Raw genomic sequence first — 115,343 nt, 5'->3', positions numbered from 1 at the left:
CAGTCCCGCTACCAGCGCTTCCAGCACCCGCAGTCGGCGTGCGGAACGCGCACGCCACCTGCGGTGTCGCTCGCCGATCGAGACCAGCAGCACGACGACGAGGGTCACCGTGACGTCCGCGAACGACACGAGCAGCACAACGCAGCCGAGTCCGAGAACGGGCACGACCGGCCGAGGCCACGAACGCGGAACGGAACCGGCCGGACCACGCAACAGCGCCAGTCTGTTCGCGGCCACTCGATCGGGCCAACCGAGCAGCAGCGCCGCCGACGCGAGCACCACGGACAGCGGAACCGCCGGTGTCCCCTGAGCATGTGGCGTCGTCAGCATTCGGCCCGCTCCGCTCCCGCCGCGAGCATGTCCAGCAGCTGCCGACGCCCCGCTCCCCAACCGGACTCGATTTCCCACGCCGGCCGCACCCGGGCTTCCGAACCGACCCGGTGCAGCACGCCTACCCCCGCGAGATGCCTCCCCCTGCGGGCGGTACGGCGCATGTGCAGCACCACCCGGATCGCGGCGGCGAGTTGGCTGTGCAGCGCGCGACGCCCCATACCGCTCTGCGCTCCGAGAGCCTCCAGCCGTGCCGGGACCTCCGCGGGCGAGTTGGCGTGCACCGTTCCGGCACCGCCCTCGTGACCGGTGTTGAGACAGTCGAGCAGCTCCCGGATCTCGGCACCGCGCGCTTCTCCGACCACTATCCGGTCCGGTCGCATGCGCAACGCCTGCCGCACGAGTTCGTTCATCCGTATCTGTCCGCTGCCCTCGATGTTGGGCGGCCGCGCCACCAGCCGAACCACGTGAGGGTGCACCGGATTGAGTTCCCGCGCCTCCTCCACGCACACGATGCGCTCGGTGTCGGGCACCTCCCCCAACAGCGCACCGAGCAGTGTCGTCTTACCGGAGCCGGTACTTCCCGTGACCAGAAAAGCCGGGCGCGCGGCCACTATCGAGCGCAGCAACGACCAGGTGTCGGAGTCGAACGCCGAGAGCCGCCACAGACTCGCCAGGTCGTGCACCGCCGGCCGCAGAATTCGCAGCGAGACGCACGTCCCGTCCGCGGCCACTGGGGCGAGTACCGCGTGCAACCGCACCGTGGTGCCCGCCGTGCTCTCGGGCAACCACCCGTCGACCCAGGGTTGGGCGTCGTCCAGTCTGCGACCCGCGGCCAGTGCCAGTCGCTGGGCGAGCCTGCGCACCTCCTCCTCGCTCGTGAAGCTCACCCCGGCACGTTCCAGGCCGGCTCCCCGGTCCACCCACACCTCGTCGGGACCGCTCACCAGAACGTCGGTGACATCGGAACGCCGCAGTAACGACTCCAGTGGTCCGGCTCCCAGGAACTCGCGGTGCAGCCGGCGGATCGTGCGGAGAACCTCGCCGTCGCCGAGCGGAGCTCCGCTCTCCTCACGTACGGCGGCGGCTATGGCGTGGGCGGTGAGGTCGCTCCCCTCGGAGACCAGACGTGCCCGTACCCGGTTCACGAGATTCTCGTCCACCCGCTCGGAGCAGGGCGTGTGCGACTCCGCGGTGGAGCCTCGCTCGGTGGACAGCCGCATCGTTCCCACCTCAGTTCCGTCCGGCGGTCGGGAAAGCACCCGCACCGCGTCGTCGTCCGCACCGATCACACTGCTCCGATCCGGACTCGGCGCCAATCCCGAACCTCACTTCCTGGGGACAAGCGGGCCTGTTGTGGACAAGCGGTCACCGAACAGCTGAGGACGAGGAGCCGACCGGCGTAGGAGTCACCACTGTCGAACCGGCGGACACCGGGGCCGCGAAGCACGAGTCGCATGGCACCGTTAGGCCATTCGTGTTAGGACTCTTCACGGCACACAGCGATGGCGAGCAACGAACTCCCGAAACACCGGTCCGAAGGGGTCGGCGAACACACATGTCCGGGAAGGAATGACGGGCGCTCGGTTCGGGTAACCGCCGACGGAGCCGGTGGTGAGGAATCCGGCCGCGGGCCGTGACAACCGAAGCCGGACTTCCGGGGCCTCGTGCCGTACCGACGGGGCCCGCGCGGGGCCGGCGAAGCTCACACGAAAAGGGTGGGAGTCAAGTTGAACGAGCAGGGGTGGGAGACATCGGGCAACGACATCGCCACGCTGCTGACCCGTTACGGCGAGCTCGCCGCGACGCTGGAGGAAACCGAGGATCCGCGACTCGCCGCGATCCTCCGGCAACGGTTGGCGGAACTGGACGACACGATCGACGCGCTCTCGTCCCGGCTCCACCAGCCCGAGCACTGAAACATCGGCCCGTGGTCGCTAATCGAGCGCGAAGCGCTGCGGTGAGACGGAGCGGTGGGGTGGGGCGGAACCCTCGACCGGTTGATCACGCCCCACCACCCGACCGAAGAGCTCGATCAGGGATGCACTCCCAATATCGCCGCCGCGCTCTGCGCGGGCAACGACGGCTCCGATTCGTAGGTCTCCTCGTAGGTTTCCACTGCCGGCCTGCCACGCGGCTGCGGCGGCACCGGAGCGTCCGTCTCGTGCGCCCGCGCGGTGGCGAGCACACGTTGGATCTCACGCTCGGTCACTTCGTGTGCACGCGCACTCGCGGCGCTGACTTCCTCGGTAGACAGCATTCCCCTGGCAGCCGTATCGGCGAGCTCGGAACTGAACGCGGAGTGACGAGCCAACACTCTGGCGATCTGATCCACCATTTCGGAATCCACGGTTCCGGTAGCAGTACGAACAACACTCTCGGCGATCGTGACATCCATGGGTCGCGGGCTGGAGCTGGAAGACTCGGACACCGCGAACCTCCTCCCGACAACTGTCCGAAATAGTCGTGACCCCGGAAGGGATCCACGAGCATGTGACCACGGAACACGGCACCCCTCGTCGTATTCGCGGCCTTCGCGCAAGAACTCTTCGGCGAGTTTACCGGCATTGTCCCGAACTTTGCCGGATCAAATTCGACATCAACGAAAAAGAATCTTCCTCGAAGATCGAAACTCCCCGCCCCGGGAGCACGGCATCCGAGAGCCCGGCACACGAGATCCCGGCACACGGGAGCCATGCCGCACTGATTCCTTCCATCGTGCGAACCGTCCCGAACGACGCTAAGGTAGCCGAAGAGAGACCACGATACACGGATCAGCCTGGGGGAAACCGAGGAAAAGCAGGGAAAACACCGTGACCGAGCACGGGGGACACTCCCGAGCACCGATGCTTGCTCACTCCGGTACGGATCGGTGAGCGCCTTTCGCCGTAGGTACCGAGCATCGGCTCGTAGCGAGTCCTTCCCCTTGGGAGAACCGCTTCCTCTCCTGGGGAGAGCCGGATGCCGAAAGCGGGACTCACCCGAGCAGTCGGGCCCCCGGAGTGCCGGGCGCACCACGAAATCGGCGACATCGCCGGATTGGGACGGACTCGCAACCACGCTCGTGCCGAATTTCGGCACCGGAAGCGATCGCGGTGTTCCACGGCCGGGTATCCCGAATCGCAACCGAAAAGAAGCACGATTTTGACCGGAAGATTCGATGATCTTTCCGCGTCCACACGAGGCAAGAACACCGAAAACCGAACACGAAACGTAAAAAGGTGTTCGAAGTCTCGTGCTACAGAGTCGGAGGGCCATCCCCGCCGGTACCACCGCGAGCGAGCCGAAACGGGGAACGGCCTTACTGCGCGAGGGTCTCCCGCCGGGTAGCCGTTCGCGCCACTTCACCGGTGATCTCGTTCAGCTGGGTGAGCAGTTTCCTGCCGGCACGAACCGGTGGTCGGTGCTCACCGAGCCGAACGGCACACAATCCGAACCGATCGACGAGCGCGGCGAGCCCACGGTCCGTTCGCATCACGGTGAGCACTTCCAGCCCCAAGGCACGACGAATGTCCACCAGGCGCAATCCTCCGGGCGAAGGCCCCCGCACGATCGCCCGGAGCTGTCCGGGCACGACGTCCCGGACGGCGTCGAGCACTCCACCCGCCGCGACGCAAGCCCGTATCTCGGCCGGGACCACGAGCACCACGAGATCGGCGCGACGCAGCACCGCCAGAGTGGACTCGTTCTGCACGCGAGGCAGATCGCACACCACGGTCTGACCGGCCCTGCGGGCGGCGTCGAGCACGGCGCACACCGAATCGGGGGTCATGCCGCGCGGCACCTCGTCCCTGGAGCAGCTCAGGGTGGCGATCTCGCCGGAACCGAGCCGCCGGGAGGGTAGGGCCTCCCGCAACGCCGCGGCGGTGAACCTCCCGGTGCCCAGCGACAGTTCCGACCACCGCACCCCGGAAGTGTGTTCCTCCCCCAGCAGCAGATCCAGACCTCCGCCCAGTGGGTCGCAGTCGAGCAACGTGCAGTGCCCGCCCGCACGGGCGGCGAGCACACCGGTGACGGCGGCCAGCACCGAGGCCCCCGCTCCGCCACAGCCGCCGAGTACCGCCAACAGACTTCCCTCCCGGGGCGGGACGTCCTCGGTGAGTTCGGTGAGCAGTCCCACCAGACGTTGCTCCTCGGAAGCGAGTTCGACGGCGTGTTGTGCCCCGCTCCGGAAGGCGGCTCGCCAGAACTCCGGCTCCGCCCGCGTGGTGACCAGGATCAGCCCGGAGCGCTGTGGGAGCCCCACCGCCGAGCACTCCTCCAGCGCCCCGGTGTCCAGCAGCACCACGGGAGCCTCGTGCCAGGACTCGCCCACCTCTCGTACCGTGGCGACACGGCGCGGCTCACAGCCCGCCGCCGCGGCCACCCCCGCCAGTTCCGCGGCGAGATCGGGATCGTCGGTGACGATCAGCGGTTCTCCCGGCGTCACGCGCCCGGGGCTCGCTTGTCCCGACTTCGTGTGTCCCCGCTTCGCGTCTTCCGACATCCCACTGGCACCCCCGATAGCGGCGGGCTCGGCGGCACGGTGAGTTCTCCCCCGGTGCCGGCCAACGCCCTGCCGCGTTCACCTTGCTCACTTCCCTGTCCCGTCCACCGTGCGGCCGGGTGGGTCCGGTGCGCCAGCACGAGATCGAGCAGCTGTGGACGATCCGGGGCGATGTGGACGTAACCGACGGAACCACGGGGCCGGAAAACACGGGACCGGAAAACACGGGACCGGAAAAGAGGGGCGGCCCTCGCCAGGGGGGAGGGACGAGGGCCGCCAGTGGTTCAGCCCCGGGGGGTTGGGCTGAACTGTCCGGTGCACCGGACCTCCTCCACTGTATCGCTCATCCTCGAACGGACGCGTTGCGTCCATTAGGAGGAATGTTCCTGGTCGAAAACCTGCATTTGGATTAATCGAACCGTTCACATGCAACTGCATCTGCACGTTGCGTGCTCAAAACCAGCATTATTTTCATTCGAAAGAGTTAACTGGCACGGCTCGTTCGCGCAGCGGCACAAGCGTGACCGGCCGGAGCGGTGAACCAGCTCGGAGCGGTCCGGGCCCCGGCTCGGACCGACTGGAGCGCTTCCGGCCGGAACGGCTCCTATGCTGGCGGTGTGACCCAGCATGCTGCCGAGAACCGCGAAGCACGCGGGGCGGCGTTCTTCGATCTGGACAGGACGATCATCGCCCGATCGAGCACGCTCGCGTTCAGCAAACCGTTCTTCCGGGAAGGGCTGATCAACCGCCGGGCAGTGCTGAAGAGCGCCTACGCCCAGTTCATGTTCATGCTCGCGGGCGCGGACAGCGACCAGATGGAACGAATGCGGCAGCACCTGGCCTCGCTGTGCGCCGGGTGGGACGTCGAGCAGGTCGACGCGATCGTCGACGAGACGCTGCACGACATCGTGGATCCGCTGGTCTACCGGGAAGCCACCCAACTCATCTCCGAACACCGCGCCGAGGACGACGACGTGGTGGTGCTCTCGGCGTCCGGTGAGGAGGTGGTGGCCCCCGTGTCCCGCCTGCTCGGTGTCACGAACTGGGCGAGCAGCCGGATGCGGATCGAGGACGGGCGCTACACGGGCGAGTTGGAGTTCTACTGCACCGGCACCGAGAAGGCACGCGCGGCGGCCGAGATCGCCGAGCGGGAGGGCTACCCGCTGTCGGAGTGCCACGCCTACTCCGACTCGATCACCGATCTGCCGCTGTTGGAGCTGGTGGGCCACCCGACCGTGGTCAACCCGGACCGCGGCCTCCGCAAGGAGGCGGCGCAGCGCGGCTGGCCCGCGCTGGTGTTCGAGCACCCGGTATCGCTGCGGGCACGGTTCCCCACTCCGTCCGCGACCACCGTGACCACGGCCGCCGTGGCGCTGGGGGTCGTCGCCGCCGGAGTGGCCTACGGGCTGTGGTGGCGGCGACGGCGCGCGAATCGGTGAAGCCGGTGGAGCGCCCACCTCCGTGGGCCGAAGCGCCCGCTGTGACCACGGGAGAAGCGCCCCGCGCCCCGCGAGGAGTCCCGTTCACCGCCCGCCCGTCACGAGCCCGTGAGACGATCTCGCTCCGGGACTTGCGAGAGCTCGTCACGCGGTCTACAAAGGAAGTACGGAACCCTGGTTGGCCAGGGACGTTGCGGAGGAGAAGCAACGTCTCCCCGACGGGGCTCCGGGCGCGATGGCGGGAACCCACGCGCAGCCGCTGAATAAAGGCACAGTCGTTCTCAGGGTTGCGTACCGGGACGCCGGGCGCCGAGCCCGCAGGATACGACAGTCAGAACACGCTTGGTAACCCGCAGGTTCGCGCCGGGAGAGTGGCGCTCGTCAGTCGAACTGGCGGGCGCCACCATTATGCCCAGGGGGCGAGCCCTGCCGCGGTGGCACCACTCACCCGAAAAGTCACCGGCACGGCGCGTAGCGTTGACCGCCTCACACACCGTGGGTAACTTACACAGCCGATCGGGTATCCGGTGGGACACTCACGGTTCTCCCAAGCGTTCGGTTCTCCGCCGCGTTCCAGAACCCACGACGGCCGCCACCGGCGAATCCAAGTTCCGTGGAACGGGAGCTCCCTCGTGGCAGCGACATTCGGCAGGCGGCAGCTCGGTACTGTCGCGCTCGGGACGGCGACGCTGGGCACCTTGGCCGCCGCCGACGGCAGGGACGGACAGCGCCACCAGGGCGCGTCCGATGCGGCAGGAGCCGACCGGCCACCGCTCACGGGGATAACCGACTGGGCCCACCGCACAGTGCGGAACATGTCGCTACCGCAGAAGGTGGGGCAGCTCTTCGTGACGGTGGTGTACGGGGCCACGGTCGACACCGACCATCCCACCAACCGCACCGAGTACGGGGTGGGGTCTCCCGCCGAGGTGGTGCGACGGTTCCGGCTCGGCGGCGTCATCCACTTCTCCTGGACCGACAGTCTGCGGGAGCCACGGCAGATCGCCGAACTCTCGAACGGGTTGCAGCGTGCCGCGCTGGACTCGGGGGCCGGAATTCCACTGACCATCGCCACCGACCAGGAGCAGGGTGCCATCACCCGGATAGGTGAACCCGCGACGGTACTGCCAGGAAGCATGGCGCTGGGAGCGGCCCGCGAGCCGGGCGCGGCGAACCGTGCGGCACGCATCACCGGTCGAGAGTTGCGCGCCATGGGCTTCACCCAGAACTTCGCGCCGGTCGGCGATGTCAACGTCAACCCGGAGAACCCGGTCATCGGGGTGCGTTCCTTCGCCTCCTCGCCGGAACTGGCCGCGGAACTGACCCGCTCCCAGATACGCGGCTACCAACGCGCGGGCGCGGCGCGAAACACGGTCTCGGCCACCGTCAAGCACTTCCCCGGTCACGGCGACACCAGTGTGGACAGCCACACCGACCTTCCCGTAATCGACCACAGCGAGCGGCAGTGGCGACGGTTGGACGCACCACCGTTCCGCGCCGCCATCGACGAGGGCACCGACGCGGTGATGACGGGACACCTGAAGTTCCCCGAACTCGACCCCTCCGGGGAACCCGCGACTCTTTCGCGGCGGATTCTCACCGGGTTGCTGCGCGAGGAACTCGGTTTCCAGGGGGTGGTGGTCACCGACTCGCTGCGGATGGCGGGAGTGCACGAGCTGCACCCAGCCGAGGAAGTTCCCGTGCTGGCGCTGGAGGCGGGAGCCGATCAGCTGTTGATGCCGGGGGACCTGTCCACGGCGATCGGGGCGGTGACCGATGCCGTGCGTTCGGGCAGGCTGTCCGAACGAGACATAGACCGCAGCGTGCTGCGGATCCTGAGCATGAAGGACCGGCGCGGGACGGTCTCGGCTCCCCTGGTGGACACCGCGGCGGTGGATCGGACGGTCGGCACTGCCCGGCACCGGCGGCAGGCGCTGCGGATCACCGACGAGACCGTGACGGCGCTGCGCGACGACCCCGGTCTGCTGCCGCTGCGAGCAGCGGTGGGAAGCGTGTTCGTCACGGGATGGGGCGAAACGACAACCACCGCCCTGGCCGCCGAGATCCGACGGCACCACCGAATGGCGGAAACGCTGCGAACCGGCGACTCGCCGGACGACCGACTGATCGGCGAGGCTGTCGACCGCGCCGGACGGCACGACGTGACGATCGTGCTGACCAACGGTGCCTGGCGCGAATCCGGCGGCGCACAACGCGAGCTGCTCCGCTCGTTGAGCCGTGCGGACGCCCCCGTGATCGCCGTGGCTGTGCGCGATCCCTACGACGCGGCCTGCGTTGACGACATCGGCACCTGGCTGGCCACCTACTCCTACCGAGAAGTGTCGATGCGATCCCTGACAAGAGTGCTGTTCGGTGTGGTGTCCCCCTCGGGCAAGTTGCCGGTTCCGGTTCCCGATCCGGACCGCCCCGACACACCGCGTTATCCGTTCGGCCACGGAATCACCTGGTGAGGTGGCGAGTTGGGTGAACTGGACCGCAGGAGGTTCCTGCTCTCCTCCGCCGTGACGGCTCCGATGCTGGGACTCACCGGCGCCTCGGCCGCCGGCGCCGAGCGGGGAACCGAGCGGGGCTCCGAACGACGAGCCGACGACGAACCGGTACGGACCGGGGCGGACGAGCTCGCCGCCACGGGATGGGATCGCCTCCGCGGCGCCGGGCTCGGCGTGATCGCCAATCCCACCTCCGTGGTCACCCGGCCGCGCGCGGGGCTGCCGCACATCGTCGACGAGATGCACGCCGCCGAGGGCGTCGAGGTGACGGCCGTTTTCGGCCCGGAGCACGGTTTCCGGGGCACCGCGCAGGCGGGCGGTTCGGAGGGCGACTACACCGACCCCCGGACCGGGATACCGGTGTACGACACCTACGGGGCTGACACGGCGAAACTGGCCGGGATGCTGCGGCAGGCCGGGATCGACCGGCTGGTGTTCGACATCGCCGACGTCGGAACGCGCTTCTACACCTACATCTGGACGATGTACACCGCGATGCGGGCGGCGGTGCGGGTCGGGGTGCCGCTGACCGTGCTGGACCGGCCGAACCCGCTGGGCGGTCACGCGGCGGGGCCGGTGCTCGATCCCGAGTTCGCCTCCGGGGTGGGTGAACTGCCGATCGCGCAGCAACACGGCATGACCGTCGGCGAGCTGGCACGCATGTTCGACGCGGAGTTCCTGCCCGAGCGGGAGAACGAGCGACTACCCGAGCTGGACGTGGTCGAGATGTCCGGCTGGTCCAGGAAGCACTCGTTCGCCGGAACCGGGTTGCCCTGGATACCGCCGAGCCCGAACATGCCCACGCCGGACACCGCCCGTGTCTATCCCGGAACCGGCATGTTCGAGGGCACGGTGTTCTCGGAGGGCAGGGGAACCACCAGGCCGTTCGAGATCGTCGGGGCACCCGGCGTGGACTGGCGCTGGGCGGAACGGCTCAACTCGGAAGGCACGGCCGGGGTCTACTTCCGGGAGACCCATTTCGTGCCGACCTTCTCCAAGCACCGGGACGAGACCTGTGGCGGGGTGCGGCTCTACCGCACCGGAGACGCGGAGTTCGACGCGATCGGCACGGCGGTGCGGATGCTCGTGCGGGCCCGAGGGCTCTACCCGGAGGTGTTCGGGTGGCGATCGGACCACTGGATCGACGACCTCACCGGGTCCGCCCGCCTGCGCGAGATGATCGAGGCGGGTGCGGACGCGGGCGACGTCGTCGGGGCCTGGGAGACGGAACTGGCCGATTTCCGGCGGCGCCGCCGCCCCTACCTGCTGTACCGCTGAACCGGCACGACCGGGCACGGAGAGCGGACCGGGAGCGGACGACGGATCAGATAACGAACAACGGATCAGGAACCGGACAGAGCACGACACACCGCCGAACGAACACCACGGGAACCGAACCGATGAAGTTCCAACACCGTGAGGTGAGGATGCGCAACCCGCTGCTGGTGACGGCACTGCTGTCGATGCTGACCGTGACGACCTGCGCTTCCGCGCCCGCCCCCGGAGTCCGGGCGAGCGGCCGGTTCGATCTGCCGCACGAGGGGTTCTCCGCCGCGGACACGCGACTACGCGAGGCCACACCTCGGCGGGCCGGATTGGCGCCCGCACCGATCCGGGAGGCGACGGCGCGGCTGGCCGACTGGAGCGAATCCACCCCGGATCGGGAGAAACCGATGTACGCGGGCGCGGTGAGCCTGCTGGCCCACGACGGCATGGTGGTCAGTCACGAGGCGGTGGGGCACGAACTGCGCTACGCCGACGGAACGGGCACCGAGCTCCCCCCGGAGCGGCAGGAGAGAACCGCCCCGGACACGATCTTCGACCTCGCCTCGATGACCAAGCTGTTCACCTCCGTAGCGGTGTTGCAGCAGGTCGAGGCGGGGCGCGTCGAGCTGACCGAACCGGTCGCGCGGTACCTGCCCGAGTTCGGCAACCACGGGAAGTCGGGGATCACGGTGCGCCGGCTGCTGACCCACACCTCCGGGCTGCAGTCGGTGGTGAAGCTGTGGGAGCTGCCGGAGCGAGAGCGGATTCCGCACGTGATGAACCTCGAACCGGTCGCCGAGCCGGGCAGCACCTACAACTACTCCGATCCGAACATGATCGTGCTCGGTGAACTGCTCGAACGGGTGACCGGACGGCGATTGGACAGCGTGGTCTCCCGGGGAATCACCGAACCGCTGGGCATGACCGACACGGGCTACCTGCCGCCGCGCTCGAAGCTGCACCGGATCGCGGCCACGGAATTCCAGAGCGATCCGCCGCGCGGCATGGTGCGTGGCAGGGTGCACGACGAGAACGCCTGGTCGCTGGGGGGAATAGCGGGCCACGCGGGAGTCTTCGGCACGGCGGAGGACCTGGCCGTGCTCGGGCAGGCGATCCTCAACGGCGGAAGCTACGGCGGCGAGCGCATCCTGCGCGAGCGCAGCGTGGAGCTGATGCTGACCGACTACAACACCGAGTTCCCGGAGCACTCGCACGGACTCGGCTTCGAGCTGGAACAGCGGTGGTACATGGCCGGGCTGACCGGCCCACGCAGTGCGGGGCACACGGGATACACGGGGACCTCGATGGTGCTCGATCCGCGGTCGCGTTCGATGGCGATCCTGCTGACCAACCGCGTCCACCCATCGCGGGAGTGGGGTTCGAACAACCCTGCGCGGGTGGCGCTGGCACAGGGTCTGGCCCGCTCCATGGCCGTGGAGCCGCGGCACGGCCCGACCGCCTGGTTCACCGGTGGCGGCATCTCGAAGGGGGAAGCCACGCTGACCACCGACCCCGTGGCGACCGACGGCCGACTTCGGGTCTCGTTCGGGGCGTTCGTGGACACCCAGCGGGACACCGACGGCGCCGACAGGTTGCTGGTGGAGTACAGCGACGACGACGGAACCTCGTGGCACCCGGTGCGGCTGCACACCAGAGGGCCGGGTTCCCCGAGACACCCCGTGACCGAACTGGCCGGTTCCGGCCACCGTGCCTGGTGGCGGGTGCGCGGTACCGTTCCGGAGGGGCGTTCCGGGCGAACACTGGTGCGTTGGCGCTTCGTACCGGACGAACGGTACGTGGGCAGAGGGGTCTATCTGGACGGCATCAGGCTTTCGGCCGGGGGCCGAACGGTGCTCGACGGCGAGGCCGAGGCGAGCAGGCTACGCGGCGCGGGATTCCTGGTGGCACAACGCTGATTCCCGGGCCGTCCCGTCGGGAAAACCAGCGGGAAACCGGCCGAGTCCTTCGAACGGGGTAGAACACGGAGCTTTTCCACACGGGCACCCGGCGTCATTTCGCGATAGCGTCGCCGATGTCGACCGTGTTCACCCGGCAGGAGGGAAGACGCCTTGTCCGCGATTCCGGAGGACCTCGAGGACATCCTGAACAAGCGCTCGTTCGCGCACATCGCCACCATCGGACCGAAGGGAGAGCCGCAGTCCAGTCCGGTGTGGATCGACTGGGACGGACAGTACCTCAAGTTCAGTCAGACCACCGAGCGCCAGAAGTACCGGAACCTGCAACGGGAGCCGAGGCTGGCGGTCTCCGCTCTCGATCCGGAACAGCCCTACCGCTACATCGAGGTTCGCGGCAGGGTAGCCCGGGTGGAGGATGACCCGGACCGTGCGTTCATCAACCGGATGGCCAAGAAGTACATGGACGCCGACGAGTACCCCTACGACCAGCCGGGCGATCACCGGGTGATCGTCTACGTGGAGCCGCAGCACACCACCCGGATGTGAAAGCTGGCCGGATGTGAGTGCGGAGCGGCCGCACGCCGGTGAAACCGGCTCGATCGGCCGCGGCGGGACCACCTACGATCCGCGCATGGCGAATCTCGGAACGGACTTCGACAGGGTCGTCGCGCACGAACTGGAACTGCTCGATCCCCGCGTGCGCGACGCCCCGGAAGCCGTTCGGAGGCTGCTGTGCGCGGACTTCACCGAGTTCGGTTCCTCCGGAGCGGTCTGGGACCGGGAGACGATCACCACGGCCACGGTCTCCGACGCCTCGGAGCGGATCACGGCCACGGAACTTCGGCCGGTCCGGATCGACTCCGACACGATCCTGCTCACCTACACGGCACACCGAGGTGGCTTGAAAACGCTTCGCAGCTCGGTGTGGGTGAGGCAGGACGACGAATGGCGACTGCGGCACCATCAGGGGACGCCGTGCCCGCCGGAGGCCGCCGCCCGAGCCCACGAGGGGGAGTCCCAGTCATGACAGGACCACCATCGCGCTCGGCTGTGGGAAAACCTGACCTCAGTACCCGCTACTTCCGGTAACTATCCCGAAAAGGGGGCGGAAACCGACGCCGGTGGCATATTCTGGTGGTGGTGGAAGCGGTGCACGGCCACCACTCCGTTTGACCGAGCAACAGTGATGTTAGTAACTTTCCCACATGGCCACTCTCGACGAATCCGGCATCGAATCCGGTGAGCACAGCCCGCTCGTCCGGATTCGTTCACTGCTGCCCGGCCTGGCGCGCGCCGAGCAGCGAGTGGCCCGCATAGTGCTGGCCGACCCCTCCTCGATCGCGCACCGCAGCATCACCGACGTCGCCGAGGCCGCCGAGACGAGCGAGACCACCGTCACCCGGTTCTGCAAGGCCGTGGGAGTGAGCGGTTACCCCGAGCTCCGCATCGCGCTCGCCGCCGACACGGCACGCACGACCAGCAGGGATCGCGATCTGGGCAGCGAGATCTCCGAAACGGACGACATCGGCCAGATCGTCGACAAGATCGGCTACGCGGACGCGCGTGCCGTGGAGGAGACGACGGACCAGCTCGACGTCACCGCGCTGCGTTCCCTCGTCGACGCGGTGGCACGGGCACGCCGGATCGACGTCTACGGAGTCGGGGCCAGCGGGTTCGTGGCGCTGGACCTGCAACAGAAGCTGCACCGGATCGGCCTGACCTGCTTCGCCTGGCCGGACACGCACAACGCGCTGACCTCGGCGGCCATCCTGGAACCCGGCGACGTGGCCATCGGGGTGTCCCACACCGGCGCCACCACCGAAACCGTGGAGGTGCTGCGCGAGGCGGGTACCCAAGGCGCCACCACGGCCGCGATCACGAACTTCGAACGCTCCCCGGTAACCGAGATCGCCGACCTCGTACTGACCACGGCCGCCCGCGAAACCACCTACCGCTCCGGAGCCATGGCAAGCAGGATCGCCCAGCTGACCGTGATCGACTGCCTGTTCGTGGGGGTGGCGCAGCGCCACATCGACGACGCCAAGACCGCGCTGCAGGCGACTTCCGAGGCCGTCGGCAACCATCGACTGCGAGTGCGTCCCGACAAGCGCAGACACCGGGAGGACAGCCGGTGAGTCGAAACGGTGCGCCCCGGAACTCCCGAACGGAGTGGTCCGCCGAGCACGGGAACCTCCCCACGCCTGCGGAGTCGCCGACCGAACGGAGCAATCCACGCACCACGGACATCGACCTGCTCAACACGCTCGACCTGCTGCAACGGCTCAACACCGAGGACCGCTCGGTGCCGGAAGCCGTCGGAAGGGCGCTGCCCGAGTTGGCGCACGCCGTCGACCTCGCGGTGAAAGCGCTGGAATCGAACGGCAGGGTGCACTACGTCGGCGCCGGGACCTCCGGGAGACTGGCCGTGCTGGACGCCGCCGAACTCGTCCCGACCTTCAACCTGCCGGAGGGCTGGTTCGTGGCGCACCTCGCCGGTGGCGAACCCGCGCTGCGCGAGGCGGTGGAGAACGCCGAGGACGACGCCGCTGCCGGGGCGAACGCGATCGAGCGGAACGCCACCGCGGACGATTTCGTGCTCGGCCTGGCCGCCTCGGGGAACACGCCCTACGTGCTCGGCGCGCTGGAAGCGGCGCGAACGCTCGGTGCCGGGACCGGGCTGGTCTCGTCCAACCCGCACGGCCGCGCCACGACAGCGGTGGACACGGCGATCACCGTGGACACCGGACCGGAGTCGATCACCGGTTCCACCAGGATGAAGGCGGGAACGGCGCAGAAGCTGGTGCTGACCTCGTTCTCCACCGCGGTGATGATCCGCCTGGGCCGCACCTACTCCAACCTGATGGTCAGCATGGTGGCCACCAACGCCAAATTGCGGGCCCGCACCGTGCGGATCCTGCGCGAGGCAACGGGAGCCTCGCCGGAAACCTGCGAGCTGGCGCTGCACCGGACGGGAGGGGAGCTCAAGACCGCCCTGGTCCATCTGCTGGGTGAGGTGGACGTCGAAAGCGCCTCGGACGCGCTGCGCGAGGCCGACGGGCACGTCCGGGAGGCGCTGCGCGCGTTGCGCTCCTGAGCGGTCCACCGCGCCCGAACACGGGCACGGCCGCTCTCCGCTCACGCCACGGCGGGAGGTTCCGCCGAACGAACAACCCGACGACCCGACCGGAGAACTTCGTTCACTCGTGCACCGGGAGATCGTAGACCCGCCGCACGCTGGTGCCGAGCTCTCCGATGTCGGCGCCGTAGATGTGCAGCGAGATCGCCGTTCCGGTGCCGCAGTTGCGGACGCGGTGAATATCCCCGGGAGGAGCGAATCCGCAGGTCTCCCCCGCATGATTGGTGACCAGCTCCCCGGGAACCAGGTAAAGGCCCCGCTCGGATTCGCACAACCGGTAGTGCTGTTCGCTCTCGGCACCCTGGTACACGCCGGTGACGCACCACGCGACGTGATCGTGCACCGGGGTCTGCTGGCCGGGCAGCCAGACGAGCGCCACCACGGAGAAGCTCGCGTCCGGTTCCACGTGCAGCACGTGCTGCAGATAGCGCTCCGGGTCACCGCGGCGTTGCTCTTCGGTGAGCAGCCCGGGAACGTCGAGGAACGGCCGCAGTGCTTCCTTGACCAGGTCGGCGGTGTGAGCCTGGTCGACTCCGGCGCGCACGCGGTCACGGATCACGTCAGTCAGCTCGGTCAGCCGAGGGCTCGACCGCTCGCTCCGCATGGTGGTCATGCCGAAACCATGCACAGCGAAACGGTTCCCGGTCGACCACCGAATTCTTTGGCGGGTACTAACCGGGCTTATAGCCGCACGGAACGAGCACCGCTGCTGTGCGGAACTATGATCGAAACCACTGACGTGGGCGGGCGGAACCGACGAGCGCGGGCGCGAACACGATCGCACCGCTCAGCCGTCGGCGGCCGTCTCCGCACCGATCCTGCCGAACGTCTCCAGCAACAGCGCGGTGGCCGGTATCCGATGCTGCTCCCACAAGGCGTAGGCCGTCACCCTGCGGGGACGCAGCCCTTCCACCGGTATGCCGACCACATCGGGGTGCCGCAGGAAGGAGAGCACCAGCGAGGGCATCAACGCGATCCCCACACCCGCGGCCACCAGCCCCTGCACCGCCAGGTTGTCGTCCGTCGTGAAGGCGATGTCCGGCTCGAACCCCGCACTCCCGCAGGAGCGCAGGAAGTGGTCCCGGCATCTCGGACAACCCGCGATCCAGCGTTGTCCGGCCAGTTCCCCCAGCTCGACCGACTCACGACCGGCCAGCGGGTGCGCCACCTGCAGCACCGCCACCATCGGGTCGTCCAGCACCTCGGTCCCGGTGATGTCGTCTCCCGTGACGTCGTCTCCGGGGGACTCCTCGGTTTCGGGGTAGCTGAAAGCCAGCGCGACATCGCACTCCCCCCGACGCAGCGCCTCCAGCGAGTCGGGGGGCTCGGCCTCGCTGAGCTGGATGCGCAGCTCCGGGTGGCTTTCCGTGATCCGCGCGACCGCACTGGGCACCAGCGTGGCGCTGGCGCTGGGGAAGGCGCACAGCCGGATGCTGCCACGGCGCAGCTCGCGAACCGCGGTGATCTTGTTGGCCGCCGCGGTGAGGTCCTCGACCACCGTATCGGCGTGCCCGGCCAGGATCCGGCCCGCTTCGGTGAGTTCCAGTCCCCCGCCCGCGCGCAGGAACAGCGGAGTTCCCAGTGCTCGCTCCAGAGCTCGCATCTGCTGGCTCACGGCGGGCTGGCTGTAGCCGAGGCTGCGCGCCGCCGCCGTGTAGGAACCGGTGCGCACCACCTCGTGAAACACGCCGATGTAGCGGGGATCGACCATTACCGCAGCATACGAGCCGATCAGCACCGGACGCACCACCGTGTGACCTGCTCGCGCCGCACATCGGCAGTCGCTCAGCAGCTCCCCACCGTCCGCCTGGCGAAGTGGATCTCGGTGGCCACCTGCTTGAGGGTCTCGGCGATGACCAGTGAACCGTGCCCGGCGTCGTAGCGGTAGAACTCGAACGGCACCTCCCGTTCCCCCAGCCGGTCGAGGTAGTTCAGCACCTGCTGGATCGGGCACCGGGGATCGTTGTCCCCCGCGAGGACCAGTACCGGGGCCCGCACCCGATCGACATGGGTGATGGGGGAGCACTCGCGGTAGACCTCCGGGATCTCCTCGGGCGAACCTCCGAACAGCGCTCTGTCGTAGGCACGCAGCGGCTCCATCTCGTCGGCGAAGGCCGAGACGTAGTCGGCCACGGGCACACCTGCCACTCCACTGGCCCAGCGGTCCGGCTGGGTCCCCAGCGCGAGCAGCGTGAGGTACCCGCCCCAGGAGGCACCGGCGACCACGCTGAGCTCCGGGGTGGTCAGCCCGTGGTCGATCGCCCAGTCCTGCACCAGGGCCACGTCCTCCAGCTCGGTGAGGCCGGGGCGTCCCTCGATCGCATCGCGCCAGGCCGAGCCGTAACCGGTGGAGCCCCGGTAGTTCACCTCCACCACCGCGAACCCGGCTTCCAGCCAGGCGGCGCGGTAGGAGGAGAACCGGTCCTCGTCAGCCGCGTGCGGCCCGCCGTGCAGACTGAACACCGTGGGGAGCGGCCCGCTGCCGGCGCCTTCCGGGCGGGCGAGCAACGCGTGCACCGTGTCGTTGGGACCGTGGGGAACCGGCACGAACACGTCCTCGACCGGCTGCGACTCGGGGGGCCGAACCCCACCGGGGGTCAACAGCACGCTGTCCTCACCGCTCGACGAGAGCACCCGCACCCGGCCGGGCACGGCGGCCGAGGACCAGTTGTACTCCACGGCGCCGTCCGGCCGTACGGAAGCCGCCCCCACAGTGCCCTTCGAAGTGGGCAGCTGAACGAGCGTGCCGCTCGCTATCTCGTAGCGGTACAGCGTCGTGCGCGCCTGGTGCGTGTGCGCGATCAGCAGTGCCGAACCGTCCGGGTACCAGTCGGCCGCGACCTCACCGGGCAGGCCGAGGTCGAGTTCGGTCTCGGTGTCGGTGGCGACGTCCCAGATGAGCAGTTCCTCGCGACCGTACCGCTCGTGCGAGACGAGCAGCCTGGTGTCGCCGGAGACCGGTGCGAAGTCCAGCGCGCCCAGTCCCAGACCGGAGCCGTCCCACTTCTCGACGAGCTTCGTCCCGTCGGCACTGCGCAGTACGCGCAGCGCGGGGTGCCTGCTGTCGCCGTGCTCGGAATGGGACAGCACCAGCAGGCTCTCGTCCCAGGACATCCCCGTCAGGCCGCCGTCCTGCTCGTGCTGGTAGAGCACCGTGGGAACCGCACCTTCGCGGGAGATCCAGACGGTGACCCCGTCGTCGGTGGACATCCCGACCGCGAGCACGCTCGATCCCAGTTCCAACCCGGCCGGATACCCCGCGTGAGTGCCGGGCAGCGCCTCGACGGCTGCCGTGTCGTGCTTGTCGAACGGCTCGCTGCGCCACACGCCGAACTCGTCGCCGTCAGTGTCGTCGAACCACCAGATGTGCTCGCCGTCGGCGGCGAGCGTGCCGTGGAAAGTGCCGTTCGGCCGGTCGGTGACCTGCCGGTGGGAGTCGTCGGCGCGGTCCCAGGCGTAGAGTTCCCAGGTCCCGCTCACGTTCGACACGTACAGGCTCCGTTCCGGAGCGTCCCGTGCCCAGTCCGGCATCGAGACGCGGGGGGCGCTGAAACGCGCACGCCAGCGCTCCTCCTTGTCCGCGTCGTCGAACAGGGTCGCTGGGATCTCGGCGCTGGGATACGTGCTCACGACACCGATACTGCCCGATCGGGCAACCTCACCGGCAACGGGGATGCTGTGCCCCACGAATGGGTAGGTCCCACGACCGGATATGCCACACGATCAGGTGAGGGATACAAGCCGGTCGAAGGATTGTCACTTCGCCGACGAGTCAGGATGATCGAGACGTTTCGCGCTACCGGAACTCATCGAGAAGAAGAACTCACCGGAAAACCCGGATGCCCGGAGTCCCACGAGGAGCGCCGGGAACGACGGGTCCCGAGCACGCACAACCTCCCGCGAGCTCATGTGGAGCAGTAATGATCTACGGAATCGACGTTTCGCACTATCAGGGCTCGTTCGACATGCACCGGGCTCGGGCCGAGGATTTCGAGTTCGTGTTCATCAAGGCCACGGAGGGCACCGGATTCGTCGACGCGAGGTTCAAGGCCAATCTGGCGTCCGCGCGTGCGGCCGGGCTGCTGGTAGCCGCCTACCACTACCAGCGGGAGGACTACTCGGCGACCGCGCAGGCCGACCACGTCGCCCGGGTGGTGCCCCCCGAAGTACCGGTGATCCTGGACGTGGAGGAGGGCGGCGGTGGAACCCGACTGACCGGTGAACTGCTGGGCGAGCTGCGCGCCCGCGGCTTCGGAACCCCGTTGCTCTACCTGCCCGAGTGGTACTGGCAGCGCCTGGGAAGGCCGGACCTGTCCGGATTCCCACCACTGTGGAAATCCCGCTACCCGGACAACAACGGCGGTTACGCCAGTGAGATCTACCAACGCGTACCCGAGCACTTCTGGAGCGACTACGGCAACAATCGGGTGGCCGTGCTGCAGTTCACCAGCTCCGCCACCGTCGCGGGCCAGCGCCCCGTCGACGCCAACGCCTACCGGGGGACCCGTCAACAGCTGGAAGCACTGCTCGATCCACGGGGAGAAGACATGCGTGACGACGAACGAAACGCCATTTTCAGCATTCTGGAACAACTCACCGGCAGCCGCGTGCCCGGCCAGTACCCCGGTTGGAAGTCCCAGGTGAACAGCGAGGTGAGCCTGACCACCCTCGATTTCATCAGGGCCATCGACAAGCACACCTTCCGGCTGCACCAGCGGTACGCCAAGAACGCCGCCACGACACAGCAGGAAGGCAACGGGCACGAGCAGGAGGAGGCGGCCGAGCAGGTGCTGCGCACGATGATCTCCGAGGCGGTCACGGCTTCGCTGGGAGCCGACGATCCGCGGCACGAGGACGTGGTCGACGCCGTTACGGCACGGCTGAGCGCGGCGGTGCCGTACCAGCAGGTCGAAGCGACCCGGAGTGACAACTGAGGGGAGTGACAACTGAGGGTTCGCGCTCGAGTGACGGAGCCGCTCCCCGGTGGAATCTCCGGGGTGCCTCACCACGGGCGCCCCGACATCGGGTAGGCCCGGAGCCGGGCTGGACACAACACCCGGGTAAGCCAACGAAAATCCGGCTGCCGACTCCGGAAGAGTCGACAGCCGGATCCTTGTTGTCGGGGTGGCGGGATTTGAACCCACGACCTCCTCGACCCGAACGAGGCGCGCTCCCAAACTGCGCTACACCCCGGTACCCCACCGAAACCATCGAATCGGCGGTTACCACTGGCTGTGCCGACAACGCGGTGGATCACCGTGCGACGGCACGACAAAGTCTATCCCACGCCCGTGCCGGATTCGACAGGGGTCCCCGTAATGGAGTGAGCGGGGTGCTCCTCGGACCGCTGCGAACGCGGTACCAGCGTCAACAGCGTCGCCTCCGGCGGGCAGGCGAACCGCACGGGGGCGTAGGGCGAGGTTCCGAGCCCGGCCGAGACGTGCAGCCGCATGTGCTCACCCCACTCGGAGGGCCCCTTGGCGCGCCCCCGGTCCAACTCACAGTTGGTCACGATCGCGCCGAAGCCCGGGACGCAGAGCTGCCCGCCGTGGGTGTGCCCCGCGAGCACCAGGTCGTAGCCGTCACCGTCGAAGGCGTCCAGCACCCTGGGTTCCGGCGAGTGGGTGACGCCCAGACTCAGCCCAACCTCGGCGGGCGGCTTCCCCTCGATCTCCGAGTAGCGGTCCCGCTTGAGATGCGGATCGTCCAGCCCGGCGGTGTGAATGGTGACCCCACCCACCGTCAACTGTCGCCGCCGATGTGTCAGATCCAGCCAGCCGCGTTCCGTCATGGCGGCACGCAGATCCCGCCACGGCAACGGCCTTCCCCTGATGCGCTTCTTCTTGCCGGAGGGCAGCAGATACCGTGCCGGGTTCTTGGGTTTCGGGGCGTAGTAGTCGTTGCTGCCGAACACGAACATCCCCGGGCGATCCAACAACGGCCCCAGCGCCCGCAACACCGCCGGGACGGCCTGCGGATGCGCCAGATTGTCGCCGGTGTTGACGACAAGGTCGGGTTCGAGCTCGTCGAGCGCGGCGACCCAGCGCTGCTTGGAGGTCTGGTTCGGGGTCATGTGCAGGTCCGAGATGTGCAGCACCCGAAGCCGCGGACTCGACTCTTCGAGTACCGGCAGTGTGGCCTTGCGCAGTGTCCAGTGCGTGCGCTCGATTCCCGCCGCGTAACCGAGCGCCGAGGCCCCGAGAGCACCGGTGGCGAGCAGAGTACGACCGAAGGTGTTCACAGCGCCCAGCCTACGAGAACGCACAGATCCGAGCCGCGTGGCGGTCATGTGTTCCCGCCCCCGTCGGGACTCCGTTTCGCGGGCGCGGCGATTTCTCGCGAAATCGACACCCCGGTACGGCGGCGTGCCCCGAGCTCCGTCGATTTCTCGCGAAATCGCCGGGCCTACGGTGCTCCCGAAGCCGAGCTCCCACCACGCCCGCGGGCCGAGCCCCACCACCCTCGCAACCAGAGCTCCGACCACTCACGCAACAGGCACCGCCGCGGGTTCTCCGGTGCGGCTCTCGCGAGGAAGGTCCGACGTTGTGTAGTAACTACCCGATGTCGGGCCTCCCCGGAGCGAGAGCCGCACCGGAGGTTCCGCTACAGCACCAACTACGAAAACCGAGAGGCCCCGCACTCCATCTCTCCGGGATAATCGGGCCATGTCCGAGTTGAAGGAACGCCTGCGGGCCGACATGACCGCGGCGATGAAGGAACGGGAAACCACCCGCACCGGGGTGCTCCGGATGGCGCTGTCCGCGATCGGTGCCGAGGAGGTTTCCGGGCAACAGGCACGCGAGCTCTCCGACGAGGAGGTTCGGGGGGTTCTTTCCAAGGAGGTCAAGAAGCGGGACGAATCCGCCGCGGCTTTCGAGTCGGCGGGGCGTGCCGAACAGGCGGCGGCTGAGCGCGCCGAGGGTGACATCCTCCGGGAGTACCTGCCCACGCAGCTCGACGACGAGGAACTCACCCGCTTGGCGAAGGAGGCGGTGAGCGAGGTCGCGGCCGAGATCGGTGAGACGCCGGGTCCGAAGCAGATGGGTCAGGTCATGAAAATCGCGAACGCCAAGGTCGCGGGGCAGGCCGAAGGGGGCAGGGTCGCGGCAGCGGTGAAGGCCGAACTCAACGGCTGACCCCCACCCCATCGAAGCTTTCCCCGATCACCCCGCACGGAGCGCTGGGCCGTCACGAAGCGCTCGGGTGGCGGAACCACCCGAGCGCTCCACGAGGCCCGTACCGGAGAGCTGGAGCCCGCCCGAGAGATGGGGCTCGCCCGAGAGATGGGGCCCGATCGGAGAACTCCGGTCACCCGCCGGAGTCCTCCTGCGGCTGTGGCGACGGCTGCCCGCCCCCGCCGTTTCCAGAACCACTGTCGGGACCGTTACCCCCGCGTTCACCATCGCCGGTGCTTCCGCCTTCCTCCGGGCTCTCCCCCTGGGAAGGCGGTTGCGCGGCGACGGTACGAGGTGGCGGGATGTAGCCGCTGCTGACCGAGAGCAGCACCGAGGTGCCGCTCTGGGCGATACCGCGCGGCGACTGGCTGATCACCGTTCCCTCGGATTCACTGCTGCTGACGGTGCGCCGTTCCACCTCGTAACCCGCTTCGCGCAGTTTCTTCGCGGCTTCGTCGGCGGACATGTCCACGACTTCGGGAACCTGTTTCCCGGAACCGCCGTGCCGGTAGCGGTCGGTGGTCGACGGCAGCTCCGCCACGGGCAGTCCCTCGTGCGCGGTCTTCATGGCACGCATCCAGGTCTTGGCGGGAATGGTGCCACCGTAGATGTTGCCGCTGCCGCAGACCGTGGGAGGACTCCCCAGGCAAATCCCCATACCTGGTGACTCGGGCCGGTCGATGTAGGTGAGTACGGCGCCCGCCAGCTGCGGGGTGGCACCGATGAAGGCCGCGGACCCGAAGGTTTCGGTGGTACCGGTCTTGGCGGCGGTGGGCCGGTTCCACCCCGTGGCACCGGCCGCACGCGTGGCGGTACCGGAAATGGTGTCGTCGGACATTCCGACGGCCATCGCGTCCGCCAGCTCCCGGTCGACGGCCTGTTCACAGGGTTTCTCGGTGATCGAGACCCGATTGCCGTTGCGGTCGCGGATGCTCTTGATCGGGGTCGGTGGGCACCAGACACCACCGCTGGTGATCGTCGCGGAGGCGTTGGCCAGTTCCAGTGGACTGGTGGGGCTGAAGCCCAGGGTGAACGCGCCGATCTTGCGCTGTTTGATCTCTTCGGCCTGGGTACGTTCGCGAGCGCGGTCGGCGACCATCGGCACGCCCGCCAGGTCGTGACTGTTGAGCGTCCGGCGCATCCCCAGCCGGGAGGCCATCTCCACGGTGTTGTCCAGCCCGGCACGCTCCTCCAGGATCACGAAGGCCGTGTTCGGCGAGGTCGCCAGCGCTTCCTGGATCGAACGAGAACCGGCTCCGACTCCCTCGGCGTTACCGACGGTGTAGGGGTTGGTCCCGTTGCTGAACTCGACCGAGGTGTAGGAGCCGGGTGCCGGGACGACGTCCTTGATCCCCATGCCCGCTTCCAGGGCGGCCGCCGCGGTGAAGGTCTTGTACACCGAACCCGCGCCGGGTGGTGCCATGGAGCTGGGCAGCGCGTATGCGCTCTCACCCTGCTGCTTGTCGAAACCGAAGTCGCGGTTGGCCACCAGCGCGCGCACCTGGTGTTTGTTCTCGCCGGGCTCCACGACGGACATGACGTTGGCGATCTGGTCGCTGTCCTTGGGCACGCCCTGCTCGGCCGATTCCTTTGCCGCGGCCGTGACTCCCTGGTCCAACGTGGTCCGGATCGTATAGCCGCCACGGCGCAGCTGGTCCATGGAGAACCCCGCGCGTTGCAGGTAGTTCTCCACGTACTTGCAGAAGAAGCCGTTCTGCGCGCCGGCACCGACGCATCCGTTGGGCAGCTTGTCGATGGGTTGTTCGATCCCCAGCGGGGACTCCTTGGCCTCCCGAGCGGCCTCCTGGGTGATCCTGCCCTGCCGAGCCATCGCGTCGATGACCAGCCCGCGCCGGAACATCGCCTCCTTGGGCTGGGTCACCGGGTTCAGCGAGCCCGGACGGTTGACCACACCGGCCAACAGCGCGGCCTGCGAAATCGTGAGTTCGTCCGGCGTCGTTCCGAAGTAGGCGTGTGAGGCAGCGCCGATACCGTAGACGCGGTTGCCGTAGGGAACGACGTTGAGATAGCGGGTGAGTATCTCCTCCTTGCTCAACCGCTTCTCCAGCTGGAGGGATACCCGGATCTCGCGCAGCTTGCGCGCCACGGTCTGCTCGGTCGCCTCGGCCTGTTTGACGGGATCTCCCGCCGCGGTGACGTGCACCAGGTAGTTCTTGACGTACTGCTGGGTGATCGTGGAGGCGCCCTGGGTGATCCTGCCCGCCACCTGGTTGCTGACGAAAGCACGCACCGTGCCCGGCCAGTCCACACCTTCGTGTTCGTAGTACCGCTGGTCCTCGATGGCCACCATCGCCGCTTTCATCGTGTCGGCGATCTCGTCGGAGGTGGCCGGTGTCCGGTACTGCTCGTACAGATAGGCGATCGGATTGCCCTTCCGATCCTTCACCGTCGAGACCAGGGGTGGTTGTTCGGTGAGCAGTTCGGTGGAGATCCGGTTCACCGCGTCGCCGGCACGATTGGATATCACCCCGAGTGCTCCCGCCGCGGGGAACACCATGCCGGCGACCAGGACACCGGCCAGCACACACAGACCGAACAGCTTGAGCACGCCATTACGTAGCCGCACGAGGTAAACGGTAAGCCGAGTCGCGCTACGCGACTCGCTGTCACGGTCAATAACCCCCGATGTGATGAGCGTGAAAGAAAATTCCCACGAAAGTCGGTTGGCTACGGAACCGAGATCTTCTAGTGTGCGTCCACGTCTAGCGACAGGTTTCGTAGCGTGCCGCGGGCACGTCACGACGGCCGGTGCCGGGGGCCCGGAGGTTGCATGGTCGCCGACGATCCAGTGAGGAGCTGGGGGCTTTGATGTTGGAACAGGGGGACTGGCGGGTGAACGCGGCATGCCGCGACAAGAACCCGGACCAGCTTTTCGTACGAGGTGCGGAGCAGCGCAAGGCACGCACCATCTGCTTCGGATGTCCCGTCCGTACCGAGTGCCTCGCGGAGGCGCTGGACAAACGAATCGAGTTCGGTGTCTGGGGCGGAATGACCGAACGGGAACGACGGGCGCTGCTGCGCAGACGCCCTGATGTGCGCAACTGGCGTGAGCTGCTCGAAGCCGCGCGGGAGGATTACACCCAGGACATCGACGCCTACCAACTGGGCTGAAAACTGTCGGCGGCGCGGGTTTCGTAGCTGGTTGAGAGGCGGAACCTCTCGCACGGCTCTCGCTGCGGGGAGGCCCGACATCGGGTAGCGACCTACACAACGTCGGGCCTTCCTCGCGAGAGCCGCACCGGAGAACCCGCGGCGGTGCCGGTGGCCAGGGTGGTCGGAGCTCGGCCCGCGGTCGGGGCCCGCGATTTCGCGAGAAATCGACGGAGCCCGGGGGGCCGCGCTGCGCAGCAACACGGTCGCGTCGCGACGACGGTCTCGAGGCGGAAATTTCCCGAGGAATCGACGCGCGGTGCGGGACGGCCTCACTCCCGGGCGAGTCGGCGGCCGATCTCGCGCAGCCCGTACTGGTCGTGCACCTCGTCCGCCAGGGCGGGAACGCTGCCGAGCTCGACTTCCGGATGCGCCCTGGTGAACCGGGCCAGCAGACGTTTCTCCCGCTCCGCGACCGCGACCCGGTCGGCGTGCAACCGGAGAACCGAGGCTGCCAACGGGGCGGAACCGGCTGTTTCGAGTTCCTCGGCGGCCGACAGCGCACGCGCGGCCGCCAGATCGGCCAGGACCGGATGGGTACGGTTGGCGACCATGCCCGCCAGCGGCATGTGCTCCGTGGACAGCCGTTCCACGAAGTAGGAGGCCTCCCGCAGCGCGTCCGCTTCCGGGGCGGCCACCACCAGGAACCGGGTACCGCTGGAGCGCAACAGCCGGTAGGTCCGGTCCGCTCGCTCGCGGAAGCCGCCGAACGTGGAATCGAACGCCTGCACGAAGGCAGCCGCGTCGGCGAGCAGCTGGCGTCCGACGATCGTGGAAACCGCCTTGGCGAACATTCCGAATCCGGCTCCGACGATTCTGCGTATGCCCTTGCCGCCCGCCTTGGCCGGGCTGGCCAGCATCCGGATGAGCCTGCCGTCCAGGATGGTGGACAGCCGCTGCGGAGCGTCGAGGAAGTCCAGCGCGGAGCGACTCGGCGGGGTGTCCACCACGATCAGGTCCCAGGTGTCCTCGGTGACCAGCTGGCCGAGCTTCTCCATCGCCATGTACTCCTGCGTCCCGGAGAACGAACTCGACACGGTCTGGTAGAAGGGGTTGTCCAGGATCTGGCGCGCGCGGTCACGACCGGCGTGCGCCAGGACCATGTCGTCGAACGTCCTGCGCATGTCGAGCATCATGGCGTGGAGCTCGCCGGACTCGCCCTGCTCCAGGTCGACCTTCCGGGGAGTGTTGTCCAGTTCGGCCAGCCCGAGCGCCTGCGCCAGTCTGCGCGCCGGGTCGATGGTCAGCACCACGGTCTTGCGACCGCGTGCGGCTGCCCGGATCCCCAGGGCTGCCGCGGTGGTCGTCTTGCCGACTCCGCCGGAACCGCAGCAGACGAGGACGCGGTTGTCCGGGTCGTCGAGCAACCGGTCGATGTCGAGCCGATCCGGGCCGGGGGGTGTGTTCATCGGCTTCCTCCGACACCGCGCGCGACCAGCCCCTCCGCCAGTTCGTAGAGCGCCGCGACGTCGATCCCGTCGACGTAGTCGGGTAGTTCGACGAACGGCAGCGAGGTGTTGTCCAGTTGTTCCCGGGCCGAGAGTTCGGCGCTGGCCCGGCCGGCGTGTTCGATGGTCTCGGCCACCAGACCGTCGAGCACCTCGACGTCCCAGTCCAGCCCGGCCGAGCGCAGTCCATCGCGGATCCTGGTCGCGTCGACCCTTCCCCCGGCGGCGGCCAGCACCGAGCGGGTGGCCAGCCGGGAGGGCCGTACGCGGTTCAACAGCACCGCGCCCGGGCGCAGTTCGGCCGCGTCGAGCTCCTCCACTGTTTCCAGGGTTTCCCGCATCGGCAGCTGCTCCGGCAGGGTGACCAGGTGCACCACGGTGTCGGAGGAGTGCAGCAGGCCCACCACCTCCTCGCTCTGCCCGTGGATGGGTCCCATCCTGGCCAGGTCGGCCATGGCGCGCGTGACGTCGAGGAATCGGACGATCCGGCCGGTGGGTGGTGCGTCCACGACCACCGCGTCGTAGGTGTGTCGCCCGTTGGTGTCGGTCCGGCGCACGCACTCCTTGAGCTTTCCGGTGAACAACACGTCCCGCAGTCCGGGGGCGAGCGTGGTGGCGAACTCGATCGCCCCCATCCTGCGCAGCGTGCGCCCCGCGACGCCGAGGCTGTAGTACATGGCCAGGTACTCCAACAGGGCGGCTTCCGCCTCGATGGCCAGGGCCCGGACCTCGCCTCCGCCCGGAGCGGCGGCCAGCCTGCGTTCGGAGTACTCCAGCGGCGGTGTGTCGAACAGCTGGGCCAGCCCCTGTCTGCCCTCGACCTCGGCGAGCAGCACCCGGCGGCCACCGGTCGCCAGCGCGAGGGCGAGCGAGGCGGCGGCTGTGGTCTTACCAGCACCGCCCTTACCGCTGACGAAGTGCAGCCTCGCCCGGTCGAGTTCGCGGTCCCATTCAGAGCTCACACGATCAGCCTAAGCTTATCCGGGGCTCACTGTCCGCTCGTCCTGTCCGTTCGTCCTGTCCGTTCGTCCTGTCCGTTCGTCCTGTCCGTTCGTCCTGTCTGTCCCTTCGTCGGGGCCTCGGGGAACCGTGCGGGAGGACGCACCGTCGACCGCGCCCGGCTCCGAACGAGCCCCGATCGGGCCGATCCGCTGCCTGACCGGGCCGGTTGCCGATCCGAGGAACAATCTCCCGGAGCCGGCACTTAGGGTTGCGGCATGACCAAGTGGGAGTACTCGACAGTGCCGCTGCTCAGCCACGCGACCAAGCAGATCCTCGACCAGTGGGGCGATGACGGCTGGGAGCTGGTCGCCGTTCTGCCGGGACCTACCGGCGAGCAGATGGTCGCCTACATGAAGCGCCCGAAGGAGTAACGACGGATCGAGTGATTTCCCGGTGCCGTTCCCATCCGCGAGGATGGGAACGCCCGGTTCCGTAACGCAGCGGGGCCGTTTGGCGAGTCCCGGAGAGATTGGTGTCCGCGATGGGCAACTGGACCGCCCGTTTGACCGAGCTCGGAGTGGAGCTTCCCGAGGTGGCGAAGCCCCTCGCCTCTTACGTCCCCGCGGTGCGAAGCGGGAACCACGTCCACACCGCGGGACAGCTACCCCTCGTGTCGGGAACGTTGTCGGCCACAGGGAAGGTGGGTGACGACGTCGACCCGGACACGGCACGGCGTATGGCACGTATCTGCACGCTGAACGCCCTGGCAGCGGTAAACAGCGTGGTCGAGCTGGACTCGTTGGCCGGAGTTGTCAAAGTGGTCGGTTTCGTCGCTTCGGCGGAGGGATTCACCGGCCAGCCCTCGGTTCTCAACGGCGCCTCGGAACTGCTCGGGGAGGTGTTCGGCGAATCCGGTGCGCACGCGCGCTCGGCGGTGGGGGTGGCCGAGCTCCCGATGGGCGCTCCGGTCGAGGTGGAGCTGATCGCCGAGATCGCCGACGGGCACTGAGCCCGTGGACCCCGTGTGGGAGGACAACTGTTCCCGGCCGCGTTCGCTCGACCACTCACACGTCGTGCGGCCATCGCACCGCGCCTCGGCGACGAACCACAACGCGCACTCACTCGTCCGAGTGAGGGCTGTTTATAGTGAGCTGTGAGTAACAAGGCCGGATGCGTGCTGCGGGTTGATCGCAGACATTTCCACGGGAAAATCACCCATACGGATGAAAACGCCGATGACTGTCCGACGCAGCGTGCTGGGGCATCGCCCCGAAGGGGATGACTGACGTGGCCGACCGAGACACCAGCCTGTTGTGTCACGAGCTGTTGCTCCGACTCGCGGGCCGTATCCCGGACGAGTCACTGTGGCGCTACCGGGACTGGCTGGCGGGCGACGCCGGGGACGTGATGGCCGTCTCGCTGCCGAAGCAGCTGGTCCGGGAGCGCATCGGCCTGACCGACGGCGACCACCGGCTGCTCTCCGAAGCCCTGCTGCCGATGGGGGCCGATCCGGCCGCGGTGGGAGCGATACTTCCGGAGGAGGGCACGCCGCGACGACGTCACACGTTCACGGCGGCGGCTCCCGGCGACGACAAGGGCGACTCCACCGCGCTCGTGCTGGGAGCGACGCTGCGCGGGCGGTCCGACGTGGGCGAGGTCCGCGACAGCTGGCGCCGCGACACCATCGCGTCGAGCTCGGAGCCGGAGCAGCGCGTGATACTGGTCAACACCGGCGGGAACCCCGTGGAACTGGCCGGTGAGATCCAGCGAATCCTGCGCGCGCTCGGCAACCACACTCCCATGGTGGAGGCGCTTCCGACGAACATCGATCCCCCCGAGTACCACGAGCGCGCCCTGACGGCCTCGAATCTGATCTGCACCGGCAGTGGCGAACTCGTGGGCTCGAACTGAGCACCGGTGACCGGCACCGCGCACTCCGACGTCTCGTGACGAGTCCCGAACAGACCCCGCTGCCCCGCATCTCGAACAGGTACCCAAGGAGAACCCCGTGGTGGACGTGGCGAACAGCACCGGTCCGGTCGACCGGCTGCACCAACTGCTGCTGGCACTGAGCGGCCGACTCGACGACGACGCGCTCAACACGGCACGCGAGTTCGCGGGGGCGGAGCAACCCGACAGCGCCGCCGAGTTCGTCACCGGAGCTCTGCTGGCGGGCGGGATCGCGGTGACCCGGGACGAACAGCGCGAGCTGTCCTCGATCCTGGGGCGGACCAACTCCCGCAGTGGACTGGCCGAACGGCTCACCGTGGACGTGACGGACGGTTCCGAGAAGCACCGGTTCACCGAACCGGAACGGGTGGAGGACGTCTCCGAGGCGCTTCGGGAGATCACCGCACGGCTGCCGAACCTGCGCTCGCTGTGGTGCGCCGCACGTACCACGGCGGCGGGTGTCGCGGCGGGAGCGGTACCCCGCCGCGTGCTGCTGGCCGAGGTGGACGGATCGACGGCGATCGGCCCCACCGACTACCAACTGCTGCGGGCGCTGCACCGTCACGGGATCCAGTGCTCGGTGGAGGCGTTCGGTACCGGTGAGGAGCTCCCCGACTACCACCGCGAAGCACTGGCCGTGGCACACGAGGTGCGGCTGGACCGCGCACTCGGCACCACTGAGTCCGCCCGGGGCGGCACCAGGCACAAGGAAGGCATCGAGGGCTTCACCGATCCGCTCTCCTACCACGATCCGCTGGGCGAACCCTCGCGCGTGGAGTCGAGCGAGGCCGGTGTGCTCGCCGACTCCCCCGCTCCGGAGCCGGACCTGCCCTCGGTGGAGATGACCACGGAGTGGCCCGCCTCGGAATTCGGCAACTCGCTGAACGCGGACCTGCCGGACGACAGGGACCCGCTCGGGGTCGGGTTCCCCGACACCGGCTATCGGGAGTCCGGTCGGGAATCCAGCTATCGGGATTCCGACCACGGGGATTCCGGCCATCGGCAGGAACGCTCCCTGCCGCCGGAGCCCGATCCGGAGGAGACCGGTTTCATCCTGCCCGAGCCCGCCCCGAGCACGAACCACGCGGATTCGTTCGGCTTCCCGGAACCCGCCGAGTACTCCGAGCCCGGCGACTTCCCGTCTCCCCCGGAGATCGCGACGTTCGAGCCCGCCCCGGTCGAGAACGACCACCCCGCCGAACAGCACTCCGAGTCCCGCGAGGACGGCAACTCCAATCCCGCGGTTCCGGCCGCCGTGGACGCCAAACTGACCGACCGGGAGCGGAACCTGCTGCAGAAGCTGCACGAGGAGCTGGCGCATCGGGAGCAGGACAAGTCGCCCGGCGACACCGGCAACTCCCACGAAGCGGTCGGAGCGGAACCACAGCAGGACCCCCGGACCACGACCGTTCCCGGGACCGGCAACTTCCCGCCCATCGGTTCGACCGGCCCCAACCAGTCGCGGTGAGCGCCACTTGGGAATCGACCGGCGACAGCTGACCTGATCGCGCACGGACTCGGTGCGCTGTCCGGCACGAGCGCGTTCTCCCGATCTCGGGAACCAATGGGTTCCGCTGCCTACAGGAACCAGTACCTACAGGAACCAGCAGTCGCGGCTGTCGGGCTGGTCGATCCAGAGTCGCTGCTCGTATTCGGTGGCGGTAATGCCGAGGCGGGTCCAGTCGGGTTTGCCGTGGGTCAGCCAGGTGCGGTGGGCGCGTTCGACGGGTTCCCACAGTGAGGTCGGTCCGGTTTCGGTGACCTCGTATCGGCCGCTACCGGAGGCGGTGAGGCCGATGTCTGCGGTGGAGCCGTCCGGGGCGGTCATGGTGGCCGCCGTCGGTTGTCGGGTGTTCGGGTCGAGGCGCATCCCGATCGTGACGCCGTCGGGGATCCCGTGGAACTGGGCGAGCAGCCAGACCACGGTGTTGTCCCACCAGGGGCTCGGTGGCGTCGTGGTGGTGCGGGTCCGCGGTTCGGCGTCTTGCGCGTTCGAGCGTGGCGTGGGCGGGGTCTGCTCGTGGGTGTGGTGGCGCAGGGGCACGAATGCCGCCCAGCGGTCGGTGAAGCGTCCTTCCAGTCGCTCCGGGTACCGGCGCAGCGGAACGAGGTTGCCCGCCTGGATGTTGGGTTTGACGTTGACGAGCGCGACCCCGCCGACGGTGAGTTGTTCGGCCCAGGACCACGGCACGCGGGACACCGAGCAGGTGGCGATGATCCGCTCGTAGGGCGCGTGCTCGGGCAGTCCGCCAACGCCGTCGCGGCAGGCCAGCGCGGGGTGGTACCCGAGGCCCGCCAGTCGGTCGCGGGCAGTGTCGACCAGCCGCGGTTCGATGTCGACGGAGCGGACGTTGCGGTCGCCGAGCCGATGACACAGCAGCGCTGTGGTGTAACCGGTCCCGGTGCCGATGGCCAGCACCCGGTGCTCGTCGTCGATGTCGAGCGTTTCGAGCATGCGCACGATTAGATCCGGTTTGGTGCCGCTGGACAGCGGGTGATCTCGCTCGTCGAGCACGGTGACCAGCGTGGTGGGTGAGTAGGCCAGTTCGAGGCCCTTCCCCGAGTCGGTGGTGAGGTGGTGCCACGCGCCGCCGGTGTCCTGTTGGTACGCCTCGGGGACGAGCACGTGCCGGGGCACGGCGGCCACGGCTGTTTTCCACCGTGGGTCGGTGAGGTCGCCTCGGGTTTCGAGTTCGGCGGCGAGTCGTTCCGCTCGCCACGTCCAGTCGGTGTCGAGGTGCGTGGTCACGTAGTTCCCCTTCGTCAGCGGTTCGGTCGGGGCAGTGGCCCGGTGGTGACGGTTCAGCGGCGGCCGGGGCGCTCGCGGCGGCCGGGGCGGCGTCGCCGAACCGTGGTCGTGGGTGTGTTTCGCGATGGGTTGGCTGTCCGGCCGGTGCCTTCGGGGGCAGGCACCGGCCGGGCGGGAACGGCCCGATGCCGGACTTCGGGGGTGTCGACGGCACCGGACCGTGGCACTACAGGGCGCGGAGCCCGGCCAGCACGCGGGCGAGTAACTCGCCGTGGGGAGAGTCGTCCGACGCGGTAGGCTGGACGGGCCGACCAGGTAGGTTGCTGCTACCTGGTCGGCGCTTCGTCACCACCGACAGTGGCAACGTGCCGCGCCAGTGCGTGAACCGACCCGTCCCGAGGGCGGGCATGATCTCCGTCGGTGCCGCGTCGGCCCGCACCTCGTTCGAGGTGGCCCGGCCCTTCACTTCCCGTGGCCGCACGACGGTGCGCGCACCCTGCCCCGCGTGGGCATGGCGTGCTCCTCGTGGCGGGCGATGGCCGCGAGACAGGTCCTCCCGGCGGGACGCGGCCGGTGACGGCTCAGGCATAGGGGTCCCCCTCGACGAGGGTGGTCCGCTCGGAGTCCGGAAGTTCCCCGGACGGCAGGGTGCCGGCGTGCTCCCGCAGGGCGGTGGCGAACTCCTCGAGCGCGTCGGCGGTGTCGCGGCACTGCTGGGGGCTGTATCGACGCCAGCCCAGCGCGAAGGCCGCGTCGCTCATCAGCCACTCGCACCGCCGCGCCAGGGTGGCGATCTCCGCGTGCGGGCTGCTCATGAGAGCTCACTCGCCCGGATCGCGGAGTCCAGTACCGACCACAGTTCCCGGGCCTGCTCGACCGTCCACCGTGTCCGGTTGTAGACGGTCGGGGTGTCGATCTGGATCACGTTCGGCGTGTGCGGCGAGATCCACACCCACAACGACCCCTCCCCGCCCTCGTGGCGACATCTCGCCCGCGCTCCCGGGTTCGTCACGTCGTATCTGCGTGCCATGCAATACACTCCCTACCAATGAACACCCCGTGTTCGCTCTGTCTTGCTTTGTCTAATGCGACGTTATTTTGTTCCGGAGAACAAGCTCAATACTTCGATCGAGTGATCTCCTGGAACAGAGCCAGTTTCAGAGATTAGTGTCTGTCTCATGGCACGCACCGCTAAGCATTCGCCACGGGTTCGAGCTCTCGGCGCTGAACTGCGAGAAGCACGCGAAGCAGCAGAAATGACCATGCGGGAAGTGGCGCAAAAACTGGGTTGGCACCACTCGAAATACGCGAGGTTCGAATCCGGCGATCAACCACCCACCCCGGAGCAAGTTTCAGCCATTCTGGCTACATACGGCACTTCGGAAGCCGAACGCGAGCGACTCACGGAAATGGCGACCGACATCGCCTACGGCGACGCGAACTGGCTGAAAACCGGAACCGGCCACGACGAACTCACGACGCTGCTGGAGTTCGAGCGCACCGCGACCAACATCGTGGATGTTTCGCCACTGCTCATCCCAGGTCTGCTGCAAACCTCGGACTACGCACGAACGATCATGGCCAATGAGACCCCTGGCGACATCGAACGTCTGGTCGCCATGCGAATCGGACGGCGCGATGTACTCACACGTACGAAACCGGCAGAACTCACGGCGATCATCCTCGAAGACGCTCTCCGTCGGCCGATAGGCGGCAGCACGGTCATGGCCGACCAACTCAGGCACATCATGAAAACAGCCGAGTTGGACAACGTCACCGTGCGCGTCCTACCGGATACGGGCACGTGGACACCGGCGCACGTCGGACCGTTCATGCTTTTCGATTTCGCCAAAGCTGCGCCAGTTGTGCACATAGAACACCTGAGCAGCTCGGCGTTCCTGTCGAACGTCGGGGACATCCGTGTTCACCGCGACGCGACGGTTAACCTCCGTGAGGCAGCGATGAACCCGACCGAGTCCATCGAGTTCATCGCTCACTGTGCGGCTGAAATGGAGGACAACCACGAATGACAGTACCCCCCGAGGGCTGGCGCAAGTCGAGCCGCTCCTCGAAAACCAACTGCGTCGAGGTCGGCCGCGTGGCCGACGGTGCGGCGGTGCGTGACACCAAGGACCGCTCCGCCGGACACTTCACCACCACCGGCACCCAGTGGACCGCGTTCATCGACGCCGTGAAGTCCGACCGGTTCGACTGAGACCGGAGCTGAAGACCGAACAGCATCAGTTCGAACAGCACAGCGCCCTCGGGGAGCGATTCGGAACAGCGCGCCCCGAGGGCGCTTTCGCGTGCTTCGTAGGTCCGGCTCCGATTGTCTCGGGTGGTTCCGATCGGAGCCTGATGGCCGGATGGCCCCCGGCTCTCGAAGAGCTGTTCCCGCTCATCGAGCCCACGGAGCGAAGACCGGTTCTCAGCTCGAGAACCAGTGTGGTGCGCTCTTCTTCCACGAGACAGTCGACGTCGAGACACACCGGCTCGCGGTGGATAAGGGCTCGCGGTGGATAAGGATGCTAAACGTGACGCTGAGCTCCGTCGCCACAACGGAACTCATGGCCGGCATCGTCGAGAACGAGGAGACAGCCACTATGACAGCACCCATGCCCGCCAACTGGCGCAAATCGAGCCGATCGGGACAACGCACGAGCTGCGTCGAGGTCGGCCGCGTGGCCGACGGCGCGGCGGTGCGTGACACCAAGGACCGCTCCGCCGGACACTTCACCACCACCGGCACCCAGTGGACCGCATTCATCGAGGCCCTGAAGAACGAACGATTCGGTTGAGGGCGGACACACGACCGCTCCCCGCCAGTCAGCACTGAATCGCACAGTCCAACTCTCGGGGAGCGGTTCAAAAGGAAAAACAGACGAGGGACTGGACCCCGGTCTACTGCGACCCGCTCCAGGACCAACCGAATCCGCGAATTCGGTTTACCGCTGTGTCCCTTCCTGTTGGTTGACCATCCGATTCAAAACCATCGCAACGGCCGCACTTGCGACAGTAGTCGGCGCGAGCAGGGCGAGCGTGGCCGTCGATGCCGTACTTGCCTCGATGAAAGCACCGACGACGAGCAAGAAGACTACTGAGAGGGCTATGGCACCCAGTAGTTGCAGCAACGCTGAGGTCCTTCGCCGCTGCGGATGCTTACGCCACAGCAACAGGATACCGAAGACGGGGAGCGCTGCCAGGAAGCCGGCGAGCAAGAACAACGCGAACGTCATGGACACAGCCTCGCACACGGATGAAGGACTCCATTTGTTTTCCATGCAATCCATCCACATGGAAAACAACCAAGTTGTCGCCTTTTGCCGAGCACGACAAGAAGCCATGACGCTCGTCCCGACTCATTGTGACCGGGTCAGGGGTGGGCACGAGGGCGAGTTGTCCGGTGGGGTGGTGCGTCCGAGGGGTTCGCGGGCACGGACACGGCTCCGAACCATTGATCGGGCCGTTACCGCAGACCGAACCGGCATCGGACCTCTAGAGTCGCTGTCATGCGACTGCCGGAAGAACTGACCCTGCCGGACGGCATGATCCCGGAGGAGACGACCGATCCACCGGTCACCCCGCGCGACGCGGCCACCGTGGTGCTGCTGCGGGACGGACCGACGGGTCCGGAGGCGTTCCTGCAACGCCGGGTGCGCGGCATGCCGTTCGCGGGCGGCATGACGGCGTTCCCGGGTGGCGGGGTGGACCCCCGCGACGAGGAGGCGTCGATCGCCTGGAACGGCCCGGAGCCGGAGCACTGGGCGCGGCGGCTCGGCTGCGGGACGGACCTGGCGCGCGCGCTGGTCTGCGCCGCCGTGCGGGAGACGTTCGAGGAGGCCGGTGTCCTGCTGGCGGGCGAGAGCCCCGATCACGTGGTCACCGACACCGCGCGCTACGACGCCGAACGGCACGCCCTGGTCACCAAGGAACTGTCGCTGGCGGGGATGCTGCGGAGCCACGGGCTGGTGCTGCGTGCCGACCTGCTGGTCCCGTGGTCGAACTGGGTCACTCCCGAAATGGAGCCGCGACGGTACGACACGCGCTTCTTCGTGACCACCGTTCCCGAGGGGCAGCGGGCGGACGCCCGCACCGGGGAGGCCGCCGAGGCCTACTGGCGCACCCCCGAGGACGCGCTGGCGGACTGGCGCGCCGGGCACAACGGGCTGTTGCCGCCCACGTGGGTGACGCTGTCCGAACTCGCGGAGCACGAGGACGTCGCGGGTGCGCTGCGCGCCGAACGGAGTATCGACAAGGTCGTTCCCAAGATCGTGCGGCAGGACGGAGCATGGCGGGTGGTGCTACCGGAACCGCCCTACCGGGAGTCGTGAGACCCGCCGGAGGGCACCCCGGTCGGCCCGACCCCGACCTCGGACGAGCAGGAAAGGACACGAGTTGACCTCGTCGACGTTGGAGCACCCCGCCCCCGGCACCCCGCGTCGGGTGCTCGACTTCGCGACCGTGCTGCTGGCGCGGAACCCGAACGCGATGACACTGGACGGCACGAACACCTGGCTGGTGGGCGCGCCCGAATCCGACGAACGGATCGTGATCGACCCCGGCCCCTCGGAGCGGGAGCACCTGCGGACATTACGAGAGCAGGCCCGGATCACCGGGGTGCTGCTCACCCACCACCATCCCGACCACACCGAGGGCGTGGCGGAGTTCGCCGAGCTCACCGGCGCACCGGTACGCGCGCTGGACCCGGAGCTGTGCTTGGCGGGCGCCACGCTGGCGGAGGGATTCGGCTCGGGAGCGCTGCACGAGGGCGAGGTGGTGCGGGCAGCGGGCGTGCGGCTGCGGGTCATGGCGACACCCGGCCACACCGCGGACTCGCTGTGCCTGCACACCGAGCACGACGGTGTGGCGGCGCTGTTCTCGGGGGACAGCATCCTCGGCCGGGGGACCACGGTGGTCGCGGCGGAGGACGGTGACCTGGGCTCGTACCTGGAATCGCTGCGCAGGTTGACCGAACTCGCCGGGAACACCTGGCTGCTTCCCGGGCACGGTCCGGAGCAGCCGGACGCGCGGCAGGCCGCCGCGACCTACCTGGAACATCGGCGACAGCGGCTGGAGCAGGTGCGGGCGGCGCTGCGGAAACTCGGCGGCACTGGCGAGCCGGGTGAGGTGGTGGACCCGGGTGAGGTGGTGGACATCGTCTACGCGGACGTGGATCCGGCCGTGCGGCCCGCCGCCGAGAGCACCGTGCGGGCGCAGCTGAACCACCTGCGCGAACTCGGCGAGCTCGGCTGAACGGTTTCCGCCACTCGGTGGGCACGGGTGAGGGGCCACTCGGTGGGAAGTACCGATCGGTCACTGTTCATCCCCAAGTGAGTGCTGTTTATCCCCACGTGAGTGCGGGGTATCGCGGTGGTGCGACAGTCGGAACCGCATGGAGGGAGCTGATCATGGCTGAACCGGTACCAGTACGTCGTGGGGAACGCAGTCCGATGAGCAGCAGGGCGATGCCGACCTTCTGGCAGGAGCCCTTCCGGGAGCTGGAGGACATCTGGGATCGCATGGAGCGCATGTTCGATCCGGGTTGGAGCACCACCAGGGCCGGTGGCATGTGGCAACCGCTGGTCGACGTCGCGGAGACGGAGGACGCCTACGAGTTCGAGGTCGAGCTGCCCGGCGTGAACCGGGACGACGTCAGCGTCGAGGTTCGCGACCACGAACTCTGGATCACCGGCGAGATGAAGGAACGGGAGCGGTCCGGTGTGATGCACCGCCAGACCAGGCGCACCGGCAGCTTCTCGTACCGGAGTTCGTTGCCCTCGGGAGTGGACAGCCAGAACGTGGAGGCCAAGCTCGACAACGGGGTCCTGACCGTGCGGGTGAAGAAGAGCGAGCAGACGAAGCCGCACCGCGTCGAGATCCAGTGAACTACGCGACCACGCAGCACCTCCGCTGACCGGTTCGCTCCGGTCCAGCCCTCCCGAGCGGAGGAACCTGGCCGGAGCCGGTCAGCGGGTTTCGGCGAAGCTCGACACCGGGCGCGGAGCGTCCTCGGTGAGCAGGGTGCGGCGGCGGAACCAGAGCAGCGCGCCGAGCACCAGCCCGATACCACTGGCCACCAGGAAGGAGGTAGACGGCGCGGCCACCTCCACGAGCTGTCCGCTCACGGACTGCCCGAAGGCCGAGCCCAGCGTCACCGCCGTGATGACCCAGCTGAACGCCTCGGTGGCCGTCCCGGGCGGCGCGGCACCCTCCAACGCGACGGAGTGAGCGGTCGACTGCGGAGTTATCAGCGTGCCCGCCACCAGCAGTGCCACCGTCAGCCCGAGGAGGGTCTCCGGCAACGCCAGCAGCGCTATGAGCGCCGCGAACGCCGAGAGCAGTGCGGGCAGCCGCAGGTACATGGGTCGCGGCCAGGGACGCATCCCGTAGAGCACGCCGACCACGACCGAGCTCACGGACAGCACGCTGAGCAGCAGGCCGCCGAGCGCGGCGTGGCCCGCGCGTTCGGCGGCGGCCGGAACCGCGACCTCCACCATGCCCAGCAGCGCGCCGAACCCGAACGCCGCCAGCGCGACGGTGCGCATCCCGGGGGCGGCGAGCGCCCCCAGCAGGGAGCCGACGGCGTCGGCACGGTCCACCGGCCGGTGCCGCCTGGCCGCCGGGGTGAGCGCGAACCCTGTGCTTCCCGTGACCATGCAGCACGCCCCGACGAGGAGTCCGGTACCGGCCCAGGGCGTGTTGACCAGCAGGCCGGCTATGCCCGGCCCCAGGATGAAGAACACCTCCATGCTGATGGCCTCGTAGGAGTAGGCGGCGTCCCTGGTGCGGCCCGGCGGGAGCAGCCGGGTCCAGAGTGCCCGCGATGCGGGACCCGTCATCGGCTCGGTCAGCCCGACGGCCACGGCGAGCACGATCATCGGTACCGCTGCCTCGCCCAGCTCGACGGCCGCGATCTCTGCGGCGACGAAACCGGTGAACACCGCCGATACCACGAGCAGCGGTCGGGTGGGCCCCAGCCGATCCATGATCCGCCCCTGCACCACCGACCCGACGGCCACGCCCACGAGGTTGCCCGCCGAGACCAGTCCGGCCACGCCGAAGGAACCGGTCACTCGTTGCACGTAGAGCAACAGGGCCAGCCCGATCATCGCCACGGGCAGCCTGGCGAGCAACGAGGTCAGTACGGGAGCGGCGGCACCTCGGGTACGCAGCGCCGCGCGGTAGTCGGCCAGTGAGACGGAATGGGACACGCGTGCCAGTATCACGAAAGTGGTACGCCAGTACCACTGGTTTTCGCGTTATCCCGCTCACCGTCCGACCGGCCACCCGCACGTGACGCGAAACGAATTCGCAGGTCAGCCCGATCAAGCGACCCCGCCGAAAAAGAACCGAAAAATTCGGGACCGACACGCAACCCCGGGCGCTTCCGATACGTCTTCATGAGTGAAAGGGCTTGGCAAGGCGGCTCGAATGGCGCAAGCTGAGAGTGTGCAACGCACGGGTGATCGTGAGAACACTCGGCGTAGCCATCGGGAACCGCTCGCCAAAGCCGCACCGCGGTCGACTCGGCGGCGGGAAAACCGAAGAACAAGCCTTCGGTGCGTTGGTTCGGGGCCGACCATCGAGGGATCGGGGAAAAAGCGTGGTTGGTCGGGGGACGGACCACGCGAGAAGAGGGAGCCGGAGCGCCGCGTCGGGGGTGGCGCCCGGTTCCTTCTTTTTGTGCGCACCGGCCCGTGGGGCCGTGCCGGATCAGGCTTCCCGAACAGTGGGAGCGGTGAGAGCACTCCGGACACGCGGGACGCTCCGGACACGCGGGGCCGGCCCCGCTCGGGGCCGGCCGTCCCACGTGAAGTACCGCTAGCACCGAAGGTGTGCGGACATGCTGATACGCACCGGCCGCTCCAACCGCGCCTGTCAGGCGCGAAGCAGTGGGCGGTCGGTGTGCCGCGGACGCCGAAACCGGCGTCGACTACGCGAGGTCCCGCTTTCCGCGAACGGAATCAGCGGGCACGGCGCGCCAGCCGCTCGGGATCGAGGATCAGCACGCTCTTGCCCTCGAGCCGCAGCCATCCGCGATGCGCGAAGTCGGCCAACGCCTTGTTGACGGTTTCCCGGGAAGCTCCGACGTACTGCGCGATCTCTTCCTGGGTCAGATCGTGCGTGACCCGCAGCAGACCGGATTCCTGGCTGCCGAAACGTTGCGCGAGCTGCAACAACGCCTTGGCGACCCGACCGGGTACGTCAGTGAAGATCAGGTCCGCGAGCATGCCGTTCGTCCGGCGCAGCCTGCGGGCCACGACCCGGAGCAGCTGTTCGGCGATCTCCGGCCGAGTTCCGATCCACTGCCGCAGCGCACTGCGGTCCATGGTCAACGCCCGCACGTCGGTCACCGTCGTGGCGGTCGATGTCCGCGGTCCCGGATCGAAGATGGACAGCTCCCCGAACATGTCCGAGGGGCCCATGATCGCGAGCAGGTTCTCCCGACCGTCCGGGGATTTCCTGCCCAGCTTGACCTTGCCGGACTGGAGGATGTAGAGGCGATCCCCCGGCTCCCCCTCGGCGAAAATCACGTGTCCCCGCGAGAACTCCACCGGTTCCAGCGATTGCGTAAGTGCCTCCGCGGCGGCCGGCTCCACACCCTGGAAGATGCCGGCCCGCGACAGGGTCTCGTCCACCTCGTCCCTCCATGTTGAGACGCGGCGGCTGCTCTCGACACCGGCACCGTCACTCGAAGCGGTACCGGCGTGTGCCGCCTATCACCACCGACCAGTCTACGACCGGTCACGCGAACGGCGGGTTCGTAGTCTGCCGGCGCGTCCCACCCTGCGAAGCTGGAACAGCTCCAGCGCACGTCCAATTCCCTGCCGGAACAGCGCCCGAACCTCGTCGGGCCGGGCGTTCTCCAGCAGCTCCTCCACCTCGTTCTCCTGCACCGCGACATGCCGAAGCCGGGCTTCGACACGCTCCATGAAGAGCGTGAAAAACATGATCACAAGCGGTACGACGATCACGAACCAGGCAGTCATTGTGACCCAATCTTCGCTCATCCGTCGGTGCGTTCCGCAACCGGGGTGCTTGACAGCGGCCCACGTCGTGGGAGCGGCTGCCGGACACACCCGAATCTATCGGGCCCCGGAATCACCGGACGCTCCCCTCCGCCGACCGGTTGGGGATCCGACGGGACTCACGATCCGTAAGCTAGGGGGGTGTCCGAACCAGTTCCAGACCGCCCAGAGCACGACACCGAACCGAAGCGGAGGCGCACCGGCGAGACCCGGCTCGGCCTGGTGCGACGGGCACGCAGGATCATGCGTGCGCTCGCCGACGCCTATCCGGACGCGCACTGCGAGCTGAACTTCGAGACGCCGCTACAGCTGACGGTGGCCACCATCCTCTCGGCGCAGTGCACCGACAAACGCGTCAACGAGGTCACGCCCGGGCTGTTCGCCCGCTACCCGACCGCGGCCGACTACGCCGGGGCCGACCGCACCGAGCTGGAGGAGCTGATCCGACCCACCGGCTTCTACCGCAACAAGGCCAACTCGCTGCTGGGCCTGGGAGCCGCACTGGTGGAGCGGCACGACGGCGAGGTGCCCGCCACGTTGCCCGAGCTGGTCAAGCTGCCGGGGATCGGCCGCAAGACCGCGAACGTGATCCTGGGCAACGCCTTCGACGTCCCGGGACTGACGGTGGACACGCACTTCGGCAGGCTCGTTCGCCGCTGGGGTTGGACCACCGAGGAGGACCCGGTCAAGGTGGAGAGCGCGGTCGGCGAGCTCATCCCTCGCTCGGAGTGGACGATGCTCTCGCACCGGGTGATCTTCCACGGTCGACGGGTGTGCCACTCGCGCAAGCCTGCCTGCGGCGCCTGCCTGCTGGCCAAGGACTGCCCCTCGTACGGCACGGGCCCCACCGATCCGGGGACGGCCGCCGAACTCGTGAGCGGCTCGGAAGCCGACCGGCTGCTGGAGCTCGCGGGGGTGACCACCGGTTCCACGACCGACCCCGCCACGGATGAGCGTGCCGGTGAACCCGCCGCACGGGAGTCGGCGGGATGACTCCGGAGCGCTCGAAACGGTTCCGGTTCGGCAGCGAGCTCAGGTGGACCCTGATCGTGCTGGCGGTGGCGGCGCTGGCCGTGGTCGCGCTGTGGCCACGGGATCGAACCCCGACGCGACCGGAGAGCCCCGCCCCCACCGGCACGAACCGAACCACCGGTGACCTCGCGGCCCTGCGCGCGGACGCCGGGCTCCCCGGTTGCGAACCGGCCGAGGGCGGCTCGCCGCCCTCGCGGCTGCGGGGAGCCACGGGCAGCTGCCTGGGCGACGGTTCCCGGGCCGACCTGGGCGAGCTGACGGCCTCGGGAACCACCCTGATCAACGTCTGGGCGAGCTGGTGCGCGCCGTGCCGCGAGGAACTGCCCGCGCTGCGGGACTACGCCGAGCGGCAGGACGAAGTGCGTGTGATCGGTGTGCAGGTACGCAGCACCCCCGAGAGCGGGCTGCGGCTGCTGCGCGAACTCGACGTGCGGCTGCCGATGATCCACGACACGCGGGGAGAGCTCTCCCGTGGACTGCGGGTGCCGAAACCGCTTCCCGCCAGCTACCTCGTCACTCCTTCGGGAGAGGTCGAGCGAATGCCCGTCGAAGTGTTCGAGTCCGCGGACGAGGTCGCCTCGGCGGTACAGCGGAAACTGGAGGCGCGGTGAACGAGGAACACGGACCGCTGATCGAGCCGAACGAGTTACCGGCCTGGCTGCGGCCACTGGTGGAACGCACCGCCGATGTGGACGCGAACTCCCTGGGATGGCTGCGTCCGCCCGATCGCGAGGACGTCCGCCCCGCCGCGGTGCTGATCCTGTTCGGCGAGGACCCCGGTCGGGACGGCGACCCCGACGTGCTGCTGCTGCGCCGCGCGGACAACCTGAACTCGCATCCCGGACAGGTGGCCTTTCCCGGTGGTGCCACCGACGACGGGGACGAGGGACCGGTGGACACCGCACTGCGGGAGGCGATCGAGGAGGTCGGCGTGCTGCCCTCGGGAATCACCCCGGCCGCGACGCTGCCCGAGCTCTACCTCGCGCACAGTGACTTCCGGGTGACCCCGGTACTGGCCCACTGGCACGACCCCGGTCCGGTCGAAGCGGTGGACCCGGCGGAAACGGCGGCCGTGGCACGCGTGCCGATCTCGATGCTGACGCGACCGAGCAATCGGCTCAACGTCCGCATCGGCGGCAGGACCACCCCGGCCTTCCTCGTACCGAGCATGCTGGTGTGGGGATTCACCGGCGGGCTGCTGGACGGCGTGCTCGACCTCGCGGGTTGGTCACGAGGGTGGAACCGTGGAGACGTGCGGGAACTGAGCGAAGCCTGGCAGGCCGCTGTCGACATCGACGATCCCGGGTTCGGATAATGATCCCGGTGCCGGTCTGGGAACCTTGGTTCTCCCGCACGCCGAACCGGCGGCCGATTCGGCGCGTCACCGACGGTGGAGGGCACTTCGGACAGCCGTCCCGTGCCTGCCCGTCCTGCCACGCGTCCGAAGCGACCGCCGGGCTCCGGCCCACCGGGCCGGGCACCCGAACGGAAGACGAACTCGCGGACAACTTCCGAGGAACGAAAGCCGAGGTGACCGGTGAACTGGGTCGACTTGCTCGTGGTGGCGCTGGCGGTACTGGCCGCCGCGTCCGGCGCGCGCCACGGCATGGTCACCGCGGCACTGTCGTTCATCGGAGTACTCGCCGGTGCGATCGTCGGAGTGCGCTCGGCACCGCTGCTGCTCGAACAGCTCGACAGCGCGGCTGCCCGAATCGGATTCGGGATCGGCCTCGTCGTGCTGCTCGTGGCGCTGGGCGAGACGGCGGGCATGTGGGCGGGCCACCAACTTCGGGAACGGATCACCGGGCACCGGAGACTGATCGGCGTCGACAACACGCTGGGTGCCCTGCTGCAGGGCGTGGCGGTGTTCGTGGTGGCCTGGCTGGTGGCGCTGCCACTGACCTCCGCCTCGGCGCTGCCGGGGCTCGCGGGCAGCGTCAGCAGGTCGAGCGTGCTGCGCACCGTGGATTCGATGATGCCCGACGCCGCGCGCGAACTGCCGTCCGAACTGCGGAAGGTGCTGGGGGTCAGCGGGTTCCCGGACGCGGTACAACCGTTCTCCCGCACACCGGTGGCCCGCATCGAGGCGCCGAACCCGGCGCTGGCACGCAGCGAGGTGGTGCGGGATCTCCGCCCCAGCATCGTCAAGATACGCGGCAGGGCTCCGGAGTGCGGACGCGCACTGGAGGGAACCGGCTTCGTCGTGGCCCCGAACAGAGTGGTCACCAACGCCCACGTGGTCGCGGGCACCGACAGCGTGTTCGTGGAGATCGGCCGGGGGCGCTTCGCGGCCAACGTGGTGCTCTTCGACGAGGAGGAGGACGTGGCCGTGCTGTCCGTTCCCGCGCTGGACGCGGAGCCGTTGGAGTTCGTCTCACAGCCCGCGAACTCCGGCACGAACGTGATCGTGCTCGGTTACCCGCTGGACGGCCCCTACACCGCCTCGGCGGGCAGGGTCCGGGAGCGGATCGACCTGCGCGGGCCGAACATCTACGGCGAGGACACGGTGACGCGCGATGTGTACACCGTGCGCGCCCAGGTGCAGAGCGGCAACTCCGGAGGTCCACTCATCAACCCGGACGGTGAAGTGGTCGGCCTGGTGTTCGGTGCCGCCGTCGACGATCCGAATACCGGGTTCGCGCTGACCGCGTCCGAGGTGGCCGACGAGGTGGCAGCGGCACCCACCCTGTCGTCGGAGGTGGCGACCGGTGTTTGCACCGAGTGATCCGGAGGACGCGCCGGGCCGAGGGGGCGGTCGCCCCGCGGGTGCGCCCGTCTCCGGACGGACACGGGCCACGCGCGGCGGGCCTCATTCGGAAGGCTGAGGCCGCTCGGCGGAGTCCTGCGAGTGCCGGTGGCGCAGCTGCGCGGTCTCGCGCAACGAGTCCATCGTTCGCCTGGGGGCCGATATCTTGCGCACGCGCCGGTAGCCGAACAGGGCCAGTACGATGGTCACCAGCAGCATGACCAGGAACACGATGCCGAAGGAGGCCCAGCGCCACAGTCCGAGCGCGTGGAGCCCCTCGGCGAGGGTGAAGAACAGGAAAAAGCTGCTGAAGGCCAGCACCGTCAGTGCCAGGACGAAGTAGACACTGCCCTTGAGGGCCTTGCGAGCCTCATTCGAGATCTCGGCCTTGGCCAGCTCCAGCTCACCACGCACCAACGAGGACAGATGCGTGGCGACGTCCCGCCCCAGGGAGCCGATGGACTGCTCGCCTCCGGAACCGGTGCCCTCTTCGGACAACGGAATCGAGGTCACGGCCGACTCGGCGGTGGTGCCGGCCCCGTCGTGTTGTTTGTTCTGGGAGCTGTTCACGCTCGTTATCGTGCCACGAGCGAACAACACCCACGCAGTGACGCGCCCTTGCTTGAGTGGGTCACCTCGGTTTACGAGGGCACTCGGCTGGCGGAACCTCTCGCACGGCTCTCGCTGCGGGTCCGGCGACATCGGGTAGCGACCTACACAACGTCTCCGGCGTCCTCGCGAGAGCCGCACGAGAGAACCCGCGGCGGTGCCGGTGGCGAGGGTGCTCGGGGCTCGGTCTGCGTCGAACGGGCACGGCGATTTCGCGAGAAATCGACACCCGCAGGAGCGCACCGCAGCACCGGCGCGAAGATTTCGCGAGAAATTGACGCCACCAGCACCGCCACGCGAAACGACCGGGGAAAACCAGAAGCTCAGGTCGTGTGAGCCGTGGAGCTGTGCTGCTTGCGGAAGACCAGCATCAACGTGGCCACGATCGAGGCGACCGCGGAAGCGATCAGCACGGCTGCCTTGGCCCGGTCGGCCGCCGCCCCCGCCAGCGAGAGATCGGCGATCAGCAGGCTGACGGTGAAGCCGACACCACCCAGCATCGCCAGTGCGAACAGGTCACTCCAGGTGACCCCCTGCGGGGGACTGCCGAACCCGAGCTTGATGGCGACGAACGAGGTACCGAAGATCCCGATCAGCTTGCCGACCACCAACCCGACCATGACCGCGATCGCGATCCGGTCCTGGAAGACGTTGCTGAGCGCGTCCAGCCCGACCGGGACACCGGCGGCGAACAACGCGAACACGGGCACCACCAGGGCAGCCGACCACGGTTGCAACCGGTGTTCCAGCCGCATCGAGGGCGATGCCTGTTCGTAGGGATCGGGACGAACCCTGGTGAGCAGGCCGAGCGCCACACCGGCGATCGTGGCGTGCACTCCGCTGCTGTGCACCGCGACCCAGGCGGCCACAGCCAGCGGCACGTAGAGCCACGAGGTCCGAATGCGGCGGTGCTGGGCGTACCAGTAACCCACGCAGAGCAGCACCGCCACCAGCAGCGCGATCAGGTTCATCCCGCTGGTGAACAGCACCGCGATGACGATGATGGCCCCCAGGTCGTCCACCACGGCGAGGCTGAGCAGGAAGACGCGGGCGGTGGTGGGCATGGCCGAGGCCGTCAGGGAGAGCACACCGAGCGCGAAGGCGATGTCGGTGGCCACCGGGATCGCCCACGCCTGGGCGGCGCCGGGCGCACCGTGTCCGATGGCGACAGCCAGCACGGCGGGCACGACCATGCCGCCGAGCGCGGCGAGCACCGGCAGCGTGGCCTTCTTGCGGTCGGCCAGGTCACCCAGGACCAGCTCGCGCTTGAGCTCCAGTCCTGCCACGAAGAAGAAGATGGCCAGCAGACCGTCCTTGGCCCACTCCCCCACGGTGAGGTCCAGGTGCAGGAAGTGCGGACCGATCGTGAAGTCACGAACCGCCGCGTAAAGGTGCGATACCGGGGAGTTGGCGGCTACCAGCGCGACCACCGTGGCAGCGAGCATGAACATGCCACCGACGGTTTCGTTTCGCAGGTACGAACCGAAGTCGAACCCCCGAGCCTCCGGGGCGCCGGACCGTTTTGATCGGTTGCGCTGCGATTTCGCCACGGAGGTGCTCCTGAGATTGTTACGTCACGTACTCCACAATGACCGTTTTCCGGCTCGCCCCGCGGCTGAGCTTAACACGGGAGAACGTCCGTTCCGCCCCGTCGAGACCGGCATGGCGACGCCGGCGGGGCGACGACGGGGCCGGGGGTTGCCAACCGGGGAAAAAGTTGTTAATCCACAACTGAACCCGCTGTGAACTGGGGTTTCGGTGGATCACTCGAATGCGGACCCCTGGATCAATCATTCGGGGGCAGGCGGGTGAACATCCGGGATGTGAGAAAAATCGAGCGGCATCCGGGATCGTCTCTCGCGGAAGGTGTTCCGGCGGTTCCACCCCGCTCGGCGAGGCGGGCCCGGATCGGGACGAACCGCCCTGACGGAACTTATCGGACACCGAAGGTCCCGGGCTGCCCTACCGCTCAACTGCCGGTGCGAGAGCGGCGTCGATTTCTCGCGAAATCGCCGCGCCGGTGGCGCCGACGAGGGTCGGACTCCCACCACCCTCGCGAGTCGCGACTCCTATCACTCCCACAGGCCGAACTCCGGCCACCCTCGCAGCCTGCACCGCCGCGGGTTCTCTCGTACGGCTCTCGCGAGGACGGTCCCGACGTTGTGTAGGTCAGCTACCCGATGTCGGGGCACCCGCAGCGAGAGCCGCACGAGAGGTTCCGCAACAGGAGCGGGTTGGAAAACCGAGCCGCTGCGGACTTCCCTCAGTCGTCGCCTCCGGACTTCATCCCGGCACTGATCTGATCCATGACGCTCGAATCGGCGAGGGTGGAGACGTCCCCGACCTGACGGTTCTCCGCCACGTCGCGCAACAGCCTGCGCATGATCTTGCCGGACCGGGTCTTGGGCAGCTCGGAAACCACCATGATCTGCCGGGGCTTGGCGATGGGGCCGATCTCGTGCGCCACGTGCTCCCGCAGGGTGGAGATGGCCGTGTCGCCGCCCGCGTCCTCGCCGCTGCCACCGCGCAGGATGACGAACGCGACGATGCCCTGGCCGGTGGTGGCGTCCTCGGCGCCCACCACGGCGGCCTCGGCGACCGTGGGGTGCGAGACCAGGGCGGACTCCACCTCGGTGGTGGAGATGCGGTGCCCGGAGACGTTCATGACGTCGTCCACCCGGCCCAGCAGCCAGATGTCGCCGTCGCTGTCGTACTTGGCACCGTCACCGGCGAAGTAGTAGCCCTGCTCGGCGAACCGCGCCCAGTAGGTGTCCCTGAAGCGCTGGTCGTCGCCCCAGATACCGCGCAGCATGCCGGGCCAGGGCTTGTCGAGCACCAGCAGACCGCCTTCTCCCCTGCCGACCGGCGTGCCGCTCTCGTCGACCACGGTGGCCGACAGTCCGGGCAGCGGCTGCTGCGCGGAACCGGGCTTGGCCGAGGTCACACCGGGAAGCGGAGAGATCATGATGCCGCCGGTCTCGGTCTGCCACCAGGTGTCAACGATGGGCGTGCGGCCGCTCCCGATGTGCTCGCGGAACCAGGTCCACGCCTCGGGGTTGATCGGTTCGCCCACGGTTCCGAGCACCCGCAGGGTGGACAGGTCGTACTGAGCGGGGATCTCGGCTCCCCACTTCATGAAGGTACGGATCAGGGTCGGGGCCGTGTAGTAGGTGGTCACCCCGTACTTCTGCACGATCTCCCAGTGCCTGCCCTCGTGCGGGCTGTTGGGGGTGCCCTCGTAGATGACCTGGCTGGCGCCGTTGGCCAACGGCCCGTAGACGATGTAGGTGTGCCCGGTGACCCAGCCGATGTCGGCGGTGCACCAGTACACATCGGATTCCGGCTTGAGGTCGAACACCGCGTTGTGGGTGTAGGCGGCCTGCGTCAGGTAGCCGCCCGAGGTGTGCAGGATGCCCTTGGGCTTGCCGGTGGTGCCCGAGGTGTAGAGGATGAACAGCGGGTGTTCGGAGTCGAACGACTCGGGTGTGTGCGTCGCGCTCTGCCGGTCGACCACGTCGTGCCACCAGAGGTCCCGGTCGGCGTCCCAGCCGACCTCGCTCGCGGTGCGACGCACGACCAGCACGTGCTCGACGCTGGGGGTGTCGGTGACGGCCTCGTCGACGTTGGCCTTCAGCGGCGCCGCCGAACCGCGCCGGAACTGACCGTCGCAGGTGATGACCACTTTGGCCTCGGCGTCGTTGATCCGGCTGCGCAACGCCTCCGAGGAGAACCCGCCGAAGACCACGCTGTGCAGGGCACCCAGCCGGGCGCAGGCGAGCATGGCGAACACTGCCTCGGGCAGCATCGGCAGGTAGATCGCGACGCGGTCACCCGAGCCGACCCCGAGTTCGGTCAGCGCGTTGGCGGTCCTGGAGACCTCGTCACGCAGCTCGGAGTAGGTGATCCTGCGCGAGTCGCCGGGTTCGCCCTCCCAGTAGATCGCCACCCGGTCGCCGTTGCCCGCTTCGACGTGCCGGTCCACGCAGTTGTGGGCGACGTTGAGCCTGCCTCCGACGAACCACTTCGCGAAGGGGGCGTTCGACCAGTCCAGCACTTGGTCCCAGTCGGAGTCCCACTGTAAGCGACGGGCCTGCTCCGCCCAGAAGCCCAACCGGTCCTCGGCTGCCCGGTCGTGGAGTTCGGCGGTGGCGTTCGCCTGCGCCGCGAAGTCCGCTGCGGGTGGGAACGTCCTGTTCTCCTCGAGCAGGTTGTCCAACGTGTTGCTCTGCCCGTCGGGCTGACTCATCGGTGTCGAACCTCCGTCGCTGCTGCTACAGCTCTGTCTGTAACAGAACCGTAGTGGGATTCGGCTTAATTCGATAGAGGGAATCGTGCAAAGGTTGAGACCAATCTTTCCGGGGGGTCCAGTCTCCCCGGAGACGTTCCTCGAAAGACCGGGCGGCATCGTCTCCGCGTGTCGACCCTAAGCCGCACGAGCGTGAAACGCATTCCCTTACAGCCACGAACATCGCGCTGCGCTCGCTCTATCGCTCTCCCGATCCTCATCGAGATCAAACCCGCTGTGAATCCCCCACGTGGATAACCCCGGAAGGATGACCCGTCCACCGATGGAGCGACCACCGGCCACTGAAGCGTGCAGTTCGCCCGCACGAGGGAAAGCTCAATCACTGTCCGTGCACACGCTCGCCCGCCACACACAAGAACCGGCTCACCACGAGCGAAGTGGTGAGCCGGTTCCACCCGAGCCGGATACAGGCGCGGGAAAACTATCGACGAGACATCAGGAAACGTGGGTGGTCGCGATCACCGGAGCCGCCTCGGCAGGTGTGCACGAAACGGCGACACCGTTGTTGACGACCGTGAAAGTGTCCGGTGTGAACGTCACATCCCCGGCGTTGGGCACTGTGACCTCGGCCTGACCACCCGTGAGCAACGGAGCGTCACCGGCGGGGACCCTGTCCTCGTTGGTCAGCCCCGTGGCGGTGACCTCGTCGGAAACCGCTCCGCCCACCGTCACGTCCAACTCGGCCGTTATGGAACCCGCGGGGAAGGGATCCTGGGCCTGATTGTCGTGCTGGACGGAGACGTCGAGAACAATGCTGTCCCCCACGCTCGCATCCGTGGGAGCCGTAATCGTGATCCGTTCGTCGAACTGCTGTGTCTGACTCCCGGAACCGCAGGAGTAGACCACCGAGTTCGTGTCCGCCGTCGCGGCGGTGGAGCCTGCCACAGTGAGGGCTCCCACCGCGGCGAGAACCGTAGCGGCACCGGCACCGAACTTGCTGAAGGCGTGCATCGCGCGCTCTTCCCTTCAAATCAAATCATCGCCGCCTGGGGCGAGCAGCGTTTCGCTGCGATACCGAAACGTAACCAACCCGGCATGACTACGCTGCTCAAAATCGCACATTCCGACTTTTAGGACGCAGGGGAAACAGCCGAACCTATCCCCTCCGGGAACGCTCGAATCCGGTTCCGCGTCGTACCGCGGGAACGATCTCACCGAAAAGAACCCGACTACGCGGCGTAACAGCAGGATTCGAGAACTCCCGTCGTCACACCCGACGCTCAATTCTGAGCAGTCGGGCGAAGAACCGTTCCGTAGGCTGCTCCGGTGTCACCGATCCGTCCGGGAGTCGCCCCGGGCCGCCACACGGCGGCCGGGCACCGCGAACGACCGGGGCCCGGCAACGGAAGGACAGCATCGCTCGGAGCCCGCGAAAGCCCCGAGGGTGGGGCCACTCCGAGATCCTCGTTTCCCCGGACGGGTCCAACCTTGTCGTCGGGATGTTGCGGGGTGGTTGTCATGTACGACGTGATCGTCGTCGGAGCCAGATGTGCGGGAGCTTCCACGGCCATGCTCTATGCGCGCTCGGGCCACAGTGTACTACTGCTGGACCGGGGTTCTTTTCCCTCGGACACCATGTCCACGAACTACATCCATCAACCCGGGGTGGAACGGCTGGGACGTTGGGGGCTGCTGGAAGAGATACGTGCCACCGACTGCCCACCGCTGGACACCGTGGTCTACGAGGTCTCCGACGTGCGCCTCGAAGGCGGAAGCAGCGGAGTGGACGGATACCGCGAGGCCTACGCCCCCAGAAGACGCGTCCTGGACAAGATCCTCGTCGACGGCGCGGTCGCGGCCGACGTGGAGCTGCGTGAGCAGTGCTCGGTGACCGGGCTGCTCCGCGACGACCAGGGCCGGGTGATCGGTGTGGCGGCCAAGCACGGGAACCGGAGCTTCACCGAACAGGCCGCACTCGTGGTGGGAGCCGACGGCATGCGCTCGACCGTGGCCCGACTCGCGGAGGCGGAGTACACGGTGCGGGATCCCAGGATGACGTGCGCCTACTACGACTACTGGGAGGACGTCCCGGCGCACTTCGAGCTGTACGAGGGTCCCGGAAAATGGGTGGGGGCCGTACCGACCAACGACAACACGACGCTGATAGCGACCTATTTCCCGCAGGAACGTTTCGACGAGATACGCAAAGACGCGGAGCGCGAGTACCTGGAAACCATCCAGAGCACGGCTCCCGCCCTGCGGGACCGGTTGGCAGGCAAGCGACGGACCGAGGGAATCCGGGGAACGGGGGACCAGCGTAACTTCTTCCGGCGAGCTCACGGCTCGGGCTGGGCACTCGTCGGGGACGCCGGTCACCACAAGGACTCGATCAGCGCCCGCGGTATCAGCGACGCGTTTCTACAGGCGGAACACCTGGTGGAGAACACCGCAGGCGTGCTGGACGCACCGGAAGAACTGGACGAGGGGCTCCAACGCTACGAACACCGCCGCGACGCGGAACTCGTGGACGGCTACAAGGCGACCCTGATAGTGGCGCAGCTGCAGGCCAAACAACAGCGGATCGAGATGCTGCGGGCGATAGGCGCCGATCCCGCGCTCACGGAACTCTACTTCGACACCGTGGCAGGTGTCCGGCCGGTGGAGGCACTTTACACCCCCGAACTGATGGCGATGCTCTGACGAACCACCCATCGGGCGCCGGACGTCGTCACCGATTTCCGACCGAACAGCGGTGAGATGTCCCGACCGGTGGGTCCAGCTCGATTCCAGTGGAAATCCCGTCGAGCTTGCGACCCTGTTTCCATGAGTGACGAGCTGCGATCGATGCCCGACGACTGGGAACGCGCCCTGATCGTCGTAGCCCATCCCGACGACGTGGAATTCGGTGCGGCGGGCGCCGTGGCCGCGTGGACAGCCGAGGGCAAACACGTCACATATCTGCTGGCCTCCCGGGGAGAAGCGGGTATCGACTCGATGTCGCCGGAGGAGTCCGCCCGGGTCAGAGAAGCGGAACAGCGTGCTGCCGCCGAGATCGTCGGAGTGGGTTCGGTGGAGTTCCTGAACCACACGGACGGAACCATCGAGTACGGAATCCCGCTGCGCAGGGACCTGGCGGACGCGATCCGGCGGCACCGGCCGGAACTCGTGGTGGGGTTCAACCACCACGACACTTTCGGCAACGGCAAATGGAACACCCCCGACCACCGCAACACGGGACGCGCTCTGCTGGACGCGGTGGGAGACGCCGGAAACCGCTGGATATTCCCCGAGCTCGCCACCGAGCCCTGGGGCGGGGTGAAGCACGTCGCGATCGCCAGCTCCCCCAACCCGACCCACGCGGTGGACATCACCGAGACACTGGACCAGGCCGTGGCCTCCCTGGAGGCCCACAGCGCCTACCTGTCCTCGTTGGGCCCCGCCATGTCCGACGTGCGCACCCCGCTGACCAATTTCGCGAAGCTCACCGGGGAACGCTTCGGTAACCGCCCCGCCATAGCGTTCGAACTACTGCCGCGCTGAAGCCCTCCGAAAGCGGGTACCGCCGGAAATCACTCCGGCGGTACCCGTTCGACCGATCAGGGGGCGGCGAACACGGAACGGTGAACCTGCCAGCGGTTCGTGCGGGTTCGTTCCTGCTCGGGCAACGCCCGCAGTGCCTCCAGTGCCGGTTCCACCGCGGCCGTCCAGGTCTCGGCGTCCACGTCCCACAGGTAGGGGCACTGTCGGGTCTCGATGTTGCGTGCCAGTTCCGCGGGGGTCATGCCGTGCTCGTAAGCCGTTCCCCGGTCCTGCGAGACGGTCAGCAACCCCACACGCTCGGCGGTTTCCCGCACTCGCTCGGGAGAATCGGTCCGCTGTTGTTCGAGCGGACGAAGCGACGAGGTGGCCTCGCTCAGTTCGTCGACCTCGCCGATCGGATGTCCGTGCAACAGCAGCACACGCCCACCGGGTGCCACCACCCTGGCAGCCTCGGACAAGGCTTCCGTAATGTCGTCCACGAGGTGGGCGACATGGGCCAGCACCACGTTGGCGAAGTCGTCGGCGGGGAACGGCAGGGCCACCGCGTCCGCCCGGGTGACCGATTCACTCCCCAACCGCTCACGGGCCTGTCGCAGCATCGGTTCCGAGATGTCGACACCGCTGATCGCGCGACCGCGCTCGCGCAGTGCCTGAGCGAGCGCACCGGTTCCCACTCCGACTTCGAGCACGCCACCGGTCGCCAGGTACGGCAACAGGTCGTCGGCGGCCAGCCGGGCACGGGACATGCCTCCCCGCTTTGACTCGTACTCCTCCGCTAACTGATCGAATCCCGAACGTCGGTTCACTGTGGTCTCCCAACCGTTGGATCTGCCTGCCGAACAGCCGTGGGGGTAACCCGGTTCCGGACACGGACCCGGTATCCACTGCCCCGGAACCGGAGGTATTCGCGGGCCCTGACTAATCGCGCCCGGAGTCGGCTCCCGCTGCCTCGGCTCCGGCAGCCTCCTCTCGCGCTGCCTTCTCGGAGCCGCCGAGCGGCACTTCCCGCAGCAGCAGCGAAGCCACCGCCGCCACGGCCACCACCCCGGAGGCGGTGAGGAAGACACCGCTCATGGCGGTGGAAACGGTCGCGGGCTCACCGGATGTCCCTATCCCGCTTCCCACGAACACACCGAGCACGGCCAGCGCCACCGGCCCGCCGAGGGCACGCCAGAACGAGATCTGGCTGGTGGCCACCCCCAGTCGCTCCGGTACGACCGAACTCTGCACGACCGTCGTCAGGACCGGGAAGATCGCACCCAGTGCGGCACCGCAACAGGCGAGGGCGATCATGGGCAGCCACGCGGCCGTGTCGGGGCCGACACGGCTCAGCGACCACAGCGCCACCATCAGCACGACGAGAACACCGGTCAGGAAGAAGCGGTAGCGCGGGATCCGGGGGAAGATCCGGCCGGAAAGCGTGCTTCCCACGATCAACGCGAGCATCATGGGGATCAACCAGTTGCCCGCCTGCGAGGCGCTCGTGCCCAGCATGCCCTGATAGAGCAGTGGTGCGTAGTAACTTCCGGCCAGCATCCCGAAATTACTCAGAAAACCCACGACGACCAGGACCGTCACCTGGTTGACGCGGAAGATCCCCAACGGGACCACCGGATTGTCGGCGACTCTGAGCTCGACGAACACGAAGCAACCGAGCGACACCAGGCCGACGGCGAACAGCAGCAGCACGGTCGGGGACACACCGGACGCGGAGTTGAGCACGGAAAGGCCGCACAACAACGGGACTATCCCGCCGATGAGCGTCAGCACGCCGGGGAAATCGATCGAGCGCCAGTCGGCGTCGGAGCTCACGTGCGGGACAGCCACCAGAGCGGCCAACGCGAGCAACCCGAACGGGATGTTGACGTAGAAGATCCAACGCCACCCCAGTGCGTCGGTGATGAAACCGCCGATCGGCGGCCCCACGACCGAACCGATGCCGAAGACGGCGCTGGCGAGTCCCTGTGCCCTGGCACGGGACTCACCCTGATGTATGTCGGCGATGACGGTGAACATCGTCACAAGCAGCATGCCGCCGAAAACACCCTGCACGGCGCGGAACACGACGAGGGCGACCATGCTTCCCGCGATTCCGCAGAGTGCGGACGAAGCGACGAAACCGGTCAACCCGACGAGCATGAACAGCTTGCGGCCGAATATGTCTCCCAGCTTGCCACCTATGGGCAGCATTACGGCCGCGGCGCCCATGAAAGCGCCACCGGGCCAGGCGTAGAGGGCCGCTCCTCCCAGATCCTCGACGATCCGGGGCAGCGCCGTGCTCACGATGGCGGAGTCCACGGAGGCCAGTAACAGCGCGAGCAACACCCCCGCCGTGGTGATCGCGCGCTTCCGCCCGTTCAGCGGCCGCGGCTCCGGCCGGGTGGCTTCCGATGTCATCTCGGTCCCTTCTCGATCGGATGAGTTACGAATCGGATCACGGGTTCGATGTCACAACCGGATCACTCCTCGAAGACCACACGGACCTCTTCCACACCGTTCACCTCGCGGACACGCTCGGCCTCCCGCTCGACGGCGCTTCGCAGCTCCGAATCGGGCGCACCCTCGAACCAGCTCGTCCTGAGCTCGCTCCGTTTCCGCCCGGCACCACGCAGTCGCCAGGTTCCGAGGATCTCCCCGCGTGCGAACACCGCCCCGGGGCTGTTGAGCGATTTCCAGAGCTCCTTGCGACGACTCTCGTCGGGCAGCAGCAACGAACGGTCCCTGGCCTGCAGGAAGGGATCGGTGGGCGGCAGCAGCCGGACCTCCTCGAAGGGCGGGGCCGACCGCAACTCCTCGGTACCGCTGTCGTCGAGCCATGCCGCGCTTCCCGCCACCCTGACCTCGGTCAAGCCTTCCGGCCATACCCGACGGATCCGATCCGCACGTGTCCCGAAGAAATCCGCCACCGTTTCCGGAGTGGCCGGCCCGTGCAACCGGAGGTAGGCACGAATCAGCTCATCGGTCCCACGTGCTTCTCCGGGGATCGAGCCCGCTTCGCTGTCGGGCAACAGCACTGTCCCGCTCGCCCGCGGATCGAGCAGTATCCCCGCCGCCAACGCGGCGTTCTGGAACAGGGAACCGTAGACGTGCGTCGCACCGCAGGTACGGCAGTCGTACTTGAGTGCGTCCGGGACACGCCGGGAGACACCGGCGCTGGCGTCTCCCTTCGTCATGGGTTCCGTGACGGTGTCGCGCATCGCTGCTGCGACGAGACGAAACGCTTCGGTCCCGGACACCCCCGCCTTGCGGACGGCTCGGCCGGAGCTGCCGAGCCTGGTCTCCGCGTCACCGTCGTCGAGCGGCCAGAGCGCGGTCGCCAGACCGGGCAGCTCGGCACGGCCGTGCAGATGAGGAGCCCCCCGTACGGACCACGTCCGCACGGTTCGGCCCCCGTCGAACACATCGTCCGAGGTGAACGTACCGGAACAGCGCGCGGCCAACGCCAACACGGCGGCTCCCGACTGGTTGTCCTGCACACCCAGCCGGAACACCCGAAGGGATTCCGGCTCGGTTCCGGTACGCGCCAGTTCCTGGGCTGCCGCACGGTAGGCGAGAACACGGTCGCGGCCGACGTCGATCACCATGACTGGACACTCCTCGCATGACGATTACGAATGGTGGTCATGCGAAGGCTTTCAGCAACTCCTCGGTTCGACGAACCCGGCCGATCATCGGGAACAGACTCTCGGTGGTGTGCCGATGCGTGGTGGGATCGAAACCGGTCATGGCGTCCTCGACGAAGATCTGCTCGTAACCGAGGTCGAAGGCGCTGCGTGCCGCGGATTCGACCCCCAGGTTGGTGATCATCCCCCCGAGCAGGATCGTCTCGACGCGTTTGCGACGCAGCATCATGTCCAGCTCCGTGCCGTGGAAGGCGTCCCAGCCGAACTTGGTCACCACGGCGTCACCGGAGCCGCACAGCTCCGGGACGACCTCGTTCCAGTCGCTGGGCAGCTCGGCGGGCGCGGCTCCGGTCGTGTCGGTGATCGGCGCGGGGGCGAGTGAACCGTCGGGAGCGTGGTCGACTCGGACCAGGACGACGAAACCACCGTTGTCCCGCAACGTCTTGGCCAGTCGAGCCGAATTGGCGACGACGTCCTCGGGGTGGTGCGGGGCGCCACCACTCCCCACGACGCCGTTCATGAGATCGATGAGCAACAGCACTGTACGCGAGGGAACGAACGAACTTGTCGCTGTCGAGGAATTGACCGCCACGGCTTCGTATTCCTTTCGTGCCGATGAAAACGTCCGCCGAGCACACGGCGAGCGAGTCAACTGTCGGTCATCCCGCTGGATGCCCACTGGTACGAGTCTTGACCGGTATTCCGTACTTGTTTGGCTGCGCGGCGAAGTCGTCTAGAGTCCGGCCCGGAGCGCTCCGCGAATTCCACCACGAACGGTTCACCGCCAGAGGCCAGCTTTCCGAATCGAGGACTGATCGTGCGAGAAGAAGAGAGTTTCTGCCTGCCGGACCTCCTCCGACGACGTGCCGATCACCACCCGGATTGGGTGGCGCTGAACGTGAACGATACAACGGAAATCACCTACGGTGAATGGGAGCTCCGCACCAACGCGGTGGCTCGTGGCCTGACAGCGCTCGGGGTCGGGCACGGCGACAGAATCGGTTTGCACTTCAGTGGCCAGGAGTGGATCGACTACGCGGTGGCTTATCTCGCGGTGCACAAGTGCGGGGCGACCGCGTTCCACCTCAACGACGGAATCTCGGCGGGGGAGATCGACCGCAGGATAGAACAGTGCGGAGCGGTGGGGCTGCTGCACGCCACGGACATTTCGCCGGTGCGAGGATTCACCGGATGGTCACGAAAAGTAACCGATGTGGCCGATACGGACGACTCCCACTACGAGCACGAAATCTCCGCAACAGATTTATCGGACATTCTGTACACCACCGGAACCACGGGAACGCCGAAAGCCATAGCGGTGCCGCACGGCAACACCACACACGGGAGGGGCCCGGAGGGATTCGCCCAGTTCCGGGATCCGAAACCGCTGGTGGTCCCGATGACGCTCGGGACAAACGCGAGCGCCACCACCCTGCACATCGCATTGGCCTCGCCGACCAAGCTCGTGTTGTGCCCGCCGGGAGACACGGAACGATTCGGACAACTCGCGGAGAAATTCCGCGCGAACTCGTTGATGATCAACCCGGAGATAGCGACCCGGATAGTTCGGGAGGGCACGGCCAGGCGTTACGATCTTTCCGAAGTGGCAACACTCGCCTCGGGCGCGGCACCGTTGTCGGCGGCCATCGCCCGAGAACTGCTGGAGGATTTCCCGGGGGCCACCATCACGACCACCTTCACAGCCGCGGAGGCGGTTCCCGCCGCGATAGTGGGAACCTACGATCCGGAGAACCCGTTCTCACTGGGAGCTCCGGCCACCGGAACCGAGGTGCGTATCGCGGACGAGAACGGCGACACGGTTCCGGACGGGGAGTTGGGTGAAATCAGGATTCGCTGCCGCGCTCCGCAACGGCGCTATCTGGACAACACAACCGCCAACGAACGAACCTACGTGGACGGCTGGATCAGGACCGGCGACCTGGCCAGCATACAACAGGACGGGCGTATAAAGTTCTTCGACAGGGCCAGCGAAGCGATACACACGGCTTCGGGTCTGGTATCCAGTGTGGAGCTGGAGGCAGCGGTGTACGCCTACGAATCGGTCGAGGACGCTTCGGTGGTTTCCGTACCCTTCGGAAACGAGGAAGTCGTGGGTGTGGGGGTCGTTCTCGGGCCGAACGGCAGCGTGCCGGAGTTGAGATCCCGATTGCGGGAACAACTCTCCGACCACGAACCTCCCGCTGTCCTGGAGCGGTTCGAGAAGCTGCCACGCAGCCAGAACGGCAAGGTAATCAAACACTCGCTGCGGGAGCGACTCGCCGCGGCGTTGCGAACCGGTGAAGGAGGTCCGATGTCCACTCGGATCGAAAGCAAGTTCAGCGTCGATTCCTGGGACGAGCAACCTCTCCAGGAATGGGAGGGCGCCACCCTAACCCGAACCCGCATGACGAAGACGTTCACCGGTGAGCTGGAAGGCACCAGTGAAGTTCTGGCGACGATGCTGAAAACTCCGGTTGAGAACTCGATGTCCTACGTTGCCTACGAGTACATCAAGGGCACCATGGCGGGCCGCAGCGGCAGTTTCGTGGTACGCCATTCGACCATCATGACCCCGGAGAGCCGTTCCGGGAGCTGGACGATCGTTCCGAACACCGGAACCGGCGAACTCACCGGGATAACCGGATCGGCCGAGATCGTGGAGGGTTCCGACGGAACCGTCTTCCAGCTGGACTGCGAATTCGGCGAATAACCGGCGAAACCAGCACATCACCGACGAGAGCGGAACAGAAACGGAGACAACGACCTTGACCGAACAAGTGAGCCTGCGAGCCGTCACCTTGGACTGCCCCGACCCCAAGGCACTCGGGGAGTTCTACCAGAAGCTGACCGGCTGGGAGATGGTCTACAGCGACGACGACTTCGTCGGCCTGGCCACCGAGGGCGGCCTGTGGATCGGGTTCCAGCGGGTGGCGGACTACCGCGCTCCGGAATGGCCGAGCCAAAGCGTGCCACAGCAGTTCCACCTGGACTTCGGCGTCGCGGACCTGGACGAGGCGGAGAGCCGGATCCTGGCGATGGGCGCGGAGAAGGCCAAGGAGCAGCCGAACGAGGAACGCTGGCGTGTATTCACCGATCCAGCGGGTCACCCGTTCTGCACGAGCGCCATGTGAGCTCGTCCCGTAACCACGGGCGGCGCCGGAACGCACCGCAGGGTGCGCCTTCCGGCGCCGCCCGCTTCTTTTCACCCGAGCGCGCGATCCGCGTGTGACGGGCGGTCGCCTCACACGTTCAAGCGATCCCCAGTGCGGAACGCACGGTGGTCATGACCTCGGGAACCGCACCTTTCAAGTAGAAGTGGTCCCCTTCGAACAGCCGTTCGTGGAACGTTCCGGTGGTGCGACTCCCCCAGGCGCTCAGCTCGTCGGGGTCCACCTCCGGGTCGGATGTCCCGCCCATCGCGGTGATCGGCACATCCAGGGACTCCCCCGGAAGTGGGATGTAGTACTCATTGAGCTCCAGGTCCGCACGCAGGCAGGGCAGGAACAACCGCATGAGTTCCCTGTCCCGCAGGATCTCGGCCGGAGTGCCGTTCAGCTCTCCCATCGCCTCCAGCAGCACCTCGTCGGAGAGTTCGGAGAACAGCCTGCGTCTGCTCGGCAACCCAGGGGCCCTGCGGCCGGAGACCAGCAGGCAGCGTGGTCGCGGATGGTCTCTTCGGGCCAGCGCGCGGGCGGTCTCGTAAGCGACCACGGCTCCCATGCTGTGCCCGAAGAAGGCATACGGCGTGTCCAGCCGATCGGGCAGGACCTCCGCCAGCGCTTCGACGAGATCGACCACGCGGCGATAGGCGGGTTCGTGTATCCGGGATTCCCTCCCCGGCAACACCAGCGGGAGCACGTCGATTCCCCGGGAGGCCAGTTCGGCACGCCACGGCCGGAACAGTGCGCTACCGCCCCCGGCGTGCGGAAAGCAGAACAGCCTTATTCGACATTCATCCGAGGACAGCGGCGAACCCGCGAACCAGCGGGCCGCGGGGTCCGACCGGGATCCTCGCTCGCCCCGGGGCGCCCTGAAGTTCCGGGTCGTCATGGAGTCCCGGGGCTCCTCGTCTCCGATCCGGGCTTCCGGTACGGGCATGTTCTCACTCCTTTGTTCGAGGGCCATGCGGGAAGCCCCGCGTAAGGCTCACCGGTTTCCCGATCGGGAGTCGGAGGCCACGAACGCCCGTCGCGCCGTGCCAAGCACCGCGTGCTCCCCGGCACGGAACCGGTCCCGAAGCCACCGTTCACCGGGGCCGGCCCCTCCCGAGCCGAGGCCGCGGGCGGGCTCCGGTGCCTTGGTCACTGCTTCATCCCCGGGCGGGCCCACAGCTCTCCGAGGAAGGGGCGGGGCGGATGTCTCGCCACCTGTTGTCGATGTCGGTCAGACACTCCTCCCTCGCGGCGGGTTCCCCCACCGCGTCCCACCCCGACGGCGGATCGGAGTCGGCGGGCCAGATCGAGTACTGACCACACTGATTGCGCACCACGCGATAACGAATCCGTGCCTCGAACAAGGCATCTCCTCTCGAACGAGAAAGGCGTGCCGGGTTCTCCCCGGTCACCAGCGGTCGTGTCAGTCTCCGGAACAGCGGCCCCGAGATCACCGAACGGGAACGCGGGGCGCGGCGAGTAGGGCTCAGCCACTCCGGAGAGCGTGCTCCGGGCCGGCCAGCAGCAGACTGCTGTTCATACCTCCGAAACCGAAGGAATTGGAGAGAACGTAGTCGAGCCGCGCCGGTTCGGCGGTGCCACCCACGAAACGCAACTTCTCATGGAGCGGGTCGGTCAGGTTCGCGTTCGGATGAACGAATCCGCCCCGCATCTGCAGCAACACGGCGATCGCCTCGATCACCCCGGAAGCGCCGAGGCAGTGCCCCGTCCAGCCCTTGGTGGCGTTTATCCAGGGCCGGGTGACATCGCTGCCGAGCACGTTCTCGATCGCCCTCGCTTCCGTCTCGTCTCCCAGCCGTGAAGCGGTACCGTGCGTGTTGACGCAGTCCACCGCGCTGGGTTCCACTCCGGCCTGCCGTATCGCACGGATCATCACTCGCGTCTCGCCGTTCTCGTCCGGATCGGAGAGCTGGTTACCGTCCAGACCCACCGCGTGACCGGCGAGCAGACCGTACACGGCAGGGGCTCGCGTTCTCGCCCGATCAGCCCGTTCCAGCACCAGACACCCCACTCCCTGCCCGGGAACGAACCCCTCACGCTGCCGGTCGAACGGACGACACCGCAGTTCGGGGCGGTCGTTGCCCTCGGTCCCCGCCATCGCACCGAGATTGAACAGCCCCTGTAGCTCCATCTCGGACAGATCGGCCATAGCACCCACCACCAGACAGCGGCGAACCGTGCCGGAATCCACCAACCGGGCACCGTGCACCAGCGCCAGGTTCCCGCTCGCCGAGGCACCACCCAGCGTGTACCCCTCCGCGGTGATTCCCAACAACGCGCTCAACACGCCGACGTGATCGGTGTCCATCATGTGCAGCGCGTACCTGGCGGGCAGATGAGCGGGGTCGTTGAGGTAACGCGGTCTGCACTCCTCCGTGTAACGGCTGGCGAGGTTCTGTCCACCCACCACGAGCGCGGTATCCTCGCCCGTCCCGGTCTCCTCGGCCAGTCCGGCGTCCTGCCAAGCCTGGAGGGCCGCCACCACGGCGGCACGTATCGGTAGCGGCGCCCTGGCCGCGAGACGCCGCGCACGAGTGCGCAACAGCTCGGAGACACCCAACCGGTCAACGGCGTCGGCCAGGGAGAAGTCCCGTAACGGCGCGGCGAGGCCGGGCGTGCGGCGTACCGAGCCCCCGCTGATCTCGTCGTCCTCCGGAGACCTGACCCGGACACCGCTGTGGCCCTCGTACAGGGCTGTGGCGAACTCCGCCACGTCACCGGCGACGGGGCAGAGCAGGCCGGCACCGGTGACGGCCACTCCGGGGTTCCGTTCCGCCGGCGCGTTCACGAGTTCACCCGTAACAGTTCCACCAGCGAAGCGACATCGCCCACCTCCCGGAACTCGGCTATCGGAACGGAGATTCCCAGCTCTTCCATGGTCGTGGTGACGACATCCGCTCGATCGACACTGTTGCATCCCAGATCGGTCAGACTCGCCTCGGAGACGACCTCGGACTGCTCTATCTCGGGGACCACGAGATTGACGTTGCGTCGGACGGTTTCCAGTATCGTCTGCGAATCAAGCATCGTTCTCCTCCGGGGACGGGTTCGGTCGTTCGACGGGTCGGGTGGTGGCCCGGAGGGGATCTCCCGGCTCGGGCGCACCGCCCCGCGGTATCACCCGATCCACTCGTACTGCCGGTGATAGCCCTTCGTGCCGGTGTTGACCAGCAACGGGAGTTCCGGGAGCGGCGAACCGAGAAAACCCGTCCAGTGGTCGACGTCCACGCTTCTGTCCTCGGTGGGTTCCAGGCACCAGCGATTGTGCTGCCACAGCTGTTCGTACGCCTCGAAGGAGAGTTCCACCCGCTCAGCCAGCCGTTGACCGAGCCGTGTGTCGCCCACCGCCTCCTTGGAATCGGCCGTGACCACCCCGCTGTAGAACTCCGAGGAACAGCCGGATCCGTAGGTGTAGAGCCCGACCCTGCGAGGTTCGGTCACCGCGGCGTTGTCCAGCAGGCTGGCCAGTGCCAGATAGACCGAGCCGGAGCAGAGATTGCCCACTTCGGCCGGATAGACGAGCGAAGGAGCGGCACGTCGCTCGAAGTCCTCGGCGATCCCGCCGGAATCGGAGTCACCGCGCTCCCGCATCATTTTGCGATGCGCCGCCCTGACTATGCCCGAGAAAGGGGTGTGCATGGCCAGGTAGTCGAACGTGTCCACGAAGTCGGCGCCGCGCACCCTCGACGCGTACTCCCCGAAACTACCGGTCAGGCAATCGAGATAGGCGAAGAGCGAACGGTCTATGTCGGCGATGTCGTAACGGGGTGAGGGCCGGGCGGAATCGAGGGTCTCGTAACTGTAGGTGCCGAATGCGCCGGGGTCCACCGCGAGCACACGCGGTTCCTCCCCCACGAGCAGCGCCACGGCCCCGTGACCGGTGGCGGGTTCGGCGTATCCGGCTCGCTCGTCCACCAGCGCCACATCGGTGGCGATGATCAACGCCTTGGCGTTCGGGGAGACTCCGGAAGCAACGTAGCTCACTGCCAGTTGGAAAGCGGCCGTCGCCGCGTAGCACGCCTGTTTGACCTCCAACAGCCTGCAGTGATTGGAAAGTTCGAGCTGGTCGTGCACATAGCTGGAGATCGATTTGCTGTAGTCGACGCCGGATTCGCTGGAGGTGACGAGCAGTTCGATCGAGGCGCGTTCCTCCTCGCTCAACGCGTTCAACAACGGTGTGGCGGCGTTGACGGCGTTGGTCACCGGATCCTCGAAGGGCAGGGCGACGGAGCGACGCCGCATCGCCAGGTTTTCGAGACGTTCCCGGTCGAGTCCCCGCCCGTCGAACAGGGTGGGAACGGGGATCTGGGCGAGTCCCGCGTAGACGTTCAGGGCAGCTATGCCGTAGCGGCCGGTGGGTTGTGCGGTTGCCAAGTGTCTCACCTCGTACGCGATGTGTGCAGGAATCGCACGAGAGATTGCAGATCCGGCACGTTCTCGAACGATTTCAGGGGTTCGCGCACGCCGAACCCGTCCTTGAGGGCCAACACGATCTCGACACGATCGACGGAATCAGCCCCGAGCTGTTCGAGATGACGATCTGCGGTCATCTCGGACTCGGTGACTCCGGGAAGAATCTCACCGATGACGCGTCGAACCTCGGCCCACTCCTCGTGGTCCGGTGTTCCGGATTGTTCTCCGGCGTCGGCTGTTGATTTCGGCATGGCTTATCGGGACTCCTCGATGAGCTGACGGACGGCGGCTACCGCCAACAGCCTTCCGGAACGGCTGTCGCTGATCGTGACGTCGTGCAACCGTTCGGTCGGACGTTGGCGGTGCCGTAGCGGGATCACCCGCAGTTCCAGCCGGGCCCCCGCTTCGGCGTTACCGAGATAGCAGAGCCGATGGTCCAGCAACCCGCGGTCACGGAAGGCGGCATCGTCACCACCCGCCGCTCGCCAGGCATGGTGCACGGCACGGTCGACCATGGCGAAGTAGGAGGCGAAGTAGACCAGGCCGACACCGTTGAGATCCCTGGTGATGTCGACCTCGTAACTCGTGCTCACCGGCGCCCCACTAGGGATGTGCTCGTCCGCCTCGGAGGGCTCCAGCAGCGTGTGCTCGGTGCGAGCACGCCGGGTCGCCCACCGAGGGGACAGCCAGTCGGGTGCCGCGGGAAGCCGCCGATGGCGAAACCCGGGTGGGGCGGCCCGCACCAGTCCTTCGTTGCTGCCGGAGCGCGACCGGGTTATCCAGCGGTTGAAGTTCTCCACGTGCAGGGTTCGCGGGGGAGGCGGCCCGCGGAATTCCTCGACGTCGACCGGTTCGGGGCCGGACGAACCCGCCGGGGGCTCGTGCTGGCCGGTCGTCCCGATGCGGTGCAGCGTGAGCACCGACTCGCTGCCGAGGCCGAACAGTCCGCTCGTGACGTCCAGGCGGTCACCGAACGTCAGCGAGGCGGGAGCGACACCCGCACCGCACCGGATGCGGTAGTAGCAGAACGACAGGTAAGCGGGCTCGCCGGAGCCGTCGGTGGCGGTGAGCACGTCGGTACCGCAGAGGGCGGTGACAGCGTCCCAGGTCCAGTCGCCCACCCGCGCGGCGAACAGCGACAGCGGCCCGCACATCGCGGGACGCACCACCTCGGTACGGGCGATGTTCGAACCGTCCAGCACGTGTGGTCCCGGTTCGGGACGGATCGTGGTCTCGGTCATGCCGCCCTCATCTCCCCCGGGGTGTGCTCCGCCAGGAACGGAACCAACGCCTCGTGCACCGATTCCGGCGAAGTGAGACCCGGGAAGTGCCCGGCGTCGTGGATCTCGGCCCATTCGGCATCGGGAATCACGCCGTGCAGCAGATGGGCGGTCTTGAGCGGGATGACGGTGTCGTGACTGCCGTGCACGATCAGTGTCGGCACCGAGATGTGGGGCAGTCGCGCCAGGAGGTCGGGATTGTCGGCGAAGACGTCGAGATACCGCAGACCGAGTTGCGAATCCATGCTCTCGCAGCGCAGCAACAGCGATTCGAGCTCTTCCCGCCGCCGTACCGGTGGCGAGCCGGGTGGCAGGACTTCGACCAGCCGGTCGAAGTCCTCACCCGCCACAGCCGAGAGTCGGTTGACCTCGCCGACCCGGTTACCGACACGGTAAGAACTTCCCAGCAGTGTGAGACTGGCGGTCACCGAGGGGTTGTGCAGCGCGAAGGTCTGCGCGACCAGCCCGCCGAACGAGGCCCCGAGCACGTGGTAAGGGCCGCGGATCCCCCGCTCGGCCAGGGCGTGACGCCACAGCTCGGCGAGTCCGTCCAGTGAGAGGTCGTCCGGAGCGGCCGTGGTGTTGCCGACCCCTGGATGGTGCAGGCAGATCGTTCGATAGCCCGCCTCCAGAGCTGCGTACTGTGGTGCGAACAGCCCGGCACCGATGTTGAACGGATGCATCAACAGCAGGGGCGGAGCCGTCGGGGAGCCCGCTTCGATCATCTCGACGGATCCACCCAGCAGCCCGATCGTCTCGTCACGGACCCCGGAACCGTGCTCCCGGACCACTGTCAGGTTCTCGTCCAGCGGCCGGTGACCTTCGCGCAACGCACTCCGCACGTCGTCGGGCACCCCATCGGCGGGGCGGTACTCGGCCAGCGGTCCGGTATCGCCGGGTCGGAGCGGCACCAGCTCACGCACCCCGCCGGGATCGGCGAGCAGCGAGGCGAGTCGCGGCGCCAGAGCGCGAATCGCCTCGAAGTCGGTTCCCAACGGCACGGCGAGTCGTACGAGTTCGTCCCGTCCGGACTCGGCGGCACCGGGGTGCGGGGCGGCACGGACACCGAGCCTTTCGTACAGCAGCGCCAGGAAGGTGGCCACCGGTGTCCCGAGGTCGTCGCACCAGGACAAGCGCGAGAGGTCGAGCAGTACGCAGTGCCCGGCCCCCGAGGAGAGGACCGGTATCCCGGCAGCCGCGAGCTCGGTGTGCAGCAGCTCCACCGCCGCCGACCGCTCCGCCACCGCGGGCAGCAGGTTCTCCTCGTCCGCCAGGGAAGCAGCGATCATCTTGCGTGCGGCCAGGCCCACCTGGGGACCGCGCACCGCGATGTGGTGCTCCATCCGCTCGACGAGGTCGGCCCGGGAAGAGGCGAGCAACCCGCCGAACTCCAACTCGAAGTCCTTGGAAAGGCTCATCGTCACCGCATCGGCGAACCCGAGCATCTCGCGAAGAACCCGGAAGGGCTCCGTGCCGTGGTACTCCGGTTCGTATTCGGTGATCAGCAGGGCGTTGTCCAGTGCACGTGTCGCGTCCAGCACCAACGGCACCCGGTACCGCGCGGTCAGTGCCGATACGGCCCGCAGTCCCGCCATGGACAACGGATGACCGCCGTTGGAGTTGGCATTCGGCTCCAGACAGACGAACGAGATCCGTTCACCGCGTTCGGCCAGTGATCGCTCCAGGGCGTCGATGTCGATGTCCCGGAAGAGCGTCCGGTCGTCCGGGGTGGTCGAATCCATCCGCACGGGTTTGAACCCCGCGTCCAGCAGCGAACCGTTCCAGCTGGGGAACACTCCGTTGTGCGGCACCTCGCCGGGGCCACTCGGCCAGCAGTGGCACAGCAGCGCCTCCGCGGCACGCCCGGAGGGGACGGGGACGACGCTCTCGAACGGCAACCAGCCGACATCCCGCGCGAGATCAGCCGGCTCCGGCTCGCCGGTGACACTCTCCCGCAGTCGCCGCACCGCGCGCACCACCGCGGGGGTCTCCAATTCGGCCCAGGAATCGGTGACCAGATCCAGCGGCACCTCGTGGTGCGGCACCAGCAGTGGGTTGTACGAGTACGCGTCGATCCCTTCCCCGGAGGCGGAGGCGGTGGTACTCGTCGGCTCGACCGGCTCGGTTCCCCCGGTGTCGGAAGCGGAGTGCGCCGTGGACGCGGGCACGTAGAGTTCCGGGGCCTCGGCACCGATGCGGGGCTCGGCGATCATCATGATGACGTCGGAGACGTCGCTGCGATCCGGCACGTCGGGTTGGCAGAGATACAGCGGCAGGTTGGTGGGGCGGAACTTGTTCTTGAACTGGAAGTTGCCCGCCCCGAAGATCCCGACCGATTCCAGCTCGTCCAGCCCCCGCACGATCTCGGGATCCTCGTTGGGGGTGTTGTCCAACCGCACCCCGAAGCTGGCCCCGAAGCTGAACGTGGTGCTGCCCTCGGCGACGAGGGTCTCGATTATCTCCACCACGGTGAATTCGAGCCCGCCGAGCGGCATGTCGGGCGGATAGAACTCCAGATCGAGCAGATACCCGTTCTCCGAGGGAATCCGCGTTATGATCACGGCGGTGACCAACCTGCCGTCGAGGTGGGTCAGGAAGACGCGGTGGCGCTCGTCCAGCGAACCGGAGAGGATCTCCTCCCGCACGACAGCGACGTACGGGTTGACCATCTGCTTGTTCTCCGTCCACCGATCCATCAGCTCGGCGATGGCGCGGTCGGTTTCCGGGTCGTCACCGCACCGGTATTCCGCGGTTTCGACCGAACCGGCTTTGGCGAAACGACGCACCATGTAGCGCAGCCGGGACATTCTGCCGCCCCGTAACGAGAAGTCAGCCAACTCGGGTAATCGTTGAACGGCCCCGAACGGGGTGCACAACAGGGGTTGCCCTCCCAGCTCGTCCACCGGCATCCGGGAGAGGAAGTTCGCGCGCAGCCCGTGTCGTCGGGCGTAGCGGAGGTACTGCTCGGCCAGGGGGAGGAAGTTCCGCTCACTGCCGACGTAACTCCAGGCGAACAACGTCTCCCCGCTGCGGGAGATGTTGAACCAGCAGTCACGTTCGGCCCCCACGAAGGCCAAGGGGGCGATGTCACGTCCCGCCAGACCGCCCTCCATGCCCCAGGTGGCTTCGGCGCGCTCCATGGAGCGGCGCAGCTGGGGATCGTCGGGCACCTCGCGCTTGCGCACCACCAGGGGTTCGTCCGCACCGGGGACCACGGTGTCCTCGCATTCCGCCGCACGGCCCTCGGGCCTATCGGAACCGCTGGGTTGCTCGGCGGATGAACTCTCGGCAGGCGAGCTCTCGGCAGGCGAGCTCAGCGAGACCACCGCTTCGGCGCCGTGCGTCTCGACCAGGTATTCGGTCAGCCGTTCGAGCGTAGGGTGATCGAACAACAGCGTCTTGGGTTGCCTGCCCAGCCGTTTCTCCAGTTCGGACACCACGCGCAGCATGTCGAACGAGGTGAGCCCGGCCGCCGTGAACTCCGTTCCGGGCTCCACGACGCGTTCGAGCACTCGTTCGACGAATGACCTCGTGGCTCGTTCCGCATCCGCCGTCGCCGGTTCTCCCACGGGGGACGGCGGGGATTCGTCGTTCACCGGCCCCGCGGGCTCGGGCGTCTCCGGCCCCGCGGGCTCCGAGAGTAGGGGCCGCGTCGACAGCTCCTCCGGCGGAACCGGTCGGGACTCGCCCGCATCGCTCGTCGATCCCACGTACCGGGTCAGTTTCGCCACCGTGTCGTACTCGTACAGTTCGGCGGCGCTGAGCTCCACCCCGAAGTCCGCGCCGAGCAACCGAGCCAGCTCCATCCGGAACACCGAGTCCAGTCCGAGCTCGGCGAAGGATCGTGTGACCTCGATGTCCTCGATACGCATTCCGAGCACTTCGGCACCACGCCGCCGGATCGTCCGCTGGACCTCGGGAGTGGGTTCCCCGGGTTCGGCACGCGCGGATCCGGCACACGCGGGTTCGGCCGGCTCGGGGAGCACTCCGTTCGTTTCCTCGGCCGCCGTTCGCTCCGGAACGGTCGGTTCCTCCGAAGCAGCGGCGGTCGACTTCGGAGCTGTGTTCGGCGGGTGCGTTCGTTCTTCCGCCCGAAGCGGGCCGAGTTCGACCTGCCGGAAGTCCCCGCGCACAGGTCTGCGGAACTCCGCTTTCTTCCGTGACGGGGAATCGGCGACCGGGTTCGAGTCCACAGCGGTCTCCTCACTCGTTCGCGTCCGCGGTAACCGAACGGGATCGGACTCGTCCGGTTCGGGAACGGCCGGGGCATGGGGCTCGCCCGAGTAGGGGAACCCGGGTAGTGGGACTCGACCGGGTCCGGTTCGGTCACCGGGATGAAACCGGTGCTCCAACTCGTCCCACGTGTCGAAACCACCGGCGACCCAGCACTCGGCCAGCTCCGCGAGTGACGCGTCCGCACTCACCACTGGAGCTGTTCCCGTGACCTCGCCCCGGAACATGGCACCGCTTTCGGATCCGGTTCCCGGCCCACCCGCCGTATCGCCCGTTCCCAGCGATCTGAGCAGCCGTACCGCGCGGTCACGATTCCCGGCGAGCAGAGCCAACCGCTCCGCGAAGTGATCGCGCCCGACACGAAGCGTATGAGCGACCCGCGACAACGACAGGTCGGCACGCTGCTCCAGCGTCTCGGCGATCCGCACGGCGTAAGCCGCGAGCCGGGGCGCGTCCGGGGCGGAGAGCACGAGAAGCTCCGGTGATCGCGCTTTCGGCGATTCCTCGTCCCCGGCAGCAGGGACCGTTCCAGTCCTCATCGGACCACTACCTCCTGGGATTGTTCGTGGGACTCCAGAACCACGTGCGCGTTGGCACCGCCGAAACCGAACGAGCTGACCCCCGCACGCAACGGCCCGGAGTCGTCGCTCCAATCACGCAGCCGGTCGTTGACCTCGAAGGGGCTGCCCTCCAGCCGGAGCAGCGGATTCGGCTCCCGGTAATGCAGCGTGGGTGGGAGCTGTCGGTGATGCATCGCGAGCAGCATCTTGATCATCCCCGCGATACCTGAGGCGGCTTCGAGATGACCGATGCTGCTCTTCACCGAGGCGAGCGCGATGTGCGGAGCGCTCGGCGCGTCGAGTCCCCAGTCCTGGTAGAGCCGTTCGAAAGCCCGTTTCAGCCCCTCGGCCTCCACCGGATCACCGAGTCTGGTGGCGGTACCGTGGGCCTCCACCGCGCTCACGGTGTCGGGGCTGAACCCGGCCCTGCGGTGCGCTCGAAGAATCACTCGGGTCTGGGCTTCCGGCTGCGGGGCCGTGAGCGAACTGGCTCGGCCGACGTGGTTCACGGCACTGCCCCTGATGACGGCGTAAACGTGATCGCCGTCGGCCAGCGCGTTCTCCAGCGGTTTGAGCAGCACCGCACCCGCTCCTTCACCACGTACGTATCCGTCGGCGGCGCTGTCGAAGGTGCGGCAGGTGTGCCCGGGACTCAGCATTCCCGACTTGTCGAAGGCGGTGAACAGGTTGGGACTCAACATCAGGTTCACCCCGCCCGCGAGGGCGGTGACGCACTCGCCCTCGCGCAGCGCGCGAACCGCGTGATGCACGGCGACCAGTGAACTCGAACAGGCCGTGTCCACGGCTTCGCTGGGGCCGCGCAGATCGAAGAGGTAGGAGACCCGGTTGGCCAACACGGAGTGCGCCACGCCGGTGGCGGTATGGGCCTCGACCCCCACCTCCCGCGAGGTGAGCACATCGGCCCAGTCGTTGGTGGACACACCGACGTAGAGGCCGGTTTCGGTTCCCGCGATCCGATCGGTGCGGTATCCCGCGTCCTCCAGTGTGCGGCGGACGGTCTGCAGGAAGACACGCTGCTGCGGATCCATCAGAGCGGCTTCGCGCGGCGAGATGCCGAAAAGCTCGGCGTCGAAGGACCACGCGTCGTCCAGAAACCCGCCCCTTACCCCGCGAGTCGCGGAATGGGCCAACAGCTCGTGCCGGTCCTCGGGAACCGCGCGGACCAGATCGTCCCCACTGGTCAACCGGCGCCAGAACTCCGCGGGGTCCGCGGCTCCGGGAAACGTGCCCCCTATACCGATGACCGCGATCTCGTCGGGTTGATCCCCTTCCAGCACGGTGCCGCGGCGCACCGCACCGTTCCGCACGGGGCCGTTCCCCACCGCACCGTTCTCCACGGGGCCTCCCCGCTGGGTCTCCCCGGGGACGGCTCTCTCCGACTCCGCTTCCGCCGGGAGAGCGCCGTTTTCCACCGCGCTGTTTCCCACGGGGCCGTTCCCCACGGGACCGTTGCTTTCGGGGGGCAAGAGCCAACCGGGATCGCCGTGCGTGGAGTCCGCGACGGATTCCCGCGTCGTAGCGGAGTGGTCGGCCACGGAGGATCGCGGCAGCGGTTCGACCACTTCCGCAGACCCGGTCGCCGCGGCCAGCTCCGTCCCGTGCCACTCGACGAGGTAACGGGCGAAGGAGGCCAGGTCGACGCACTCGAACAGCACGGTCGGCAACAGATCCGTGCCGTACTCCCGGTTCACCTCGTTGATCAGTTCGGTCAGCGTGATGGAGTCGAAGCCGGTGTCGAGCAGGTTCGCTTCCGGATCCACCTCCGACTCGTCCACGAGGAGATATCCCGCCGCCAATCCGCGCAACAGCTTCTCCACGGTTTCCACCGGGGGAACCTCCCGCCGGATACCGGAAGCGGTGTCGGGCGTTGAATCCGTCTCCGGTTCGGCGTGATCGCGGCTGACGACGGCGAACGCCGCCGGGGCGTTCGGCGACAGCGCCCGCTCGAAAGCGCACATCGCCGCGCTCGTCGACAACGGCGCCATGCGCCAAACCCGTGCGAAAAGAGCTCGGTTGGCGTCGTCCACGGTCATGCCGCCGTCCTCCCACAACGGCCAGCCGATGCTGACGGCTTTTCCGGGGCGACCGGTGGGACGAAACTCGGCATAGGTGTCCAGGAAAGCGTTGGCCGCGGCGTAATCGGCCTGACCGGGGTTCCCTCCCACCGCGGCCAGCGAGGAGAACAGCACGAACCATTCGAGGGGTTGTCGCAGCAGCGCTTCGTCGAGGTTGAGCGTTCCGGAGACCTTGGGCGCCAGCACCGCGTCGAACTCTTCGACGGTCTTGTGCACGGCGCGGCGATCCTCGACCACTCCCGCCGCGTGCACCACACCGGTCAACGCACCGAACCGCCGGTTCACTTCGGCCACCGCCCATCGCACCCGCGCGGCGTCGGTGACGTCGACGCACAGGTACTCGGCCTCGGCACCCGCGGCGGTCAGCTCGGTCAGCACCGAGGCCGTGTGTTCGGAGGACTCGGAACGCCCCAACAGCACCACGGCCCGCGCGCCGTCGCGCACCAGCCGGTGCGCGGTGTGCCGACCGACCTGGCCCGCTCCCCCCGTGACCAGCCAGACGCCGTGCACCGATTCGACGGGAGCGGGTGGGACGAAATCCGCCGATTCGTTCTCGAACCGCTCGCCGTCGCGGTAGCGCACCCGACGAACGGTCCCCCGCAGCGAGAGCTCGCGAAGCAGTGGATCCGCCCACCACTCGTTCCCGGGCGAGGCCCCCTCCATCGCGACCTCGCCGCCCGAGAAGGAACCGTGTTCCAGTCCCAGAGTGCGCAGCACTCCCGCCACCGCGGCGCTCCCCGCCCCGCCGCCGGAGCACGCGGCGACGTAGTGCAGCGGGCTTCCACCCGCGCGTTCGAGCAACCGAGCGGCGAGCGCGAAGACCGAACGCGCCCCACCAGCGGGATCACCAGCGGTCTCCTCCGGAAGGAGGTGCAGCACGGCATCCGGCAGCACCCCGGTGGTACCGAGCTCGCCCACCAACCGGGCGTGGCGCTCGGGGTCGGTGGGATCGAACACGTGCACATCGGTTTCCGCGACGGTGAGATCCGCTTCGGAGAAACCGCGCGCGACTGCGACACGGCACCGAACGCCGCGCACGGCGGCTGCCTCCATCACGGGTCGCGCCAGGTCCGGCTCCTCCACCACCAGCAGCAGGTTCTCGGGAAGCGGGGCCCCGGTATCGGGAAACGGCCTCGAACGCCACGCCGCCGTGCGGTACTCGCAGCCGATGTCGGCCGCGCTCACCGGGTCGGTTTCCCCGGCATCCCAATCAAGGTCTTCCCCACCGCCGGCCTCGACGGGCACGTCCTCCCGCGCCGCGTCGGGTCGGCCGGGCCGCGCGGCGCCGGAACCACTCTCGCCGACCGCTCCGGAACGGGGGCCGCCCGGTTCGGCCAACCAGTATCGACGACGTCGGTAGGGCGTGGTCGGGAAAGCGGCCCTGCCCGGGCGAAGTCCGCGCCACAACCGTTCCCAGTCGACCTCGGCTCCACGGCTCCAGGAACTCGCCAGTGCCGCGGGGTCTTCCGATTCGGGGACGCTCCCCGGCGTGGCGGAACCCGTACCGTGGAAGACCCGAACCCGGTCGTGGTCGGTTCCGGTCTCGCCCCGTTCCGAGAAACGCAGCAACGCCTCGGCCAGTTCGGGAACGCTGTCGGTGACGAACGCGAGTCGGTGGGGGAACGCGCGGCGTCCGAACTGGGAAGTCCAGGCGAGCGCGGCGAGATCGTGGGACTCGTCGGGGTCCCGCAACGACAGCGCCACAGCTCCGGCGAGTTCGGTGAGCTGACCGTCGGTGGGTGCGGACAGCACGAAGACCTCGGTTCGCCGGTTCCGGGACGGTTCCGCGCGGACACCTCCGGCCCGCTCGCCGTGTTCCGTCACCACGAGATGGACGTTGGCACCGCCTGCCCCGAAGGAGCTGACCCCGGCCACACGGTCGCGCGGAACCCCGGTGTCCCCGGCTGCCGAGGGTGGGCCGGCCCAGTACGGGGCCTGCCCACCAGCGACCGGCCGCAGTGGTGATTCCGAGAGGTCGATCTTGGGATTGATGTGCTCCAGGTTCGGGCTGGGAGCGATCCGGGAGTGGGCGAGCTGCAGCAGTACCTTCGTCAACCCGGCGATCCCCGCGGCACCTTCCAGATGACCGATGTTCGCCTTGACCGAACCGACCGCGCAGTCCGTGGTGCCGTCGCCCGCTCGGCGCAACGCACGGGTCAGCGCCGCGCATTCGATCGGGTCACCGAGCTCGGTACCGGTACCGTGCGCCTCGACATAACCGAGCGACGCCGGTTCCACTCCGGATCGGAGCAGCGCGTCCGTGACGAGGTCTGCCTGCGCGTCGGGGTTGGGCACGGTGTATCCGGAGGTCTTCCCCCCGGCGTTGGCCGCTCCGGACTTGATGACCCCGAGGATCCGGTTACCGTCGTCGACGGCGTCCCGAAGCGGTTTGAGCAGTACCGCTCCCACCCCCTCGCCCGGCACGAAGCCGTCGGCGGCCTCATCGAAGACCCGGCATCGTCCGTTCGGCGAGAGCATGTTCCTGGCACCGAGCGCGTTCAGGTGATCGGGGTGCAGGATCACGTTGACCCCGCCCGCGATCGCCATGCGGCACTCGCCCCTACGCAGCGACTCACAGGCCAGGTGGACCGCGAGCAGTGAGGAAGAGCAGGCGGAATCCACCGCGAAGCTGGGGCCGCGCAGATCCAGCACGTAGGAAGCCCGGTTGGCGATCGACCACGCGGCCGAGTGAGCCGCGGTGGGGATGCCGTCCTGTCGTGCCCTGGCAGCGAGCTGCCCGTAGGAGGCGTACATGGTGCCCGCGAACACTCCGGTGTTCGGCTCCCTGGTCGTCGGCCCCACGTGCCCGGCCTCTTCGAGCACCTCCCAGGCCTTTTCGAGAAACAACCGCTCCTGTGGATCCGTGTCCGCCGCCTCACTGGGCAGTATCCCGAAGAAACCGGGGTCGAACTCGGCCACACCATCGATGAAGCCGCCCCACCGGGCGTAGCCGCCGTCCTCCCCGGTGCGCGGCGGATCGGCGTGTTCGAGCCAGTCCCAGCGCTCCGGCGGAACCTCGGTTACGCTGCTGACTCCCCGCCGCAGGTTGTCCCAGAAGGTCGCCAGATCGGGAGCACCGGGGTAGCGCCCCGCCATCGCGACAACGGCGATGTCGGTGTCCGGGGAACCCACCTCACTCGCCCCGGTGTGCTCGTCCGCCGTGGATTCCCCCGTCACGGCGACGGAGTGGGCCCCCTCCGAACCCGCTCGCCCCTCGGGCCGCTCTTCCCCTCGCTCCGTCGGCGGCTCCGCGACGTGTTCGGAGACCGGCCCGGCCCCGGAGTCCGATCCGTGACGCCTCGTCCCGGTGGGACGCGAGCCGGGTTCGGTGTGCAACCGTTCGGCGAGTTGGCGAATGGTGGGATGCTCGAAGAGCAGCGTGGCGGGCAGCTCACCGAGATCGGATTCGAGCCTTCGGACTATCTCCTGGCTGACGAGGGAGTCCACCCCGAAGTTCTCGAAGGTCAGGTCGGGATCCAGATCCGCTTCGCGGTACTTCAGCACGTCCGCGAAGGCACGTTTCACCCGGTCGATCATCTCCGACGCCCCCGGCTCTTCCCCCGGCTCTTCCCCCGGTTCGGCGAATTCGCCCCGGACGGCGGCGAACACGCACTGCTCGCTCTCCGCCGGCCGCGTCCCCGGGACCGTGGTGATCTCGACCTCGTCGAAAGCGTGGTTCTGCAGTTCCTGCCGCCAGCTCCGGGGCGAGAGCAGTGGGGAGTCCGGCAGCCGGGACTCGGGATCGGTGAAACGCCACCACCCGGTCGTCAGCCCGAAGGTGAGGGTGAGGAAATGGTGTGCCCTGGTCACCTCGTTGACGAGCAGGGTGCCGCCGGGACGAAGCAGCGAACGAACGTTGTGGAGCGTCTCGTGCAGCGAGGCGGTGGCATGCAGCACGTTGGTGGCGATCACGACGTCGTAGTACGAAGTTTCGAATCCCTGTTCCGAGGGATCGCGTTCGATGTCCAGGGTTCGGAACTCGACCTCCGGGTCGCGGTCCGCGAACTCACGTTCACCGTGCCGCAGAAACGCCGAGGAAACATCCGTGTAGGTGTAGTCGACCTCGAATCCCGTTTCGTCCAGTTCACGCAGCACGAACGCGGTGCAGGTACCGGTCCCCGCACCGATCTCCAGCAACCGTGCCCGGCGTTTCCGTTCGCGGTGTACCGATTCCACGCTCCGGACGGCGCGCCGCGCCAGCTCGTCGTGGAAGTACTCGGCACCGGTCCCGTCCCGGTAGATCGAGCTCACGAGTCGCATGGACCCCTTCGGGAACAGCACCTCGGTGCCGCTGAGTTCGCCACGCAGCACTTCGGGCAGCGCGCCGACGCACCGACCGGTCAGTTCCAGGTGTGGTGCCAGTTCGGGGTAGCGGGCCGCGAAGGAGGCCGGGGACTCCGGTGGCACGGATCGCTCACCGGTATGTATCCGTCCCTCGGACGAATCGAGCTCACCCGTACTGGTGAGAATCCGCAGCAGAGCCCGGAACAGCGGGAGTCGCGATTCGACGACTCCCAGCCGATCGGCGAGCTCCGACCGGGACGCGGGCAGTGGGCCGAGCAGCGGCAGCAGGGCGTCCCGCAACTCCGCGGCGGCGAGGGCGTCCAGCGCGTGAAAACCTTCCCCGGAGGTAGCACCCGCACCGGCATCCGAGGGCCGTTGTTCGCCGGGCTCGGAGCCGGGGTCCCGTATTCCGAGGGCTCGCCTTCCGGCTGAGCCCGCCCTGACCACGAGAGCCTGGGGCACCCGAGCGGCCAGTATTCTCGTCAGAGCCGCGAATCCCTCGGCGGGCTCGATGGATTCGACGTCGAGTTCGGCGAACCTTCGCAGGTAACGCTGCTGAGCCACCGCGCCGACGCTGCCCCAGAATCCCCAGTTGACGACGGTGACCGGCAGACCCGTTGCGCGTAGCCGTGCCGCCCAGGCGTCCTCACAGGTACTGGCCGCCGCGTAGTTGCCCTGGCCGGCAGCGTCCGTGAACGACGCGGCGGAGGAGAAGTAGACCACGAAGTCCGGGGTCTCGTCGCGCAGTGCCTCCGCGAAGTTCACCGCGCCGATATCCTTGGGGGCCACCACCTCGGTGAAATCCGATTCGGACAACCGCTCCAGGGTGCGATCCCGGAGAACCATCGCGGCGTGAAAGGCTCCGTCGACACCTCCCAGGGTCTCGCGGACCCGATCGACACAGGCACGCAGCGAAGCCGGATCCGCGGCGTCGCCCCGGAAGTAGTGGACTTCGCCGCCGAGGGCGCGTACGGAGTCCATGGCGGCCCGCACCTCGTCGTCGAGCGGACGGCGTCCGATCCAGACCAGGTTGGCGGCGACCGTTCGTGCCAGGTGCCTGCTGAGCTCGACGCCGATTCCGCCCGCACCACCCAACAGCACGTACACCCCGCCGGGACGGAAGGGAGACTCGTCGGAGTCCCCGAACCGGGCGGGTTCGAGCTCACGCACGAATCTCTTCCCGTCGCGCAGCAGCACGAAACGTTCCGCGCAGTCCTCGGACGGGACGAGCTCCTGGGAGTCCGAGTCCGCACCGCGCACGTCGACGCAACCGACGCGCCAATCGGGATGTTCGGCCGCGACGCTGCGCAACAATCCGAGCACCACCGCAGCGTCGGGATGCGGAGCGGAATCGTGCTCCCCGGACACCGCGGTGTCCAGTACCGCTTTGACCACGAGCGGACGTTGCCCGAGCCCCGCGGCCAGCAATGCCTTGACCAGCCGCAGCACGGCCAGCCCTGCCCCGACAGCTCCGTTGCGGATCTCGTCGCCGCCGACCAGTACGCAGACCGTGTCGGGGTGGGAGGACACGGCGCTCTCGGCCTCGGCGAAGGTGACGGAGTCCACGGTGTCGCCGCGGCGTTCGTGGAGCCGACGAAGGCGCGCCGCTTCCTCGGCCCGGGCAGCGGTGTGCACGAGCACGAGCTTTTCCGGCTCGCGCCGCGCGGTCGCGATCGCCGCGCGTGGAATCTCCCGCAGCACGGGGACGTGAACCATCGGATCAACGGACGTACCGCGTGCCGAAGGCTGCCGCGCGCCGCTTTCCGGCACGGTGGGCGCGCGCAATACCAGTCCGTTGAAACGAACGCACTCCCAACCCGCTTCGTCGACTACGGACACGGTGTAGGAGTCGGAACGCTCACGCACGGCGTGTGCGTAACGGGGCCGGGCTTGTGGTTCGTACACCTCCATGCGTTCCACCGCGAACGGAAGCGCGGGCGAGGAATGGGACTCCGCCGATGCGGCCAGCACCGCCACCACCTGCATCGCGCCGTCGAGAAGGAACGGGCTGAGTACGTCGTCGGTGTCCGACGCTCGCCCGTCGGTTTCGTCGTCGAGAACCCCCAGCGCCGTGTCCGGGCCGAACCCGACCCGCCGCAGCACTCGGAAGGCGGGACCGTAGTCGATACCGGCGGAGGCGAAGACTTCGTAGATCCGCTGCCGCGACCAGATGTTCGGGAAGTCGTCCGGATCGGTTTCCACGCGACGCCGCGCCTCGTCCGTCGAAGCCGGGTCGACGGGACGCGCACCACCACGCGCGTGACAGCCCGCCCCGTTGTCGGGAAGGAACTCGAAGCGCAGGGACGATTCCGTCCGCCGCTGCACGTCCAACCGCAGTGACCCCCCGTCACCGGCCTCGACCGGTCGAAGCCAGCAGACACCGTGCAGCGCGAACGGGGCGGGGAGGTGTTCGAGGAGAATCGCGCGTGCGGCTCGCGAAAGCGACCAAGCACCGGGCAGCAACGCCCTGCCTGCCACTCGGTGATCGCGCACCACCGGCTCGGAGCCGCTGAAGTGGTGGACCCCGGGCGAGGCGTCCTCAGTCTCCCGATCGGGTGCGGGCGGTGTTCCACCTCCGGTGTCGTCCACCTCGACCCAGTGACGTTCCCGAAGCAGGTTCCGGGAGGGCAGTGAAACCCGCACCGGCGAGGCGTTCCGCCACAACTCGTTCCAGTCGGGTTCCTCGCCTGCCAGGAATTCCCGGGCTTTGCGCAGTGCCTCCGGTTCGGAGGAGTATCCGAACGGCTCCGGGTGGGTACCGTTCGCCGGAACGGCGGTCGCGGCCGCTTCGCGCAACAGTTCGCCGAGCCGTTCGACGTCGTGGGCCAACACCACGGCACGGCACCGGTAATGCGCACGTCCCGTGGCGAGGGTGTGGGCGATGTCGAGGAGTCGCGTCCCCGTCTCGGCCGGCTCGTCCCGGTCGCAGGCGAGATGTCCGGCGAGACGACCCAACTCGTCCCGCAGTGCCTGTGGGGTACGGGCCGAGATCGGCACGGGCAGCTCGCCGAGCATCTCCCGCGGCTCGCCGTTATCCGGTCGTGCCGGGGGCTGTGCCACCACCAGATGTGCGTTGGTACCGCTGAATCCGAAGCTGCTCACGGCACCGATCCGTCGGCGGGTAGTCGGATTCACCGGCCATTCCGCGCGGTGTTCCGCCACCCGTAGCGGAGCCCGGGTGAAGTCGATCGCGGGATTGGGCGTGTCGTATCCGGCGGTGGGCGGGACAGCGCCGTGGCGCAGCGCCAGGAGCATCGTGAGCAGGCCGGTTATACCGGCCGCCATGGTGGTGTGACCGACGGCCGCCTTGACGGAGCTGATCAGGCAGGGGTCGTTAGCGGTATCCCTGGCGGCGAACAGGGACTGCAACGCCGACACTTCGATGGGATCGCCCAGTTGAGTGCCGGTACCGTGCGTCTCCACGTATCCGATGTCGTCGGCGCCGACCCCCGCGCGGTCCCAGACCCGGCGCATGAGTTCGACCTGAGCGGTGGCGTTGGGAGCGGTGATGCCGTTGGTGTGGCCGTCCCCGTTGATTCCGCCCGCCAGCAGCATCCCGTGCACGTTGTCGCCGTCGGCCAGCGCCTCGTCCAACGGCTTGAGCAGCACCGCGCCCACACCTTCGCCGAGCACGATCCCGTCGGCGGCGGCGTCGAACGGAGAGCTGTCACCGGTGGGCGAGAGCATTCCCGCCCTGCTGGTCATCACGTGCATCCGAGGGGTGTTCATAACTGCCACACCACCGGCCAGAGCCGTGGTGCACTCGCCGCGCGCGATGCTCTCGGCCGCCTGATGCACCGCCACCAACGAGGACGAGCAGGCGGTGTCCACGGAAACCGTAGGGCCGGCGAAATCGAGCTGGTAGGCGATACGAGCGGCCAGCACGGCGGAGGAGTTCCCCAGGAAAGCGTGTGCCTCGGTATCGCGTCCTCGCTCGCGCAACAGCTCGGTGTAATCCCCGGAACCGCAACCCACGAACACCCCACAACGGGGACGTTCCTCGTGATCGCCCCTACGCACGGCGTATCCGGCGTCCTCCAGGCAGTGCCATGCCGTTTCGAGGAACAGTCGTTGTTGCGGATCGATGGACTCGGCCTCCAGCGGAGAAACCCGGAACAGCTCCGCGTCAAATTTGTCCACATCGGATATCAGTGCGGCCCACCTGCTGTAGGTATGGCCCCGGGTGTTGTTCGGGTCGAAGACCTCGTCGACGTTCCACCGCGAGGCCGGAACCTCGCGGATGCTGTCGTGCCCCTCGGCGAGATTGCGCCAGAAGCTCTCCAGGTCCGGCGCGTCGGGAAAGCGTCCGGCCATACCGATGACCGCGATCGGCCGTTCCCCGGAGTAGTGGCTCGCCGGATCACGGGGGCGGGCTTCGCCCTCCGGGCCGTGTGGGGCCTCGGAACCCGCCTCACGCGAGGACACCGTCGCGGCGTGCTCTGCCCTCCGCCCCTCCTCGGGCGAACCCTCGACCGTCCGGTGGGTGGGCAGTGACGGCACCTCGTCCCCGGCGGCACCGCTCCGGCCGGCGAAAGCATCCAGCCCGGACAGACTCACGGTTCCGAGCGCAGGGACGACGGATTCCCGGACTCCGTGCTGTTGCCCGGACACCGGAACGTCTTCTCCCGCCGTTGGCTCTTCCACCCGCTCTTGCGGGACGAGCTCCTCGGATGTGTGGCCGGTGTCCGTCTCGACGGATCTCCTGAGCTCCCGGCCCCGCGAGTGTTCGTGACGCACGAACCGCACCAGTCGCGGAATCGTCGGCTGATCGTAGACAGCCACCGAGTCCATGTTGACCCCGAACGCGTCGTTGAGCCTGCGCACGATCTCCACGGCACCGATGGAGTCCAGCCCCATCTCGCTAAAGCTCAGCTCGGGATCGATCTCGTCGGGACGCAGGTAGAGCTGCTCGCGCAGCGCCTTCTCCACCACCGAGGTGATTTCCTCGTCGGTGGGACCGGCGGGCTCGGCCGTCTCGGCGAACCCAGTCGTGTCGGAGAGCCCGACCGTCCCACCGTTCGATCCGGCGGGCGGGTCGGGTGCGGCACCCGGCGCCGGGGTGGTCACGACCTCTCCGGGCGGAACCGGTGCTTTCACCTCGGAGACCGATGTTTCCACCGCAGGCGTGGATGTTTCGTCGGCTCCGCCGGAGCCGCGGAACCGTTCCACCTTCGCGAAGTGTCGCTCGACGCGCTCCCGCGCTTCCGGGCCGAGCACAGCGCGATGCATCCGTGCCTCGCGGTCGACTACATCCGACAGCTGCCCCAGAACCCGCTCCGCGGCATCCCGCTTGAAGATCCGCAGTGCGTCGGCGGGCTTGTCCGCGATGGACCGGGCGATCTCCAGCGCGGTTCCCAACACCTCCGCGGAGTCCGCGAACATCACGTCGGCACCGCGCCTCTCCAGCTGTTCCCCGCCGTAGGAGCGGCCGGTCAACAACATCTCCCGGGACAACCCCTCGCCCATTCGCCGAGGCAACACGTGGGTCGCCCCCATTCCGGGCGTGAAGCCGTGATTCATGAAGTTGGCGCTGTAGACCCCGTCCCGGGAAAGAACCACCGAGTCCGCGTACAGGCCGAACACGAGCCCACCGCCCGAGGCGTGTCCCCGCACGGCTGCCACCACGGGCACCTCACAGCGCAGGAGGCCTTCGTAGACGAACGGCGTGTCGGTGAAGCTGGTACTGCCCTCGGCCAGGGAACGCAGTCCCTCCGAAGTGGCCCCCATACTGAACACGGTCTCGGTTCCGGTGAGCACGACGACCCTGATCCGCCGATCCTCCGCGACGCGGTCGAACGCCGCGGTGAGGCCGCGCATCACCGTCGGGGTGAACATGTTCGCACCGCTGGATTCCCGCATGGTGATCAGCGCTATCCCCGAATCGAGCAGGCGCAGCTCGACCTCGTCCCGCTGCCCGGTCGACTCGGTGGAACCGTCTGACTCCGTGGTGGACGCACTCACTCCGGCCGCGTCATCCCCCCGACGGGAATCGGTGTTCGCGTCGGTCACCTCCTCGGTCACCGCCTCGCTCGCGTCTTCCGATCCGTTCGCTCCATCCGTCCGCCAACGCCCGATCCAGCAGGTTTCACCCCGGAACGGATAACCGGGCAGTGGCACCCGTCTCGCCCGTTCGGATATCGGGCTGTGCTCCCAGGGAACCGGATCACCCGTCATCCAGTGACGAGCGACCTCGCGCCAGTCGCCGCGGCCGACCGCGCTCTCGGCGTCACCGGTCGTAACGATCTCGTCCGCCGTGGAGTGCGGCGGCCAATGACAACCCTCCGGTGGGGCTTCTCCCGCCAGGAAGGACCGCAGCAGCTCGCTCAGCCGCTCGACTCCGTCTGTCACGACGGCCAGTCGGACCCGCATCGGGTTCCGACCGGTTTGCAGTGTCCAGGCGAGATCGTCCGCGCGGTTCGGCCCGGAACTCCACTGCTCCCGCTCCGAAAACCCGTGGCAGCGATTCCCCAGGTCGGCGATACTGTCGTCGGCCGCGATACGCGGAGTACTCCCGTCCCGCGGATCGGCGGGCAACCCGCTGCCCAGTTCGCGCAGCGCCTGCCCGTCGAACCCGAGATCGCCGAGCGGCTCCGTCACGTCCAGAGCCTCCGGGGCCACCCCCAACAGCGCGGCCACCGATTCGGTGATCTCGGCGACGGGAGAACCGGCCCGTTGCCGGGAACGGGAGCTCCACCCGTCCAGCTCGGCGAGCAACGACGAGGCGCGATCCCGCAGCCCCGTCTCGTCCCGTGCGGAAAGGACGAACAGCTGCTCACCGGTTTCCCGAGCGCGTTCGGCTGGTGCGGGCGCCTCCTCCACCAGCAGGTGTGCGTTGGAACCGCCCGCGCCGAACGCGCTGATACCGGCACGCCGGGGCACCCCGTCGGGCCGCTCTCGCCAGGGCTCGCAGCGCTGTTGCAGCCGGAACGGCGAGTCGTCGAGTTCCACCCTGGGATTGACCTCGGCGGCGTGCAACGAGGGCACCAGGGTGCGATGGCGCAGCTGTAGCAGCACCTTGGTCAGCCCCGCGATCCCCGCCGCGCTCTCCAGATGTCCGATATTCGACTTCACCGAACCGAGTGCGCAGCCGGTCGACCGATCGCAATCGCGTCGTCCGGCCGATTCGCGAGCGGCGAAGGCCCTGCGAAGCGCGTCCACCTCGATCGGATCACCGAGCTCCGTCCCGGTACCGTGCGCCTCGATCACCCCGACGGTGGCCGGATCCCATCCGCTCCGCCGCAGTGCCTCTTCGACGAGCTCTGCCTGTGCCGAAGGGTTGGGAACGGTGAAACCGCTGGTCCTGCCGGTGTGGTTGAGCACGCTGCCGCGAATGACGCCGTAGACGTGGTCGCCGTCGGCTCTGGCCCTCGCCAGCGGTTTCAGCAGCACTGCCCCGACGCCCTCACCCGGCACGTAGCCGTCCCCGCCCGCACCGAAGCTGCGGCATCGCCCGTCGGTGGACAAGAACCTCCCCTGGGACAGCTGCAGATACTTCTGGGGATGCGCGGTGACGTTCACCCCTCCCGCCAGGGCCGACTCGGACTCACCGCGCCGGAGGCTCTCCAGCGCCAGGTGGATCGCGGTCAACGACGAGGAGCAGGCCGTGTCCACGGTCATGCTCGGCCCCCGGAGATCGAGGGTGTGCGAAACCCGGTTGGCGACGGCCGCGTGCATCGCGGTGGGTGCCACGCCGTCGGCGTCGGTTTCGAGCTGGTAGTGATTCCACATGACTCCGGCGAAAACCCCCACGGCGCGGCCGCCGAGCGCCGCCGGGGAGTGGCCCGCGTCCTCCAGGGTCTGCCAAGCCGTGGTGAGGAAAAGCCGTTCCTGCGGATCCATCCGTTCGGCGTCACGCCGAGAGATACCGAAGAAGCCGTGGTCGAAATCGGCGGCTCCCGTGAGGAAACCGCCCCATCGCCCGTAGGTGCGTCCCGGTCGTCCTTTCTCGGCATCGAAGTAGGCGGAGTGGTCCCAACGCTCCTCCGGAATCCCGGTGACGCGGTCCCTGCCCTCGGTTAGATCGCGCCAGAAATCCCCGAGACCGTCGGCACCCGGGTAGCGGCCCGCGATCCCGATCACAGCTATGCCGTCGCTGTCCGGGGTGACCGAATCCCGGAGCGCCGAGGTCTCGTCGGCCCGTGGCGCGGCAGCGGCCGCGCGGGGAGAGTCCGAGTCGGTTTCCGATCCGACTCGCGAACCGGACACCACCGCCTCCGCCTCCACTCGCGGTTCACTGCCGGCGTCCAGGACGGCGTCCAGTCGCCCCGGATCGCCGTACAGCACCAACAACCGGCTGTGCTCCGTCCGCAGCGCGTTACGCAGTGAATCCATGCCCACCCGGGTGGGCATGGGCGACAGTCCGTCCCGCTCCCTGGAGCGACGCAGTCCGTCCTCGGGCATCCGCATCCCGCCCTCGGCCCAGTGCGGCCATCCCACGGCGAGACTGCGACCGGGCCGATCCCGGCGTCCGGCACGCGACGCGGCGAAGTGACACTGATAGGCGTTCGCGTAGGCGTAGGCCGACTGTCCGGGGTTGGGTAACGCGGCGGTCGTGGAGGAAAAGAGCACGAAGAAATCGAGAGGTTCCTCGGCGGTGGCCTCGTCCAGATTCCGGGTGCCCGCCACCTTGGGGGCGAGCACTTCCGCCGCGTCCTGCCCGGAGGCGCGGAAGAACAGTGCGTCGCGAACGGCACCGGCGCAGTGCAGCAGCCCGTCGATACCTCCCAGCAGCTCCCGCGCGGCCGTGACCGCCCGTCGCGCTCCGTCCGACGACGAGACGTCGGCGCGAACCCAGTGCACCTCGGAACCGAGTTCCCGCGAACGACGCATGAGGTCGGCGGTTTCCGGCGGGCACTCCCCTCGGCCCACCAGCACGACACGAGCACGGTGCTCCCGCACGAGTTCGGTGGTCAGCAGTGTCGCTATTCCCCCAGAGCCACCGGTGATCAAATAACGACCGCCCGCGCGCCACGGCACGTCCCCATCGGGGGGTTCCGCCGCACGCACCCAGCGGCGGACCTGGCGTCGCCCCTCGCGATAACGCGACACGCTCTCGGAGTCCGTCGCTGCCAACTCGTTGAGCAGTGGACCGGCGATGGTGGCGGGATCGGGCCGTTCCCCCAGATCCACGGTTCGGCAACTCAGTCGGGACGACTCCGCGGCGACGGTGGCGGCGAACGCCGAGAGAGCCGCTTCCCCCGGAAGTGGGACTCCAGCGGAGGCGGCGTGTGCGAACAACAGTCGAATCGGTGTCCCGTCGGCCCGGTGTGACAGCGTCACCGCGAGGTTCCGGAACGCGCGGAAGGAAGACGTCTCGTCGGTGATCCCACCGGGGCCGTACCCCAGGGACCCCGCCAACAGGATCCAGTCCTCGGGAACTCGGCCGAAGCGCTCGCGGAGCTGTTCCAGCAGCCGCACGATGTCCGATTCGGACTCCGGGTCCACCGCGTGATCCGCCCCGGTCGACCCGCCGTTCGCGGACACGCACACGATCCGGGCGCCGCCACGCGCCGTCCCGTCCGACAACTCGGACTCCAACTCCGGAGTCGTGCCCAGTACCACTGCCGTCCGTTCGGTGTCCCGGACGGGAGCGGCGGCGGTCACCCAGGTCTCGCGATAGCTCACGGCAACGTCATCGGGGGCGGCGGCAGCAGAGGCCGTGCCATCGAGGGGCGGGCCATCGGGGGACGGGCCATCGGGGGACGGGCCAGCCGGGAACTCGACAGCGCTTTCGTGCTCCGGGGTTTCGGTGGGCTTCTCCCCGTCCGGGAGCCGCTCACCCTGGTCCCGGGAACCGACCGATTCGGGAATTCCGGCGGAGTCGAGGGAGTGCGTACCGATCAGGTGCTCGACGAGACTGTCGATGTCGCCGTACTCGAACAGCAGGGTGGGATAGAGCGAGGTCCCGACCACGTCCTCCAGCCGCTCGCTGATGCGCAGCAGATCCGTGGATTCGAGTCCGAGGTCGTAGAACCCGCTGTCGGTGGGTACCGTGTCCGGGTCAGCACCGCCGAGCGCTCCCGCGACGAACTCGCGCAACAGCCGCACAAGCCGTGTCGTGATGGTTTCCTCGGCCGCTCCGGCGTTTCGGGAGGTTCCGACCTCCGACGGCCCGCCCGCGGTATTCCCGGAAGCCACTTCGGGCGAGACCGGGTTCGCCTCGGGCAACAACCGGGTCAGCTGTTCGGGGTCCCGAATACGCTTGCACACCAGTCCCTCGAACTCGGCGGCCGGATTCCCGGAAACGTCGTGCAGCGTGTAGCTGTTGCGCAGCACCTCGCCCGACCCGGAAAGGGTTTCCGGCGTGGGCGCGTACACCAGAACGGGGTCCTGGGGAAACGCCGTCGCACGGAAGCGCTCCAGGAAAACCGGCACGAACGGATCCTGCCCGGAAACATCCGTCTGGCCGAAACCGGCGATGGTGGAAGCGTCCATGACCGCGGGATGCAGCAGGAAACCACCGCCGTCGGTGACTCCCGACGAACCGGGACTCAGCTCCACCAGCGCGGCACCGTCACGCTCGTAACGTGGACCGGTGCACCGCATCGCCGCACCGTGCCGGATCTCCTCACCCCGTGCCCGGCGGTAGAGGTCATCCATCGAACCGGAGTACCGGGCGCTCCCCTTGAACGCCTCCACGTCCAGCGCTCCAGGCGCCGGACGATCCGTGAAGCCGAGTTCGGCCCGCGCGTTCTCGTGCCACGGGCCGTACAACGTCCCGGAGACACTCCAGCAGCTGTCCGCCGTGATCCGGTACGTGCCGTCGGGCGACGAGTCGATCGACACCCGTATCTCGCGGTCGTGGCCCTCCGAGGTGATGACGGGTTCGGAGAACAGCACCCGGCTGAAGACGACGCTCGCCGGGTCGTGTCCCTCGGCCCGCAGCACACGCAGAAACAGATCGAGAAAAGTGACACCGGGCATGACCGAGACCCCGTGCACCCGATGGTTGCGCATGATGAAGTCGCTGTGCAGCAGGGTGACGCGACATTCGACCGCTGGATTCGGTGTGCTCATGACGAAGATCTCCTGTGAGGACTCTCCGGACGTCCGCCGGACTCGGTTGCTTCGCGCGGGTTGACGACGTGGTTCGTTTCGGCGCGGGCGCGTCAAAACCGCAGCCGCAGGATCGACGCCTCGCCGGGCCCGGAATCGGTGGCGGCACCGTTCTCACCGGCCGTGGGAGGGGGTGCGGTTCCGGTGCCGGACTCGTCGTTCGACACCGACCGCGCCGAACCGTCGTCGCGGTCCAGCCAGAGCCTGCGACGTCGGAACCTCGGCGCGGGCAACGGTGTTCGTACTCGCTCCCCCCTTACGCCCCGTGGCGATTCGAACGAGCTGACCACGGCGTGGGCGTTCGTGCCGCCGAGTCCGAAGGAACTGATCCCGGCGATTCGTGGCCCGTCCCCGACGGACCACTGCTCGGGAGTCGTGACAGGGGTGAACGGGGAAGAGCCGAAGTCGAACCGTGGATTGGGCTCCCGGCAGAACAGCGTCGGCGGCAGTGTTCCGTGCTCCACGCCGAGTACGGCCTTGATCAGGCCGGGCATTCCCGCCGCGCTCAGCAGGTGTCCGACCGAGGACTTGACGCTGCCGATCGCGCAGTAACCGGTGTCCGAGGTGTCCGCACGGAACACCTCCGACAACGCACGCAGCTCGATGGGGTCACCGATGCGGGTCGCCGTGCCGTGTGCCTCGATCAGCCCGATTTCCCGTGCGTTCCTGCCCGCCCGTCGCAACGCCTTGCGGACGACATCCGCCTGGGCCTCCGGGTTCGGGGTGGTCAGCCCCATGGTGTTGCCGTCGTTGCCCACGGCCACGGCATCGATCACCGCGTGCACGCGGTCACCGTCACGAACGGCGGCGTCCAACGATTTGAGCAGCACCATGCCCATGCCCTCCCCCGGAACGAAACCGTCGGCGGAGGCGTCGAAGGTGGCGCACACGCCGCGCGACGACAGCGCTCCGGCTGCACTGAACTCCAGATAGGGTTCCTCGTCGAGCAGCACTTCCACGCCGCCCGCGAACGCGGCCTCGGACTCGCCGGAGAGCACGCTGCGGCAAGCGAGCTGCAGTCCGACCAGTGCGGAGGAACAAGCGCTGTCGACCACGAAGGTCGGGCCTCTGAGGTCGTACTGATGGGCGGCCCAAGCGGCGATGAAGTTCTGATCGCCCCCGAGCCCGGGCGACAGTCCCCGCGCGCGGGCACGGGTTCGGTACCCCGACATCCTGGCTCCGGCGAATGTCCCGATGTCGCGCCCGGCCAGTTCGTCAGCGGTGTACCCCGCGTCCGCGAGGCAGTGTTCGGTTCCCTCCAACCACATCCGTATGGCCGGATCGAGCGACATCGCCGATTCATCGGAGAGTCCGAACCGTTCCGCGTCGAAGAACTCGATGTCCTCGACGAAACCTCCCCATTTGCTCATCGATCCACCGTTCCGCCGGAACGGGTCGTACAACGTGGAAACGTCCCAGCGAGTGGCGGGAACCTCCGTCACGGCGCATCGGGAGGCGAGCAGATTGGTCCAGAAGGTGTCGAGGTCCGGCGCCCCGGGGAACCGGCAGGACATTCCGATGATCGCGACCTTGTCCGAGCTCTCGCCCGATGCCGCGGGATCGGGCGCCGCGCCCGCCGTGGCGGCCGAATGCGGTACGGCACCGTTCTCATGCGGTACGGCACCGTCGTCCGCCGGGTCCTCGGAGCGTTCCGAAGCGACGACGTGTTCCCGCAGCTTCGCGGCGAGTTCGCCCGGAGTGGGGTGGTCGAACAGCAACGCGGGATCCACCGGGACACCCAGTTCGCCTTCGATGTCGGAGGTGAGCTCGCCCAGCATCACCGACTCGACCCCCATGTCGGAAAAGGTCTCGTCGGGCTCCAGCCGATCCTTCGGAACCCCGGTTCGCCGGGAGAGCACCTCGGCCAGCCAACCGGGTAAGCGTGGCCCGGACTCCTCGGCCGGGGAGTGGAAAACCGTGCTCGGGCGATCCCGCGCGGACGAGACGTGCCGGTTGTCCGCGTCCCGCGTTCCCACCGAACCAAGCACCGACCCCGCGGAGTCGTCCCGCCCGCACGACCTCTCGGAAACCTTCCGGACCTCGGGCCGGACCACCACGCTCCCCGGGGAGTCAGCGGCCAGGACAGCGTCCAGTACGGACATCCCCTCGGAATCGGTCACGGAGCCGATGCCGAGTGCCTCACATGCTCCGGCGTATTCCGCCCCACTTCCACTTTCGAGCCACACCGGCCAGTCGATCGTGCGATGCCACGGTTCACCCGAACGAGCCCGCACGGAAGCGAGCAGGTCCAACGCGGTGTTGGCGGCGGCGTAGTCGGCCATCCCCACCGCCAGCCGGGGAAGCACCGCCGAGAGCGAGGAGAATCCGACGAAGAAGTCCGGGCGATCATCGGCGCACAGTTCGGCCAGGACCTCGAAACCCTCGACCTTGGGCTCGGCGACCTCGTCGATGTCGACGAGGTCCTTGTGCACCAGTGCGGGCTTCCCCCTGGAGGAGACCCCCGCACAGTGCACGACGCCCGCGATCGAACCGGACTCCGACCGCACCCTGCCGAGGAAGTCCGCGACGGAGCGCCGGTCGGTTACCGATCCGGTGTGGACCAGAACGGTCGCGCCGGACCTCTCCAGAGCGAGAATCCCGTTCACGGTGTCGGCGGTTCCGGAGTCGAGACCGGGATCGTCCCAACGTTCACGGGGCGGTAACGGACGACGTCCGAGCAGCGCGACACTCCTGGCTCCCCTGCGCACCAGGTGCTCGGCCACCGCGGCACCGATACCGCTCGTCCCACCGCTCACCAGGTAGGAACGGGTTGGGTCCAGCTCGACGGGCTCGGAAGCGGGGAACCACCGCCGTAGCGCGGGCGTCGAACGCTCGCCGTCGCGAACGCGGACCTCGCTCTCACCGCCTGCCACGGACCACTCGCGCAGGATGTCTCCGGCCACGGTCGACGGGTCGTCGACGTCAGCGTCGGTGTCGAACACCTCGGATCGCACGCCGTCGTACTCGGCCCCCAGCATCCGCACGAACCCGGCCAGCCGCGCCCCCGCCGGATTGGGCGGTGGTCCGTCCGCCCCGAACAGACCGCTGGTCACCTGCATCACTCGCCGCAACGGGCGGTGCGGAACGTCCAACAACCGTCGCAACACCGTGAGCCTGTTCGTCCAGTACCGGTCCCGGTGGGGACGGCGCAGGTCGCACAGATCGACGACACCGTCGTAGTCCCCGGGCGGCCCGGCGGGGTCAACGGTGTCCTCCCGCGCGAGATCCACGGTCGTTCCCACTCGCCCGAACAGCTCCGCGAGCGTCTCGGCCACGGGACGCACCTGGTCGCGGTACAGACACAACACCCGTCGTGCGGCGGGGAGCGCTTCGGAGGACTCGACCGGAGCGGGCTCCCAGTGCCTGCGGTACAGCGGGACTTCGGTCGTCCCGGAACCGGTGAACGCTTCCCCTGGGGCGTTCACCGGATCGACGCCGGGCGCGTTCCGATCGGTCGCCGTGGAACCGGCTTCCGGGAACCAGTGGTGTTCCGACTCGTAGGGATAGGTCGGCAACGAGAGCAGTCGCGGACCGTCGGCGTTCCGGTTCCTGGTTCGGTCCACAAGACCGCCCTCGGACCAGTGAGCGGCGATCTCGGATGCCGTGGCGCGGTCGAAGTCCCTTCCCACGAGTTCCGGCGGGACGGACTCACCTCTGGCCGCGGTTCGTCCGGTGAATATCCCGGTGTCGGGGTCCGAGCGCCCACCGCTTCGGAAGCGTTCCAGCGAGGCACGCAGGTCCGAGAGGTCCGAGGCCACGATCCCCAGCCGTTCCCGCATGGGTTCGCGGCCGACCCGGAGCGTGTGGGCCACGTCCGCCAGTCGTGCGTGGCCGGCCCCGCACGACCACTCGGCGAGACGACCGGCCAGCCTGCGCAGGGCTTCCGGCGTACGAGCGGAAAGCAGCACCGCCCGGTCCCGGTCCTCGTCCTCCGTCGCGGCGGAACCGGCGTCCCGGAGTCGGCGTGGGTACTCCTCCAGGACGACGTGGGCGTTGGCGCCCCCGGCACCGAAGGAACTGACCCCGGCTCTCCTGGGGACACCGTCGTGCCGGGCAGGCCAGGGTGCGTTCTCCCGCTGCACCCGGAACGGCACCTCGCTCCAGTTCACGTTGGGGTTGAGCGTTTCGGCGTGCAGGCTCGGAACCAACCGGCCGTGCCGCAGTTGAAGCAACGCCTTGGTCAGCCCGGCCACACCTGCCGCCGCCTCCAGGTGACCGATGTTGGACTTGACCGATCCGATGGGGCACTCTCCGAGATCGCCGTCCCGATCGCCGAACACGGCGCGCAGCCCTTCGATCTCGACCGGGTCCCCCAACGGTGTGCCGGTGCCGTGGGCCTCGATGTAGCCGATGGTCTCCGGTTCCACTCCGGCCCGGAGCAACGCCGAGCGCACCACACTCGCCTGTGCGGCGGGGTCGGGCACCATGTAGCCGTTGGTTCTGCCGCCGTGGTTGACCGCGGTGCCCCTGATGACGGCGTGAACCCGATCCCCGTCCTCGACGGCGGTTCGCAGGGGTTTGAGCAGCAGCGCGCCGACTCCCTCACCCGGCACGAAACCGTCGCCACCCGCGCCGAAACCGTGGCAGCGTCCATCGCTGGACGTCATTCCGAGCCTCGACTGCTGCACGAACTTGTTCGGATGCAACGAGAGATTGACCCCGCCGGTGATCGCGGCAGCGCACTCACCGCGTCGCAGGCTCTCCACCGCGAGGTGCAACGCCGTCAGCGAGGCCGAGCACATGGTGTCGACGGTCATGCTCGGGCCGAGCAGGTTCCAGGTGTGCGAGACCCGGTTCGCCACACCTGCCAGGGCGGATCCGGTGGGCATCGGTGATCCGGTTCGCCACGCGTGCTCGATGCCGAAGTAGGGGTACTCGTTGTACATCGATCCGACGAAGACCCCGACCCGGCCGGAGTACCACTCGTGCAGTAGGTCGGGCGGGCAACAGGCGTCCTCCAACGCCTCTCTGGTGACTTCGAGGAACAACCGCTCCTGTGGGTCCATGAGCTCAGCGTCACGCGGCACGATGCCGAACACCGCGGCGTCGAAGGCGGCGACGTCGCGAAGGAAACCACCGCGCATGGTCTCGGGCGAGGGCCATCCCTCCCGATGTCGCTCGGCGGGGAACGACGTGACGCAGTCCTCGCCCGAGCAGAGGTTGCGCCAGAACTCCTCCGGGGAATCGGCCCACGGATAACGTCCCGCCACCCCGACGATCGCCACCGGCTCGGTCGAGGTGTCGGAGGGAACGAACGACCCCGAGTCCGACTCCCCCGAGTCGGACGAGGACGGTGTGAGCACGCGCGACGGGGCCGTGGCGGTATCCGCACGACGGGGAGCGTCCCCCAGGGCGGCCAAGGCGGTGGCCACACCGTGCAGCGTGCGGCACTCGAAGAACAGCGTGCGGGCGACCCCGGAACCGTAGTCCCGGACGAGTCGCTCATTCAGCCTCGTGACCAGCCACGAGTTGAGCCCGTAGTCTTCGAGCGGAGCGTGTACGTCGACACTCCGCTCGTCCAGTTCGGCGATCTCGGCGAACAGACTCCGCAGATAACGCACGGCATCGGCCACGACCGTGGACACCTCGTCGGTGGTCGGAGCGGATTCCGGCTCGTCGGGGAGCCGTTTCGACGCGAACGGATAGGTCGGCAGCACGATCCGTCTCGCGGAATCGCCGTCGGCGAGCGCCCCCCAGTCCACTTCGGCTCCCGCCACCCAGGCCCGGGCGAGGTGCGCCGGTTCGACCGGGCCGGGGGCGAGCCCTTCGTTCGCCTGCTCACCCTCCTGCCCGTGGGTCGCCGTTCCGGTGACGACACGGGGATGCGGACGGCCGGACGCGTGGGCGTCCAAGCCCTCCAACAGGGTGTCGAAGTCCTCGCAGACCACGGCGAGCCGATGGCGCAGCGCGATCCTCCCCCGCCGCGAGGTGTGTGCGGCATCGCGCAGTGCGGGGGCAGTGCCGGTCTCGACACGACGAGCGAGGTCCCGGTGCGTCACACGGGCGTACTCCGCCAGCCGCTCCTCGTCCTGGGCCGAGAGCACGAAGACCGTGCCTGCCGAGGACCCGGTTTTCGCGGGGCGTGGAGCGTGCGGCTCGTCCGGGACGGAACGAAGCACCACGTGCCCGTGGGAGCCGGTGGCACCGACCGCGTTGACCACCGCGCGTACCGTGCCGTCGGGCACGGCGGAGTTCCAGGCAAGAGATCGATCGGCGAACCGCAGCGGGGATTCCTCCCAAGGTGGCAGCGCGCTGCGATGTTCGGCGAGCGGGGTGGGTGGCAACCGACGGTCCCGCATCTGGAACAGCACCTTGGTCAACTGCGAGATCCCCGAAGCGGCTTCGAGATGGCCGATCAGGGGCTTGACGGTGCCCGCGGGCAGTTCCGAACCGGCGGCGCCGAACACTCGCGAGACCGCCTCGACCTCGGCCGCGTCGGAGAACGCCGCCCCGGATGCCGAGCACTCCATGTAGTCGATCTCGAACGGCTCGCGTCCCGCGTTGTGCAGCGCTGCCCGCAGGGACTCCTCGAACGCGGCGGCGGACGGCGTGGCGAATCGACTCCGGCTCCCCGTGTGCCCGAGCGCTGTCCCCTCGATCACGCCCAACCGCGTGTCGCCGTCGCGAAGCGCTTCGGCGGAGCGACGAAGCAGTACGGCTCCGGCCCCCTCGCCCGGGGTCCAGCCCGCGGCCTCGGCGTCGTAGGCACGTGGTGAACGAACTTCGGCCGTGAAACCGAGCCGACGCAGCACCCCCAGGTGGTAGGGATGGGTGAACAGGTTGACCGCGGCCACCAGCGCGGCGTCACATTCCCCGTCGCGCAGGCTCCCGCAGGCCAAATGCAGTGCGGTCAACGCGGCGGAGCAGGAAGTGTCCACAGCCACGCTGGGGCCCCGGAAGTCGAAGGCCGCGGAGATCCTGTTGGCCGTCTCGGAGGCTGTCGCCGAGATGTCCGCGTTCCCGCCCCCGGCGAAGGCGGCGGCACCCGTCAGTTGATGGTCCTGCCACATCCCCGCCGTGAAGACCCCCACCCTGCCGGCCTCTTCGTGCAGCGAGGTGGGGGTGTGGCCCGCGTGTTCCAAACACTCCCAGCAGGTTTCGAGCAACAACCGCAGCTGCGGGTCGAGAGTCCTCGCCTCCGCCGGGGACACGCGGAACAGCAGCCCGTCGAAGGTGTCCACATTCGACAGCCAGCCGCCCGGCGGCCCGCCGGTTCCGGCGTCCTCCCCGAGCACGGTGGCGCGACGCCCGGAAGGAACGTCACGGATGGCAGCACGGGATTCCAGGAGGTTCCGCCACAACTGTTCGGGATTCTCGGCCCCGGGATAGCGGCCCGCCACGCCGACGACCGCCACCTCGTCGGCACGTTCCCCCCGAGTTTCCCGGGCGGCACTCGGCTCGGCGAGCTGTCCGCTCTTCTCCGCCGCGGGAGCGGTGTAGTTCGGCAACGAACCGTCCGAAGCCGTCGAGGGGTGCTCGGCGGGGCCACCGAGCATCGCGTGCAGATAGACATCGGAGCTCTTCAGACCGAAGGCCGACCGCAGCGGCTCGAAGGAGAGCGTGCCGATCGGACAGAGCCCGATCCCGGAGCGGGCTTGCCCGGACATGAGCAGCTGGCCCATGTAACCCGCTTCCAGCATGAGCAGCCGCTCGGCGTCGGCACCGTAGATCGGCGCTATGCCGTCCTCGCGCCCCACGAGGTAGATGCCGAATCCGGCCGCGTCGAACAGCGGCCGGTTGTGCACGAAGTGCTCGTTGCGGGTGAGCGGTTGTTCCCGGCTGATACGCCACAACGCGTGCTCGTACGGCTCGTAGTGGTAGAGGCCACCGGAGAGGCCCTCGACGGCCTCCGGCCGCACATGCAGGTAAACCTGCACCGAGTAGGTGTCTCCCGCGGAGGGGTGGAGTCTGCGCCCGCCCTCGGCACCACTTCCGTGGGCCAGCAACTCCAGCAACCGTGTGAAGGATTCGAGCGGCAGGCAGCGTTCGCCGAACTCACGGTGGCTGGAACGCCAGGTGAACTGCTGCGCCGCGAAACCGTACCGTGACAGCGGCACGGATTCCTCGCCCGGAAGCGGACGTCGCCGGTTCCACTCCCCAGACTTGAACGCGTCCCTGGACTCCCGCGAGAAGAAATCCACGGGTTCGGGCCCGTCCTCCTCGGGGGCGGGCGGCGACGATGTCCGGGAGGAGTCATCCGTTCCGGCAGTGGTCTCACCTTGCTCGGTTCCGGGTGATTCCGCGAGTCTCGGTGCCAGCCATCTCGCTATTCCGTTGACGGTCGGGTTCTCCAACAGCACCGCCACCGGAACCCGAACACCGTGACGACTGCGCAGCTCGCCGGAGACACGGACCATGGTGAACGAGGTCGCGCCCATGTCCCAGAGATCCTCGTCCGGGCGGATCGCCGTGTCGTCGAGATAGGCGGCGAACGTCTCCGCGATCTCGCCCACCAGCTCCACCGGTGGCGAATCCCCTGCGCTGGCGTCCCCTGCGCTGGCGTCCCCTGCGCTGGCGTCCCCTGCGCTGGCGTCCCCTGCGCTGGCGTCCCCTGCGCTGGCGAGCGTTTCGTCCTGTTGTCCGCTCCGTCCCTCGGCCATCTCCAGCAGGCGGTCACGATCGAGCTTGCCGTTCCCGGTCGCCGGATAGGAGTCCAGGTACACGACCTGGTTGGGCACCATGTAATCGGGCAGTGTCGCGGCGCAGTGCGATCTGATTCCAGAGATTCCCGGCGGGTCGGCGACATCGGCACGCAGGAACGCGACCAGTCTCTCGTCGGAGGAAGCGGCACCGCCGGGAACCACCACCGCGTCCTTGACCGCGTCGTGCTCCCGCAACCGGTGTTCGATCTCGCCCGGTTCGACCCGAAAGCCGCGAATCTTGAACTGGCTGTCGGCCCGCCCCAGGAAACGCAAGTCCCCTGTGGACATCCAGCAGGCACGGTCCCCGGTACGGTAGAGCCTGCTGCCGGGTGGTCCGTACGGATCGGGAACGAAGCGTTCCGCCGTCAGCGCGGGGCGGTTGTGATAGCCCGTGCTCAGACATTCACCACCGATGTAGAGATCGCCCGCCACCTCCGCACGGCAGGGCGACAGCTCTTCGTCGAGCACGCGGTAGACCGCGTTGTCCATGGGCTTGCCGTACGGGATGCTCCGCCATTCGGGGTCCACCTCACCGACGACGTAGAAGTTGGACCAGACGGTCGCCTCGGTCGCACCGCCGAGGCTGACCACTACCGAGCCGGGAAAAGCGGCACGGATCTCGTCCGGCAGCGGTAGCGGAGTGTAGTCGCCGCTGAGGAAAACCAGCCGCAACGAGGACGTCCCCTCGGAACCGCGTGCGTCCGGCAACAGCGGTGCCAATTGATTGAGCGTGGTGGGAGCCGAGTTCCAGAAGGTGATGGGCTCCCGCAACAGCAGTTCGAGCAGCAGCTCGGGGTCCCTGCGCTGCTCGTCGTCGGTGACGTAGAGCGCGGCACCGCTACCGAGCAACCCGAGTATGTCGAACACCGAGAGGTCGAATCCGAGCGAAGTGACGCACAGCCCCATGTCACCGGGGCCGAACCACCAGTTTCGGTCACACCAGTCGACGAGGTTGAGCAGCGGCCGGTGGGTGACGGCCACACCCTTCGGACGTCCGCTGCTGCCGGAAGTGAAGATGACGTAGGCCGTGTTGTCCACATCGGCGACGGGCTCGGGATCACCCGCCTCGGACGGCTGTACGTGGGTGACGTCCAACGGCACCAATCCCGGCGGGAGTGCCGGATCGGAACGCTCGGCGTCGGTGAGCACGTACTTCAGCCGGGTATCCTCGACGAGATGCTCGATGCGCTCGACGGGCAGCGAAAGATCCATCGGAACGTAGAAACCGCCCGCCTTGAGCACGCCGAAAACGGCCACCACCATCTCCGGGCCACGAGCGAGGTGAATGCCCACCGGCGTCTCGGCCGCCACCCCGAGTTCGCGGAGCCGGCGGGCGAGCCCGTTGGCACGCCGGTTCAGCTCCCCGTAGGTCATGACACCGCCGGACCAGCGCACCGCAGTGGCATCGGGACGCTGTCGCGCGTGCTGTTCGAACAAGGTGTGCACCGGCGCCGAGTCGGAGAAGGGGACGACGGCACCCTCGCCCGCGAGCAACAACCGCCGCTGCTCGGCGGCCGATCCGATATCCCGCCCGATGTCCTGCCGGTGGACGTGCTCCGGCCCGCCCACGTCCGCGCACCCCGCTTCGCGCGTCATCGCGGCGGTTCGGCGGGTTCCCTCCCACCACTCGGTCTCGCCCGCGGCCAGTTCGCGCAACCGGTTCCGGTAGCGTTCGAACAACTCCGCGACCGAGGGCGTGTCATCGGTTCCGCCGGAGGTTTCCACCGCGAAGTCCTCCAGAACGACGTCCCAGTGGAACCGCAGCTCGTCGCCTTCCTCGATGGCGATGCAGTCCAGCGAGACGCCGGGGGTGCAGGTGAGCCAGTGGCCGGGGCGCACCCCGGAAGGCAACGGGGAGTCGCCGAGCCGCAGGATTCCGGTGTAGACGACCGGCAGTTCGAACCCGCCCCGCTCCTTCATCGTGCGACGACGCAGTTCACCGAGACCTGCCAGACCGTCGGATCCGGCGTGCCGAACGTCCTCGTCGACGGTCAGTCGGTATCGCCGTGCTCGTTCGGCGGGAACCGATTCGTCCGCGCTCCGGGCCACCCAGCTCAATTCAGTGAACTCACCCGGCCGCATCGGAGCGGACCGGGGGTTCCACCGCACCACGGGCAGCGTGAACGGCGCGTCGAACCGCTCCGCGAGAACCTCGGCGAACACCGTGAGCAGCACGTCGTCGCCGTGGAGTCCCGCTTGCGCAGCACGGTCCCGGAGCGCCCGCCAGCCGGTCAGCAGGCCGTCGTACCTGACCCTCCGTCGGGAAGTGCCCGCGGCGGGGGGATCCACCCGCGGCCCGGGAGGCAACTCGGCTACCCGCTGTTGCCAGTAGGACCGGCGAGTCGCGGCGTCCGGCGGCGGGTTCTCGGAAGTCGTCCCGGTCTCCCCGGACGGGTGCGCGCGCGGAGCCGCCGTGGGATCCTCGTACAGTCGCACGAGCTCGCGCAGCAGGAAATGGATGCTCGGGCCGTCCAACAGCGTCAGATCGAGCGCGCAGTGCACCGTGCCGGAACCATCGGCCTCGATCGTCAGCCGCAGATCGGAGTGCGGACCGCGATCCAGCGGGTACGCCCGTGCGACCATCTCCTCCCGCATGAGCTGTACCGTCTCGGCGGGGTCGGCGAGACCACGGGTGTCGAGCACGGGAATGTGGCGGCGGGTCGGCCGCTCCGAGCTCGTGCGTACCACTCCCTCGGAGCCGACAGTGCCGCGCAACATCCGGTGGGCCGCGGCCAGCCGGAGCCACGCCGATTCGAGCCGCTCCGGATCCGGTTCGGACACGTGAAACGAGTGACAAACCTGGCACCCGTTCCAACCGGCGGCCTCACCGATGTCGGTGCAACGTGCCACGTAGTAGGCCTGCTGCAACGGATTGAGCGCGTGCTCGACGCTCCCCTCACGCTGCTCGCTCGCGGCGTCGAGCAGTATGTTCCCGAACAGCGCGAAGAGGTTCTCGACGACTCCCGGTTCGAAGTCCGAGGGCACCACGTCCCAGCGGTAGTGCAGCGCTCCGTCCTGCTCCCACATCTGGTGGTCGAGCGAAACGCCGGTGGTCTGACTCACCGCATAGCTCACCGAATCGGCGAAGCCACCGCTCCCCGGCTCCCGTGCCCCGGAGTCGAGCAAGGAGGTGAAGACCACAGGCGGTGACTGTCTTCTGGCGACACGCAGGGCTTCCACCCCACTCACCCGGGAGTGGGCGAGGTCCTGCCAGAGTTCGCGGTGAATGTCACGAGCGGTTTCCGCCCGGGAGCGGCCGATCGACGCGTCGACCGCGAGGACCGTGGTCGAGGTGAACGGCCCCACCGTTCGCTCGGAACCGTGGGGGAGCATGCCACGGAAACTCGTGGTGAGCACCAACGAGCAGTACGACCGCCCCCCGTTGCGGTACAGCGCCTCGACGAACAGCGCCAACACGTAGGTGGTCGGGGAAGCGCCTGCCCGCTGGGCGGCACGGCACAGAGCCGCCCAGTCCGAGGCGTCGAGCGAACCGCTCATCGGAGTGCGTAGCGGACAGGGGCCGTCCGCGGGTGGTTCCTGGGACTCGGACACCCGCGTCAGTCCGGGTCCCGGGGGAAGCTCGGCGAGGCGCTCGGTCCAGTAGTCCAGATCCTCGCGGTAGCGTTGCCCCGATCGCTCGGCCCGCAACGCGTCCAGACACTCGCCCAGCCCGGGAGCTTCCCCCTCCGATCGCGGGGTTTCGCCGGCCCCGGTTTCCTCGGCCCCGCCGAGGTAGTTGTTCCACCAGTCCTCGAACAACAAGCCCAGCCCGACACCATCGGTCAAGAGACCGTCGAGGGCGAAGTGCACCGTACTGCTCCCGTCTGGGACATGGGTGACCTCGATGGCGAACAGTGGCCCGTCCCCGACGGGGAAACCACGGTGGGACAACGAGTGCCGCACTTCACGCAGCCTGCGGTGAACGCTTCGCTCGTCGCTGCCCGACATGTCGTGGACCGGCATGTCCCAGGGAAACGGCTCGTCCAGTACTCGCTGTCGCCCGTCCGCACCTATCGCGGTACGCAGCGCCTCGTGACGACGCACCACCCGGTCCCACGCCGAACGCAGCCGTCGCGGGTCGAGGTTTTCCACCGTGAATTCCCGGTATAGGTGACATCCGAGGGAATCGGGCCCGAATCCGGCTTCCTTCGCCACCAGGTAGGACTGTTGGATCGGGGTCAACGGCAGCGCCACGTCCGACTCGTCGGTGATCCCGCCTGCCGCCATCGCCGCGGCAGTGTCCTCGGATTCGTTACGAGCCCCGGAACCGAGCTCCGAGGCGACCAGCTCCACGAGTTCACGTACCCCGGAACACTCTCCCAGCCGGTCCGGCGGCAGTTCGACGCCGAAGTGACGCTTCAGCTCGAACCACAGGCGAGTGGCGCCCAGGGAGTCCATTCCCTGCTCCCGCAACGGCGTGTCCCACAACGGTTCGGCGTCCTCCGGAAGCACTCCGGCCAGCACGGCACGTACCACCGATTCCGTGTCCCCGATGTCCGCACGGGCCGCCATCCACCCGGCATCATTCGTCGATGTCACGACAACAACCCCGCACAAATTCTCCGAAAGAGCGGATCCACTGCCCCCGGTGATATCCCGACAGGATGAACGCGGACGAGCGAACTCCCGCACGAGAACGGTTTTCCCGGATTCAGACAGAAAGCTGTAGATACTTGTTGAGACGCGCTTCGTTCACTTCGATAAAAGCTCCCGGCAACGTACGTATAAAACCGTCCGCACGGAAGCGTTTCAGGAAATAACCCACCCTGGACCTGGTCGTTCCGACCATTCCGGACAGTTCTTCCTGCGTGATGTACTGCTCTATCAGCAGCCGGTCGGTGTCACGCCGCCCGAGCTTCCTCGCCAGCCTGAGCAGCGTGGCCGCGAGGCGTTTCTCGCTGTCCACGGTAACCAGATTGGTGATCACCTGCTGCTGCTCAGCCATACGTCCCACCAGATAGGTGACGAACTCCTCCAGAGCTCCGTTCGACGCGAGCGCGGCGAGGAAGCGGTCACTCGGAATGCGCTTGAGCACCACCTCGGTCATGGCGGTCGCCTCCTCGGAGCGTTCCGCGTTCAACAGACAGCTCTCGCCGAACAGATCCCCCGCGGTGTGTATCGCCAACAGGCAGCGCTTGCCGGACTGGGAGAGCATCGAACTCTTCACCTGACCGCGGGAAACCAGGTAGACGACCGGATCGGACTTACCACAGGTGTAGATGTTCTCGCCCCTCTCCAGAACATCCTCTCGTATTCCCGAGCCGGCAGCTTCGAGCAGGCGGTTGTACCACCCGCATTCTGACCGCTTATCCGACATGTACACTCCGTTTGGGTAGGTCCCCTGAGCGCGACACCACTACAGTACAAACCAGACGAAGTAAATTGTGGACATTCCAGGGCGCCGTCCCGTCGTGCTCAAGAATTGCGTCAGCACCACTCCAGCGGAACATCCGGCGCGGCTCCAGGAAAAACTCGTCACCCACCTCTCTCCCGAAGAAAACGTCCGGCGATCTCCGTCAGCTCCCCGCCCGCGGCGAAGAGCGACAGGTGGTTTCCGTGCGGAGCCACGTACAGCTCGGCCGAGGGAAGTCCCGAGGCCACGGCGTGGGACCCCGCGGGGTGCGCGGTGTGGTCGTCCTCGCTGGTGACCACCAGCGTGGGCTGCTCGACCCGGCTCAGCAGTCCACGCACGTCGTGCGCCATCAGGGCACCGTTCAACCGGCAGTACCGGTAGAGCAGTTCGGAGTCGCGGTAGGGATAACGCACCATCTCCGCGATCTCGGGGGGCAGCTCGTCGGTGGCGGTGTCGCGAACGGTGCTCTGCACCATCGCGGCACTGTCCCGGCTCTCCGCCGCCATCTCCATCAACGCCTGGAGATTGCGTTGATGGCTCGTCTTCGGGCAATCCGCCCCGAGCTCGTAGTCGCCGTGCCACAAGCTCAACGAGGTCACTCGGTCCGGATGATCCGCTGCCATTCGCAACCCCAGTACAGCGCCGCCGCACAGCCCCATCACGTGGGCGTCACGTATCCCGTAACCGTCCAGAACGGCTAGCATGTCCCCGACCTGGTGCTCGACACCGGTGCCCAGCCGGTCGAACTCCGCGGCGGCACACACCGTCCGGCCGTTTCGCTCGTCGCCGAACATTCCGCGGGTCTCCCAGGTGAGCACGTAATGGTCACGTGCCAGGTGGCCGGCCCAGGGATCGCACAGGCCTGCGGGCATACCGCACGCCGAGGCGAGCAGCACGGCCGGATCGTCCGGATCACCGGCGGTGCGTACCGGTAGCAGGGCCCCGTCCGGGGCCGCGACACACGCCGATCCGAAATCCTCTGGTGCTCCGACGGCCATGATTACCGAGTTCCTTTCCCCCCGGACGTCCCGTCCGGAGACGCCCGAAGCACGAGGGGGTTGGTCAGGGACGGTGCCGAAAGGGATGTCCGCGGGTCGTCTCGGTCGCCAGGGGGTTGTGCCCGTAACGGTCCCGGCCACTGACGAGGACCGAGCCGTACCGGTCCAGGCTGACGCTGCCGCCGTACTCCTCGAGAATCTCGGTGTCGGGATAGACCCGCACCGATGTGGGTACGTAACGCCCGGCGAATCCCAGGCGCATGTTGTCGGTATTGCCCAGATGCGGTCGTGAGGCGTGCATGAGAGTGGACCAGAACATGATCGCCTCACCAGGACGCATCACGAGCGAGACGGCTTGATCCTCGTCCGGCTTCCAGTCCGGGTCCTTCTGCAGCTGCCGGTAGTCGTATCCGAAGAAGCCGCGGCGCACCCCGTCCTTGACCGAGCGGTTGATGGTGTCCGGGTCGTAGTGCATCCGCTTTGTCTCGTCGTAGTACATCGTCTGGTGCGTCCCGGGAATGAACTGAAGGCAGCCGGTTTCCTCGTCGGCTTCGGTGAAGGCCGTCCAGACGGTGATGGTCCCCCCGAAGTCCTCGATCCCCTCCGGCCACAGGATCTGCGGTTTGCCCGAGGCGTTGGCGAAGGTGTCCGCCTGGTGCCAGTCGGTACCCTCGTCGCCCGCGTATTTGGGGAAGAACTCGGAACGCCAGCACAGCACGTCCGGGCCGAGCACACTGGAAACCCGGTCCACGATGCCGGGCTCGGTCACGTGGTCGGCCAGTACCCGCGAATCGAGATGGCGGTCGTAGTTGGATATGTTGGTGTTGCCGGACTCGGCGGCACCGTCCTGGTAAACCGCTTTTTCCCGGTCCATGAGCCGAATGCGTTCCTTGCGCCAGATCCGCTCCATCTCCTCCGGCTCGTACACCTTGAACGGCCCCAGGAACCCACGTGCGTGGAACTGCGCGAGTTCCTGCTCACTGAGGGCGAATTCGCGGTTGGTGGTGATGTTTTCCGTGGTCATGTCGAAACTCCAATGCCGGTTCTCATCATGCGGACAACGCGAACGCGAGCCGTCTTATGGAGGCGTGTTCACCGATGGCGTCGATATCCACCCGAGCTCCCGATTCACGCCGGAGCTCCGCGATGATTCGCATCAACGAGAGCGAGGTGGCACCCGCGGCGAAAAGATCGTCGTCACTGTCGACGTCCGGGCGCTCCAGCACCTTGCCGACGATGCGGCTCACCAACTGTTCGGTCGTTTCGGTGGTGGACTCGTCCGCACCCTCGTCCGGGGCCTCATCCGGGGCCTCGGAGGCGGACTCGTGGGAGACGAAGGAGTCGAGCGCGTCGCGATCCGTCTTGCCCTGTTCGGTCAGCGGCAACTCGGTGATCACGCGGTACACGGCGGGACGCATGTGCGTCGGCAACCGCTCGCGGGCGGCTCCGGAGAGCCTCCGGAACAGCGGCTCCGCCGCCGTGTGCTCCGAAGGCAGCACGTAGGCCACGAGACGCCGGTCCCCGTCGTAATCGCGCGGTGCCACCACCACCGCGGCGACCCCGTCCTGCTCCTCCAGGCAGTGCTCCACCTCGCCCGGTTCGATGCGGTACCCCCGCACCTTGATCTGGTCGTCGACACGCCCCAGATAGATCAGATCCCCGTCCGGGCGACGTACTGCCCTGTCACCCGACGCGTACCAGCGGCCCTCCGCGTCGGTGACGAAACGCTCCGCGGTGAGCTCCGGACGTCGGAGATACCCCCGTGCCACTCCGGGGCCGTTGACTTGGATCTCACCAGCCGTGCCCGTGGGAACCTCCCGGCCTTCCCCGTCGACCAGTCGGACCCGCAGATCGGGCAACGGCACCCCGATCGGACTCCGATCCGGCGTACGAAGATCCGCCACACGGATCCGGCGGTACGTCACGTGAACCGTCGTCTCCGTTATCCCGTACATGTTGATCAGTTCCGGCTCGGTGTCGCCGTGCCGTTCGAGCCATCCGCGCAACGCGGAGAGGTCGAGACGTTCCCCGCCGAAGACGACGTAGCGGAGTTCGAGTTCGTCGTCCCCGCCACCTCGCTCCGCCGCGGCCGTGAGGGCACGGAATGCGGAAGGCGTCTGGCTGAGCACGGTCACTCGCTCTTCCCGCAGCAACGCGAGCACGCGCTCCGGCACGCGAGTCACGTCCCTCGGAACCACGACCAGGCGCGCGCCGTGCAGCAGCGCACCCCAGATCTCCCATACGGAGAAGTCGAAGCTGACCGAGTGGAACATCGTCCAGACGTCGTCCGGACCGAGATCGAGGAGCCGATCGGTGGTCTCGAACAGCCGCAGCACGTTGCGGTGTTCGACCACCACCCCCTTGGGAGTTCCCGTCGATCCCGAGGTGTGAATCACGTAAGCGGGGTCGTCCTCCCGGGGCCGCGGCGGGTCGGTCGCCCCGGTTGGTTCGGGGGGATCGACCGGCACCGTCGACACCCGTTGGTCCGCCAGCAGTTCGGCCCCGGCGTCGTCGGTGACGACGGTTCGCACCTGGGTGTCGGTCAACAGGAGTTCCGTACGCGCGGCCGGGAGCTCCGGGTCGAGCGGCACATAAGCGCCCCCCGCCTTGAGAACGGCCACGACTCCCACGACCAGGTCGATACCGCGCGGCAGGCAGAGCCCGACCAGCTCGCCCGCCTCGATGCCATCGGCGACCAGCCGACCGGCGAGTCGCCGTGCCCTGGCGTCCAGTTCGGCATAGGTCAGCGACCCCGAACCGGGCTCGGTCACGGCGAGGCGATCCGGTTGCCGCCGCACCACCGCTTCGAAGGCCTCGTGCGTCAACTCGGCCTCGTGATAATCGGAAGATCCGGTTCCCACCACCTGTATTCCCCCTCGTAACTCGGGCACCCTGCTGTGTCGGGCGAACGTCGTATCACCGATGCGCTCCGGCTCCGTTGGTCAGCCGCTGCGGAGCCGTGGTCGTGTACATGCCCCAGTGCTGCGGTGTCAGAGCCAGATCCTCCAGGCTCGCGTCGAGGAACATGCGGTTCCAGTTACCGCCTCCCCGGTCCTGTTCGATTCGTTCGCGGGTGTAGACCTCACGCACTTCCTCGGACATCCACGCCCGCATGTCGATCAGCGAGTAGTAGGAGGACAACGACTTCATGTGGATGAGCCAGTGCAGCCGGTCGGAACGGCCGAACGCCTCCTCGTACAGCAGCACCGTCACCCGGCCGGCCTGGTTGGTGTTGATGGTTCGTGCGACTTCCCTGGCGAACTGGCGCGCTTCGGAACGGAACTCGTAGGTGAGCTGGCCGACCCGGTGGATGAGCACTCCGCAGTTGGCGCTGTGCAGCAGGGTGTTCTCGTCCTGGGTGGGCACCTGTTGCGCGGCGGGTGGAACGATCGCGGGGGAACCCGGCTCGACCGCCTCGGGCTTGGCCGCGACATCCCCGTCGACCTCGGTCCCGTACATGCCGGTGAACTGGGGCAGCAGCACGGTCTCGCGGAGAGTGCCCTCCACGAACATGCGGTCCCAGGTACCTCCGCCCTTCTCGGAGGGGATGCGTTCCCGGGTGAAGATTTCGCGGAATCCCTCGTCCGCACTGCCCATCCCGACGAGGTACTCGTACTCGGCGAGCGACTTGACGTGGATCAACCAGTGGACGACGTCCTTGGTTCCGAAGGTCTCCTCGTAGACGAAGACCGAGGCGGTTCCCGCGTAGTTGACGTTGATGTACTCGGCGAGCTCACGTGCGAAGACCCGCCCCTCGGAACGGTACTCCGCCTTGAGCAGACCGACGCGTTCCACGATCACGCCGCAGTTCGCGGAGTGCAGAATGTCCGCCTCGTCGAGCGAGGTCTGGTATTTCGCCACCGGAATCGTGAACTCGGAGGACGATGCGGTGTTCGAAGTCATGCGGGACTCCTTTCTGGTTTCCGACCGAACGGCCGGAGAGAACTCAACCGGACGCGGCCGGGCGCAACACGGTGATCCGACGATCGAGCAGCTCGGCCGCGGAGGTCATCAACAACTCGGCGACTTCGTCGACGTGGCGCTGTCGTCTGTCCGCCATGCCCGCGTCGGCCGCGAACCTGTTGAACGCGCCCATGGCCTGCCCACAGTGGATTTGGAAGTTCACGCGCTCGGCGGACTCCCCGGTTATGGCGAGGCGATTAGTACGCGCGAACCACCAGCGGAAAACGCGCGCCATACGGTGGTGCGGGTCGCGCTCGGCGGATTCGAGTTCGTGGGGGCGCACCGCGGCGAGGTAATCGCGGGTCTGGTCCCAGACCTCCTCGAAGGAGAGCTTGAACCAGTTCCGCTGAATCGTCTCCGCGGTTCGCCGGTCGAGCTCCTCCAACGAACCGTGCTGCCGATAGAGCCGGTAGAGCCGATCGGCACGAGGCCCGAACAACGTTCCGCGCTGGGCCACCTGAACCCGCGCGCCGAGTTCGAACATGTCACCGGCAGGCGCGTAGGTGGTATCCTGCACGTCCAGCGAGGCGAGCATGTCCTTGACCTCCTCGGAGGTACCCGCCTCCGGCGTACACTGGTTGACCGATCCGGTCAGGACGAAATCGGCCCCCATCACGAACGCCGCGGCCAGCGCCTCGGGAGTCCCCAGACCTCCCGCCGCCCCCAACCGTGCCCCGGCCCCGTACCGCTCGGCGGCCGAGTCACGCAACCGCGCCATGGTGGGGAACAGTGCGGAAGCAGCCCTGCCGTCGGTGTGTCCCGCGGAATCGGCCTCCACGCACAGATCGTCGGCCAGCGGGAGCACGCGAGCGACCGCCGCTTCCGCCGCGGAGAGCTCGCCACGTTCGACCAACGACTTCACGATCTCGGGAGGGGCGGGCGCCAGGAATTCCTCGGCCACCTCCGGGCGCGACACCTTCGCCATGACGTGCCGTACCGCCACGGGCGTACCGTCGTCCGTCCGATGAGCCCCCGAGTACCGGAAGCGCACCACGGCGGGAGTGACACCGGTGAAGGCAGCCGCCTCGATCCGCGTCACGCCGTGGCGGAGGCACAGCTCGACCAACTCCCGCTCCCGATCGGGGGACTGCGGCGAGGCCAGCAGATTGACCCCGAAGGGACGATCCGCTACCGGGTCCTCGCACAACTCCGCCAGCGCCTTCTCCACCTCGGCGAGATCACACCCACCGGTTCCCAGGTAGGACAGCAGCCCGGCTCGGGACATGCGGGAGACCAGTTCCGCCGAAGCGATGCCGCGATACATGGATCCGGCCACGTAGGCGTAACGAACACCGTGCGCACGCCGGAACTCCGGGCTCCCCAGTTCCTCGGGCCGGAGTCGTCCGCTCGCGGTAACTGTGGTTCCGGGCTCCGCAGCGCCCTCGGAAGTGCCCGCGGCCGACGCGCGTCCCGGTCGCACCGTTCGGGCCGAGGGGGCGGAGTCGGGCCTGCCCGCCGCCGATCCGGGCTCATGGGAACGCCACAGTCCGCTCAGCACTCTCCCGGGCCCGAGTTCGACCAGTCGATCCACACCGCGTTCGACGAACAGCTCCATGACGTCGAGCCACCGCACCGGGTCCGTGATCTGCCTGGAAAGCACGTCGGCGACGTCCGCCGCGGACTCGTAGATCCTCGCCTCGGACCCCGCGACCACGGAGATCCCGGGGTCTTGGAAGGAGAAGCCGCCCAAGTACTCACGGAAGTCCCGTGCCGCTTCGGCCATCCAACGCGAGTGAAAGGGCGCGCTGACGTTGAGCCTGCTCGATCGGCCACGTCCGTCCGCACGCACGGCCTCGGCCACGCTGTCCAACGCCGTTTCCGGTCCGGACAGCACGATCTGGTCGACACCGTTGTGATTGGCGATGTCGAGCTCGTCCGTGAGCCCCAGCCCCGCGAGCAGCTCGCGCAGTTCGTCCACCCGGATCCGCAGCACGGCGAGCATCCCGCCGCCCCCGGCGCGGGACATCAGCTCACCGCGACGGCGTACCAGCCGCAGTCCGGTCGCGAGATCCATGCATCCCGCGGCGAACAGCGCGGCGAACTCGCCCACGCTGTGCCCCGCGACCATTTCGGGAGGCGGTTCGACGGAGCGGTTCGCCAGAAAAGTCAGGCACTCCACCAGGTAGATGGCGGGCTGTGCGTTCTCGGTACGGCGTAACCGCTCCGCCGGTCCCTCCGTACAGAGCTCCCGGAGCGGGAGGTCGAGAACACGCTCGGCCTCGGCCCACTCCGTCGGGAAGCGTTCCGGGAGATCGGCGGCCATGCCGAGGTGCTGGGCTCCCTGACCGGGAAAAACCCATGCGGCAGCGGATGTCGTGGGCACTGTTTCCCTCCTCGCGTACACCACGGACGGCAGGATGCGCGCGCTTTCACGTTTCGGAACGCTCCCAGGGAAACCGGCCGGTCCTGTTGTACTCCTCGATGCGCTCCGCCACCGCGGTCGAGGTGAACAACCGGACGAACTCGGCAACGGCGGCGCTTCCCCGCTCGGTTCCGATCGGACTCATCGGACGGACGTACCGCTTGAGCGATTCCACGGTGTCCGTGTCGATCCGCCTCAGTCGCAACAGCAGCCTGCGCAGCGCTGCCTCCGGGTACTCGGCGACCTCGTCCACGAGACGCGATCGCACTGCCTCGTCGGCGGAGACCGGAAGCGTGCTCAGCGTCATGGCATAAGCGGGTTGGAACCCCACCCGCCGGATCAGGAACGGCAACACACAGCACGGGAGCAGCCCCCACAGCGCTTCCGGTAAGCCGAAGGAGCTCCGGGGAGTCGCCCAGACGAAATCGCTGGCCGCGACGATCCCCACTCCACCGCCTATCGCCTTCCCGTCCACCAGGGACACCACGACGGCGGGAGTCGTGGTGAAGCGCTCCAGCAGCCGCCAGAACTCGGCGCCGCCCGTCTCACCGGTGTCCCGGGAACCGTCCCCCGCATCGGCAAAGTCCATACCGGTGCAGAACACCCCGTCGCTTCCCTCCACGAGCAGCGCCGGGCGCTCGGGGTCGCTCTCGGTCTCGTCCAGGGCGCGGTGAAGACCACGCAACAGTTCGGCACTGATCCCGTTCTGCCTCTCGGGGCGTGCCAGTACGGCACGCACCGCCCCCGGGACGCGTTCGAGCCGCACGGCTGGGGCACGGGCGTCCGCACCATCGGGAGGAGGAGTCGTGGATGTCATCACGCTCAGCTCCACCTGTAGGAGCGGTGAAATTCCTCGATACCGTCCAGCACCAGCAAACCTCTCCCCTCGAAACAATCCCGGTAGAGCGTTTCGTAGGCGCTCGTGTCCCCGTCGTGGTCGCGAACGCCGCACATCCGATTGCTCGCGAGATCACTGATCCGCTCGTACTCGGGCACTTCGAGCGGACGTCTGTTCGTCACGGCTTCGCCGATACCGCGACGCCGCACCCGCTCACCGGCACCCGCGGGCAGCACCGCGCTGTAGAACTCGGAGGCGCATCCCGACCCGTAGCTGAACATCCCGACGCGCCTGGGAGCGTCATCCGCCGTGTATTCCAGTAGCGAGCACAACGCCAGGTAGAGGGCGGCTCCGTAGACGTTGCCGACGTTCCTGCAGTGGATCAGGCCGTGTTCCACACGGAGGTGGAAGTCCTCCTCGATCTCGTCGCCGGAAGCACCGCCCACCTTGCGCAGCAGGGTGCGGTGGGCGCCCTTGACCATTCCAGCGAACGGTGTGTGCAGCACCAGCTGATCGAAAGTCCCCCGGATGTCGGCCTCCGGGACCCGGGAGCGATAACCGCTCCAGCACTCCTCCAGACAACGCAGGTAGGAAAGCAGCGACAGATCGGAATCACCCGATTCGAGATCCGGCCGGGGACGCAGGGTGTCCATGACCTCGTAGCTGCACAGCCCGAACGCACCGGCGTCGGGAAGCATCACCCTGGCATCCTCGCCGACCAACATCGCGACCGCACCGGCACCCTGCGAGGGTTCCCAGTAGGTGTCACGCGCGACGGCGGAAGCGGCGTCCGAGGCGATCACCAAGGCACGCCCTCCCCCCACCGGGTCGGCGGTCAACAGACCTATCGCCGTCCGCAGCGCAGCCGTGCCGCCGTAACAGGCGTGCTTGATCTCGAAAGACCGGCACGAGCGCGGAACCGGCAGGTACTGCTGCACGTAGGTGCTGATCGGCTTGCCGAAGTCCAGTCCCGACTCGGTTCCTATGATCACGGCACGAATCGATTCCCGTTGCGGCTCGGTGAGTTCGTCGAGGAGTGGGCGGGCGGCGTTGACCGCGTTGGACACCGGATCCTCGCACGGCAGATTCACCGATTTCGCGTGCATCTGCAGATTCTCGAAACGTCGCGTGTCCAGATCGCGTATGCGGAACAACGTGCGTACGTCGATCGACGCCCTTCCGACATAGGCGTTGATCGCCTCGACACCGATTCCCATGCTCTCCCCCACTCCCGCGATGTACTCCGCCGTCTCAGCTGTCGGAATGCAGGTACGGAACGAGCACGGTGTCCGACATGCTGCCGTCCACGAACAGGGACCCCCAGTTGCCGCCGCCCTTGCGGTTCGGAACACGCTGTTCGGAGAAGAGTTTGGCGAAAGCGGGGTCGTTGCGGGTGAGCTCGGTTATCCTGGAATAGTCGTCTAGCTCACGCAGATGAATCAACCAGGTGATGCGGTCCTGCCGCCCGAAAGTCTCCTCGTACAGCAGCACGGTGGCATAACCCGCGAGCCGTTCGTTGATGCTCTCCTGCCATTCGAAAGCGAAGTTCCTGGCCTCCTTGCGGAGCTCGTACCTGACATCCACGTCCCGCATCACGATGGCGCCCGCGGTGGCCGTGTTCAGCTGTTCGGAGGTCGGCTGCCCGGTCTGACAACGAGCCGGGTCGACGAAGTACCGCTCCGGAGGAGCATCGCCCTCCTCGGGTTCGCCCATGCCGTGTTGCGGGCATATGATGCGCTCCCGCAGTGTCTGCGGAACGAACATGCGCTCCCAGTTCCCACCACCCTTTTCCTCGGGCAGCCGATCGGAGTCGGATATCTCCTGGAAATCGCTGTCGTGATCCACCATCTCCAGCAACTCCTGGTAGTCGTGCGGAGATCTCATGTGAATGAACCAGTGCAGCCGATCGCGAACGCCGAACGCCTCCTCGTAGAGGAATGTGGATATCTTCCCCGCCTGGGAATTATTGAGATATCCCAGCAGATCCACGGAGAAGTCTCGCCCCTCCCTGGAGAACTCGTAACGCAGTTGCCCGGTTCGTTCCACGAGAATTCCACAGTCCGCAGAGTGAACCAGGTGATCCAGCGGAACCGTGGACTGGAGCCGCGCGGAACGCCCTGAATTCGCCGCCGTGAAAGCGGTGTCCTCTGATGATGTCGCCGACTTCGAACTCATCGCACCTCTCCAGCCGATCGGAAACGCCCGAGTACTTCCAAAGAGTGACGCTATGGTGATCGGCGAGGGATCGTCTGCTCAGTATTGAGCATCCGGAAGCGGCGGATCCGCTCGGACTCACCCGGACGTCTCACCCGAGGATCACTCCCGGTAATCGCGCCAAAAGAAAGCGGGAAGAGGCGGCCGGCCGCCACACGAGGATCGGCGGCGGATGCCGACGAACGAGCGGACTGCTCTTTTCGGACTTTCGGGTTACTTCTTTCGGAGCATCATCCGAGAAAGGGAGGCCAACGCGTGACCGGTGACCGGACTCCCGGAAAACCACCTGACCAGGAAATCCCGACCACGGCACTCGGTTCCCACTTCACCGAGGTCGCGGAAGACACAACCGAAAGCACTTCCAAAGATGGCCAACGGGACTATAGTGCGGGCTATGAGCATCACCGGAACCAGTATCGGCTACGCGGCCCTGCTACGAGGCATCAACGTCGGTGGGAACACCAAAGTCGGGATGCAGGAGCTGCGCGAGCTCGCCGGAGAGCTGGGGCTTTCGGACATACGAACCCACGTGAACAGCGGAAACCTCGTGTTCCGCAGCGCTTCGGACGACGGTCCGGCCCTTGCCGAGCAACTGGAGAAAGCCATCGAACAGCGCTTCGAACGAAAGGTCTCCTGCCTGGTACGGGACAACGCATACCTACGCAGAGTCATCGAGGACAATCCGTTCCCGGAAGCCGCGAAGCAGGGCAAGCTCGTCCACGCGACCTTCCTGTCCGAAACGCTCCCGGAAGAGCGGGTCGGGAGGATCGATCCCACGGACTTCCACCCGGAGGAGTTCCGCCTGGGGGACCACGTGATCTATCTGCATCTCCCGAACGGTATGGGAAGGTCCAAGCTGGCCGAAACGATGTCGAGCTCCACCGTCATGAAAAACGTAATCGGCACCACGAGGAACTGGAACACGGTGATCAAACTTGCCGAGATGACCGAGTAATGATACAGGAAGAATCGCCGACATCCCTCTCACTGAAATCGAAAACCCACCAGCCCACCCACCCTGGGGTCCGATCCGTGAAAAACCCGTGAAGAGATCAAGAAACACCGCACCCGATTCACTGTTTGCACCCGTTTACACCAACACCGCAATGTGACATACTGCGCAAAATAAAGCGCGACGAGATTGCGCGGAAACGAACCGATCGGAGTGTCAGGCTCCTGAAGGAGGCCAAACTGATGGAAATAAGGGTACTCGGCCCCTTCAACGCAAGAGTAAAAGAAATGTGCGTTTTACCGTCGGCCAACAAACCGAAACAAATACTCGCACTGCTCGCCCTCGCTGGTGGTGAAGGGGTTTCCATACCGGACCTCATCCAGGAGCTCTGGGGAACAAACCCACCACGGAGCGCACACAACACGCTGCAAACCTACATCCTGCGACTCCGGAGAAAGCTCGACGCGGCGCTGTCCACCGACGGCGTGACACGCCCCAAGGACGTTCTGGTGACATTCTACCGCGGTTACCGGCTGAACCTGGAGCAGGACGAGCTCGACGCGCACGGATTCGAGCACAAGGTCAGGGCCGGACGCCTCGCCGCGGAGTCAGGGGACGACGAAAACGCCTCCCGGCTGCTGGAAGAAGCACTGGGACAGTGGACAGGCCCCGCGCTGGCAGACATTCCGACCGGTTGCATCCTGGGGGCCGAGGCACGACGTCTTGAGGAGAACCGACTCACCGCACTCGAACAGCGGTTGGAAGCGGACCTCAGGCTGGGAAGACACCATCAGATTCTCGGCCAGTTGACCAGCCTCACCGCGCACCACCCGTTGAACGAGAACCTGCACGCGCTGCACATGGTGGCGCTGCACCGCTCCGGCCGGGCAGGGGAAGCACTGCGCGTGTTCATCCAGTTACGTGACTCACTGGTGAACGAACTGGGGATGGAACCCTCACATCGACTGCAACGCCTGCAGCAGGCGGTACTGCTGGCGGATCCGGTGTTGGACAGCAGGGAGTGCCTGTCCGACGCGCTGGCGAAGGCATAGGAACGATGCCCCGCGTGCTCACCCCTGGTGATCCGCTCCCGGTGAAACCACCGGCCCGGGCTCCGCGGCGGACGGAGGGGTACGGCGTCACCCGAGCGGACGGGTAGCGTCTGGACCCGTGAACGCGCAGGAATCGCTACGCCCGCTGGTGGGACTCCCGGGTGTGCCGGAGGCGGTCGACGCGGCGAGGGCCGCGATCGACGAGGTCCACGAACACCCGACGAACCGTAGGGGCTGGGCGACCACGGCGGCGGAGGCTTCGGTGCGTGCGGCACGTGCCTCCGCCGCGGTGGCCGGTGGGGCCACCGAGATCCCCGAGGGCGGCGAGGTCACCGATCCGCTGCTGGCGGGCTCGCTGCGGGCCGCCGAAGCGCTGGGCCCGCTGTTGCCGACCTGGCAACGCGCCCCGCTGCAGGCCCTGGCCCGACTGCACGTGCTGGCCGCGGCCGATCTCGTGGGGGCGGACGAGCAGGAACGTCTCGGCCGTCCGCGCGCCGACCCGGAGGTCTCGACACGGCTGGACCTGCTGGCC

Annotated in this window: 78 protein-coding genes and 1 tRNA gene (2 of these 79 running past the window's edge); 33 read left to right on the top strand and 46 right to left on the bottom strand. The window is 67.8% G+C overall.

From position 1 onward, the window contains the following. A protein-coding gene (locus tag J2S53_RS17720) for a type II secretion system F family protein (RefSeq protein ID WP_456241906.1) crosses the window boundary here: on the bottom strand, window positions 1–330 show its 5' portion. The gene continues 513 nt to the left of window position 1, outside the view; only the first 330 of its 843 coding nucleotides appear in the window; its start codon is at window positions 328–330; its stop codon lies off the left edge, out of view. Beyond that, the gene (locus J2S53_RS17715) at window positions 324–1,553 is read right to left on the bottom strand and encodes a TadA family conjugal transfer-associated ATPase (protein ID WP_456241905.1); all 1,230 of its coding nucleotides are present in this window, start codon (window positions 1,551–1,553) and stop codon (window positions 324–326) included. Before J2S53_RS17715 ends, J2S53_RS17720 begins: the two co-directional genes overlap by 7 nt. Window positions 1,554–2,060: 507 nt before the next feature. Here J2S53_RS17715 and J2S53_RS17710 point away from each other — a divergent pair. Beyond that, on the top strand, window positions 2,061–2,249 hold the full coding sequence (locus J2S53_RS17710) for a hypothetical protein (RefSeq protein WP_456241904.1): 189 nt from the start codon (window positions 2,061–2,063) through the stop codon (window positions 2,247–2,249). Window positions 2,250–2,365: 116 nt separating this feature from the next. Here the strand turns inward: J2S53_RS17710 and J2S53_RS17705 are convergent, their stop codons facing one another. Both J2S53_RS17705 and ssd read right to left on the bottom strand, forming a co-directional pair. After that, complete coding sequence (locus tag J2S53_RS17705; RefSeq protein ID WP_456241903.1) at window positions 2,366–2,668, bottom strand: hypothetical protein; 303 nt, start codon at window positions 2,666–2,668, stop codon at window positions 2,366–2,368. A gap of 963 nt (window positions 2,669–3,631) precedes the next feature. Beyond that, on the bottom strand, window positions 3,632–4,816 hold the full coding sequence (gene ssd / locus J2S53_RS17700; protein ID WP_456241902.1) for a septum site-determining protein Ssd: 1,185 nt from the start codon (window positions 4,814–4,816) through the stop codon (window positions 3,632–3,634). A 617-nt stretch (window positions 4,817–5,433) separates the two neighbouring features. Here ssd and J2S53_RS17695 point away from each other — a divergent pair. From J2S53_RS17695 to murQ, 8 genes are all read left to right on the top strand, one after another. Further along, entirely contained in the window at window positions 5,434–6,255 is an 822-nt protein-coding gene (locus J2S53_RS17695; protein WP_456241901.1) for an HAD-IB family hydrolase, read from the top strand. 632 nt (window positions 6,256–6,887) lie between these two features. After that, entirely contained in the window at window positions 6,888–8,726 is a 1,839-nt protein-coding gene (locus J2S53_RS17690) for a glycoside hydrolase family 3 protein (RefSeq protein WP_456241900.1), read from the top strand. Between the two features lie 63 nt (window positions 8,727–8,789). Then, window positions 8,790–10,043 carry an exo-beta-N-acetylmuramidase NamZ family protein gene (locus J2S53_RS17685; RefSeq protein WP_456242823.1) on the top strand — a complete coding sequence of 418 codons (1,254 nt, stop codon included), beginning with the start codon at window positions 8,790–8,792 and terminating at the stop codon, window positions 10,041–10,043. Window positions 10,044–10,165: 122 nt separating this feature from the next. Beyond that, window positions 10,166–11,947 (top strand): serine hydrolase, encoded by a 1,782-nt coding sequence (locus J2S53_RS17680; RefSeq protein WP_456241899.1) that lies wholly within the window; start codon window positions 10,166–10,168, stop codon window positions 11,945–11,947. A 153-nt stretch (window positions 11,948–12,100) separates the two neighbouring features. Then, window positions 12,101–12,493 carry a PPOX class F420-dependent oxidoreductase gene (locus J2S53_RS17675; RefSeq protein ID WP_456241898.1) on the top strand — a complete coding sequence of 131 codons (393 nt, stop codon included), beginning with the start codon at window positions 12,101–12,103 and terminating at the stop codon, window positions 12,491–12,493. Between the two features lie 85 nt (window positions 12,494–12,578). Continuing rightward, a complete protein-coding gene (locus J2S53_RS17670) occupies window positions 12,579–12,974 on the top strand; it encodes a nuclear transport factor 2 family protein (protein WP_456241897.1) in 396 nt (131 codons plus the stop codon). Between the two features lie 178 nt (window positions 12,975–13,152). Beyond that, on the top strand, window positions 13,153–14,082 hold the full coding sequence (locus J2S53_RS17665) for a MurR/RpiR family transcriptional regulator (RefSeq protein ID WP_456241896.1): 930 nt from the start codon (window positions 13,153–13,155) through the stop codon (window positions 14,080–14,082). After that, complete coding sequence (murQ, locus tag J2S53_RS17660; RefSeq protein ID WP_456241895.1) at window positions 14,079–15,041, top strand: N-acetylmuramic acid 6-phosphate etherase; 963 nt, start codon at window positions 14,079–14,081, stop codon at window positions 15,039–15,041. Before J2S53_RS17665 ends, murQ begins: the two co-directional genes overlap by 4 nt. A gap of 103 nt (window positions 15,042–15,144) precedes the next feature. Here the strand turns inward: murQ and J2S53_RS17655 are convergent, their stop codons facing one another. The 3 genes from J2S53_RS17655 to J2S53_RS17645 form a co-directional block, all read right to left on the bottom strand. Beyond that, window positions 15,145–15,696 carry a cysteine dioxygenase gene (locus tag J2S53_RS17655; protein ID WP_456241894.1) on the bottom strand — a complete coding sequence of 184 codons (552 nt, stop codon included), beginning with the start codon at window positions 15,694–15,696 and terminating at the stop codon, window positions 15,145–15,147. A 174-nt stretch (window positions 15,697–15,870) separates the two neighbouring features. Further along, on the bottom strand, window positions 15,871–16,794 hold the full coding sequence (locus tag J2S53_RS17650) for a LysR family transcriptional regulator (protein ID WP_456241893.1): 924 nt from the start codon (window positions 16,792–16,794) through the stop codon (window positions 15,871–15,873). 74 nt (window positions 16,795–16,868) lie between these two features. Then, a complete protein-coding gene (locus tag J2S53_RS17645; RefSeq protein WP_456241892.1) occupies window positions 16,869–18,713 on the bottom strand; it encodes a prolyl oligopeptidase family serine peptidase in 1,845 nt (614 codons plus the stop codon). 290 nt (window positions 18,714–19,003) lie between these two features. Between J2S53_RS17645 and J2S53_RS17640 the strand changes: the two genes are divergently transcribed. After that, a complete protein-coding gene (locus tag J2S53_RS17640) occupies window positions 19,004–20,017 on the top strand; it encodes a glycoside hydrolase family 25 protein (RefSeq protein WP_456241891.1) in 1,014 nt (337 codons plus the stop codon). A gap of 185 nt (window positions 20,018–20,202) precedes the next feature. Here J2S53_RS17640 and J2S53_RS17635 read toward each other — a convergent pair. After that, window positions 20,203–20,276 (bottom strand) — tRNA-Pro (locus J2S53_RS17635). An 85-nt stretch (window positions 20,277–20,361) separates the two neighbouring features. Next, window positions 20,362–21,324 carry a metallophosphoesterase gene (locus tag J2S53_RS17630; RefSeq protein WP_130468844.1) on the bottom strand — a complete coding sequence of 321 codons (963 nt, stop codon included), beginning with the start codon at window positions 21,322–21,324 and terminating at the stop codon, window positions 20,362–20,364. Window positions 21,325–21,748: 424 nt separating this feature from the next. Here J2S53_RS17630 and J2S53_RS17625 point away from each other — a divergent pair, with 424 nt between their 5' ends. Continuing rightward, window positions 21,749–22,219, top strand: a complete 471-nt coding sequence (locus J2S53_RS17625) for a GatB/YqeY domain-containing protein (RefSeq protein WP_092980315.1) — start codon at window positions 21,749–21,751, stop codon at window positions 22,217–22,219. Window positions 22,220–22,391: 172 nt separating this feature from the next. Here the strand turns inward: J2S53_RS17625 and J2S53_RS17620 are convergent, their stop codons facing one another. Next, window positions 22,392–24,845, bottom strand: a complete 2,454-nt coding sequence (locus J2S53_RS17620) for a penicillin-binding protein (RefSeq protein ID WP_456241890.1) — start codon at window positions 24,843–24,845, stop codon at window positions 22,392–22,394. A gap of 242 nt (window positions 24,846–25,087) precedes the next feature. On the opposite strand from J2S53_RS17620, the gene J2S53_RS17615 reads away from it, so the two are divergent. Then, window positions 25,088–25,390, top strand: coding sequence for a WhiB family transcriptional regulator (locus J2S53_RS17615; RefSeq protein ID WP_092628233.1), 303 nt, complete (start codon window positions 25,088–25,090; stop codon window positions 25,388–25,390). 311 nt (window positions 25,391–25,701) lie between these two features. Here the strand turns inward: J2S53_RS17615 and J2S53_RS17610 are convergent, their stop codons facing one another. Together J2S53_RS17610 and J2S53_RS17605 are read right to left on the bottom strand one after the other, a co-directional pair. Then, window positions 25,702–26,838, bottom strand: coding sequence for an ArsA family ATPase (locus J2S53_RS17610; protein ID WP_456241889.1), 1,137 nt, complete (start codon window positions 26,836–26,838; stop codon window positions 25,702–25,704). Further along, complete coding sequence (locus J2S53_RS17605) at window positions 26,835–27,839, bottom strand: ArsA-related P-loop ATPase (protein WP_456241888.1); 1,005 nt, start codon at window positions 27,837–27,839, stop codon at window positions 26,835–26,837. The genes J2S53_RS17610 and J2S53_RS17605 overlap by 4 nt, the downstream gene beginning before the upstream one ends. Before the next feature lie 255 nt (window positions 27,840–28,094). On the opposite strand from J2S53_RS17605, the gene J2S53_RS17600 reads away from it, so the two are divergent. The 4 genes from J2S53_RS17600 (at window position 28,095) to J2S53_RS17585 (ending at window position 31,237) form a co-directional block, all read left to right on the top strand. Next, the gene (locus tag J2S53_RS17600) at window positions 28,095–28,250 is read left to right on the top strand and encodes a DUF4177 domain-containing protein (protein WP_092628230.1); all 156 of its coding nucleotides are present in this window, start codon (window positions 28,095–28,097) and stop codon (window positions 28,248–28,250) included. A gap of 110 nt (window positions 28,251–28,360) precedes the next feature. Next, window positions 28,361–28,828, top strand: a complete 468-nt coding sequence (locus J2S53_RS17595) for a RidA family protein (RefSeq protein ID WP_092980465.1) — start codon at window positions 28,361–28,363, stop codon at window positions 28,826–28,828. Window positions 28,829–29,097: 269 nt separating this feature from the next. Further along, on the top strand, window positions 29,098–29,730 hold the full coding sequence (locus tag J2S53_RS17590; RefSeq protein WP_456241887.1) for a hypothetical protein: 633 nt from the start codon (window positions 29,098–29,100) through the stop codon (window positions 29,728–29,730). 97 nt (window positions 29,731–29,827) lie between these two features. Continuing rightward, a complete protein-coding gene (locus J2S53_RS17585; protein WP_456241886.1) occupies window positions 29,828–31,237 on the top strand; it encodes a hypothetical protein in 1,410 nt (469 codons plus the stop codon). A 126-nt stretch (window positions 31,238–31,363) separates the two neighbouring features. Here the strand turns inward: J2S53_RS17585 and J2S53_RS17580 are convergent, their stop codons facing one another. From J2S53_RS17580 to J2S53_RS17570, 3 genes are all read right to left on the bottom strand, one after another. Beyond that, window positions 31,364–32,518 carry a methyltransferase domain-containing protein gene (locus J2S53_RS17580; RefSeq protein WP_456241885.1) on the bottom strand — a complete coding sequence of 385 codons (1,155 nt, stop codon included), beginning with the start codon at window positions 32,516–32,518 and terminating at the stop codon, window positions 31,364–31,366. A 581-nt stretch (window positions 32,519–33,099) separates the two neighbouring features. Then, window positions 33,100–33,333, bottom strand: coding sequence for a hypothetical protein (locus tag J2S53_RS17575; RefSeq protein WP_456241884.1), 234 nt, complete (start codon window positions 33,331–33,333; stop codon window positions 33,100–33,102). Continuing rightward, window positions 33,330–33,548 carry a hypothetical protein gene (locus J2S53_RS17570; protein ID WP_456241883.1) on the bottom strand — a complete coding sequence of 73 codons (219 nt, stop codon included), beginning with the start codon at window positions 33,546–33,548 and terminating at the stop codon, window positions 33,330–33,332. The genes J2S53_RS17575 and J2S53_RS17570 overlap by 4 nt, the downstream gene beginning before the upstream one ends. Window positions 33,549–33,696: 148 nt before the next feature. Between J2S53_RS17570 and J2S53_RS17565 the strand changes: the two genes are divergently transcribed. The 3 genes from J2S53_RS17565 to J2S53_RS17555 all read left to right on the top strand — a co-directional run bounded on the left by J2S53_RS17565 (window position 33,697) and on the right by J2S53_RS17555 (window position 35,316). Further along, window positions 33,697–34,548 (top strand): helix-turn-helix domain-containing protein, encoded by an 852-nt coding sequence (locus J2S53_RS17565; protein WP_456241882.1) that lies wholly within the window; start codon window positions 33,697–33,699, stop codon window positions 34,546–34,548. Beyond that, entirely contained in the window at window positions 34,545–34,733 is a 189-nt protein-coding gene (locus tag J2S53_RS17560; RefSeq protein ID WP_456241881.1) for a DUF397 domain-containing protein, read from the top strand. Before J2S53_RS17565 ends, J2S53_RS17560 begins: the two co-directional genes overlap by 4 nt. Before the next feature lie 388 nt (window positions 34,734–35,121). Then, window positions 35,122–35,316 (top strand): DUF397 domain-containing protein, encoded by a 195-nt coding sequence (locus J2S53_RS17555; RefSeq protein ID WP_456242822.1) that lies wholly within the window; start codon window positions 35,122–35,124, stop codon window positions 35,314–35,316. Window positions 35,317–35,463: 147 nt separating this feature from the next. Here the strand turns inward: J2S53_RS17555 and J2S53_RS17550 are convergent, their stop codons facing one another. After that, window positions 35,464–35,754, bottom strand: a complete 291-nt coding sequence (locus J2S53_RS17550) for a hypothetical protein (RefSeq protein WP_456241880.1) — start codon at window positions 35,752–35,754, stop codon at window positions 35,464–35,466. Between the two features lie 273 nt (window positions 35,755–36,027). On the opposite strand from J2S53_RS17550, the gene J2S53_RS17545 reads away from it, so the two are divergent. The 3 genes from J2S53_RS17545 (at window position 36,028) to J2S53_RS17535 (ending at window position 38,403) form a co-directional block, all read left to right on the top strand. Continuing rightward, window positions 36,028–36,849 carry an NUDIX hydrolase gene (locus tag J2S53_RS17545; protein WP_456241879.1) on the top strand — a complete coding sequence of 274 codons (822 nt, stop codon included), beginning with the start codon at window positions 36,028–36,030 and terminating at the stop codon, window positions 36,847–36,849. 64 nt (window positions 36,850–36,913) lie between these two features. Then, complete coding sequence (locus J2S53_RS17540) at window positions 36,914–37,771, top strand: MBL fold metallo-hydrolase (RefSeq protein ID WP_456241878.1); 858 nt, start codon at window positions 36,914–36,916, stop codon at window positions 37,769–37,771. Between the two features lie 155 nt (window positions 37,772–37,926). Further along, window positions 37,927–38,403, top strand: coding sequence for an Hsp20/alpha crystallin family protein (locus J2S53_RS17535; RefSeq protein ID WP_456241877.1), 477 nt, complete (start codon window positions 37,927–37,929; stop codon window positions 38,401–38,403). An 81-nt stretch (window positions 38,404–38,484) separates the two neighbouring features. Here J2S53_RS17535 and J2S53_RS17530 read toward each other — a convergent pair whose 3' ends face one another. The 3 genes from J2S53_RS17530 to J2S53_RS17520 form a co-directional block, all read right to left on the bottom strand. Beyond that, on the bottom strand, window positions 38,485–39,729 hold the full coding sequence (locus J2S53_RS17530) for an MFS transporter (RefSeq protein WP_456241876.1): 1,245 nt from the start codon (window positions 39,727–39,729) through the stop codon (window positions 38,485–38,487). A 753-nt stretch (window positions 39,730–40,482) separates the two neighbouring features. Then, window positions 40,483–41,157, bottom strand: a complete 675-nt coding sequence (locus J2S53_RS17525; RefSeq protein ID WP_092628218.1) for a Crp/Fnr family transcriptional regulator — start codon at window positions 41,155–41,157, stop codon at window positions 40,483–40,485. Between the two features lie 96 nt (window positions 41,158–41,253). Continuing rightward, complete coding sequence (locus J2S53_RS17520) at window positions 41,254–41,508, bottom strand: hypothetical protein (protein WP_019855884.1); 255 nt, start codon at window positions 41,506–41,508, stop codon at window positions 41,254–41,256. 180 nt (window positions 41,509–41,688) lie between these two features. Between J2S53_RS17520 and nth the strand changes: the two genes are divergently transcribed. From nth to J2S53_RS17500, 4 genes are all read left to right on the top strand, one after another. After that, window positions 41,689–42,540: an endonuclease III gene (gene nth, locus J2S53_RS17515; protein ID WP_456241875.1), complete on the top strand. Its 852-nt coding sequence runs from the start codon at window positions 41,689–41,691 to the stop codon at window positions 42,538–42,540. Beyond that, window positions 42,537–43,190 (top strand): TlpA family protein disulfide reductase, encoded by a 654-nt coding sequence (locus J2S53_RS17510; protein WP_456241874.1) that lies wholly within the window; start codon window positions 42,537–42,539, stop codon window positions 43,188–43,190. Before nth ends, J2S53_RS17510 begins: the two co-directional genes overlap by 4 nt. Next, window positions 43,187–43,894 (top strand): NUDIX hydrolase, encoded by a 708-nt coding sequence (locus tag J2S53_RS17505; protein WP_092980342.1) that lies wholly within the window; start codon window positions 43,187–43,189, stop codon window positions 43,892–43,894. Before J2S53_RS17510 ends, J2S53_RS17505 begins: the two co-directional genes overlap by 4 nt. Before the next feature lie 222 nt (window positions 43,895–44,116). Beyond that, complete coding sequence (locus J2S53_RS17500) at window positions 44,117–45,304, top strand: MarP family serine protease (RefSeq protein ID WP_456241873.1); 1,188 nt, start codon at window positions 44,117–44,119, stop codon at window positions 45,302–45,304. Window positions 45,305–45,388: 84 nt separating this feature from the next. Here the strand turns inward: J2S53_RS17500 and J2S53_RS17495 are convergent, their stop codons facing one another. The 4 genes from J2S53_RS17495 to J2S53_RS17480 all read right to left on the bottom strand — a co-directional run bounded on the left by J2S53_RS17495 (window position 45,389) and on the right by J2S53_RS17480 (window position 51,191). Continuing rightward, window positions 45,389–45,904 carry a phage holin family protein gene (locus J2S53_RS17495; protein WP_092980476.1) on the bottom strand — a complete coding sequence of 172 codons (516 nt, stop codon included), beginning with the start codon at window positions 45,902–45,904 and terminating at the stop codon, window positions 45,389–45,391. 353 nt (window positions 45,905–46,257) lie between these two features. Then, on the bottom strand, window positions 46,258–47,484 hold the full coding sequence (nhaA, locus tag J2S53_RS17490) for a Na+/H+ antiporter NhaA (RefSeq protein WP_456241872.1): 1,227 nt from the start codon (window positions 47,482–47,484) through the stop codon (window positions 46,258–46,260). Window positions 47,485–48,197: 713 nt separating this feature from the next. Then, window positions 48,198–50,180, bottom strand: a complete 1,983-nt coding sequence (gene acs, locus J2S53_RS17485; protein WP_092980348.1) for an acetate--CoA ligase — start codon at window positions 50,178–50,180, stop codon at window positions 48,198–48,200. 495 nt (window positions 50,181–50,675) lie between these two features. Further along, window positions 50,676–51,191 carry a hypothetical protein gene (locus tag J2S53_RS17480; RefSeq protein ID WP_456241871.1) on the bottom strand — a complete coding sequence of 172 codons (516 nt, stop codon included), beginning with the start codon at window positions 51,189–51,191 and terminating at the stop codon, window positions 50,676–50,678. Between the two features lie 507 nt (window positions 51,192–51,698). On the opposite strand from J2S53_RS17480, the gene J2S53_RS17475 reads away from it, so the two are divergent. After that, on the top strand, window positions 51,699–52,880 hold the full coding sequence (locus J2S53_RS17475; protein ID WP_456241870.1) for an NAD(P)/FAD-dependent oxidoreductase: 1,182 nt from the start codon (window positions 51,699–51,701) through the stop codon (window positions 52,878–52,880). Window positions 52,881–53,003: 123 nt separating this feature from the next. Then, window positions 53,004–53,720: a PIG-L deacetylase family protein gene (locus tag J2S53_RS17470; protein ID WP_456241869.1), complete on the top strand. Its 717-nt coding sequence runs from the start codon at window positions 53,004–53,006 to the stop codon at window positions 53,718–53,720. A 56-nt stretch (window positions 53,721–53,776) separates the two neighbouring features. Here the strand turns inward: J2S53_RS17470 and J2S53_RS17465 are convergent, their stop codons facing one another. The 4 genes from J2S53_RS17465 to J2S53_RS17450 form a co-directional block, all read right to left on the bottom strand. Beyond that, the gene (locus J2S53_RS17465) at window positions 53,777–54,466 is read right to left on the bottom strand and encodes a class I SAM-dependent methyltransferase (protein ID WP_456241868.1); all 690 of its coding nucleotides are present in this window, start codon (window positions 54,464–54,466) and stop codon (window positions 53,777–53,779) included. A gap of 172 nt (window positions 54,467–54,638) precedes the next feature. Continuing rightward, entirely contained in the window at window positions 54,639–56,117 is a 1,479-nt protein-coding gene (locus tag J2S53_RS17460; protein WP_456241867.1) for an MFS transporter, read from the bottom strand. Between the two features lie 62 nt (window positions 56,118–56,179). Next, window positions 56,180–57,304 (bottom strand): winged helix DNA-binding domain-containing protein, encoded by a 1,125-nt coding sequence (locus tag J2S53_RS17455; protein ID WP_456241866.1) that lies wholly within the window; start codon window positions 57,302–57,304, stop codon window positions 56,180–56,182. Window positions 57,305–57,341: 37 nt separating this feature from the next. Then, window positions 57,342–57,884: an isochorismatase family protein gene (locus tag J2S53_RS17450; protein ID WP_456241865.1), complete on the bottom strand. Its 543-nt coding sequence runs from the start codon at window positions 57,882–57,884 to the stop codon at window positions 57,342–57,344. A gap of 276 nt (window positions 57,885–58,160) precedes the next feature. On the opposite strand from J2S53_RS17450, the gene J2S53_RS17445 reads away from it, so the two are divergent. Then, the gene (locus tag J2S53_RS17445) at window positions 58,161–60,053 is read left to right on the top strand and encodes an AMP-binding protein (protein WP_456241864.1); all 1,893 of its coding nucleotides are present in this window, start codon (window positions 58,161–58,163) and stop codon (window positions 60,051–60,053) included. 55 nt (window positions 60,054–60,108) lie between these two features. Continuing rightward, entirely contained in the window at window positions 60,109–60,474 is a 366-nt protein-coding gene (locus J2S53_RS17440) for a VOC family protein (RefSeq protein ID WP_456241863.1), read from the top strand. 118 nt (window positions 60,475–60,592) lie between these two features. On the opposite strand, the gene J2S53_RS17435 is transcribed toward J2S53_RS17440, so the two are convergent. The 19 genes from J2S53_RS17435 to J2S53_RS17345 form a co-directional block, all read right to left on the bottom strand. Beyond that, entirely contained in the window at window positions 60,593–61,441 is an 849-nt protein-coding gene (locus J2S53_RS17435; RefSeq protein WP_456241862.1) for a thioesterase II family protein, read from the bottom strand. A 211-nt stretch (window positions 61,442–61,652) separates the two neighbouring features. Beyond that, entirely contained in the window at window positions 61,653–61,859 is a 207-nt protein-coding gene (locus J2S53_RS17430) for an MbtH family NRPS accessory protein (protein ID WP_456241861.1), read from the bottom strand. Between the two features lie 122 nt (window positions 61,860–61,981). Continuing rightward, window positions 61,982–63,304, bottom strand: coding sequence for a beta-ketoacyl synthase N-terminal-like domain-containing protein (locus J2S53_RS17425; RefSeq protein ID WP_456241860.1), 1,323 nt, complete (start codon window positions 63,302–63,304; stop codon window positions 61,982–61,984). Beyond that, on the bottom strand, window positions 63,301–63,543 hold the full coding sequence (locus J2S53_RS17420) for a phosphopantetheine-binding protein (protein ID WP_456241859.1): 243 nt from the start codon (window positions 63,541–63,543) through the stop codon (window positions 63,301–63,303). Before J2S53_RS17420 ends, J2S53_RS17425 begins: the two co-directional genes overlap by 4 nt. Window positions 63,544–63,633: 90 nt before the next feature. Beyond that, window positions 63,634–64,890 (bottom strand): hydroxymethylglutaryl-CoA synthase family protein, encoded by a 1,257-nt coding sequence (locus J2S53_RS17415; protein ID WP_456241858.1) that lies wholly within the window; start codon window positions 64,888–64,890, stop codon window positions 63,634–63,636. 5 nt (window positions 64,891–64,895) lie between these two features. After that, window positions 64,896–65,180 (bottom strand): acyl carrier protein, encoded by a 285-nt coding sequence (locus J2S53_RS17410; protein ID WP_456241857.1) that lies wholly within the window; start codon window positions 65,178–65,180, stop codon window positions 64,896–64,898. A 3-nt stretch (window positions 65,181–65,183) separates the two neighbouring features. After that, window positions 65,184–66,170 carry an LnmK family bifunctional acyltransferase/decarboxylase gene (locus J2S53_RS17405; RefSeq protein ID WP_456241856.1) on the bottom strand — a complete coding sequence of 329 codons (987 nt, stop codon included), beginning with the start codon at window positions 66,168–66,170 and terminating at the stop codon, window positions 65,184–65,186. Further along, window positions 66,167–70,981: an alpha/beta fold hydrolase gene (locus tag J2S53_RS17400; protein ID WP_456241855.1), complete on the bottom strand. Its 4,815-nt coding sequence runs from the start codon at window positions 70,979–70,981 to the stop codon at window positions 66,167–66,169. Before J2S53_RS17400 ends, J2S53_RS17405 begins: the two co-directional genes overlap by 4 nt. Then, complete coding sequence (locus J2S53_RS17395) at window positions 70,978–88,398, bottom strand: SDR family NAD(P)-dependent oxidoreductase (protein WP_456241854.1); 17,421 nt, start codon at window positions 88,396–88,398, stop codon at window positions 70,978–70,980. The genes J2S53_RS17400 and J2S53_RS17395 overlap by 4 nt, the downstream gene beginning before the upstream one ends. A gap of 92 nt (window positions 88,399–88,490) precedes the next feature. Then, the gene (locus J2S53_RS17390; protein WP_456241853.1) at window positions 88,491–101,618 is read right to left on the bottom strand and encodes an amino acid adenylation domain-containing protein; all 13,128 of its coding nucleotides are present in this window, start codon (window positions 101,616–101,618) and stop codon (window positions 88,491–88,493) included. A 112-nt stretch (window positions 101,619–101,730) separates the two neighbouring features. Then, window positions 101,731–102,396 (bottom strand): Crp/Fnr family transcriptional regulator, encoded by a 666-nt coding sequence (locus tag J2S53_RS17385; protein WP_456241852.1) that lies wholly within the window; start codon window positions 102,394–102,396, stop codon window positions 101,731–101,733. A gap of 158 nt (window positions 102,397–102,554) precedes the next feature. Further along, the gene (locus J2S53_RS17380) at window positions 102,555–103,430 is read right to left on the bottom strand and encodes an alpha/beta fold hydrolase (RefSeq protein ID WP_456241851.1); all 876 of its coding nucleotides are present in this window, start codon (window positions 103,428–103,430) and stop codon (window positions 102,555–102,557) included. A 64-nt stretch (window positions 103,431–103,494) separates the two neighbouring features. After that, window positions 103,495–104,454, bottom strand: coding sequence for a chlorinating enzyme (locus tag J2S53_RS17375; protein ID WP_456241850.1), 960 nt, complete (start codon window positions 104,452–104,454; stop codon window positions 103,495–103,497). A gap of 25 nt (window positions 104,455–104,479) precedes the next feature. After that, window positions 104,480–106,294 carry an amino acid adenylation domain-containing protein gene (locus tag J2S53_RS17370; protein ID WP_456241849.1) on the bottom strand — a complete coding sequence of 605 codons (1,815 nt, stop codon included), beginning with the start codon at window positions 106,292–106,294 and terminating at the stop codon, window positions 104,480–104,482. Window positions 106,295–106,346: 52 nt separating this feature from the next. After that, on the bottom strand, window positions 106,347–107,333 hold the full coding sequence (locus J2S53_RS17365; protein ID WP_456241848.1) for a DUF6039 family protein: 987 nt from the start codon (window positions 107,331–107,333) through the stop codon (window positions 106,347–106,349). 43 nt (window positions 107,334–107,376) lie between these two features. Beyond that, window positions 107,377–109,716 carry a PfaD family polyunsaturated fatty acid/polyketide biosynthesis protein gene (locus tag J2S53_RS17360; protein ID WP_456241847.1) on the bottom strand — a complete coding sequence of 780 codons (2,340 nt, stop codon included), beginning with the start codon at window positions 109,714–109,716 and terminating at the stop codon, window positions 107,377–107,379. Window positions 109,717–109,762: 46 nt separating this feature from the next. Then, complete coding sequence (locus J2S53_RS17355) at window positions 109,763–110,572, bottom strand: enoyl-CoA hydratase-related protein (RefSeq protein ID WP_456241846.1); 810 nt, start codon at window positions 110,570–110,572, stop codon at window positions 109,763–109,765. A 5-nt stretch (window positions 110,573–110,577) separates the two neighbouring features. Next, window positions 110,578–111,810: a hydroxymethylglutaryl-CoA synthase family protein gene (locus J2S53_RS17350; protein WP_456241845.1), complete on the bottom strand. Its 1,233-nt coding sequence runs from the start codon at window positions 111,808–111,810 to the stop codon at window positions 110,578–110,580. A gap of 34 nt (window positions 111,811–111,844) precedes the next feature. After that, the gene (locus J2S53_RS17345) at window positions 111,845–112,768 is read right to left on the bottom strand and encodes a DUF6039 family protein (RefSeq protein ID WP_456241844.1); all 924 of its coding nucleotides are present in this window, start codon (window positions 112,766–112,768) and stop codon (window positions 111,845–111,847) included. A 433-nt stretch (window positions 112,769–113,201) separates the two neighbouring features. On the opposite strand from J2S53_RS17345, the gene J2S53_RS17340 reads away from it, so the two are divergent. From J2S53_RS17340 to J2S53_RS17330, 3 genes are all read left to right on the top strand, one after another. Further along, the gene (locus J2S53_RS17340) at window positions 113,202–113,762 is read left to right on the top strand and encodes a DUF1697 domain-containing protein (RefSeq protein WP_456241843.1); all 561 of its coding nucleotides are present in this window, start codon (window positions 113,202–113,204) and stop codon (window positions 113,760–113,762) included. Window positions 113,763–114,046: 284 nt separating this feature from the next. Beyond that, window positions 114,047–114,811, top strand: coding sequence for an AfsR/SARP family transcriptional regulator (locus J2S53_RS17335; RefSeq protein ID WP_456241842.1), 765 nt, complete (start codon window positions 114,047–114,049; stop codon window positions 114,809–114,811). Between the two features lie 118 nt (window positions 114,812–114,929). Beyond that, window positions 114,930–115,343, top strand: partial view of an oxidoreductase gene (locus J2S53_RS17330; protein ID WP_456241841.1) — the 5' portion only. It continues 345 nt past the right edge of the window; 414 of the gene's 759 nt are visible here — the first part of the coding sequence; its start codon is at window positions 114,930–114,932; its stop codon lies beyond the right edge, outside the window.

This window comes from Actinopolyspora lacussalsi (assembly GCA_030803735.1).
In the GTDB taxonomy this organism is placed as follows: Bacteria; Actinomycetota; Actinomycetes; order Mycobacteriales; family Pseudonocardiaceae; genus Actinopolyspora; species Actinopolyspora lacussalsi.
Note: the sequence above shows the minus strand (reverse complement) of the source record. Positions and strands in the feature narration are given on the sequence as shown.

Excerpts from the sequence above, each read along its gene's own strand:
- J2S53_RS17480 (WP_456241871.1), bottom strand. The coding sequence starts at position 51,191 with ATGCACGCCTTCAGCAAGTTCGGTGCCGGTGCCGCTACGGTTCTCGCC.
- J2S53_RS17340 (WP_456241843.1), top strand. The coding sequence starts at position 113,202 with ATGAGCATCACCGGAACCAGTATCGGCTACGCGGCCCTGCTACGAGGC.
- J2S53_RS17350 (WP_456241845.1), bottom strand. The coding sequence starts at position 111,810 with ATGGGAATCGGTGTCGAGGCGATCAACGCCTATGTCGGAAGGGCGTCG.
- J2S53_RS17595 (WP_092980465.1), top strand. The coding sequence starts at position 28,361 with ATGGGCAACTGGACCGCCCGTTTGACCGAGCTCGGAGTGGAGCTTCCC.
- J2S53_RS17560 (WP_456241881.1), top strand. The coding sequence starts at position 34,545 with ATGACAGTACCCCCCGAGGGCTGGCGCAAGTCGAGCCGCTCCTCGAAA.
- acs (WP_092980348.1), bottom strand. The coding sequence starts at position 50,180 with ATGAGTCAGCCCGACGGGCAGAGCAACACGTTGGACAACCTGCTCGAG.
- J2S53_RS17650 (WP_456241893.1), bottom strand. The coding sequence starts at position 16,794 with ATGGTCGATCCCCGCTACATCGGCGTGTTTCACGAGGTGGTGCGCACC.
- J2S53_RS17685 (WP_456242823.1), top strand. The coding sequence starts at position 8,790 with ATGCTGGGACTCACCGGCGCCTCGGCCGCCGGCGCCGAGCGGGGAACC.
- J2S53_RS17625 (WP_092980315.1), top strand. The coding sequence starts at position 21,749 with ATGTCCGAGTTGAAGGAACGCCTGCGGGCCGACATGACCGCGGCGATG.
- J2S53_RS17385 (WP_456241852.1), bottom strand. The coding sequence starts at position 102,396 with ATGTCGGATAAGCGGTCAGAATGCGGGTGGTACAACCGCCTGCTCGAA.
- J2S53_RS17455 (WP_456241866.1), bottom strand. The coding sequence starts at position 57,304 with ATGGTGATCGACGTCGGCCGCGACCGTGTTCTCGCCTACCGTGCGGCA.
- ssd (WP_456241902.1), bottom strand. The coding sequence starts at position 4,816 with ATGTCGGAAGACGCGAAGCGGGGACACACGAAGTCGGGACAAGCGAGC.
- J2S53_RS17575 (WP_456241884.1), bottom strand. The coding sequence starts at position 33,333 with ATGAGCAGCCCGCACGCGGAGATCGCCACCCTGGCGCGGCGGTGCGAG.
- J2S53_RS17670 (WP_456241897.1), top strand. The coding sequence starts at position 12,579 with ATGGCGAATCTCGGAACGGACTTCGACAGGGTCGTCGCGCACGAACTG.
- J2S53_RS17570 (WP_456241883.1), bottom strand. The coding sequence starts at position 33,548 with ATGGCACGCAGATACGACGTGACGAACCCGGGAGCGCGGGCGAGATGT.
- J2S53_RS17545 (WP_456241879.1), top strand. The coding sequence starts at position 36,028 with ATGCGACTGCCGGAAGAACTGACCCTGCCGGACGGCATGATCCCGGAG.
- J2S53_RS17590 (WP_456241887.1), top strand. The coding sequence starts at position 29,098 with ATGACTGACGTGGCCGACCGAGACACCAGCCTGTTGTGTCACGAGCTG.
- J2S53_RS17380 (WP_456241851.1), bottom strand. The coding sequence starts at position 103,430 with ATGGCCGTCGGAGCACCAGAGGATTTCGGATCGGCGTGTGTCGCGGCC.
- J2S53_RS17435 (WP_456241862.1), bottom strand. The coding sequence starts at position 61,441 with ATGCCCGTACCGGAAGCCCGGATCGGAGACGAGGAGCCCCGGGACTCC.
- J2S53_RS17375 (WP_456241850.1), bottom strand. The coding sequence starts at position 104,454 with ATGACCACGGAAAACATCACCACCAACCGCGAATTCGCCCTCAGTGAG.
- J2S53_RS17715 (WP_456241905.1), bottom strand. The coding sequence starts at position 1,553 with ATGCGGCTGTCCACCGAGCGAGGCTCCACCGCGGAGTCGCACACGCCC.
- J2S53_RS17470 (WP_456241869.1), top strand. The coding sequence starts at position 53,004 with ATGAGTGACGAGCTGCGATCGATGCCCGACGACTGGGAACGCGCCCTG.
- J2S53_RS17665 (WP_456241896.1), top strand. The coding sequence starts at position 13,153 with ATGGCCACTCTCGACGAATCCGGCATCGAATCCGGTGAGCACAGCCCG.
- J2S53_RS17405 (WP_456241856.1), bottom strand. The coding sequence starts at position 66,170 with ATGACCGAGACCACGATCCGTCCCGAACCGGGACCACACGTGCTGGAC.
- J2S53_RS17395 (WP_456241854.1), bottom strand. The coding sequence starts at position 88,398 with ATGAGCACACCGAATCCAGCGGTCGAATGTCGCGTCACCCTGCTGCAC.
- J2S53_RS17420 (WP_456241859.1), bottom strand. The coding sequence starts at position 63,543 with ATGCTTGATTCGCAGACGATACTGGAAACCGTCCGACGCAACGTCAAT.
- J2S53_RS17610 (WP_456241889.1), bottom strand. The coding sequence starts at position 26,838 with ATGAACACACCCCCCGGCCCGGATCGGCTCGACATCGACCGGTTGCTC.
- J2S53_RS17680 (WP_456241899.1), top strand. The coding sequence starts at position 10,166 with ATGAAGTTCCAACACCGTGAGGTGAGGATGCGCAACCCGCTGCTGGTG.
- J2S53_RS17345 (WP_456241844.1), bottom strand. The coding sequence starts at position 112,768 with ATGAGTTCGAAGTCGGCGACATCATCAGAGGACACCGCTTTCACGGCG.
- J2S53_RS17400 (WP_456241855.1), bottom strand. The coding sequence starts at position 70,981 with ATGAGGACTGGAACGGTCCCTGCTGCCGGGGACGAGGAATCGCCGAAA.
- J2S53_RS17535 (WP_456241877.1), top strand. The coding sequence starts at position 37,927 with ATGGCTGAACCGGTACCAGTACGTCGTGGGGAACGCAGTCCGATGAGC.
- J2S53_RS17475 (WP_456241870.1), top strand. The coding sequence starts at position 51,699 with ATGTACGACGTGATCGTCGTCGGAGCCAGATGTGCGGGAGCTTCCACG.
- J2S53_RS17555 (WP_456242822.1), top strand. The coding sequence starts at position 35,122 with ATGACAGCACCCATGCCCGCCAACTGGCGCAAATCGAGCCGATCGGGA.
- J2S53_RS17705 (WP_456241903.1), bottom strand. The coding sequence starts at position 2,668 with ATGGTGGATCAGATCGCCAGAGTGTTGGCTCGTCACTCCGCGTTCAGT.
- J2S53_RS17510 (WP_456241874.1), top strand. The coding sequence starts at position 42,537 with ATGACTCCGGAGCGCTCGAAACGGTTCCGGTTCGGCAGCGAGCTCAGG.
- J2S53_RS17520 (WP_019855884.1), bottom strand. The coding sequence starts at position 41,508 with ATGACTGCCTGGTTCGTGATCGTCGTACCGCTTGTGATCATGTTTTTC.
- J2S53_RS17640 (WP_456241891.1), top strand. The coding sequence starts at position 19,004 with ATGATCTACGGAATCGACGTTTCGCACTATCAGGGCTCGTTCGACATG.
- J2S53_RS17465 (WP_456241868.1), bottom strand. The coding sequence starts at position 54,466 with ATGTCCCGTGCCCGGCTGGCCGCCGACGACCTGTTGCCGTACCTGGCG.
- J2S53_RS17410 (WP_456241857.1), bottom strand. The coding sequence starts at position 65,180 with ATGCCGAAATCAACAGCCGACGCCGGAGAACAATCCGGAACACCGGAC.
- J2S53_RS17355 (WP_456241846.1), bottom strand. The coding sequence starts at position 110,572 with ATGACATCCACGACTCCTCCTCCCGATGGTGCGGACGCCCGTGCCCCA.
- J2S53_RS17550 (WP_456241880.1), bottom strand. The coding sequence starts at position 35,754 with ATGACGTTCGCGTTGTTCTTGCTCGCCGGCTTCCTGGCAGCGCTCCCC.
- J2S53_RS17565 (WP_456241882.1), top strand. The coding sequence starts at position 33,697 with ATGGCACGCACCGCTAAGCATTCGCCACGGGTTCGAGCTCTCGGCGCT.
- J2S53_RS17460 (WP_456241867.1), bottom strand. The coding sequence starts at position 56,117 with ATGACATCGGAAGCCACCCGGCCGGAGCCGCGGCCGCTGAACGGGCGG.
- J2S53_RS17365 (WP_456241848.1), bottom strand. The coding sequence starts at position 107,333 with ATGACTTCGAACACCGCATCGTCCTCCGAGTTCACGATTCCGGTGGCG.
- J2S53_RS17615 (WP_092628233.1), top strand. The coding sequence starts at position 25,088 with ATGTTGGAACAGGGGGACTGGCGGGTGAACGCGGCATGCCGCGACAAG.
- J2S53_RS17655 (WP_456241894.1), bottom strand. The coding sequence starts at position 15,696 with ATGACCACCATGCGGAGCGAGCGGTCGAGCCCTCGGCTGACCGAGCTG.
- J2S53_RS17335 (WP_456241842.1), top strand. The coding sequence starts at position 114,047 with ATGTGCGTTTTACCGTCGGCCAACAAACCGAAACAAATACTCGCACTG.
- J2S53_RS17600 (WP_092628230.1), top strand. The coding sequence starts at position 28,095 with ATGACCAAGTGGGAGTACTCGACAGTGCCGCTGCTCAGCCACGCGACC.